Source organism: Paenibacillus sp. FSL F4-0100 (assembly GCF_037993005.1).
Taxonomy (GTDB): domain Bacteria; phylum Bacillota; class Bacilli; order Paenibacillales; family Paenibacillaceae; genus Paenibacillus_AQ.
Genome location: NZ_CP150303.1, coordinates 2067844 through 2183186 on the forward strand (window position 1 = coordinate 2067844; position 115343 = coordinate 2183186).

The 115343-nt window shown below is 50.9% G+C and carries 96 protein-coding genes, 2 pseudogenes and 1 other annotated feature (2 of these 99 only partly in view); of the genes and pseudogenes, 78 read left to right on the forward strand and 20 right to left on the reverse strand.

Annotation, left to right across the window (positions count from 1 at the left end):
• On the reverse strand, window positions 1-195 hold the 5' portion of the coding sequence (locus MHH48_RS09030; protein WP_076320506.1) for a hypothetical protein. 150 nt of this gene lie to the left of the window's left edge; the window shows 195 of its 345 coding nt (coding positions 1-195); the start codon lies at window positions 193-195; its stop codon lies beyond the left edge, outside the window.
• A 140-nt stretch (window positions 196-335) separates the two neighbouring features.
• The gene (locus MHH48_RS09035) at window positions 336-527 is read right to left on the reverse strand and encodes a hypothetical protein (protein ID WP_076320507.1); all 192 of its coding nucleotides are present in this window, start codon (window positions 525-527) and stop codon (window positions 336-338) included.
• A 213-nt stretch (window positions 528-740) separates the two neighbouring features.
• Between MHH48_RS09035 and MHH48_RS09040 the strand changes: the two genes are divergently transcribed.
• The 5 genes from MHH48_RS09040 (at window position 741) to MHH48_RS09060 (ending at window position 7186) form a co-directional block, all read left to right on the forward strand.
• Entirely contained in the window at window positions 741-1364 is a 624-nt protein-coding gene (locus MHH48_RS09040) for a stalk domain-containing protein (protein ID WP_076320508.1), read from the forward strand.
• A gap of 48 nt (window positions 1365-1412) precedes the next feature.
• Window positions 1413-1844: a zinc ribbon domain-containing protein gene (locus MHH48_RS09045; RefSeq protein WP_076320509.1), complete on the forward strand. Its 432-nt coding sequence runs from the start codon at window positions 1413-1415 to the stop codon at window positions 1842-1844.
• A 314-nt stretch (window positions 1845-2158) separates the two neighbouring features.
• Entirely contained in the window at window positions 2159-3718 is a 1560-nt protein-coding gene (locus MHH48_RS09050; RefSeq protein WP_076320510.1) for an extracellular solute-binding protein, read from the forward strand.
• The gene (locus MHH48_RS09055; RefSeq protein ID WP_256720373.1) at window positions 3700-5538 is read left to right on the forward strand and encodes a sensor histidine kinase; all 1839 of its coding nucleotides are present in this window, start codon (window positions 3700-3702) and stop codon (window positions 5536-5538) included. The genes MHH48_RS09050 and MHH48_RS09055 overlap by 19 nt, the downstream gene beginning before the upstream one ends.
• 37 nt (window positions 5539-5575) lie before the next feature.
• The gene (locus MHH48_RS09060) at window positions 5576-7186 is read left to right on the forward strand and encodes a response regulator (RefSeq protein WP_076320512.1); all 1611 of its coding nucleotides are present in this window, start codon (window positions 5576-5578) and stop codon (window positions 7184-7186) included.
• Here the strand turns inward: MHH48_RS09060 and MHH48_RS09065 are convergent.
• A complete protein-coding gene (locus MHH48_RS09065; protein WP_076320513.1) occupies window positions 7176-7583 on the reverse strand; it encodes a hypothetical protein in 408 nt (135 codons plus the stop codon). The genes MHH48_RS09060 and MHH48_RS09065 overlap by 11 nt on opposite strands.
• A 724-nt stretch (window positions 7584-8307) precedes the next feature.
• Here MHH48_RS09065 and MHH48_RS09070 point away from each other — a divergent pair.
• The 7 genes from MHH48_RS09070 to MHH48_RS09100 all read left to right on the forward strand — a co-directional run bounded on the left by MHH48_RS09070 (window position 8308) and on the right by MHH48_RS09100 (window position 18655).
• Window positions 8308-9276: an ABC transporter permease subunit gene (locus MHH48_RS09070; RefSeq protein ID WP_076320515.1), complete on the forward strand. Its 969-nt coding sequence runs from the start codon at window positions 8308-8310 to the stop codon at window positions 9274-9276.
• 16 nt (window positions 9277-9292) lie between these two features.
• A complete protein-coding gene (locus MHH48_RS09075; protein WP_076320516.1) occupies window positions 9293-10210 on the forward strand; it encodes a carbohydrate ABC transporter permease in 918 nt (305 codons plus the stop codon).
• Window positions 10211-10443: 233 nt separating this feature from the next.
• Window positions 10444-11982 (forward strand): extracellular solute-binding protein, encoded by a 1539-nt coding sequence (locus MHH48_RS09080; protein WP_076320517.1) that lies wholly within the window; start codon window positions 10444-10446, stop codon window positions 11980-11982.
• A 132-nt stretch (window positions 11983-12114) separates the two neighbouring features.
• On the forward strand, window positions 12115-16773 hold the full coding sequence (locus MHH48_RS09085) for an S-layer homology domain-containing protein (protein WP_076320518.1): 4659 nt from the start codon (window positions 12115-12117) through the stop codon (window positions 16771-16773).
• Between the two features lie 264 nt (window positions 16774-17037).
• Window positions 17038-17310, forward strand: a complete 273-nt coding sequence (locus tag MHH48_RS09090) for a hypothetical protein (RefSeq protein ID WP_076320519.1) — start codon at window positions 17038-17040, stop codon at window positions 17308-17310.
• Window positions 17311-17534: 224 nt separating this feature from the next.
• On the forward strand, window positions 17535-17708 hold the full coding sequence (locus tag MHH48_RS09095; protein WP_179090561.1) for a hypothetical protein: 174 nt from the start codon (window positions 17535-17537) through the stop codon (window positions 17706-17708).
• Window positions 17709-18397: 689 nt separating this feature from the next.
• The gene (locus MHH48_RS09100) at window positions 18398-18655 is read left to right on the forward strand and encodes a hypothetical protein (protein WP_076320520.1); all 258 of its coding nucleotides are present in this window, start codon (window positions 18398-18400) and stop codon (window positions 18653-18655) included.
• On the opposite strand, the gene MHH48_RS09105 is transcribed toward MHH48_RS09100, so the two are convergent.
• Together MHH48_RS09105 and MHH48_RS09110 are read right to left on the reverse strand one after the other, a co-directional pair.
• A complete protein-coding gene (locus MHH48_RS09105; protein WP_076320521.1) occupies window positions 18649-19188 on the reverse strand; it encodes a GNAT family N-acetyltransferase in 540 nt (179 codons plus the stop codon). The genes MHH48_RS09100 and MHH48_RS09105 overlap by 7 nt on opposite strands.
• A gap of 606 nt (window positions 19189-19794) precedes the next feature.
• Window positions 19795-20559 carry an aminoglycoside adenylyltransferase domain-containing protein gene (locus tag MHH48_RS09110; protein WP_076320522.1) on the reverse strand — a complete coding sequence of 255 codons (765 nt, stop codon included), beginning with the start codon at window positions 20557-20559 and terminating at the stop codon, window positions 19795-19797.
• A 192-nt stretch (window positions 20560-20751) separates the two neighbouring features.
• Here MHH48_RS09110 and MHH48_RS09115 point away from each other — a divergent pair, with 192 nt between their 5' ends.
• Window positions 20752-21453 carry a 4'-phosphopantetheinyl transferase superfamily protein gene (locus tag MHH48_RS09115; RefSeq protein ID WP_083659534.1) on the forward strand — a complete coding sequence of 234 codons (702 nt, stop codon included), beginning with the start codon at window positions 20752-20754 and terminating at the stop codon, window positions 21451-21453.
• 74 nt (window positions 21454-21527) lie between these two features.
• On the opposite strand, the gene MHH48_RS09120 is transcribed toward MHH48_RS09115, so the two are convergent.
• Together MHH48_RS09120 and MHH48_RS09125 are read right to left on the reverse strand one after the other, a co-directional pair.
• Window positions 21528-23102, reverse strand: a complete 1575-nt coding sequence (locus MHH48_RS09120; protein WP_076320523.1) for an FAD-dependent oxidoreductase — start codon at window positions 23100-23102, stop codon at window positions 21528-21530.
• Window positions 23103-23248: 146 nt separating this feature from the next.
• Complete coding sequence (locus MHH48_RS09125) at window positions 23249-25561, reverse strand: AraC family transcriptional regulator (protein WP_179090562.1); 2313 nt, start codon at window positions 25559-25561, stop codon at window positions 23249-23251.
• 198 nt (window positions 25562-25759) lie between these two features.
• On the opposite strand from MHH48_RS09125, the gene MHH48_RS09130 reads away from it, so the two are divergent.
• The 9 genes and pseudogenes from MHH48_RS09130 (at window position 25760) to MHH48_RS09170 (ending at window position 34950) form a co-directional block, all read left to right on the forward strand.
• Complete coding sequence (locus tag MHH48_RS09130) at window positions 25760-27298, forward strand: extracellular solute-binding protein (RefSeq protein ID WP_076320524.1); 1539 nt, start codon at window positions 25760-25762, stop codon at window positions 27296-27298.
• 211 nt (window positions 27299-27509) lie between these two features.
• Complete coding sequence (locus MHH48_RS09135; protein WP_076320525.1) at window positions 27510-29045, forward strand: extracellular solute-binding protein; 1536 nt, start codon at window positions 27510-27512, stop codon at window positions 29043-29045.
• Window positions 29046-29156: 111 nt separating this feature from the next.
• On the forward strand, window positions 29157-30089 hold the full coding sequence (locus tag MHH48_RS09140; protein WP_076321288.1) for a sugar ABC transporter permease: 933 nt from the start codon (window positions 29157-29159) through the stop codon (window positions 30087-30089).
• A 20-nt stretch (window positions 30090-30109) separates the two neighbouring features.
• Window positions 30110-30988: a carbohydrate ABC transporter permease gene (locus MHH48_RS09145; protein ID WP_071222846.1), complete on the forward strand. Its 879-nt coding sequence runs from the start codon at window positions 30110-30112 to the stop codon at window positions 30986-30988.
• Window positions 30989-31088: 100 nt separating this feature from the next.
• Window positions 31089-31412, forward strand: a pseudogene (locus MHH48_RS09150) (family 43 glycosylhydrolase); the annotation flags it as partial.
• A gap of 31 nt (window positions 31413-31443) precedes the next feature.
• Window positions 31444-32436 (forward strand): family 43 glycosylhydrolase, encoded by a 993-nt coding sequence (locus MHH48_RS09155; protein WP_256720374.1) that lies wholly within the window; start codon window positions 31444-31446, stop codon window positions 32434-32436.
• 15 nt (window positions 32437-32451) lie between these two features.
• Window positions 32452-33570 carry a hypothetical protein gene (locus MHH48_RS09160; protein ID WP_076320526.1) on the forward strand — a complete coding sequence of 373 codons (1119 nt, stop codon included), beginning with the start codon at window positions 32452-32454 and terminating at the stop codon, window positions 33568-33570.
• Window positions 33571-33748: 178 nt separating this feature from the next.
• Complete coding sequence (locus tag MHH48_RS09165; RefSeq protein ID WP_076320527.1) at window positions 33749-34066, forward strand: cupin domain-containing protein; 318 nt, start codon at window positions 33749-33751, stop codon at window positions 34064-34066.
• A 71-nt stretch (window positions 34067-34137) separates the two neighbouring features.
• Window positions 34138-34950 carry an alpha/beta hydrolase gene (locus MHH48_RS09170; RefSeq protein WP_076321289.1) on the forward strand — a complete coding sequence of 271 codons (813 nt, stop codon included), beginning with the start codon at window positions 34138-34140 and terminating at the stop codon, window positions 34948-34950.
• Between the two features lie 81 nt (window positions 34951-35031).
• On the opposite strand, the pseudogene MHH48_RS09175 reads toward MHH48_RS09170, so the two are convergent.
• Window positions 35032-35142: pseudogene (locus MHH48_RS09175) on the reverse strand (ABC transporter permease); the annotation flags it as partial.
• Between the two features lie 192 nt (window positions 35143-35334).
• On the opposite strand from MHH48_RS09175, the gene MHH48_RS09180 reads away from it, so the two are divergent.
• The gene (locus MHH48_RS09180; protein ID WP_076320528.1) at window positions 35335-36369 is read left to right on the forward strand and encodes an alpha/beta hydrolase family protein; all 1035 of its coding nucleotides are present in this window, start codon (window positions 35335-35337) and stop codon (window positions 36367-36369) included.
• 173 nt (window positions 36370-36542) lie between these two features.
• On the opposite strand, the gene MHH48_RS09185 is transcribed toward MHH48_RS09180, so the two are convergent.
• The 5 genes from MHH48_RS09185 to MHH48_RS09205 form a co-directional block, all read right to left on the reverse strand.
• Window positions 36543-39797, reverse strand: coding sequence for a carbohydrate-binding protein (locus MHH48_RS09185; RefSeq protein ID WP_076320529.1), 3255 nt, complete (start codon window positions 39795-39797; stop codon window positions 36543-36545).
• A gap of 80 nt (window positions 39798-39877) precedes the next feature.
• Window positions 39878-41215: a sugar ABC transporter substrate-binding protein gene (locus tag MHH48_RS09190; protein WP_076320530.1), complete on the reverse strand. Its 1338-nt coding sequence runs from the start codon at window positions 41213-41215 to the stop codon at window positions 39878-39880.
• A gap of 100 nt (window positions 41216-41315) precedes the next feature.
• Window positions 41316-42209: a carbohydrate ABC transporter permease gene (locus tag MHH48_RS09195; protein WP_076320531.1), complete on the reverse strand. Its 894-nt coding sequence runs from the start codon at window positions 42207-42209 to the stop codon at window positions 41316-41318.
• A 14-nt stretch (window positions 42210-42223) separates the two neighbouring features.
• On the reverse strand, window positions 42224-43114 hold the full coding sequence (locus MHH48_RS09200) for a sugar ABC transporter permease (protein ID WP_071222856.1): 891 nt from the start codon (window positions 43112-43114) through the stop codon (window positions 42224-42226).
• The gene (locus MHH48_RS09205) at window positions 43101-44432 is read right to left on the reverse strand and encodes a glycoside hydrolase family 125 protein (RefSeq protein ID WP_076320532.1); all 1332 of its coding nucleotides are present in this window, start codon (window positions 44430-44432) and stop codon (window positions 43101-43103) included. The genes MHH48_RS09200 and MHH48_RS09205 overlap by 14 nt, the downstream gene beginning before the upstream one ends.
• A gap of 592 nt (window positions 44433-45024) precedes the next feature.
• Here MHH48_RS09205 and sigK point away from each other — a divergent pair.
• Window positions 45025-45726 carry an RNA polymerase sporulation sigma factor SigK gene (gene sigK, locus MHH48_RS09210; protein WP_076320533.1) on the forward strand — a complete coding sequence of 234 codons (702 nt, stop codon included), beginning with the start codon at window positions 45025-45027 and terminating at the stop codon, window positions 45724-45726.
• A 105-nt stretch (window positions 45727-45831) separates the two neighbouring features.
• Here sigK and MHH48_RS09215 read toward each other — a convergent pair whose 3' ends face one another.
• The 3 genes from MHH48_RS09215 to MHH48_RS09225 all read right to left on the reverse strand — a co-directional run bounded on the left by MHH48_RS09215 (window position 45832) and on the right by MHH48_RS09225 (window position 47699).
• Entirely contained in the window at window positions 45832-46104 is a 273-nt protein-coding gene (locus tag MHH48_RS09215) for a hypothetical protein (protein WP_076320534.1), read from the reverse strand.
• 312 nt (window positions 46105-46416) lie between these two features.
• A complete protein-coding gene (locus MHH48_RS09220) occupies window positions 46417-46695 on the reverse strand; it encodes a hypothetical protein (protein ID WP_076320535.1) in 279 nt (92 codons plus the stop codon).
• Between the two features lie 167 nt (window positions 46696-46862).
• Complete coding sequence (locus tag MHH48_RS09225; RefSeq protein ID WP_076320536.1) at window positions 46863-47699, reverse strand: sugar phosphate isomerase/epimerase family protein; 837 nt, start codon at window positions 47697-47699, stop codon at window positions 46863-46865.
• 297 nt (window positions 47700-47996) lie between these two features.
• On the opposite strand from MHH48_RS09225, the gene MHH48_RS09230 reads away from it, so the two are divergent.
• The 4 genes from MHH48_RS09230 to MHH48_RS09245 all read left to right on the forward strand — a co-directional run bounded on the left by MHH48_RS09230 (window position 47997) and on the right by MHH48_RS09245 (window position 51800).
• Entirely contained in the window at window positions 47997-48962 is a 966-nt protein-coding gene (locus MHH48_RS09230) for an alpha/beta fold hydrolase (protein WP_076320537.1), read from the forward strand.
• A 389-nt stretch (window positions 48963-49351) separates the two neighbouring features.
• Window positions 49352-49606 (forward strand): Na-translocating system protein MpsC family protein, encoded by a 255-nt coding sequence (locus tag MHH48_RS09235; protein ID WP_256720412.1) that lies wholly within the window; start codon window positions 49352-49354, stop codon window positions 49604-49606.
• Between the two features lie 440 nt (window positions 49607-50046).
• Window positions 50047-50298, forward strand: a complete 252-nt coding sequence (locus tag MHH48_RS09240) for an isochorismatase family protein (protein WP_256720375.1) — start codon at window positions 50047-50049, stop codon at window positions 50296-50298.
• Window positions 50299-50396: 98 nt separating this feature from the next.
• Window positions 50397-51800, forward strand: a complete 1404-nt coding sequence (locus MHH48_RS09245) for an MFS transporter (protein ID WP_076320538.1) — start codon at window positions 50397-50399, stop codon at window positions 51798-51800.
• Between the two features lie 73 nt (window positions 51801-51873).
• Here the strand turns inward: MHH48_RS09245 and MHH48_RS09250 are convergent, their stop codons facing one another.
• On the reverse strand, window positions 51874-52947 hold the full coding sequence (locus tag MHH48_RS09250) for a M42 family metallopeptidase (RefSeq protein WP_076320539.1): 1074 nt from the start codon (window positions 52945-52947) through the stop codon (window positions 51874-51876).
• 151 nt (window positions 52948-53098) lie between these two features.
• Between MHH48_RS09250 and MHH48_RS09255 the strand changes: the two genes are divergently transcribed.
• The 21 genes from MHH48_RS09255 (at window position 53099) to leuS (ending at window position 73745) form a co-directional block, all read left to right on the forward strand.
• The gene (locus tag MHH48_RS09255) at window positions 53099-53260 is read left to right on the forward strand and encodes a hypothetical protein (protein WP_179090563.1); all 162 of its coding nucleotides are present in this window, start codon (window positions 53099-53101) and stop codon (window positions 53258-53260) included.
• A 242-nt stretch (window positions 53261-53502) separates the two neighbouring features.
• On the forward strand, window positions 53503-53991 hold the full coding sequence (spoVAC, locus tag MHH48_RS09260; RefSeq protein ID WP_076320540.1) for a stage V sporulation protein AC: 489 nt from the start codon (window positions 53503-53505) through the stop codon (window positions 53989-53991).
• Window positions 53992-53997: 6 nt separating this feature from the next.
• Complete coding sequence (gene spoVAD, locus MHH48_RS09265) at window positions 53998-55011, forward strand: stage V sporulation protein AD (protein WP_076320541.1); 1014 nt, start codon at window positions 53998-54000, stop codon at window positions 55009-55011.
• Window positions 55012-55015: 4 nt separating this feature from the next.
• On the forward strand, window positions 55016-55366 hold the full coding sequence (gene spoVAE, locus MHH48_RS09270; protein ID WP_015734153.1) for a stage V sporulation protein AE: 351 nt from the start codon (window positions 55016-55018) through the stop codon (window positions 55364-55366).
• Between the two features lie 175 nt (window positions 55367-55541).
• Window positions 55542-56498, forward strand: coding sequence for a MoxR family ATPase (locus MHH48_RS09275; RefSeq protein WP_076320542.1), 957 nt, complete (start codon window positions 55542-55544; stop codon window positions 56496-56498).
• A gap of 2 nt (window positions 56499-56500) precedes the next feature.
• On the forward strand, window positions 56501-57748 hold the full coding sequence (locus MHH48_RS09280) for a DUF58 domain-containing protein (RefSeq protein ID WP_076320543.1): 1248 nt from the start codon (window positions 56501-56503) through the stop codon (window positions 57746-57748).
• Entirely contained in the window at window positions 57745-59985 is a 2241-nt protein-coding gene (locus tag MHH48_RS09285) for a transglutaminase domain-containing protein (RefSeq protein WP_076320544.1), read from the forward strand. Before MHH48_RS09280 ends, MHH48_RS09285 begins: the two co-directional genes overlap by 4 nt.
• 241 nt (window positions 59986-60226) lie before the next feature.
• Window positions 60227-60757, forward strand: coding sequence for a YqeG family HAD IIIA-type phosphatase (locus tag MHH48_RS09290; protein WP_076320545.1), 531 nt, complete (start codon window positions 60227-60229; stop codon window positions 60755-60757).
• Window positions 60754-61881 (forward strand): ribosome biogenesis GTPase YqeH, encoded by a 1128-nt coding sequence (gene yqeH / locus MHH48_RS09295; RefSeq protein ID WP_076320546.1) that lies wholly within the window; start codon window positions 60754-60756, stop codon window positions 61879-61881. The genes MHH48_RS09290 and yqeH overlap by 4 nt, the downstream gene beginning before the upstream one ends.
• A 55-nt stretch (window positions 61882-61936) precedes the next feature.
• Entirely contained in the window at window positions 61937-62791 is an 855-nt protein-coding gene (locus tag MHH48_RS09300; RefSeq protein WP_076320547.1) for a shikimate dehydrogenase, read from the forward strand.
• A 111-nt stretch (window positions 62792-62902) separates the two neighbouring features.
• Complete coding sequence (yhbY, locus tag MHH48_RS09305; protein WP_076320548.1) at window positions 62903-63193, forward strand: ribosome assembly RNA-binding protein YhbY; 291 nt, start codon at window positions 62903-62905, stop codon at window positions 63191-63193.
• 66 nt (window positions 63194-63259) lie between these two features.
• Window positions 63260-63850, forward strand: a complete 591-nt coding sequence (gene nadD / locus MHH48_RS09310) for a nicotinate-nucleotide adenylyltransferase (RefSeq protein ID WP_076320549.1) — start codon at window positions 63260-63262, stop codon at window positions 63848-63850.
• Window positions 63834-64412: a bis(5'-nucleosyl)-tetraphosphatase (symmetrical) YqeK gene (yqeK, locus tag MHH48_RS09315; protein ID WP_076320550.1), complete on the forward strand. Its 579-nt coding sequence runs from the start codon at window positions 63834-63836 to the stop codon at window positions 64410-64412. Before nadD ends, yqeK begins: the two co-directional genes overlap by 17 nt.
• Window positions 64409-64756: a ribosome silencing factor gene (rsfS, locus tag MHH48_RS09320; RefSeq protein WP_071222884.1), complete on the forward strand. Its 348-nt coding sequence runs from the start codon at window positions 64409-64411 to the stop codon at window positions 64754-64756. Before yqeK ends, rsfS begins: the two co-directional genes overlap by 4 nt.
• A complete protein-coding gene (locus MHH48_RS09325; RefSeq protein WP_076320551.1) occupies window positions 64753-65655 on the forward strand; it encodes a S1-like domain-containing RNA-binding protein in 903 nt (300 codons plus the stop codon). Before rsfS ends, MHH48_RS09325 begins: the two co-directional genes overlap by 4 nt.
• A gap of 42 nt (window positions 65656-65697) precedes the next feature.
• On the forward strand, window positions 65698-66468 hold the full coding sequence (locus MHH48_RS09330; RefSeq protein WP_076320552.1) for a class I SAM-dependent methyltransferase: 771 nt from the start codon (window positions 65698-65700) through the stop codon (window positions 66466-66468).
• Between the two features lie 320 nt (window positions 66469-66788).
• Window positions 66789-67655: a sugar phosphate isomerase/epimerase family protein gene (locus MHH48_RS09335; protein ID WP_076321290.1), complete on the forward strand. Its 867-nt coding sequence runs from the start codon at window positions 66789-66791 to the stop codon at window positions 67653-67655.
• Between the two features lie 25 nt (window positions 67656-67680).
• A complete protein-coding gene (locus MHH48_RS09340) occupies window positions 67681-68850 on the forward strand; it encodes a Gfo/Idh/MocA family oxidoreductase (protein ID WP_076320553.1) in 1170 nt (389 codons plus the stop codon).
• 23 nt (window positions 68851-68873) lie between these two features.
• Window positions 68874-69947, forward strand: a complete 1074-nt coding sequence (locus tag MHH48_RS09345) for a Gfo/Idh/MocA family oxidoreductase (protein WP_076320554.1) — start codon at window positions 68874-68876, stop codon at window positions 69945-69947.
• An 84-nt stretch (window positions 69948-70031) separates the two neighbouring features.
• Window positions 70032-70913: an AraC family transcriptional regulator gene (locus MHH48_RS09350; protein WP_076320555.1), complete on the forward strand. Its 882-nt coding sequence runs from the start codon at window positions 70032-70034 to the stop codon at window positions 70911-70913.
• Window positions 70914-70953: 40 nt separating this feature from the next.
• Window positions 70954-71214, forward strand: a binding site (T-box leader).
• A gap of 89 nt (window positions 71215-71303) precedes the next feature.
• On the forward strand, window positions 71304-73745 hold the full coding sequence (gene leuS / locus MHH48_RS09355) for a leucine--tRNA ligase (protein WP_076320556.1): 2442 nt from the start codon (window positions 71304-71306) through the stop codon (window positions 73743-73745).
• On the opposite strand, the gene comER is transcribed toward leuS, so the two are convergent.
• Window positions 73726-74568: a late competence protein ComER gene (gene comER / locus MHH48_RS09360; RefSeq protein ID WP_076320557.1), complete on the reverse strand. Its 843-nt coding sequence runs from the start codon at window positions 74566-74568 to the stop codon at window positions 73726-73728. The two genes, leuS and comER, sit on opposite strands and share 20 nt — an antisense overlap.
• Window positions 74569-74739: 171 nt before the next feature.
• On the opposite strand from comER, the gene MHH48_RS09365 reads away from it, so the two are divergent.
• The 6 genes from MHH48_RS09365 (at window position 74740) to holA (ending at window position 82120) form a co-directional block, all read left to right on the forward strand.
• The gene (locus tag MHH48_RS09365) at window positions 74740-75408 is read left to right on the forward strand and encodes a helix-hairpin-helix domain-containing protein (RefSeq protein ID WP_076320558.1); all 669 of its coding nucleotides are present in this window, start codon (window positions 74740-74742) and stop codon (window positions 75406-75408) included.
• 48 nt (window positions 75409-75456) lie between these two features.
• Window positions 75457-75975: a dCMP deaminase family protein gene (locus MHH48_RS09370; RefSeq protein WP_076320559.1), complete on the forward strand. Its 519-nt coding sequence runs from the start codon at window positions 75457-75459 to the stop codon at window positions 75973-75975.
• Between the two features lie 116 nt (window positions 75976-76091).
• A complete protein-coding gene (locus tag MHH48_RS09375) occupies window positions 76092-78815 on the forward strand; it encodes a ComEC/Rec2 family competence protein (RefSeq protein ID WP_076320560.1) in 2724 nt (907 codons plus the stop codon).
• Window positions 78816-79000: 185 nt separating this feature from the next.
• The gene (locus tag MHH48_RS09380; protein WP_036644490.1) at window positions 79001-79549 is read left to right on the forward strand and encodes a sigma-70 family RNA polymerase sigma factor; all 549 of its coding nucleotides are present in this window, start codon (window positions 79001-79003) and stop codon (window positions 79547-79549) included.
• Entirely contained in the window at window positions 79546-80814 is a 1269-nt protein-coding gene (locus MHH48_RS09385) for a zf-HC2 domain-containing protein (protein WP_076320561.1), read from the forward strand. Before MHH48_RS09380 ends, MHH48_RS09385 begins: the two co-directional genes overlap by 4 nt.
• Window positions 80815-81100: 286 nt before the next feature.
• The gene (gene holA / locus MHH48_RS09390) at window positions 81101-82120 is read left to right on the forward strand and encodes a DNA polymerase III subunit delta (RefSeq protein WP_076320562.1); all 1020 of its coding nucleotides are present in this window, start codon (window positions 81101-81103) and stop codon (window positions 82118-82120) included.
• A 230-nt stretch (window positions 82121-82350) separates the two neighbouring features.
• Here the strand turns inward: holA and rpsT are convergent, their stop codons facing one another.
• Window positions 82351-82623, reverse strand: a complete 273-nt coding sequence (gene rpsT / locus MHH48_RS09395) for a 30S ribosomal protein S20 (RefSeq protein WP_009590780.1) — start codon at window positions 82621-82623, stop codon at window positions 82351-82353.
• A 162-nt stretch (window positions 82624-82785) separates the two neighbouring features.
• Between rpsT and gpr the strand changes: the two genes are divergently transcribed.
• The 18 genes from gpr to MHH48_RS09485 all read left to right on the forward strand — a co-directional run bounded on the left by gpr (window position 82786) and on the right by MHH48_RS09485 (window position 102027).
• Window positions 82786-83787 (forward strand): GPR endopeptidase, encoded by a 1002-nt coding sequence (gpr, locus tag MHH48_RS09400; protein ID WP_076320563.1) that lies wholly within the window; start codon window positions 82786-82788, stop codon window positions 83785-83787.
• A 166-nt stretch (window positions 83788-83953) separates the two neighbouring features.
• Window positions 83954-85321, forward strand: a complete 1368-nt coding sequence (locus MHH48_RS09405) for a stage II sporulation protein P (protein WP_076320564.1) — start codon at window positions 83954-83956, stop codon at window positions 85319-85321.
• Between the two features lie 55 nt (window positions 85322-85376).
• The gene (locus MHH48_RS09410) at window positions 85377-85787 is read left to right on the forward strand and encodes a hypothetical protein (protein ID WP_076320565.1); all 411 of its coding nucleotides are present in this window, start codon (window positions 85377-85379) and stop codon (window positions 85785-85787) included.
• Between the two features lie 88 nt (window positions 85788-85875).
• Window positions 85876-87693 carry a translation elongation factor 4 gene (gene lepA, locus MHH48_RS09415; RefSeq protein WP_076320566.1) on the forward strand — a complete coding sequence of 606 codons (1818 nt, stop codon included), beginning with the start codon at window positions 85876-85878 and terminating at the stop codon, window positions 87691-87693.
• A gap of 572 nt (window positions 87694-88265) precedes the next feature.
• Window positions 88266-89432 carry a radical SAM family heme chaperone HemW gene (hemW, locus tag MHH48_RS09420; protein WP_076320567.1) on the forward strand — a complete coding sequence of 389 codons (1167 nt, stop codon included), beginning with the start codon at window positions 88266-88268 and terminating at the stop codon, window positions 89430-89432.
• A gap of 76 nt (window positions 89433-89508) precedes the next feature.
• A complete protein-coding gene (locus MHH48_RS09425; RefSeq protein ID WP_076320568.1) occupies window positions 89509-89970 on the forward strand; it encodes an N-acetyltransferase in 462 nt (153 codons plus the stop codon).
• Between the two features lie 108 nt (window positions 89971-90078).
• Complete coding sequence (gene hrcA / locus MHH48_RS09430) at window positions 90079-91113, forward strand: heat-inducible transcriptional repressor HrcA (protein ID WP_076320569.1); 1035 nt, start codon at window positions 90079-90081, stop codon at window positions 91111-91113.
• Window positions 91114-91126: 13 nt separating this feature from the next.
• Complete coding sequence (locus MHH48_RS09435) at window positions 91127-92668, forward strand: TCP-1/cpn60 chaperonin family protein (RefSeq protein WP_076320570.1); 1542 nt, start codon at window positions 91127-91129, stop codon at window positions 92666-92668.
• A gap of 63 nt (window positions 92669-92731) precedes the next feature.
• Window positions 92732-93343: a nucleotide exchange factor GrpE gene (gene grpE / locus MHH48_RS09440; RefSeq protein WP_076320571.1), complete on the forward strand. Its 612-nt coding sequence runs from the start codon at window positions 92732-92734 to the stop codon at window positions 93341-93343.
• An 85-nt stretch (window positions 93344-93428) separates the two neighbouring features.
• Window positions 93429-95267: a molecular chaperone DnaK gene (gene dnaK / locus MHH48_RS09445; RefSeq protein ID WP_076320572.1), complete on the forward strand. Its 1839-nt coding sequence runs from the start codon at window positions 93429-93431 to the stop codon at window positions 95265-95267.
• A gap of 93 nt (window positions 95268-95360) precedes the next feature.
• Complete coding sequence (gene dnaJ / locus MHH48_RS09450; protein WP_076320573.1) at window positions 95361-96479, forward strand: molecular chaperone DnaJ; 1119 nt, start codon at window positions 95361-95363, stop codon at window positions 96477-96479.
• A gap of 224 nt (window positions 96480-96703) precedes the next feature.
• Complete coding sequence (locus MHH48_RS09455) at window positions 96704-97075, forward strand: hypothetical protein (protein ID WP_076320574.1); 372 nt, start codon at window positions 96704-96706, stop codon at window positions 97073-97075.
• 49 nt (window positions 97076-97124) lie between these two features.
• Window positions 97125-97325 (forward strand): YfhD family protein, encoded by a 201-nt coding sequence (locus MHH48_RS09460; RefSeq protein ID WP_009590798.1) that lies wholly within the window; start codon window positions 97125-97127, stop codon window positions 97323-97325.
• 299 nt (window positions 97326-97624) lie between these two features.
• On the forward strand, window positions 97625-98602 hold the full coding sequence (prmA, locus tag MHH48_RS09465; protein ID WP_076320575.1) for a 50S ribosomal protein L11 methyltransferase: 978 nt from the start codon (window positions 97625-97627) through the stop codon (window positions 98600-98602).
• Window positions 98603-98604: 2 nt separating this feature from the next.
• Entirely contained in the window at window positions 98605-99288 is a 684-nt protein-coding gene (locus MHH48_RS09470; RefSeq protein WP_076320576.1) for a site-2 protease family protein, read from the forward strand.
• Window positions 99289-99368: 80 nt separating this feature from the next.
• A complete protein-coding gene (locus MHH48_RS09475; RefSeq protein ID WP_076320577.1) occupies window positions 99369-100139 on the forward strand; it encodes a 16S rRNA (uracil(1498)-N(3))-methyltransferase in 771 nt (256 codons plus the stop codon).
• A 2-nt stretch (window positions 100140-100141) separates the two neighbouring features.
• Window positions 100142-101485 (forward strand): tRNA (N(6)-L-threonylcarbamoyladenosine(37)-C(2))-methylthiotransferase MtaB, encoded by a 1344-nt coding sequence (gene mtaB / locus MHH48_RS09480; protein WP_076320578.1) that lies wholly within the window; start codon window positions 100142-100144, stop codon window positions 101483-101485.
• An 86-nt stretch (window positions 101486-101571) separates the two neighbouring features.
• Window positions 101572-102027 (forward strand): NUDIX domain-containing protein, encoded by a 456-nt coding sequence (locus MHH48_RS09485; protein ID WP_076320579.1) that lies wholly within the window; start codon window positions 101572-101574, stop codon window positions 102025-102027.
• Here the strand turns inward: MHH48_RS09485 and MHH48_RS09490 are convergent.
• The gene (locus tag MHH48_RS09490; protein ID WP_076320580.1) at window positions 102024-102995 is read right to left on the reverse strand and encodes a Na/Pi symporter; all 972 of its coding nucleotides are present in this window, start codon (window positions 102993-102995) and stop codon (window positions 102024-102026) included. The genes MHH48_RS09485 and MHH48_RS09490 overlap by 4 nt on opposite strands.
• 237 nt (window positions 102996-103232) lie before the next feature.
• Here MHH48_RS09490 and MHH48_RS09495 point away from each other — a divergent pair, with 237 nt between their 5' ends.
• The 5 genes from MHH48_RS09495 to MHH48_RS09515 form a co-directional block, all read left to right on the forward strand.
• Window positions 103233-104606 (forward strand): class I SAM-dependent rRNA methyltransferase, encoded by a 1374-nt coding sequence (locus MHH48_RS09495; RefSeq protein WP_076320581.1) that lies wholly within the window; start codon window positions 103233-103235, stop codon window positions 104604-104606.
• A 311-nt stretch (window positions 104607-104917) separates the two neighbouring features.
• Entirely contained in the window at window positions 104918-108448 is a 3531-nt protein-coding gene (addB, locus tag MHH48_RS09500; protein WP_076320582.1) for a helicase-exonuclease AddAB subunit AddB, read from the forward strand.
• A 5-nt stretch (window positions 108449-108453) separates the two neighbouring features.
• A complete protein-coding gene (addA, locus tag MHH48_RS09505; protein WP_076321291.1) occupies window positions 108454-112566 on the forward strand; it encodes a helicase-exonuclease AddAB subunit AddA in 4113 nt (1370 codons plus the stop codon).
• Window positions 112567-112617: 51 nt separating this feature from the next.
• Complete coding sequence (locus MHH48_RS09510) at window positions 112618-113796, forward strand: exonuclease SbcCD subunit D (RefSeq protein WP_076320583.1); 1179 nt, start codon at window positions 112618-112620, stop codon at window positions 113794-113796.
• A 1-nt stretch (window position 113797) separates the two neighbouring features.
• On the forward strand, window positions 113798-115343 hold the beginning of the coding sequence (locus MHH48_RS09515; protein ID WP_076320584.1) for an AAA family ATPase. The gene runs 1907 nt beyond the window's last position; the window shows 1546 of its 3453 coding nt (coding positions 1-1546); it begins with the start codon at window positions 113798-113800; its stop codon lies beyond the right edge, outside the window.

Consider the following 115343-nt stretch of genomic DNA (forward strand, 5'->3'; position numbering starts at 1 on the left):
TGCCTTAAGTTTGGAGAGAATCTGAGAGTGTTTCAGAACAGCTACTTTCAGATGAAGGTCGTGCTTATAAACATACCGCTCATCGTGGGTTTCGCTGCTGGAATACTCCTGGACGGGAATGTAAAGGGCAAATGCCGTAACCAGAACAAGTACCAGCATCCAAAGAATTTTTGCTGTTTTTAAGAAACGGTTCACGGTGACTCCCCCTTCGTCCCAAGCTTCTATATTAATCATAACATAAAAATAATCGTTCTCAAAATGAGAACGATAAATTATTTTTGAACACTTTTACAGATTGATTATATTTTTTACATTATATTGAAGCGAGACTTGTCTTACTTTTTGCGAAGTTTATCGTAATTTTCCGTATCGGGATCGATATCAACTTTCGATGTATCTTTATCTTCCAAAATGCCAAGAACCAGATCATCGAGCTTGTCGGTTGCGGCTTGATCCGGACGATCGGGCTCGGGAATAGGGTCTACGCCGGGGAACTGTCCGTCATATTCAGGTTTCTTTTTGCTCATTAGGGTCTCATTCCTTTCTGGAAATATTTTGGCACAAAAGGTTCCGTTATATGTAACGAATAAACGCGAGGGGTGAAAATGAAACCATGCAAGCGATCATCAGCATGACAATAATCATCCTTCTATGTAATGTATCTCTATATATTCATCTGCTATATAAGAAATATGCTAGAATGTATTGGAGGAATATTATACCAGGGGGTAATTTGAGTTATGAAGAAAAAAATGCTGTGCTGCAGCATCGCTTTATTGCTTGTGTCAGGATCGGTCGTTTCTGCTCATCCGGGAAGAACGGATGCCAATGGAGGGCATACCTGCCGCACCAATTGCGAACGCTGGGGTCTGTCTTATGGCGAGTATCATTATCATAACGGCGGAGGAAGCTCTTCAAGCGGAAAGTCGTCCTCATCCAAGCCTAAAGCCAAATCATCGAAGAATAGCACGACAAAATCCACTGCGCCGAAGCCGGCAGCCCCGGCTTATGCCAAGTCCGGTCTTAAAGTTTACGTTAACGGCAGCGTGGTGAAGTTTGACAGTGAGCCGTTGGTGTATAACAACATCAATCTGGTGCCACTGCGGGAAATCGCTGAAGGAATGGGAGCTGAGGTTAGCTGGAATCGTGAAGCGGCCAGTATTGGTGTACAAAGAGGCAATCACAAGATAACACTCACGATTGGCAGCAAAACCGTCTTTTACAACGGCAAATCGGAAACCGTTGCGGTCGCTCCTAAAGTGATCGACGGCGTGACGTACGTTCCGATTCAGGTGTTTGCAAGGGGCCTGGGTGCTGGCGTGAACTATACCGATCATGATAAAATTCTGAGAATCTCCTTATAGGAATAAAATAACAGCATTAAACGGGTGAACAGAGAGGGGAGAGCATACTTGAGTTTTTTTGATAAATTCAAGGCCGGTGTGTCTGACGCCGGAAATAAAGCCAAAACGCTGGTGGAGATCAATCGGTTAAAGCTGCAGAACAACGGTAAAAAAAGCGATATCGATGAACAGCTTCTGGAAATCGGCAAGGTTGTATTTGCTGCAATCGAAGCTGGGAAGTGGCCGCCTGATCAGGAGAGTATTCAAAGCTACGTGGACAAGATTCATCAATTGAATTTTGAAATCGACCAAAATCTGCTTCATATCGCCAATCTAACGGATGAGAAGGTATGCAGAGGCTGTGGGAACAGCTCCGCTATGAACGCCAAGTTCTGTGCCCATTGTGGCCGTACGTTCGAAGTGATTCAGGTGGAATCGGAAGGGCAGCGTAAAGAAATTCCCCTTCTGGAAGATGGCAGTGATCAAGAGGAGCCGAAATAGTGTGATTGGTCCAATTGTCCTCACTAGTCTAGGCGGGCCGATCGATTGGAACGGGATCTTATTCTCGCGTGCGTGTTGTGCCGAATAATAACACGAGCAGTGAAAAGGACGTCGTGGTCCTTGATGTCAGGATGAATGTTTTGGCTAAAGTTAGAGCCGCACCCTGGTTTGGGAATGACCAGGGGCGGCTCTTTTCTTTTTGTCCGGTGTGAAGGAAGCCGCAAATCATTACAGAATGATTATTAAGGTGAGCTTACTCACCATAAAATCGTAATATAGTAATATTAGCTTACTAGCTGAGGGAGTGAGGACATATGCCGATGAACAAGGCCTGTAATGATGAGTTATTTCAACATGGGGATCGAAGGGTGTCAAGGCTGCTTAAGGGTAACGTTCTATTGCTTCCCGTCTGTGTATTTCTGATGCTCCTTGCTGCTGGATGTAACATTATGGATCCTTCGGAGGAGGACAATTCGCCGGAGAGTCAACCGAAGAGCGCATCCATCAGCATCGTTATTTCCAGTCTCGGGATGACATTCCCTGCCGGGATGGACGAGAATGACAATCCGTATCTGAATTACATTGAAGAGCGCACGGGGCTTGAGATCGGTGTTAATCTTCCGCCACCTGAAGTTTACAACGAGAAGTTGGATGTCATTATGTCCTCGGGCAACTTGCCGGATATGCTCCATACGTATGAACCGGTGTGGTTCGACAATTATGTCAAGCAAAAGGCATTTATGCCGCTGGATGAGTTAATCGACAAGTATGGTCCCCATCTAAAGGAGAAAATTCCGCCGGAGGTTTGGGATCGGGTTCGATATGGCGGGAAAATCTATGCGGTTCCGAGCTTGAATGAGGTGACTGGGGCAGAGCTGATGTATGTCCGAAAGGATTGGCTTGATCGGCTTGGCCTGGAGCCGCCCGAAACACTGGAGGAGTATTACGAAGTCATCCGTGCCTTTACGCTCGATGATCCGGACGGCAACGGCGTGCAGGATACGATCGGCCTTACCCTGATGTCGAAGTTGGGCAGGTCTTCCCCGTTCTTCGGCGCCTTCGGGACGCAGCGGAATACTTGGTTTGAACGGGACGGTCGGCTGGTGAACGGAAGCATTCTGCCTGAAACGAAGGAGACCCTCGCGTTTTTTGCCAAGCTGTATCAGGAGAATCTGCTCGATCGGGAGTTTCCTTTAAACCTGCAAAATAACCTGTTCGAAAAAATAGAAAATGGCACGGTGGGCCTGTTCTCCGCAGCATGGTACGACACGCGGGGGCCAATCGCGGCTAACATGAGCAAGGATCCGGAGGCAAAATGGATTCCGCTTCCGTATCCCACGGGACCGGACGGATTTAAAGGCGTGGAAGGCAAGGATATTATCCGCGGCTACAATGTCATTCCCGCCGAATCGGAGAAAGCAGCCGAAGTGATTAAGTTTCTGGACTTTATCGCCAGCGACTATAAGACGCTGAAGCTCGGCTTCGAGAACGAAATCTGGCGTTGGGAGGACGGGGCGATCGTTACGGATTTTGTGCTTCACGACAAGCATTTGTACCGTGGCATTTACCAGTCGCTTGTTGATGTGCCGGACCAATTGCTGTTTAAGGAGCGGCTTGACTCACTAGGCGATTTCAACCTATACAACAACTTGCAGATGATTCACTCACATATAACTCCGAATGCATTCTATGGCGTTCCCACACCTGCCATGACGAAGTACAGTAATAAGCTTAAAAATCTGGAGGATGTGTTTACGAAGATCATTATGGGGCTGGAACCGCTGGATGCCTTTGATGACTATGTGAAGAGGTGGAAGGAAGAAGGAGGAGATGAAATCACGAAGGAAGTGAATGAATGGTACTCCAAACAATGATGTCGGCCGCCAAAAAAGGGGGGACTCGAATGATGGCGTTGACTCGCTGGGTCCGGGATCGGTTTTCGCAAAATATTCAAACCCGCTTGACCGGTTATTTTCTGCTGATCCTGCTGCCATTGGTCATCATCAGCCTGTTTGCGGTGGAACGGTCCCGGGATATTCTCTATGAACAGGCTGTCGAGCGGACGGAGATGGCGCTTTCGTCAGCGATGAATCATTTTGATCTGGCGCTGCAAAACGTGGAGGAGATATCCACCTTGATTGCAAGCGACCCTGGAATGAATGAGCTGCTGAACAAAAACAGTACCAACTTCTCCCCTCAATCGATCGTGGATTTCTCGGATATATTGGAACAGTTATTGAATTCCGTTTCGGTGAACCGGTTTGTATCCCAAATTTCGGTGTATCATCAGGCGTCCAATAGGATTATCTCTACCCATTACGGCGGCAAAAAGCTGACGGGCGAGACGCAGCAGGAATGGCTTGTCGAAGCTGCCCGGAGGAACGGAACGGGGATTTCCTACGTCATGTCGGAAGCCCCTGTAGCGGAGGGAATCACGTTTGGACAGATGACGAATACGGACAGCGTCTCCTTGATTCGGGCCATGGACCTGTACAACAGCGAACGGCAGTCGAACCTGTTGGTGGTGTCTATTAACAAGAGCAAGCTGTTAAACATCATCAAGACGCTGCTTCCCTCCGAGAACAGCCGTATCGCCCTGTTGAACGAAAAGGGAGATGTGGTGGTGGAGACCGGCAGAATGTACGAGGAAAACATTTCTGACAAGGATATGACCGTAGCGATTGACTCGGATTACTCCGCATGGCGTCTCGCGTTGGTACAGCCGAAAAGTGAGCTGTACAAAGAGACTGATCAGCTGCGCCTGTTCACAGTTGCGATCATCGGGTTAAGCATCCTGCTGGCCATCATTATTTCATGGGTGGTGTACAGTGGAATTGCCTCACCTGTGTTGAAGTTGTCGCGCGGGATGAAGCGGCTCAGCAGCGGAGAACTGAATATTCATGTCGATACCAAGCGGAAGGACGAGTTCGGCTTTCTCATTCAGTCGTTTAACAAGATGGCCGTCGTACAGAAGCATCTGATCGAGGATCATTACGAGCAGCAGCTGCGATTAACGACGACGGAGCTCAAGTTTCTGCAATCCCAGATCAATCCGCATTTTCTATACAATACACTCGATTCGATATACTGGACGGCCAAAAACTACGATGCGGATGAGATCAGCGAGATGGTAATGAATCTGTCGAAGTTTTTCCGGTTGAGCCTGAACAAGGGCAGGCAGGTGTTTACGATTGAGGAGAGCATCACCCATCTGCACTACTATTTACGAATTCAGCAGCTTCGTTTCATGGACAATTTCACCGTGGATTATCACATTTCGGAAGAGAGCAAGCATGTCCCGCTCCTCAAGCTCCTTCTCCAGCCTTTGGTGGAGAATGCCATCATTCATGGCATGGAGGGTAAATCCTCAGGAGGGAGCCTGGTCATATCCAGCCGGATCGAAAAGGGGCAGACCGTGGTCATCAGCGTACAAGATAACGGGCCGGGGATTAGGGAAGAACGGCTCTGTTATATTCAGCATGAGCTGGAGATGATGGGTTCCCGCAGCGTGCCGGCATCTTCCCAGGATGAGGAGCATGTGAAGGATCTGTTCGGCCTTCGGAACGTGCTGAGCCGAATGAAGCTGTATTATGGCAGGAAAGCCCAGCTCACGGTTCACAGTGTCTCAGGGGAAGGCACAACCGTCACCATTTCCATTCCGCTGGATCGCTGCAAGGAAGTTAGCTTGAAGTAGGTACTCATATATAGATCGTTCGAAAGGGGAAGACCGCATGAATCTCATGATTGTGGAAGATGAACCCCGGCTGCGTAATGCACTAGCTTACAATATCCCGTGGGACAAGTATGGAATTGAAGTGGTTGGTATGGCGTCCAACGGTGTCGAAGCCCTTGAGCTTGTAAGCCGGAAGAAACCGGATATTATGCTGATCGATGTGCAGATGCCTGAAATGGATGGATTGACACTCCTTGGCGAGCTGCGAAGCCGGCAGGACATTAGCCGATTGACGAAAATGATCATTCTGAGCGGACATGATAACTTCGAATTCGCGCAGCTTGCGCTGGAATACGGGGTGTCCAAATATTTATTGAAGCCCGCCGGCGAGGAGGATATCCTCGAAGCGGTGCTTGAAGCGAGGCAGCAGCTTCGGGAAGATCTGGAGCAGTGGCAGCGCAAGGCTGCGTTGGAACAGAAATGGAAAGACAATCTTCCGCACCTGCAAAATCTATTTTTTATCCAATGGGTGAGCGGCAAATATACAAAGCAGGATGTTCTTGGCAAGAGCAAGGAATTATATATTCCGTTGAAGGAGGATGACCATATTGCGGTAGCCGTGGTAGACCTGGACCCGCTGCCGGAGCATGAGACACGGTTTCAACGGGGGGATGTTGAGCTGCTGCAGTTCACGATGCAGTGCCTGGCTAAGGAGCTGTTATCCCATCCCTCTCTCTGGATCACGTCGGATTCCGGCAGTATGCTGCTGGTGGTGTTGTTCGTGAAGGAAAATCAAGACGCTAAGGAGGCCATGCTGCGGCTGAATGCCGATGTATCCAAGCTGCTCTCCCAGACGAAGGAAGTGCTGAAGTTGACGGCAAGTGCCGGCATCTGTGCTTCGATCGGGGCGATTGAAGATATGAGCCTGCTGTATACGCAAGCCTGCCGGGCACTTCAGGACCGCGTCGTGTACGGACACGACCTCGCGATTCCTTACCGGGAGCAGCACAAGCGAGATATCCAGGGCGTGATCGTGCAGCAGAATCTGGAGAAGACGCTGGAGATCGCGCTTGAAACCGCGGACGAGACGAAAGCCCTGGAGGCGCTGAAGGGATTATGGGAAGAAGCCTTCTCCAGATCCGAATCCTCGGATGAATTCCATGAGGCGGTTCTATACATGAACAGCTTCTTTACCCGAATGATCCAGAAGCAGGGCTGGACGGTGAAAAAAGTCGTTGGCGAGGATATCGATTTCTTCCAAAACGTCAAGCTGCTGAGCACTAAAATGCAAACCTGGTCGCTCTTGGAGCGTACAGTGAAGCATATCGTTTCCTTTGTGAGCGAACAGCGGAAAACGACGAGCCATCAGGTGGTGAAGGATATTCTGAACCTGCTTGAGGAGGAGATGGATCAGGAAATTACGCTGCATACGGTGGCGGACCGGCTTTATGTCAATTCTTCCTATCTTAGCCGGTTGTTCAAGCAGGAAATGGGGGTCGTCTTCTCCGCTTACGTCCTGGAACGCAAAATGGAGCGGGCCAAGTCGCTGCTGCAGGACGGTCTCAAGGTGTACGACGCCGCCCGGCTGGTCGGGTACCGCGATGTTAGTTATTTCACCAAGGTGTTTCGGAAGTATTGGGGGGTAAATCCGGGGGAGTTTAAGGGATGAGGAAGCGGGAGAGGCTGCAAGGTACTGCTGCACACATCTGAAAGCCGCTCCGCGGTCGTATCGTTCCTCCAATCGCTGTCGTCGCCGAAATTCCTGGAATGATGATGACAGCGGAAGAATTTCGGCTCCAAAGGCGACCACTATCGTTTTTCCGGAATCGATACGTCCTCTCCGCTGGTCCGTGGGGGTCCAAACCAACCCAAAAGCCTCCCCCATGAGGGTGGGGGAGGGAGAGATGGGAAAGCCGCTCCGCGGTCGTATCGTTCCTCCAATCGCTGTTGTCGCCAAATTTCCGGAATGATGATGACAGAGGAAGAAATTCGGCTCCAAAGGCGACCACTATCGTTTTTCCGGAATCGATACGTCCTCTCCGCTGGTCCGTGGGGGTCCAAACCATCTAAAAAGCCTCCCCCCCATGAGGGTGGGGGAGGGAGCAAATCGCAGCGCAGCATAGCATGCCGCTGTTACTTAAACAAGCAAACGAGCCGTTCGGGGCATACATCCCGAACGGCTCGTTTGCTTTTACCCCCAGCCCCAACCATCGGCAGGGCGGAAGTAATCACCCGCGCATTGAGGCTAGGGAGGCCAAGCTCGGCGCAGAGCAGAGGAGGCCTCGCTTGGCGACGAAGCACGGCATTGCCGTGCTTCGAATGCCAACTTCATTCTTGAGTAAGCTTCAACGGAGCAGGCGGAATTGTTCTGGAGAAGCGTGAGTGGTCCCCTTTATCCCCGGATTTCAACATTGTTTCATTCATTCAGAAGAAATCCGGGGGTAACAGGGATCGGAAGAACAATCCGCATGCGGAGTGATGCACAAATCCTCTTTTTTCGATGAAGGTTCAAATGGGGGCTAGGGGTTCAAATGGTCCTAGGGTTTTGAAAGCAAATGGTTTGAATTTCAGTTATGAATTTCGGTTGGCAGCGATTAGCCGATCGTGACAAGTTAACACCTCATGAAATACCCGTCGTAACCTCATGACATAATTACTGACGTCCATGCCCCAACACAACATCATATTACCATAAATAGTAATGATCCTCGCCTACTCAGTCGCTTCGGCGGGAATTACAATTTGTAGTAACCAAGGAGATTGAATCAATAGAAAGGGGGAGACGAGTCGATGAAACCCACGATAGAACCATCGCCGGCACCGTATAAAGAGATGAAGAAAAAACGAGGGTATTGGGGCCGTTTAGGGTCGGACATATGGAAAGAGTGGGATCTTTATCTGCTGCTCGTACCGGGCATCTTGTTCATTTTACTGTTCAAATACACGCCGATGTACGGGATTACGATTGCATTTAAGGATTTCAACATATTCACCGGATTTGCCGACAGTCCGTGGGTGGGATGGAAGCATTTCGAGAAGCTGTTCACGTCGCCGGATTTTGCTCAGGTATTTAAAAATACGGTCATCATCAGCTTCCTGAAAATCGTGATCTTGTTTCCGCTCCCTATCATTATTGCACTGATGCTCAATGAGCTGAGGAATATGGTATTTAAACGAACGGTGCAAACCGTCATCTATCTTCCGCATTTCCTGTCTTGGGTCATTGTTGGCGGATTGTTTATCGATCTCCTCTCAACGAACGGAGGAATCGTCAACAAATTGCTGGTATTCCTGGGCATGGAGCAGATTGCGTTCTTCCTGGATAACAGCGTGTTCCGGAGCGTGCTGATCACGTCGGCAGGCTGGAAGGAAACGGGCTGGAGCACGATCGTATATTTGGCAGCGTTTACAATGATCGATCCGATGCTGTATGAAGCGGCGAAGATCGACGGGGCCGGGAGATGGAAGCAGCTGTGGCACATTACGCTCCCGGGGATCGCCCCGATTATAGTCCTGATGTTCATCCTGCGTCTCGGGAACGTGCTGGAAGCGGGAACGGAACAGATTCTCGTCATGTACAATCCGGTCGTGTACCAGGTGTCGGATGTCATCGGAACCTATGTATACCGGCAGGGTCTCGGGAACCAGGATTACAGCTTCTCGACAGCGGTTGGTTTGTTCGAAGCCGTAATATCCTTCACATTGGTCATCATGGGCAATGCCATGAGCAGAAAATACTTACAGCGCGGAATCTGGTAAAGAAAGGGTGGCGCAAATGGATCACAAAAAAGCTTTGGAAGGAACAAACACCACCCGAGGTGTCATCCAAACGTCGTTTTCGGAAAAATGCTTCTCGGTATTCAATTATGCTTTTTTCATCTTGATGGGTTTAACGACCCTGCTTCCTTTCATGAACCTGATCGCGAAATCCTTGAGCAGCGAGGGAGCCGTCATATCGGGCCAGGTTGGACTGCTCCCGGTCGGGGTTCAATTCGAAACGTACAAGTATGTGCTGCAGGATTCCATGTTCTTGAATTCGCTCAAGGTATCCATTTTTCTGACGATCATCGGAACAGCTTGCAGTTTGTTTCTGACCACGCTGACGGCTTATCCGTTGTCCAAATACCGGCTGCGCGGACGAAAAGGGCTGCTGTTGATTTTCGTATTCACGATGCTCTTCAGCGGCGGACTGATTCCGACGTACCTGCTCATGCAGAATTTGAATCTGGTGAACTCCTTCCCGGTGTTATTCCTGCCGGCAATGGTGAACGTGTACAACATGCTCATCATTAAAAACTATTTCGAGGGGCTTCCGGATGAGCTGGAGGAGTCCGCCAAGCTGGACGGCGCGGGGAATATCCGCATCTTGGTCTCGGTCATTGTGCCGCTCTCGCTTCCCGTCATGGCAACGATCGGATTGTTCTTTGCGGTCGCTTTCTGGAATGACTATTTTGCGGCGATGATCTACATTACCGATCCGGCGATCAAGCCCATGCAGTTGTACCTGAAGGAACTGCTTGTTTCGTCCAGCGGGGACTTCCTGAAGGACAATGTCGACGCCGCGATTAACGCAACACCGCAGTCCATACAAGCATCTTCGATCCTGCTGGCAACGATCCCGATTTTGCTGGTGTACCCATTCCTGCAAAAGTATTTTGTCAAAGGCGTGCTGGTAGGTTCGGTTAAAGGCTAGATTTCATCAGGTTTTCTGAAGAGATCAGAAAGTATAAACTTTGGAGGATCTGAAGCCTGATATCGCAAGAAAAACTACCGCTAATTATAATTTCCGGGGTCCCCGCAAAGTACCTGAATGGACTTCGGAGCAAGGCCCCACTTTGTGGGGTTATCTTATAAAGGTGGTGATGCGCTTCGTATTGCTCAGATGGCAGAATTCATTGAATTTCTCAATCACAAGGAGGGTTATCCATGATCAAGATTAAAAAATCCGCGGTGTTGGCCGGGATTCTCGGATTCACGCTGGCGCTATCCGGATGCGGCGGCGGGGGAGGCGGCACGACGGATACGCCGGCGGCTCAGCCATCGGACACACCGGCAAGCACCCCGAAAGACGACGGGAACAAAGACACAACGTCTGAAAAACCGGGTCTGCGCATGATTATGCAATATGGATTGTTTGATCCGAAGACCGAATACGTGGCCAAGTACATCCAGGAAAGAACCGGATTCAATGTGGATTACGAACTGCTGCCGGCCGAAAACGCGGATGAGAAGCTGAACCTGCTCGTATCCAGCAAAGATAACTATGATTTGGTGAAATTGAATGCACCCCAGTTCTACAATCTGGCCTCTGCGGGAGCGCTCGAGCCAATCGATGAGCTGCTTGAGTCTCATGGGAATTATATTAAACAATCCATAAAACAAGAGTCCTTTGGCAGTGCAACGATCGATGGGAAGATCTTCGGTATTCCAGAGACGGGGGCTGGCGTAAGCATCGGCGAGGCGCTCGTCGTCAGACAAGACTGGATGGATGAGCTGGGTTTGTCCATGCCTACGAACACCGATGAACTTTACAATGTACTTAAAACGATTAAGGAAAAGAAGAATGTCATTCCGCTCACCATGAGCAAAGAGTCCACTTCCCTTTATGGCGATATTGCCACAACATTTGGCGTTTTGACCGATTGGAAAGAAGTCGATGGCAAGCTGGTTCATCGAGCTGAACAGCCCGAGATGAAAGAATATGTTGCTTATATGAATAAGCTGTATAAAGAAGGCTTACTCGATACGGAGATGCCAATTAATACCGCACAGAAATCGATTGAGAAGTTCTCAGGCGGTAAAGCAGCGATGTATAAGCTGGCCTGGTGGAATGCCGGGACGACGCTTGCTGCGCTAGAGAAGAACTTCCCGGAAGCCAAGACATCCGTCATTCCTTATCTGAAAGGCAAGGACGGCAAAGCCATGGTCGGGGTTAAAGCAAATACCACTTGGTATGTTGCTATTCTCAAATCCTCCAAGAATAAGGAAGCCGCTATGGATTTCCTCAACGCAAAAATGGAGCCTGAGACGTTTAAGGGCATCGCGCTGGGTAAAGAAGGCGTTCATCATGAAGTGAAGGACGGAAAGTACTATCCGATTCTGCCGATTTTCAATGATGAATTGAATAATGCAAGCAGTTTCCTGACAGGGGTAGACGAAGAGAAGTATCCGATTTACTGGCAAGCACGTGTACGTAAAGATCCTGTTCTTCAGGCGCATTTTGAAGAGTTCCAGAAAAATGCAGAAGGCATTATGGTTGTAGATCCGATGTCGACAGCACCGCCAATTGAAGCTGTATCCAAAAATCTGTTGAAATTGACGACCATGTTGGATGACAATGTGCTGCAATTCATTTCCGGTGCGAAGCCGATTGAATCTTACGATCAATTTCTGGCTCAATGGAGAGCCGATGGTGGAACCGATATGGTGAACGCAGCGAATGAATGGTTTCAGTCCACGAAGTAAATGATTCATTTGAAAAAGCAGTCTGCGCTGGCGGCTGCTTTTTTCAAAATTAAATAACAGAGGGGAGGTGTTGGTTGAATTTAAATGGCACCAAACGGTTCATTCTGAATAAGAGAAGGGTGGTAATCATTGATGTATCGTTTATTTCGCAGGCGGATCGCACTGTTTCTCAGTCTGTCACTGATCGTTTCCCTCATCGTTCCGGTTGGTTCCTCCGCGTTCGCGGATAACGAAATTTCCCCGGCGCAAAGTGCGGGCACGGATCCCGTTACCTTGGTCTCCCAAGGCGGAGAGATTCTGGAGTTCACGGATATCAACGTAGCAGGCGACACAGTGGAAGGGAAAAATGATTACTTGGCGCTGTACACAAGCGGGGTAGCGGTCACGGGTTCCGTATATACCGATGAGGTATGGGTGCCTACGCTTCATGTCGCGGTCTCCGTGGATGCGGGCGGCATCGTGCAGAATGTGGTTGGACCGGACAGTGATCCTCCGACTGCCTGGCATCCGGGTACGCTGCTTCCGATTCCAGCCGGTGGTTATGTTGTAGTGGCTGGCGGCACCAATGCGTGGGATCAATCCGTTTTTCAGAAACCTCTCTTCAATCATAACAAAACGGGAGATTCGGTTAAGCTGATGCGGGCGGGCGAAGAAGTGACTGCGGCTGATTTCCTGCCGGAGCAGCCGGGACCGGGTCCGGGGCCGGATCCGCTACCACCCGAGCTGCATCTGATTACGCAAACGGATACGACCGTGGATATTCCGGTCATTGAGATTGCAGGTTTTGTGGCGAACTATGCCGCTGATCAGGATTTAAGCGTAACCGTTAATGGCGATAAGACCGCACTAACGGCAGATGGCGTGTTTCGGATCAATGTTTATTTGGAACCGGGCCCGAATACGGTTGCGGTAAAGCTGTACAAGGGAGATGGCGAACTGGCAGTTCATACACTGAACATCGTGTACGAACCAATTGAGAATCAGGATTATATTGAAGTCGAAGCGGCGCCGAAGGATATTACGATCGACATTGAAGGCCCGCGCAAGAAGCTGGACTATGTCGACAAAGATGTTACGGGCGTGCCGAACATCGTGGCGATTTTTACAAGGGATTACGGCAGCTCCATCACGATTCCCCAGACCAATGTCGCCGTGCAGGTGGATGTCAACAACCGCGTTTTACGGGTGGTCAATCCTTCGATCAACGGGAAGCCGCCCGTATGGACCGGGCCGACCGAGCTTGAAATCCCCGAAGGCGGTTTTGTGCTGATGGCACAGGACAACAGCTACGCAGGCAATAACATCAAGCGCTATTTGGCCGAGAATTTTAAGGTCGGGGACATGATCAAGCTGCGCAAGAACGGGGAAGTGGTACAGGTGCGCGACATCATGAGCGGCAATGGCCTCATTGCACGGCTTACGCTGGATAATCAGACGATGTATACCGTAACGGAAGGCAGCACCACGATCACGGGGCGCATCGACAACATGGACGACATTACCGCGATCCAACTTCTTGTGAACGGTAACGAGGTGCCTTTTGATGCGGATGGTACCTTTACCCATAACTACACGTTAACAAACGGCACCAATTATATCGAAGTCAAAGTGTTGAAAAATGACATTGAGCAGGATGTGCGTCATCTTGCGGTGTTTGCAAGACCTGATTTTTCCCCGGATAAAGAAGTCATTCTCTGGGTGGACCAGGCTTCCAATGCCAGAAAGTTTAAAACGAGCGAGGATGTTTTGGCATTCTTGCAAAAAGCCAAGGAATCGGGGGTTACTTCGGTCGCATTTGATGTGAAAGGCGTTGAAGGTTATGTCTCGTACAAGAAGAACGATTTGACGGGCAGACCTTATGTCAGCGAGATCAAGGCACCCGAAAAAGCGGGCGCAAGTCCGGATCTGGACTTATTGCAGGAGTTCATTGACCACGGTCATGCGCTGGGATTAGAGATTCATGCGGCGATTAACGTGTTTGCCGAAGGATCGATTGCCCACAACGAGTATGCGGTTCTGAACGATCATCTCGATTGGGAGGAACGTGTATATTTCGCGGAGAACAATGGCGAGATCAAACGACTGCGTGAAAGTAAAAAGCAGGGCTTGGTAGCCTTCGTCAATCCGTCCAATGACGAGGTTCGCAATTATCAGCTTCGAACATTTGAGGAGATTATTAAGAATTACGATGTGGACGGCGTTGTCCATGACCGGAGCCGATATGACAACGAAGGGGCCGATTTCAGCGACGAAACTCGCGTGAAGTTCGAGCAGTTTTTGCAGGCACGGAACAAGCAGCTTGTCAATTGGCCAGACGATATCTTCTACTATGAAAACAATGTTCGGGTATACGGTCCGCTGATTCAGGACTGGTGGGAATTCCGCTCGGGCACGATTCAGAGCTTCTTCGGCGAAGTGAAGACGCTGGTGGATTCTTATGAAGTTTCAACAGGCAGAAAGATCGAGGTATCCTCCTATGTTGGATCCTGGTATGAAACGTATTATTTGAACGGCGTGAACTGGGGCAGCAAGAACTTCCGGTTCGATCCCGCACTCGGCATGCCGGACGAATCGGTGTATACACCGGAATATTATGATACCGGGTATATCGAGTATTTGGATTTTCTGATGATTGGGGCATATCAAACCACCAGCCAGGAAATTCAGAAATATATTACGCTCGGCAATATCGTAACGAACGGGGAAATTCCGCTGTATGCAGGCATTGCCATGAACAATGTGCAGGCACCTGCTGTTCAGCGCGAAGTGTTCCAGGCGGGGCTGAAGTCCACGAACGGACTGATGCTGTTTGACGCATCCCAGGTCAACTGGCCGATCGCGGCGGCTGCTCTCCAAGATAAGGAGTGGGTGAAGGATTATCAGCTCGGCATGAGTTTGCCGGGAAGTCCGGATTCGTTCCTTGAAGGCAATTTCTATAATATCAACCGGATCGAGGGAAACGTTAATGTAATGACGGAAGCCTTCGGTTACTCTACGGGCACGAACCGCTTTGGAGTGGAAGTGGTGGTGGACAATACGGGCCACGTGACCCGCGTGGTCAACCGGAATCAAGCGATCAAATGGAGCTGGGGAGCGCCGGAAGAGAATAACAGCGTTATTCCTCAGGGAGGCTTCGTCATTTCCACCTTGGACCCGTCAGGCACGAGAACGCTGCGTCAGCTCGTTGCCAATGCCTACAATAACGGGGATCAGGTTCGTTCAGCCGTATTAAGTGGGCTGATGGACGACGAGGGCAAAGAGACGCGCGACAGCCAGCTTGCTCTGAAAGGGCTTGTAGAAGTTCTCGGGCCCGGCAAAGCGACCGTCAAGGTGAACGGTGCCGATGCGACTCTGTCGGCCAACGGTGAATTTGCAGCCCATGTTCCACTGCAAACAGGCGTCAATTCGATCACAGTGGACGTATTTGTTGACGAATTCAAAACGAACAGTAAAACGTTTGAGGTTATCCGGACCTCTACCGGAGATGGCGGATCCAATCCGGGGACTCCGGGCGGCGGCTCCGGTTCTTCCGGTGGAGGATCGACAACTCCACCTCCTAAACCATCAGAGCCCGAGCGGTTGAGCATCAAGAAAGAGACAGCACCTGGAGGAGGCGGGACGGTCATCGTAGCGGATGCGAACGAGAAGGGTATGCTCGGCGACGTAGAACGGCTCAGCAAACTGCCCGCGGCTTCACGCGTGCTTACGTATTCCGTGGCCGACGCTTCGGATGCCGTCGTTCTTCACTTGCCGGTGCAGGGGCTGAGCGCTGCGGTTAAGGACCTGCCGGGGGGCTCCATCGTGCTGGAATCCTCCCTTGGCCGATTGGAAATTCCGCTGCATTCGCTGACGGAAGCTTTACAACAACGGGGTACGGCGGAAAGTCTGCAAATTCGCGTCGCTTTAGCTTCGAAAGAAGAAGAGGATCGGGTGAAGGCAGCGTTGGAGTTAGGAGCCTCCAAACTGGATGCAGCGCTTACCATTACATTAGCCTGGAAACAGGGTGACAAGTTATCGGAACTGCCAGCACTGAAGGGAGCTTATGCGAAGTTTACCAGGTCCCTGTCCAGTATCGTCAGTCCATCCCAAACGACGGTGCTGCGATTGGATTCAGCATCCGGCAAGCTGGTCTTCGTACCGGCGCTCATTCACACGTCGAACGGCAAATCCCAAGCGGAGTTTAAGTGGAGGGAGAGCGGGGTTTATTCCGTAGTTTCCCATGCGAAGACGTTTGAGGATTTAAGCAGCCATTGGGCTCGCGAGGACGTTTCGCTGCTGGCCTCAAAACAATTGATCGAGGGATTAAGTGATACGCGTTTTGGTCCAAACGAGTCGATCACGAGAGCGCAGTTCACAGCGATGCTCGTTCGCGCGCTCGGTTTGAAGGATCAGGGAGATCATGCGAGCTTCCAGGATGTGAAGGCAAACGACTGGTATGCAGCCGCTGTCGCTACGGCTGTGGAGCATGGGCTGATCGAAGGCTTCAGTAATGGTACGTTCCGTCCGAACGAGGAGATTACCCGTGAGCAGATGAGTGTCTTGCTGCTCCGTGCACTGAAGCTTGCTGGTACGGATCTGGAGACAGGAGATCCGGATTCCATCTTAGAAGGGTTCAAGGATCGCGACCGCATTGCATCCTGGTCCGAAGAGGCCGTATCGGCCATCGTCAAATCAGGGTTGATGGAGGGACGTTCTTCTGATCGGTTCGTTTCGGAAGCCCATTCTACCCGGGCCGAAGGAGCGGTCGTATTAACCAGAATGCTGCAGATGGCAGAATTCATTAACCGTTAAAGCCAAAGACCCGTTCGATAGTATCGAACGGGTCTTTGGCATACATAAGGCTTTTGAAGTAATATATGTTTTATCGCACGGGAAAATTTTTCGAATAACCCACGAATAAGGAGTATCCTCAAAGCAGCTTTAGGACCCATCTTGGGATGTAGAGGATAACATCAAAAAAGAGAGTAGTATATATAAGCAAGCAAGTGTGAATTTTGGAGTTCCCAGCAGTAGAAAGTGTGAGTGTAATGAATTAGAAGTTCAGGAGGTAGCAGAATGAGTAGAGATTGGCATGAGGATATGGAATATTGCAATAGGTTAGATGACAAAGGTCAGGGTCTTAATTCGCCAGAGGTTTTAAAATACTGGCTCCAGCAAGCAGCAGAAGAAAAGAAACGTGCAGACGAACTCGGTAAAGCAGTAGAAGAAGCCATCGAAATTTGTGAGCAGATGGAGGACTCAGATGACCCCTTAGAGCTCCTTGAACAAGTGCTGATTAAATTGCAATTAGTGGCGTCCTTCCAAGGGAGAAATAAGCATAATACATAATTGTTGGCAATTGATGAAAACAGGAGCCTATATCCTTGGTCGGGGTGGGGGTATATGGTAATATATTCCTATATACAGTTTTACCATAAAGGTTTTTTTAAGGATGGTGTGATGAGCGGTCAGATTGCGGTCCCCGAATTTGCGTATGTATCGTCATTATTCGGTTACCTGTCCTTATTTATTGAAAGGATACATAGCTTGAAAAACGGTTAAAGGAGGCTGAAATGGGACAAGAGAATGAAATACAAGAGCTTAAAGATCGATTGAATGCAGTGGAGCAGCAGTTGGAGAAGAGATCAAGGGGGTTCAAAGCGCTTCGAACAGGCGTAATCATTATACTCGTTATTTATCTGCTTATGGCACTTATTGGGATAATTCAATTTGTAAGCAATGGTTAAAGGCTGCCTATAGGGCGGTCTTTTTCATTTTCTAAAAATTAATCAAGCTTGCGGATTGGGCAGCTCCTGAGCAGGATTTTTAGCCAAACAAAGACGAGGCCAGCTAAAGATTTTGATTCAATACACACATAATTTAGTTGCACCTATCGTTTTAATCCCTTAATAAAAGAACGATAACTCCAATCACAATAAAAATTATTCCGCCAACTATTCCACTTTCACCATTAGAACGTATTTCTTGTGTATTAGTGTCACTCTTCGGTGTACGAGTAAGAAATTTGAGCAATTTGATATTTGGATTTTTATAGTCATATAAAGCCGAAAACAATCATGATGACACCTAATATGATCATTACCATTTAATAATCATCTCCTAAAAAACATTACGTAAAAACCAAAAGGAGGTCCCAATAAATTAGGAAGTGATCGAGATACAATTTAAAAGAACCAATCAAGTTTAATCCCGGTGACTAAAAACAATATAATCCAGCCCCACAGAATCAATAAACGGAAGGGGCGGGGGATAATCAAATACTCCGAATACAATTTGAAATAAGCTTCAAAGGCTCACCTCTTTTTTGATTTAGCGATATTTACTTAAAGAAATAGACCCCCATATCCTTCGCCGGGGCGTGGCAATAGGTAATATATTCCTCTCGATAATTATAGCATAAAGGGGATTGAGGGGAATGGCGATGGCATGGGGACAAGGAGAGCTATTTCCAAAGGTAAATGAAGCGGAGATCCAGCTCACAAATTCAGAACAATTGGCGTGGCCATTGGATGGCGAAACAGCTCGACGCATTGATCATGAGGATCTGCATGCTGATAAGACGGCCAACGCTACGATTCTGATTGAAAAGCAGCGTTGGGTATATCAGAGATATCAGAGATATCAGTCTTATACTCATCGGCTCCGCAGTGCATTCTTCCCGCTAGTTCAATAAAGATATCCTAAAAAATCCAGATTTCCTTTACTCCAATCGGTCTTTCCTACTTCCTTAATCATTAATTCATTCATTTCCTCAAAACCTATTCCATTTGTTAACTGAGTTTCATCATCAATTTTCAACCATTTACACCTGTTCTTCACTGGTTTATATCCATTTCTCAAATACAAGGTCATGTTATCCGCAAATAAAAGTGTAAAGTCAATATTTCGTCCCACAGAAAACTTGTCAATTTCTAAAAGAAGCGTTGAACCTAGTCCTTGGGAGCGTGCGCTTTGTGAAACACATAAATCAATTACTCCTAGTACTCTTATGGGTTTCCCATTTAGATTCATCACCCTGTAATCTAATCCAACATGTCCTATCAGCTGATTTTCTTGGTTGAAAGCTAGAAATCTAACATGCGGTAATTGCTTAAAATAAATTCTATCTCTAGGATAAACTTCTGGGAAACTATCAATTAATAATTCTTGTATTTTTGCTTCTAATTCATTATTTATATCATATTCAAATACTTTTTCTAACTTCAAATTATCCCTCCTATTTGTTTTAACTCTTTTCTACAACAGGAAGCTATATTGCTTCTATGAACTATCCTGTCCGTTAGCTTAATAATTCATCTCCTAGGCAGTATGGGCATTTTGTCACACCAAATGCGTGTTACATAACATCCGTGGGTTCAAGTTGTTCAGGCTGAACTGGACCGTAATAGAAGCAAAATGAGGAGTCTCTTGAGCGCATGACCGCATACGGCGGGCTTCCACCGAATACACCGTCTGATGCTACCAGTGAGGACGGCGATGATGATGAAATCGGAAAATTACTGGTATCATCCCAGATCTGGGTGAGCGAGATAAGCTATTGTAGGAGCTGCAGACGGTGCTAGAACAGAATTTGATAGGCGGTTGAGCCATCCGACAAAGTGAATGAAGTTATTCTCAAGCACATGTACCGCATCGGGAAGAGGCAGGCTGGCAGGCTAAGCGGTGATCATAACTGTTATTGTAGACTCTGGCGGAGCGAAAAGTTATGTCCACCAGCCATGTCGCTCGGATATGTGTGCCGGGAGCTGAAGACAATCAATGCCGAGCAGTGTAGCTTGCCCGGTTAAGACGATCAGCCCGCGATACCCGCCCCTATTCCAGTTCCTTTCGGATCAGCTCCAGCATATCGCCGGCAAACGCGATGAGTTCATTGGGAGAGGAATCCGCAGGATTCTGGGTTCCGTCGCTATATTGATGCAAGGCACGCTTGATAATCGGATGATACTTGGAAGGAAGCGTGCGCAGGCCCCATTCACCGCCTTCTTTTTTGGAGGAGACAACGCCTTCCTTCAGATAGTACAGCACCCGGCACAGGTTTAGCGTGTAGTACATAGGGGAGCCGGTGATGTCTTGTACCGCACCCTCCACGTCATGGAGGATGGCTTGTATGTAATGCTGCCGGTCAACGGATGTAAAGACCTCGTGAACCGGTTTGCCGTACAGGGCAATGCCCCGATGAAAGATCACGGTGTAATGGGCGGCCAGGTCGGCGTCTTGGAACCCGCCGCATAGGTAATCGTCATCGGTCAGGTACTTCTCGCGATGAAAGGCGGAATAGTGGAACTCGAATGGAGGCGGATAGACGGTCTCCTGCAGACTGGATTCCAGGACAAGGCTCAGCTCCAACCCCTGTTGATTGGGCATACCATCGTGGAACGCTATGATTTTTTTGGCCAACCGCCTCATATGATCCCGGGTCAGCTTGTCCTCAACCACGACCAGCAGATCGATATCGCTTGTGTCCGGGTTGAAGCAGCCCATAGCTAACGAGCCGTGCAAGTAAATGCCAACCAGATTGCCGCCAAGCTCCTCCTTAAACAAATCGACCGCTTGATCCAAAACCCATTGCGTGTCCAATTGAAACCCCACCTTCACCTAGTATGATATTCATCCATTATGTTCGGGGATTCTTTTCTTTGTCAATTAATCGATCCGTTCGTCCGTTTATACTTGGAATTGGGGCAGGGAGTCTAATAAAGCAAGCAGGGGATTCAAACATACATATCGAAGTGAACACGTGACTATGTTTTTTGTTGAAAGGACGGAGTTATGAATACTTTTCATGATGACCAACCAAGCCATATCGAGGTTTACGCAATCCAGAATTCGGACCAAATTCGCGATGAGACGTTCCGTGCCTTGTTCCAGACGTTATCGCCCGATCGACAGGACTATGTGTCCAAATTCAAAAGAGCGAGCGATTACCAACGGTCGGTGCTCGGTGATGCCATGGTCCATCGAATCCTTCGGGATAAGCTGGGACTTGATCCGATGCATATAGAAATCATAAGGAATGCATATGGAAAGCCATCCTTAAAGAATCATGACAATCTGCATTTTAACGTCTCCCATTCCGGGCATTGGATCGTGTGCGCCGTTAGCCACGAGCCGGTTGGGATTGACGTGGAGAAAATGGAAGCCATCGATATGGATATCGCCAAACGCTTTTTCCATAAAACCGAGTTTAACGGGCTGTTACACTGTGATCCTTCCGTTCGGCTTTCCCGCTTCTTTGATCTATGGACGTTAAAGGAAAGCTATATCAAGGCCGTCGGCAAAGGCCTGCATTTGCCGTTGGATTCGTTTGCATTGGAACTGCTGGAAGGGGAGTGGGCACCTGTGCTTGGCGAGAACGGAGAGACCTATTATTTTAAACAGTATGCGGTGGAAGAAGGTTACAAGCTGTCGGTGTGCGGCATTAGCTGTCATTTCCCTAAGAACGTCCAATTCGTAACCGCTGAGGAGTTATGAACGGAACCAGGAAAAACCAGCCCAAGGACGATGCCCTTGAGCTGGTTTTTTAGCATTTCGATTGTAGTTGATGATCAGACAGGACGCAGTGCCGGCCATGCCAGCTCGATTCCTTCGCTGACGAGCTTTTGCTGGAAGCTGGCCAGTCTTTCTTCATCGCTCCGCACATCCGTCGGCAGAATATCATGGTCTAGGCAATAGCTGACACAGTATCCGGCGGCCTCGCCAATGTTCCATTCTACGGGATGCAGCCGGTAGCAGCCGTTCGTAATGTGGGTTACCCCGATGTTTTTGCTGGCGGCCAGAACATTCTTCATCCGTTTCGGAATTAAGCTGCCCAGCGGGATTTGGAACGGCAGGGACGAGATATCAATGTAAGGGCGCTCGCCCGTGCTCGGATGCAGATCGATCCGGTAACAGCCGATGCCGACGGAATCAGGGAATGTTTCCGAAGCTCCGTCCGGCCGTGATTCGGTTGCCACATGCTGCTCCAGCACCGTAAACTCGGCCTGAATTCTTCTCGACTCACGGATGTAAGGATACATGGCCATCCCGTCTTCCGTTCCGACCACATCGGGACGCAGGCGCAGCCCGGGATAACCCTTCCCGCCGTCCGGCCGCGGCACCTCGGTCTGCAGCCAATACAGCAGGGACAAGCTAAGCTGCTTGGCTTGGTAGATATGATGGTCAGCCTCTTCCTTCGGAACATCGATAATGGAGCCCAGCCAGTAGTCGTTCTGCGGCCAGTTCACTAGAGACACCGAGCTTTCGAACGTACCTTCGGCGAAATGCTTTGGATCTAGGATTTGCCTGTATTGATAGAGCGGGAACTTGCCGTGCCCCTGGAATATCTCATACTCGATCGGCTCATTGGTCGACGGCTTGACGGCGGTCAGGCTTAACAGCTTATCTGGCCAGAATTCGGGTTTATACTCTCGCCAAAAATCGTAAAGGGCAGGCTTTTCGATGGTGTGGTCCTCACCCTCCAGATAATCCACGGCAAAACAATACGTAAAGCCCTGCATGTCCTGCGGCAGCGGATCGCCGTCAACGGCATGCGGTTCCCCTGTCTGGGACTTGGACTCGGCGCCGGTAACATACTCGATACCCGCCAGCGGAAGCAAATCGCCGAGCTCGGTGGCATCCACGAAGAACGGGGCGCGGAGCGCGATTTGATCCTGCGTTTCAAGATGACGAACGGTTACGCTGTTCACGCGATCCCCTGAAACGTCGGCAGACTCTGCCGCATACTGATACAGGATCGTAAGCCGTCCGCTGTGAATGTACGGGGCCAGCAATTGATGCAGCACGGCGAGAGCCGTGCGCGGCTCATGGCACAGCCGGCTGACGATGCCGCTGCCGGGGTTCAATTGCACATCGGATCTGGCCTTGGGAGTCATGGGGAAAAAATCGCGGTAGTACTGGCGGACACCTTCGCGGAACTGCCGGTAGCTGCGCGTGCAGCCAAAGGATTCAATCCACGGATGCTCGTCGGGCGGAACCGCCTGGCTGGTTAGCTGTCCCCCGATCCAAGTGGTCTCTTCGGTCATGATGACCGTCTTTCCTGATTTAGCGGCGGCAAGTGCGGCGGCTGTTCCCCCGGTCCCGCCGCCGAGAATGACGATATCGGCCTGCATTTCTCGTATCATTGACAGATTCTCCTTTTGGGATAGTTTCATAAATGATCCACAAGATCAGCACAACAAGTGACTATTCTAATTGTAGGTTCTCTCCTGCAGGAAAAGTACGGGACATAGGTGACCTTTTTTGGTAATCTGATGCCGTTTTACAAGGTTTATTGTCCGGTTTTGTATTTGCCGCGATATTGCCCGGGCGTCATCCCCTCCAACTTACGGAAGGACCGGATAAAGTTCTGCGAATTGTTATAACTCAGCTTCTCCGCAATATCCTTAATGGGCATATCGGTTTCGACAAGCCATTTCTTGGACATTTTGAAGCGGTACTGGGACAGGTATTCGCTGAAGGACATATTGGTCTCTTTTTTGAACACGCTGCTTAGATAAAAATTGTTGTAATGGAGGCGCGAAGCACACTCCTCGAGCGTAATATTGCGGTCAAACTCATTACGGATGATCTCGATCATCTGCTCGGAGAGATTTTGGTATTGAGAGTCCTGACGATCCCGGAATACACTGACCATCGGCCGGATGATGCGGGATTTAAACCAGCTTTCGATATCATGATTGGTGTAGAGCCGAAGAAGTTCCTCCACAAGAGAGCTGTCCCGGATGTCGAGCTGCTCGAGCATGATCCCATTCTCCTGCATCACGATCATCAGATCATTCAACAGCCGGATGAGCGAGATTTGATAATCATGCGGGGTCCGATCCTTCCGAAACACTTCGTGCAGCCACTGCTTCAGAAGCTCCACGGCTCGATCTTCATCGGCCAACTTGATGGCATCAATCAGCTCGTTCTCCACCTGCATCGGGTAGAAATAGACCCGGGTGTGCTTGCCCGAGTTCAGGCTGAAGTAAGGGATAATGACACCGGTCCCCAGCTTGATGCGGTGTTTCAGGGCTTCGAGCCCTTCCTGGTAAGCGCGTGTTGTTTTGGATAGGTTCCCGTAAGGCAAACTGATGCCGATGCTGACCTCTAGATCGAGAAAATTGCGCGTTGTCTTCTGGATCTCTTCTGATAACGTATAGATATAGTCGTTGAATGCTTCCAGCGTGATACCGCCTCGTCCGATGAGCGTAACCTGCGTGAGATCGATAATGACAGAGGGGAGACGATGGGAGGAGGGGATCATCTCCTCAATGATATTGTTGATGGCAAACAGCAGCAGATCACGATCCTTGCGTTCATAGCGGGTTTCGTCCAGCATATCGATCTGAAGGGTAAATACCGCCAGGTGCTCCCAAACGGATATTTGCTCCTTGAAGCCGAACAGCTCGATCTGCTCCATCACTTCGGGCGGACTGATCTTGCCCAGGAACAGTTTATGGAGGAAAAAGGTGCGCACCTGCTGGCTGGTCTGCCGAAGCTCGCTGCGGAGCTTGGTGTTCGAATTGAACATATCCCGGATATGTTCGTCGATGATTTGCAGCTCGCTCTTTTTGTTGGCTTGGATTTCCGGCAAACGCTCCACGATATTTTCAAAAATGTGCCGGATGGGTGTGTACATTTTCCGCGTTCCAAGCCATACCAGCAGAATGCTGAAACCGATCATCAGCATGCAAATATACAGCGTAAACCAGCCGATGGAGCGGGACTCCTTCGTAATGACGGACATTTCGGTAAAGGAGGCATACAACCAGCCGTTAAAATCGGACCGGACGTACGTAACGGACACCGGCTTGTTGTCGATCCTCGTCTCGAACTGCCCCGATTTATTGTCAAAATGGCCCAACTCCGCCTCCTCATACCCGGTATCGGTCAGATATTGCCCGAGCTTTCCTTGCTCGGGATGTACAACGATCCGGTAATTGTGGTCCAGAACCATTACCTCCCGGGATTCGGAAGGGGTATCCATCATAGCGGCGAGACTGCAGCTGGGAATGGTGGCGAGCGCGACACCCCGGGCGCTGGAGGAAGAGAGTGGCATTTTCTTCACAAGCGCAATCGTGTAGGGGCAGGCATAACTGAGTGTATCGCTGGACCCGAGGGATTCCGTTTCAAGCATCACCCAATTGGAGTTCCCATGAAGCTCCATAAGCGTCAGCAGCGCATCCTTGGAAGCGTATTCATTAAATTCGTACATGCCCCGGTTATTGATCAGCCAGTTGGTTGTCGTATTCGCAAGGATGACGTCCGTAACCTTCGTCTCGGGAGATTGCAGTAGACTCATCTCTTCTCTCAGCTTGTTATACAATTGGAAGTCATAGTAGGAAAGGGGCCGATACAACGCGCTTTGCAGAATATTGGAATTAATGACGTAATTCAGTGTATAATCCACGGTCCGCAGCACCTGTTCGAGATTGCTGTTGGTTTGATTCATAATCTGGATATTGCTGCTGTTGACGTGGTTTTGAACGGAGGTGGATGATTTCATGAACGAGAAGAAGCCGAGGGCCACAAGAGGAATGATGCTGATGAAACAGCCGAACAGGACCATTTTAGAATAATAGCTACTTTTTGGATGCAATAGATACACCTTCCTGTTTAACAAAGTGTATAATCATTGTATGGGCAACCCGGGTTACATTCAATAATCATTTCGAAAAGAATAATCACTGTATTTGATCATCATGACTTGTCATGAAAAAAGATGTACATATGTTATGATCATTTCAAACATATAGGATCCGCAAGAAACATGGTGGAACGGAGGTAGAACGGATTGATGACCCGTCTGTCAAACTATGTCATTCTTACACTCGCTATTCTTATGGTATCGGCTGCATGCATCAGCATGGCCCGATCATCGGGAGCGGATGGCGGAAGTACGTCTTCTGATCGCACAACCAGCATTTCGATTATGGCCAACCTGCACACCACCGAAGTTCCCTCCGATCGGATCGAGAAATGGGTCGAGGATAAAACAGGCGTTCAGCTGAACATTCAGTGGGTACCCGACGGGAGTTATGATGAGAAGGTATTTGCTTCGCTTGCAACAGGGACTTTGCCGCAAGCGCTGTATCTGAAGAATGCCGCATCCTTGTCCTATTTCAGGGATGAGATTCGGAGCGGGCTATTCTGGGAAATCGGCCCGTATCTTAAGGACTATCCGAATTTGCAGAGATTGAAGCCCGAGGTTCTGAAGAATACGGCCATCGATGGTAAACTGTACAGCCTGTATCAGGAACGTGCCTTAGCCCGTTCAGGCATCATCTACCGTAAGGACTGGGCAGATCGGCTGGGACTACCGGCACCGGAAACGCTTGATGAATTATATGAAATGTTGAAAGGGTTTACATATGAGGATCCGGACAACAACGGTATCGACGATACCATAGGTTTGACGGACCGCAACGATTTGATCTATGGGGCTTTCAAGACGATTAGCTCCTATTATGGAACTCCGAACAATTGGGGATGGTATAACGATTCATTGCAGCCGGAATTCGTCTCCCCAAAGTATATGGAAACGATGAAGTTCTTCAAGAAGCTTCATAGCGAAGGATTGATAAATGAAGACTTCCCGATTACCAGCAAGACCGACCAGCAGGAGCTGTTCGTAACGGGAAAAGCTGGGGTTTATATCGGTGCGATGGGGGACGTACTGTCCCTGGAATCAAGGCTGCTGGCGAATGATCCCAAGGCCGTGCTGGACGTTCAGAATCGGATTCTCGGGCCGGAAGGGTACGGGATATGGGCTTCGCAGGGTTACGGGACGGTGATCTTGTTTCCGAAATCCGCGATTGCTACGGAAGAGGAATTGAAGAGCGTGCTCTCTTTCTATGACGCACTGATGAGTCCCGAGCTTGCAAACCTGATGTATTGGGGCATCGAAGGGATCCATTATACCGTTCAGGATGGCAAAGCGATGGCGGTGGATGCATTTGAGCTAAGGGAAAAGGATGTAAAGCCCTATCAGGCTTTAATGGCTGGAGGCTCCAGCACTATACCGGGCATGCTGCAGCCGGTTACTCTGAATCAAGCGAAGGATAAGGCCGAGCGGCTGATTTACGATAATGAGCGTTTCCTCATCTATGATCCCACCGCACCGCTGGAGTCTCCGATGTATAATGAGATCGGCGTCAGATTGAATGAACGCATGCGGGATGCCACCTATCAATTTATGCTCGGGATGATCGATGAGCAGGGATTTGAGGCTGAGATCGATCGTTGGCTGGAAGAGGGGGGCAGGCAGATTATCGAGGAATATAATGTTTCATACCGAAGCACGGTCGGACCCTATTTACATGAGAAATACCGCTAAGGGATTGATTTCCCCGGCGGTATTTTTTTGTTGTGCCATGGCGCGAGCAATCTCATGGACAACATAATCATTAGATTTGATTCCACTCCATTAAATGCCGGGCGGGACCGAACTTCCCATATCCAATCTCAGGATTATATACGTACCGGGCTTACGTCAACTAAGCTGTTTCTTGTCAGCCCATATTCAAATTTAAAACGGAGGTCAGAAGATGAAGAAGAATAAAGCCAGTATCATCCTGGCAATTGTAACCGCTTTATCCGTGTTGGCGGGCTGTGGCGGCAACTCCGCCCCTGCAGCAACCGGCAGCTCAAATGGCAGTCCAGCGCAAGGCGAGAACAAGAGCGAACCGGTAACCATCTCGATTATGGCCAACCTCCATACCCCTGAAGTTCCCTCCGACATGATTGAGAAGCTGCTGGAAGAGAAAACAGGCACCAAGCTTGACATTCAGTGGGTGCCGGACGGCACTTATGATGAAAAGGTGAATGCATCCTTTGCAACCGGAACGCTGCCGAAGGTGACGTACCTGAAGAACGCTGCCTCGCTTGTGAATATGCGTGATGCGATCCGCAACGGGCAGTTCTGGGAAATCGGGCCGCTGCTGGATCAGTATCCGAACCTCAGCAAGCTGAAACCCGAAGTGTTAAAGAACACGGCGGTGGACGGCAAAATCTATGCGTTATACCGTGAAGTGCCTTTGTCGCGACAGGGCATCATTTATCGCAAGGATTGGGCCGACAGGCTTGGACTCAGCGCCCCGACCAATGTGGACGAGTTCTATAATATGCTGATGCAGTTCAAGGAGAAGGATCCTGACGGCAACGGAAAGGACGACACCATTCCGTTAACGGATCGGAACGATCTGATCTATGGGGCATTCAAAACGATAAGCTCGTGGCTCGGGACACCGAATAACTGGGGCGAGATGGACGGCAAGCTGGCTCCCGAATTTATGTTCCCCGAATATATGGAGACGATGGAATTCTTCAAGAAGCTTCACCAGGAAGGCCTGATCAATCAGGATTTCCCGGTTACCAGCAAAACCGATCAGCAAAATCTGTTCATTACCGGAAAGTCCGGCGTTTATATCGGAGCGATGGGGGACGTATCCAGCCTGCATCCCAAGGTCGTCGAAGTAAATCCGGATGCGGAGCTCGATGTTCAGAATAAAATCGAAGGAGGACCGAATGGCTTCGGAATCTGGTCAGTTCCCGGCTATGGCTCGGTGATTCTCTTTCCGAAAGCAGCTATCAAATCGGAAGAAGAGTTGAAAGATGTGCTGGCCTTCATGGATCAGTTGATGAGTCCGGAGCTTGGCAACCTGATCTATTGGGGCGTGGAAGGACAGCACCACAAGCTGGAGGAAGGCAAGGTCATTCCTTCGGAAGACACCAAGCTGACCGATCGCGAAGTGAAGCCTTATCAAGCGATGCAGGTCGGCGGGTCGTTAACGATCGAGGGTTTTTATGAACCGAAGCATATGCTCCCTGTCAAAGCGAAATCGGAGGAAATGATCACGGAGAACAATGATTATCTCATTGAGGATCCTTCGGCATCACTGGATTCCAAGACGTTTAACGAAAAAGGTGTACAGCTGCAGGAGATGATTAAAGACGGCACGTATCAATTTATGCTTGGCGATATCGATGAGGCCGGATTCCAGGCGGTCGTGGATAACTGGCTTAAGAGCGGCGGTCAGCAAATCATCGATGAGTTCAACGTATCCTACGAATCATCCAAATAACGAACATGCCAGCATCCCGAATGGCCGGGGACTGCGATGCTGCAGTCTCCGGCAGGCTTCGGGATAGAAAGGAAGTCTGAGATCATGAGCGAAACCGCAGTGAAGACCGGGATGAGCAAGGGCGCCCCCAAAATACCGGAGTCCGGTCGAATGAGGAGAATCATAAAAAACCGGGCGATCTACCTCATGATTCTTCCGGGATTTTTATACTTCCTGATCTTTAAATATATCCCGATGTCGGGATTGATTATAGCCTTCCAGGATTATCAGGCTTATCTAGGCGTTACGGGCAGCCCCTGGGTGGGGCTCAAGCATTTTGAGCGGCTGTTTACCGAGCCGATGTTCTTCACGATTTTGGGCAACACGCTGCTGCTGTTTTTCTTGAACCTGGCCTTCTATTTTCCCGTGCCGATCATTCTTGCCTTAATGCTCAACGAGGTTCGGCGCGAAGTGTTTAAACGTTTTATCCAGACGCTGGTGTATATCCCCCACTTCATGTCCTGGGTTATCATCGTATCCATTTCGTTTGTCATGCTCTCGATGGATCGCGGAATCATTAATGAATTGCTGGTTATGGCCGGATTCGAAAAAATCAATTTCCTGATGAGCAGCGAATGGTTCAGGCCGATGTATGTTATGCAGATCATCTGGCGGGAGGCAGGCTGGGGGACGATCATCTATTTGGCTGCTATGGCGGCGATTGATCCCGGTTTATACGAAGCGTCCCGGATTGACGGGGCCAGCCGCTTTCGGCAAATGTGGCATATTACGCTTCCTTCGATTCGAAGCGTGATCGTCGTTTTGTTGATTTTGAAAATCGGCGATGTGCTGGAACTTGGGTTCGAACATATCTATCTCCTCTTAAACTCAATGAACCGGAATGTGGCGGAGATATTCGATACGTATGTTTATACCGCAGGTCTTAAGCAAGGTCAGTTCAGCTTCAGTACGGCGGTCGGGTTCTTTAAATCGCTGATCGGTCTTATTCTGGTGATGCTGGCCAATTGGCTGGCCAAAAAAGCGGGAGAAGAAGGCATCTATTAACTACAGAAAGGTGGACCGCTATGGTACAAGATAAAACGATATCGAGCCGAATCTTCGATATCGTGAACTATACGCTGCTGTTGATCATTGGCCTGGTTACCATCCTGCCTTTCCTTCACGTCATCGCCGGATCCTTCACAACCGTGACGGAGCTGGCGCAGAAGCAGTTTGTCCTGTTTCCGACCGTATGGTCTCTTGATGCTTACAAATATGTGTTTTCAACCAATACGGTGTTTCGCTCGCTTGGCGTTTCCGTGGGCGTCACCTTTTTGGGTACCTTGTTCAGCATGCTGTTAACCTGCTTGATGGCATACGGGCTGTCGCGCAGGGATCTGGATGGCCGTAATTTCATCATGTTCATGGTTCTGTTCACGATGCTGTTCAGCGGCGGAATGATCCCAACGTTTCTCGTGGTGAAGGAGATGGGGCTGATCGATACGTATGCGGCGCTGATTGTCCCGACGGCGATCAATGCCTTCAATCTCATCATCATGCGTAACTTCTTTCAGAACCTGCCTGAGGGATTGGAGGAATCCGCGAAGATCGACGGGGCCGGCGATTGGGGCATCCTGTTCCGAATCGTGATTCCGCTGTCGATGCCTGCTATTGCGACCATATCGCTCTTTTATGCGGTTACCTACTGGAACACGTATATGTCGGCGATTTTGTACTTGAATGATGCGGCCAAATGGCCCGTGCAGGTCATCCTGCGGCAGATCGTCATCCTTGCCAGCGGTTTGGCGGCAGACACCTCCGGCATGGACGAATTTGTCCGGCCGCCGGAGCAGACGGTGAAGATGGCGGTCATTGTCATTGCCACACTGCCGATTCTGTGCGTATATCCGTTCCTGCAGAAGCATTTTGCGAAGGGTGCGCTGCTGGGTTCAATCAAGGGATAGAGAGGAGCGAGGGATCGTGTTGGAAAAGAAACAGTGTGCACCGATCATTGCTGGCAATTATGCCGACCCGTCGATCATCCGGGTTGGCGAGGATTATTACATGACACATTCCTCCTACAAGCTGACGCCAGGTCTCGTCATCTGGCATTCGCGTGATTTGCTAAATTGGAGCCGGGTTGGGGCAGCATTGCCCCAATACGAGGGGGACGTATGGGCGCCGGAATTCGTGGCTCATAACGGCATGTATTATATTTATTATCCGGCAGCGCGAACGAACTGGGTCGTAACGGCATCCAGTCCGACGGGACCGTGGAGCAAACCGATTCATTTGGGGATCAAAGGAATTGATCCGGGGCACACGGTAGGACCGGACGGAAAGCGTTATTTGCATATGTCGGGCGGTGATTTTGTAGAGCTAACGGCGGACGGACTCGCGGTTACAGGCGAAGTCAGACATGTGTATAACGGCTGGCGGTATCCGGACGATTGGATCGTGGAGGCTTGGGCCGAAGATTACCGTTCACGATGGGTATTACTATCTGACGGTGGCAGTTGGGGGGACAGCTGGACCGCCCACAAGTCATATGGCCGTGTCGTCAAGATCCAGAACGCCATGGGGACCTTGGGAGCACTCTCCGTACAACCCGATTGTTCATACGGAATCCAGGGATGAGCCCTGGTGGTCCAAAGGACACGCCTCGTTGATAGACTCCCCGAACGGCCAGTGGTGGATGGTCTACCATGCTTATGCGGGCGGGTTCCATTCGCTGGGCAGGCAGACCTTGCTCGAACCGATCGAATGGACTTCAGACGGATGGTTTCGTGCTGCAGAAGGTCGTGAGGGACTTATTGGCGAGTACGATCGGCCGCATGATGAAGGTGAAATCAATGCTGTGAATCAAGGTGTTACATTCAGGGATACCTTTTCTGGAACTGAGCTGGGTTTGCATTGGCAGTGCGAAGGCGTGGAGCCTTCCGCCCGGTTCCATCCGAGGAATCATGAATTGGTAGCCGAGGCAGCATCCGAGGAGGCAAAAGCTTCTCCATTGCTCTACATGGCAGGCCATGAGCGTTATTCAGCAGAGGCCGAGATCATCGTGGAGGGCCCGGCAGAAGGACGGCTGCTGCTCTATTATAACGATGCGGCATATCTCGGGATGGGAGTCAACGAGCGTGGGGTCCGGCATTTCCGGTCATTTAAGGGCTACGGCACGATGCCGAATGATCAGCGCAGGGCATTTTTGCGGTTGGTTAACGATGCGCATATCGTTTCATTCTATTACAGCTTCGATGGGGTGGAATGGCTCCGGTATGACAAAGTGGCGGATGTTTCAGGATTCCATCACAATACGTTTGGTGGGTTTCAGAGCCTCCGCATCGGACTGGATGCCGTCGGTAAAGGCAGGGTGATTTTTCGGAATTTTTCATATAACGTCATAAGCAGCTGAAAGAAGGGATAGGGCATGACAAAGAGATTAGAGGACATTCTGACGGGTGGCGACGGGCTGTTTGAAGGTTTCTTCGAATGGCTCGAAGGACAATATGACGCTGCTTCCGGCGGCTTTTATTATGCCCGCAGTTCAAGGGATTCTGATGCGTTCACGCCGGACATCGAATCGACGGCGCAAGCATTGGGTATTATCGAGCGCTGCGGCCTCCAGCAAAGGCTGGCCGATGACATTAAGACGGGCATCGTGCGTTTTTTTCAGTCGAAGCAAGACCCTAGGGCTGGGTATTTCTATGATGCCGATCCCAGGATGAGAAAAGACGATGTGATGGTGGGACGTGCACTTGGTTACAGCGTAGGAGCACTCCGAAAGTTGGGTGCAGCCCCTTTCCATCCGCTGCCGGGCAATCGGAATATGGCTCCGGCATACTGCCGTTCTCCTGAGGCTTATGCGGAGTGGCTGCGTTCGATCAGTCTTGCGAACAGCTGGCGCGGCTGCGACCGGCTGTGTAACTCGGCCCCCTATTTAAATCAGATGACGCCTGCAGATCGGGAGCCGTTCTTATCTGAAGCTCTGTCTTATTTTGCGAGTATACAAGACCCCGTGACAGGGTTATGGGGTGAAGGCACCCTTTATGTGCGAATATCGGGAACCTTCAAGCTGTTGACATTCTATAACCGGTTTCAGGCTCCCCTGCCGCGGACGCCGGAAATATACCGTTCCCTGCTGCACGCTCTGCGGAACGAGAAGGCCGTTGACATGTGTTATATCCGGAACCCGATCAGCCTCCTGACCTCGATGAAGCTGCGCATCCCGGAAGAGGACGTTCTGGAGATCGCGGAAATCACCTTGCGGAATATGGCGCGGCTCAAGCGGGCGGACGGCGGATTTTCTAGGGAAATCGATCATTCCCCGCCGGCACCGAATGTGGCCCAAGTGAAGCAAGGTGAGTATTATCCTGACATGCCGGAGGCGGTTTCACTGGGCAAGGGTGAGGTCGAAGGGGACATGAATGCCGGAACGCAGGCGATTCTTATCCGCTATTCGCTCCGTGAGCTCGGGGGGCTGCAGGAACGAAAGCTGGATATTTCCGATTCTGTGTTCTCATCTTTACGAGCAGATACGGGGATATGATTTACGAGTCATGACCTCTAAATGTATAGAATCAATCAGCCGAGATGATTCTCTGAATTTTTATGACATGGATAATAGGAATACATAGACCCTCCGGCGAAGAAGTTATGAAGGTTTTTAATTTAATGAATCGATGAACGCGAAAATTCGGTACTTGGATTAGCAGAGGAGGAGGATCATGGCGGAAATCGGAGTTTGGGAACAAGCGGAGCCCGGGGTAACAAGGAAGGTGTTTCAACCCGGAACCGGGCTAATGATGATGGAGGTGCATTTTGAAGAAGGGGCGGAAGGTGCATTGCACAGCCATCCCCATGAGCAGATGAGCTACTGTCTGAAGGGCGCCATCGAATTTTATATCAACGGTGAGCCGACCCTGGTGCGTCAGGGAGATACCATCGTCATTCCCGGCGGGGCGGAGCATGGGGTAAAAGCTCTTGAACCTTCCGCCCTTTTGGATACGTTTACACCGCTGAGACTGGATTTGCTTGGTCTCTGAGTGCCTAAGGCTGAAGGAAATGTAGAAATGAATGAATAGACTTGAGATGAAGACAGAAAGGAATGGATATGATGAAGCTTTGGGAACAGGATATTCCCGGATATGAGTCGGTGGAAGAGAAATTCACACCCTACATCGTACCTTATCTATTACAAAATGAAACGCCCCACGGAGCCGTGCTTGTGCTTCCGGGCGGCGGTTACGAGCGGCGCGCAGATCATGAGAGTGATCCGATTGCCATGTGGCTGAATTCAATTGGGCTATCGGCCTTTGTCGTTCATTATCGTGTTGCCCCTTATCGCCATCCATATCCGCTAGGCGATGCCCAGCGTGCCATCCGGCTTGTAAGACATCACGCCAAGGAGTGGAACATCGATCCGGACCGTGTTGGAATTCTCGGGTTCTCGGCAGGCGGACATCTCGCGGCGAGTGCCAGCACTCATTTCGATGAAGGAAACCCGGAGGCCGTGGATGCTGTGGACCGGCAGAGCTCCCGCCCGAACGCTTCTATTCTGTGTTACCCGGTCATTTCATTTAAGGATTATTACCATGAGGGCTCCATGTCCAAGCTGTTGGGAGAGGATCCGCCGGAAGAATTGAGAAATGCGTTGTCGCTTGAGCTTGCGGTGAAGCCGGAGACCCCTCCTTCCTTTCTGTGGCATACCGCGGACGACGGCGCGGTTCCGGTTGAGAACAGCCTCATGTATGCCAAAGCGCTAAGCGAGCAGCGCATCCCGTTTGAGCTTCATGTTTTCCCGGAGGGCCGGCATGGTCTTGGTCTTGCTGAAGAAAATCCTAGTGTTTCGCAATGGACGGGCCTGTGCGCGGGCTGGCTGCAGAAGATCGGTTTCCTGTCGCAAGAAGTCGTGCAGGGAAGGTATTGACAAAGCAGCATAACTTGAGAACTGCAAAAAGAACAAGCTCATCTGAAAAATTCAGATGAGCTTGTTCGTATAATCTAAAGATCAGGACCGGCCTCTAATCTCCTGTCGGAGGAACAGGACGTATGAGATGGCGAAGCAGATCAGCGTGGCTGCGGTCAGTCCGGTAATTTGCGGCCAGACGAGCAGCAGGCTTGAAGGGAAACGACGGGCAGACTCAGTGCTGTCGTGAGCATGGAACCCAAAGGGGGGAGCCGGAGACCGACCGGGCCCGAAGCCGTCCTGGTGAATATGGGGCCTTGATGCCCCGATATGCAGGGAAATGCGCTATCCAAGGGAACACCTTATCTAAAAAACAGTGAGTAAATCGAAGGCGGTGAGTACGGGATGTGGCGCGCAGATGTTTTGCTGGAGTCCATGTATAACGAAGCCATGGGACGAACGAAAGACAGGCAGGTTTCCATGAGCGCCGAAGAGCGCAAAGGGCATTTGAAGCAGGCGCTTTGGCAATTGATCGGCGAATTCGAACCCAATGAAAGGCATAAGCCTGTATTGCTCGAACAGGAGCCATGTGACGGGTATATTCGGGAGAGGGTGGAGCTATCCGCGATACCGGGCGTGTCTTTTGCAGCGTACGTATTAATTCCGGAGGGAAATCAAGGGAGACCGATGCCGGCAGCCGTCGCTGTTCATGGTCATGGCTATGGCAGCAGGGAGATTGTAGGGCTGAAGCAGGACGGCTCAAGCGATCCCGATGCATCTGGTTTACATCGGCATTTCGCTGTCCAGTTGGTACGGCGGGGCATGGTGGTGATCGCTCCGGATGTAGCCGGTTTCGGTGAGCGTCGCCTTGCGGCGGATCTCGCACTGAATCCGGATGCCCCGAATTCCTGCCACCGGCTGTCCACCCAGCTGATGATGCATGGCAAGACGCTCGCTGGTCTCCGCGTAACCGAGACGCTGAAGGCATTGGAGTATGTGGCCGAACGCCCGGAGGTTCAGACTGATAGAATCGGCATCATGGGCTTTTCGGGAGGCGGGTTTATCTCGTTTTTGAGCGCGGCGCTGGATGAACGGATTCGGGCTGCCGTGCTAGCGGGATATCCCAATACTTTCAAGTACAGCATTATGGCGGTGCAGCACTGTGTATGCAATTACATCCCCGGCATGCTCAACCATGCCGAGCTGCCGGAATGGATGGGGCTGATCTCTCCTAGACCCTTGTTTCTGGAGTCGGGAAGCCATGATCGGATATTTCCGGCTGCGGGCTTTGAAGCCGCAGCTCATGAGCTCAGGGAAACATATCGGCGCACCGGTGCGGGGGAGAAGCTGCAAACCGATCTGTTCCCCGGGGCACATGAAATCAGCGGCCGATATTCTTACGACTGGTTGTTTGAACGGTTAAGCAGCCCGGATTTGTGAAGGGTACTCTTCCCTAGCCGTTTCTGATCAGGCACTAATTGTAACAGGGCATCGCACGTATGGGCCGCAAGAGACTATTGGTACAGGTGAAAGAGAACAAAAAGGGACTCCTGAATCATCAGGAGTCCCTTTTTTTATACGTCATGCATGGTCGCCGCTATAGCGCTTTATGTTTACTCCAAGCCATCCTGCCAATCTTGGAGCAGGGAGTTCGCATCGGTATTCAATACCGTTTTGGCTTGATCGCTGACGTTGCGTCCCATCGCCTCCTTATTCAGGTGCTTGGTGAAATTCTGCATATGCTTGACGGCATGATCCACTCTTCCCAGATCCAGTTGATGCTGTACCTGGTTAAGAGCGTTGATCAGCTGAGGAATGAGCGCTCCGCTTACATCTCCTGAATCCGCGAATCGGGCGATTAATTTTTTCATGGAAAACACGCTGGTGATGACCCGGAACTGGAATGTTTTCTGAAGTTTGTTGCCGGAGCGGTCTTCAGTCGTAACCGTTGAAGTTATGTCGCCCAAATTCCCGGCCAAATCGATGTCGATAGCGTCCTTGGTCAATGGATCCAGCGTATATACTTTATCGCCGATGGTTATTTCGGCAAATTGGATGGCGGAAGTGTCCTTTATTTTGAAGCTGAGGGCCATGTAATCCTCCAAAGAATCGCCATCTTCCAAGCTCTTGCCATTAGCAGTCAAAGAGAAGGAAGGAGAATCGGTAACCTCGATGGTGACTCCCTGCGAAACATTCCCGGACCGATCAATGGACCGGATGAAGAGCGAGTAATCCTTGCCCGCCTCGATTCCCTGTATCACCGCTGTTTGAATTCCCCGATTCACTTCGATGATGTCGCCGACCTGCTGTCCATTACTCCGCAGCGTAATTTGCACTTTTTGAGCATCGATATCGTAAGGACCGTCCCAATACAGCTTCATATTGCCTTCTCCGCGTTTCACCTGAACGTTCTCTACCTCGCCTGGAGCAACGTGGTCCTCTTCGGGTTTTGTAGGAGGAGTAGGCTCCGTGAATACGCCCGGATCGCCAAAGGTGAACTTATCGAAGTTGTATAACCAGTCTCCACCCTTAAAAGACAGGAATACAATGTGTTTTCCCGTTACGGGGGCAGTTACATCCGTCGAGGAAACTTTGAAATTTTGCCAGCCCCCGGTTCCTGAGACGGTGGCTGTTGCAATGACCGGACCGCCCAGACTGTCCAGTCTGACCTCGATCGTCCCGCCAGCCGTGGCGCTGGCTGCGTTGATATGGAATTGGGTAGGGCTTTCGCTGCCAAAATCGATATAATTGTACATGGCATAAGGGTTATTCGGACCAAACATCCCGGCCAGGTAAGTTTCCCCGCCGCCGGTTTCTCTGCCGAAGCCTACTCCGTTTGTATAGTTTTCGGCTTCCAGCTTGTCGTAAGCATCCCTTGCTTTTCCTTTCATGGTGGTAAAGGTGAACCACTCCAGATTGAGGGGGTAGTCGCTGCCGTTCGCTCCCTTGAAAACAAGGTATACGTCGTGAACACCTACAGCTAAGGTGTCATCGATATTCGCCATCATATCGACCCAGTTATCCCAGCTTCCCAGCGCCGGAATTTGAATGACACCTGCGGTAGGTCCATCCAGACTGTCCAATTTAACCTCGATCGTGCCGCCTTGATTGCCGCTGGCCACATGCACAGTGATACCAGCCGCGCCAGATCCGAAATCAATTCCTTCATAAGAGGCATAGGCATTGTGATGGATTGCGTCCAAATATCCGAACTCGGCATTTTTACTAAGTCCTTCGCTGCTGTCGTAATTTCCGGCCTTAAGCTTGGCATAGGCGTCGGTTTCCGTCGGGTCCGTCGTTGTGAATTTAACCCAGTTCAAATTGAATAAATAATCGTCGTTCGTCTTGGTGAAGACAAGATACACATCATGGACGCCGGTTATGGTGCTCGGCGCTCCCTGGCCATCTTTAAGGAGGGTGACGGCATCGATATAATGATTCCAGTCGCCCGTTCCCTCTACGTTCAAGGTCCCGACTTTGGGACCATCCTTGGAATCAAGCCGGATCTCGATTTGACCTCCGCCCGTTCCGCTGGACGCTCTGGCAATGAAGCCGATCGCACCGTCTGATCCAAAATCCACATTTTTGTAAGCGGCATAAGAGCCATGCTGGATTCCGCCTAATTGCAGCGAACCTTCGAACGCGCCTTCCAGAACGAAACCGGACCCGATATTGTAGCGTTCCGCTTCGATTTTATCGAAGGGGTTTTTAACGGCATAATGAAGCTCTGCTTCCATCGGCTTGATACCGTTTAAAGCTTGAACGGCTGCCGCCGAGGACCAGGATTCATAGGTTCCGGACAGCAACTGTCCCGCCCAGTTTCCATCCACGATATGATCCGAATTCCGGTGACTCCAGGCCATTTCGATATTGAATGCAAGCCATTCGTCGAATTCAGCGCTGAATTCCGGGTACTGGCCGGTTTCATCCAGTGTTTTTTGCAAATGGGCCAGGTTGCGCATAAGGATCGTTTTGCCGCCTTTCAGATCCCCGTTGGGGCCTTCATAATTCAACACCCCGTTTGAATCCACCAGATGGTTCTTGGTGAATTTAGCGGCTTTGACCGCGTCATCGAGGTAAACGGCATTTCCGGTCGCTTTATACAATCCGACGGCCGACCCGATGTATGTACCCTGGTTGTAGTGAGTGGCATCCGGAACCGCGCCATGTTCAATTTCGATGCGGTCGAACACTTTTCCGTTTCCGTCCGTAAGCATCGTTTTGCCCCATCTGAATATTTTGGTTGCCGCGTTCAAATAATGCTCATCTTTCGTAATATCGTAAAGATAAAGCGCAGCTTGCGCCGCCGGGAAATTAATGCACGCATTTTTGGTATTATGGTCGCTGTTCAGCCACCAAATGCCGCCGCTTGCAAACTCTTCATCCCACTGCGTATCGTACACAAAATCGAAATGATCCCTCGCGGCTTCCAAATATCTTGGATTCCCGGTGATTTGATAGGCTCTGGCGCTTCCCATCGCCCACCACATAATGTCGTCATTGAACGGGTTATTCGTCCAGTCTTGGCCGTACTTGGCGACGGTGCCGTCATACACATCGTCGATCTGCGTTTTAAACTCGGCTTTCAAGGCAGGATCGGATGTATGCTGATATGCATCCATGACCAATTCCCACAGCTCTGCCTCCACCCAGAAGTCTTGATGCTTTTCGCGCTTCGAGTCCTTCCAGAACATCTTGGCGTTCGGATCCCAGAATGTATCGTTAAAAGCTCTCATCGCTGTATCCCCATCTGATGCGGTATAGGCGTAGGCTTTGGACGTTCCGATGCCCGGCATGGAACCGAGCATGAGCGCGATAGCCAGAGGCACCGCCAGAAACCTGAAAAGTTGACCTGATCTTAGTGACATGAATGTTCCTCCTCTATTTTCAAATCGAAGCCGATCCGTTCCATTCATGATCGGCTTCATGAGCTTAACGGTTCCGGTTACTACTTGCCGGTCGTAATCACTTTGTTGATTTTTTCGGCCATCACATCCAGTTCGGTGATCGGGGCTTTGCCCATCAGAATGTTTTTCCATGATGCTTCAATGAACGGGTACGCTTTGCCTGCCCATGTCGACAGGAAACGAACCGGCTGCGTATTCTGGGATTTCAGGATATGATCAAGTCCTTCGCCCACTTCAGGATGTCCGGCCGTTTTCAGCGCTTCGTAATAAGCTGCGGAAGATGCTTGATAGGCTGCGGGAGCCACCGGGGTTGAAGGGAGAACTTCCTCGTACATTTTGGAATCCAGATACTTGAGCACTTTCCATACCGCTTCCGGATTTTTGAGCGTTGCCGGACTGGACCAGCCTACGGCGTCATAAATCTCGGTCTGGCTGTTTACCACGGGCATCGGCACGTAACCCCATTCCAATTCCTTCGGAGCCGTACGGATCAAATCATCGGCTACCCATTGCCCCTGCAGGGTCATCGGGACTTTACCTTGTTTGAACGAACTCATGGCATTCGTTAAATCAAAGGTAGGAGGATTCATGTAACCATTTGCAATGGCAGCCTTATATTTTTCGACGCCTTCCCTGAACGGGTCGCTGATTTCCACCTTCGTTGGATTGATGATGGCATCAGCGAAGGGAGCGCCGCCTGCGGAAACCGAATAGAGAGAGAGATGGAAGGGGTCAAGGGGGGCGTAATAACCAAATTGCTGCACGCCGCCCTGATTGCTCGAAAGTTTTTCCATCGCCGTGAAGAATTCATCATAGGTCCAGCCAATCTTCGGTTCCGGAAGACCTGCATCCTGGAATGATTTTTTATTGTAAAAAATGCCGTATGTGTTCAAAAGGCCCGGCAATCCGACCAACTTGCCTTCATAGTACCAGCTGTCTACCACGCCATCGTAAAAGCCTTCCATGAACGCTTTGTCCTGTGTTGCAAGTTCCGTCCAGTCATAGAGAAGTCCTTTGCCGGCATTATCGAGCAGCATGTCGTTACCGGTCATGAAGATGTCGGGCGCTTTCTTCGCCGTGATCATTCCGTTAATCTTGACACCGTAATTGTCCAATGGAGTAGGGATGAGCTTCACTTTGATGTCAGGGTTATCCTCTTCGAATTTTTTCATGGATGCCATGATTTTTTCGTTCATGGCCGCCGACTCCCAAGTAATCATCGTGACTTCGACGGGTTTCTTGGACCCGGCGTTATCTTCTCTGGATGGCGTGTTCCCAGGGCTCGCCGAACCGGAGCCTCCGCCGCAAGCGGCTAGCAAACTTGAAAATAACAGTAAAGTGATGATTCCACTGGCCCACCTTTTAACACCCTGTCTCATTGAAAGACCTCCCCAATGGTAAATTTAATGAACTGAACATCACATGGTTTTTACTTCAGTCAAGTTAGGATCGGCATCACCTCCCATACGGTTGGAAGCTTTACTTTAAACCCGCGGAATTCATGGAGCCGAGCCCCTGCATAAAAAACTTCTGGCCAAAGAAGAAGAGCAGCAGCATCGGCAGGATATAAATTAAATCCGCGGCCATGAACAGATTCCAGGCCGTCGCATAGGTGCCCGTATAGGTAGCCATCGCCAGCGACAACGTCCATTTGCTTGGATCGATAATATAGAGCAGAGGTTCCAAATATTGATTCCATGCCCCTTGGAACGCAAATATTACCATGGTCATGATGACCGGCATGGACATCGGCACCAATACCTTGAGCAGCACATAAAGGTCCGATGCTCCGTCAATTTTGGCAGCCTCGTCAAATGAAACGGAGATCGTTTTTATATACTGGACAAACAGGAACGAGAACGTGGCGTTTCCAAAAAAGGCGGGCACGATAATCGGCAGCCAGGAATCGTACCATCCAATGCTGGTGTACAGGTTAAACATAGGGATCATGCCTACAAATCCGGGAAGCATAAGGCTCCCTATAAAAAGCGAGAACCACAGTTTACGTCCCGGGAACTTCAGCCGTGCCAGCCCGTAGCCCACTAGAACTGAGCTTATAATCTGCCCGATCGTGCAGGTAATCGCGATAAACAGGGAGTTGCCAAACGTTTGCCAAAAGTTGATTTCCTTCGTACCGGTTACAAAATTGGACCAATGAAACTCCCGCGGAAACCATTCGGGCGGAATTTTGAACACGTCATTATTGCTCTTCAGCGCAATGGTAACCATCCACAAGAGGGGGAACAGCATCGCAATGGCGCCGATAGCCAATAGGACAAAACGAAAGGCATCAATCCAATTAAACCGTACTCTTCGCTTAACGCGTATGTCCGCTGCATTCAGATTTCCTTTGGGCCGTACTTCCGTTTGCATCACTTCTTACCCCCTTATTTGTCGCTTTCGTAATAAACGAACCGGTTGGAGTACCGGTAAGAAATTACGGTAAAGATCATGATGATGACGAACAGTACCCACACTTCTGCGATGGCATAACCAAACATTCTTCCATTGAAGGCGTCGGTATAGATTTTGTAATTCAGCAGGGAGGTGGAAAAGTTCGGGCCGCCTCCGGTCAACACCTGAACCTGGTTGAACGCCTGGAATGCGCCGATGATGCCGAGTATAAGCTGCAGGAACAGGATCGGGGTGATCATGGGCAGCGTAATGTTAAGCGACATCCGCCACCTGGAGGCGCCGTCGACTTCCGCCGCTTCATACATTTCCTGGGGAACCGACTGCAGACCGCTCAGAAAAATGATGACACTGGATCCGACCTGCCATAAACCGATTAACACAATGGATGGAAGCGCTGTCGTTTCGCTTGTCAACCAAGTGCCCGGCGGTAGTCCGAACTCTCTTAGCAGCGAATTCGCCAGACCATATTGCGGCTCATAAATAAATTGCCACAACGTGAGCGTGGCGATGGAGGGAACGACGACGGGAAGATAAAAGATCGTGCGGAACCATTTGATGCCGGTCAAGTTTTTGTTCAGCATCATGGCTAATAACAAGCCTAGGATCAGCGATAAAGGAACACTCAAGATCACGAAGTAAAACGTCGCTCGGATCGAAGGCCAAAAAGCGGGATCCTCGGTGAAGAGGTATCTAAAGTTCTCAAAGCCGACAAAACGGGGAGAATCGTACCCGCTCCATTCTGTCAAGGCGTAATACATGGACGACAACAGGGGGTAGGCGACAAAAACGCTGAAGCCGATAATGGACGGTAAAATGAACAGATATCCGATGACCCAGCCGCGAAGCTTCCTATTGGTTCCCATGGTGATCTCGATGACCTCCTCCAATATCATTCGCTTTGACCCGAATGCCGCAGTAATCCATAATCAGCTCGCAAAACATCATGTTAGCCCAGGAAAACCATGGGCGAGTATAACGGGCAGGATCGTCGACCAGAAATCCTTCATGCATCATGCCGGTGCCTGCATCGGTATCGGCCATCAGCCGTAGCAGTCGAAGTTTCTCTTCCCGATCCGTGGTCGTCAAGCCTTGAATCGCCAGCGCAATCGGCCAGATATAACGATCCGGCGTGTGGGGGCTTCCGACGCCTGCGGCGGCAGTGCCTTGATAATAGTACGGATTGGCGTGGCTCAGCACGAACCTACGGGTATTCTGGTAGACCGGGTCATCAGCGCTTGTATAACCCAAATACGGAATTGACAAAAGGCTGGGGACGTTGGCGTCATCCATCAGCAGATGGTTTCCTATCCCGTCCGTTTCATAGGCATATATTTTGCCATATTCGGGGTGATCGACCACGCCGTACGACTCAATGCCATGACGAATCTCAGCGGCAAGATTCTCCGCCTCCGCTTCCAACTTGGGATCGCGCAGGACATCACGGCAAATCTTCGCCAGATAACCGAGCACAACGACGGCGAACATATTGGACGGAATGAGGTATCCGTAGACGCAGGCGTCGTCGCTCGGGCGGAAGCCGGACCAGGTCATTCCTGTGTAAGCCACTTCCGCCCCTTTTCCACCGCGCGGCAGCGTGTCGCTTGGAGGACAATCGAAGCGTTCGAAGTAATACGGCGAATCGGTTTCGTGATGCTGCTCGGTTCGCCAGATGTCCAGAATGACCCTGGCAGCTGAATGGAACTTGTGATCCAGATGCGAGGTCCTACCGGTTTCTTTCCATAACAGGTAAGCAAGCTGGAGGGGATAGCATAACGAGTCGATCTCATATTTGCGCTCCCATAGCCATGGATTCATGGCGGTGCGGTCGTTCTGGTGGCCTTGACCGGAAGGCGAATCATTAAATGCATTGGCGTATGGATCAAGCAGGATGAATGCCGTTTGCCTGCGTACGAGCCCCTCGATCAAATCGGCCAGTTTCTCGTCTTGGCCCGCCGGAACGAGGAAGGGCCGGATTTGCGCAGCCGAATCCCTCAGCCACATGGCTGGAATATCGCCGGTAATGACAAAGGTGGTACCGTCGGGCTGCCGTTGAATGGTCGAACTCAGCGTGTTGTCCAGCATGCTCTTGAACATATGTCCGAGCTTCGGATAAGCTGAGGTGCCTTCGGTTATCGTGCAGTTCAAATCATGCAATACAGAAAAATAGTCCAATGTGTACATGGTAAGCTTCTCCCTTCCATTCTTCAGGGTGTTAATGGTTTTGTTAGGTCATTATATAAAACGCTTACATTTAATATAATTACATACCAATTTAATGTCAATATATTATATTAATAAAAATTATGGCTGTTATATTGTGTTGGTGTAGTGAATGGCGTGTCGATCATTCTGTGGTCCGTCGTTTTTATATTTGCCAAAGATGCTGTCTCTCGTTATGGGGCCAGATATGTTGGATCTTGAATGATTGATTTGAACAAAAAAGCTTGTCCTAGTTTAGGAATATACCGTTGCGACAATTTATCATTTATTACAGCATGTATTTATAACATGATATATTGGTATGTGGTGAAAGAATGGCCTTTAGTTGCGGTTGTCCATTGCTTAGTTGAGGAACCACTAAAATATCAAATGGTGTATCATTGCGGGCCGTCTTTTATGAATGGTCGGACAGATATCGGGAATTTAACGTTTTTACGAATCACTTTCCCACGTACAGGCACTTCTGGGCCGTTGCCTACATAGAATGAGAAGACCGAGAGACCGAGCGCGATAAGGGCCGGTTGCATTGTAACTTCGCAGGAGGTGTCCTAAAGTGCCTGGATTGTTTACCGCAATTGCTTTGTTCATAAAAGAGTTGACCCTGCTCGTTTCGTACGTGAAAAACAACGCGTTTCCCCAGCCTCTGACCGAGGAAGAGGAAGCTAAACATCTGAAGCAAATGGCCGAAGGCGATCCTCAATCGCGTAATAAACTAATTGAGCATAATCTTCGGCTGGTTGCGCACATTGTCAAAAAGTTCGATAACACCGGCGAGGATTTGGAAGATTTGATTTCCATCGGGACGATAGGACTCATCAAGGCGATTGAAAGCTTCAGGCCGAACAAAGGCACGAAGCTGGCGACATTTGCTGCCCGTTGTATAGAAAATGAGATACTGATGCATCTTCGTTCCTTGAAGAAGACACGAAAAGACGTATCCCTCCATGATCCGATTGGAACGGACAAAGAGGGGAATGAAATTACATTAATTGACATTTTAGGAACGGAAGCGGATGATATCGTGGATGCCGTGCAGTTAAAGATTGAGAAGAGCAAGATCTACCGGAACCTCGATATATTGGACGACCGGGAGAAGGAAGTTGTTATTGGTCGTTTTGGACTGGAAGCTGGCGGAGAAGAACGAACGCAGCGTGAGATCGCCAAGGAACTCGGCATATCGCGCAGCTATGTATCGCGGATAGAGAAGCGGGCGCTGATGAAGCTGTATCATGAGTTTTACAAGCAGAAACGTTAGGAAGAAAACTGAAACTGTGTCAACCACTGATGACCGAAACGGGAATGTCGATATAGAGCCACTAAAGCCACTTCCTGTGATGGAAGTGGCTTTCGCTCGCTTGATTTATGTAGTGTTCAGCTCGCTCGGCTTGTTGAGTGCACGCAACCCAAACCGCATAGGACTCTCGAATTTATACTGCTGCCATTGCAGCACGCGGCGAATGGCCATCGGCGCTATGATGCTGCCAATCATGCCGAGCAGATCGGATTGAAGTGCTTTTTGAGCGATGATGAAACCGCAAGACCCGCCGATAAATTCAATGGACATGTAGCGCTTTACGCTGGATAACGTGACAACATAAATCACGAATTTATCCTGCTCCTTGATGATGGGCATGATGTACTCCCCCCACTCCTTCACGTCTCTGTAATTACGGACAACGGATTTCTACCTTTCTTGGAATCGTACGACTCTCTCGCAAGAAAACCTCCGCTAAAAGCGGTCTGTCTTCTGAGTACTACGGCGTTAGACGTTTTTCATATGCCATCTTATGTATTTTTATAGGCTATTATGCTTTCCGAGCGTGGATACAAGCCCTGTTACGACAAAAACCAACCGTCTTGGCCATAGAAAAACTGCACCTCCAAATGTTAGATGGTGTCTAACAAGTGGGGTGCAGTTCACGATGGTTGGTTTTTTAGTTCGGCTCTACTCAGGTTTCCTTTGTCCCGGGTCTGCTTGAATGCTCTCGTCTTCACCGGGATACTCCCGTTCGATGCCCATGTGCAGGTTGCGATCCTCATAATCAAACCGATTCGGAGGCCGCTGATCCATGCGCCATGGGGTGCTCTTGCCAAGGGAATCGCTGCGGAGATCGGAACCGTAAGGTCCCTCGGGAAATTCCTCGGCCACCAGATCGTTCCGCTGTGACTCAACGGTGGATAGGTCCGTAAAGTTATCCCTTTCTTCCTTCTCAAATCCGTTCATTCCTGAGACCTCCCAAAAAGGTACTTAAGCTACCGTTCCAGTGTTCCCTGAACAGATGGAATCATTCCGTTATGTGACGTGGCTTCCCCACCGCGTGACATGGAGAGTTTGCCGGTCCTGAGTATCTGCCAGTCAGTTAACCGCTCTCAGCATGCATGGAACCTCTACTATAATCCTGCAGCACCGAATACGCTGTCAAAGGCTCGCCGTGATTTAGCGATCAATTCCTCAGGAGTCCCGGTCGGCGTGGAAGGTGTCAATACTTCTTGTGTAACTGGGCCTGCATAGCCGATATCGTTCAGAGCCTGAAGGAACCCCGGAAGATTAATTACGCCTTCACCCGGATAAAGCCGATCATTATCGAGAACATCCCTCACGGGTATGTCCTTGGCATCGTTAATGTGGACATGAATGATTTGTTCGGCGCGCAGCTGCCGGATATCCGCGACCGTCATCTCATTGGTGTACCAGTGATAGGCATCATATAGCAGCCCGACATTCGGTTCCCCGATGGCATCGATCCAATCCAAAGTCTCTTGTACTGTCCAGATAAACGGGTTCTTCCATTGGGTGCGCAGATGATGCGGGCCTACGAACTCCAGGGCTAATCGAATTCCATATGCCCCCAAAATGTTGGCGCAAGCCCGCAGCCTTGTGGTGGCCAGAGCCATGAAATGAGCTGCGGGTGCATCGGTGGAAGGAAGAATGTATGTACAGCAGCGAGTGCAGCCGAGGGCCTTGGCAGCTGCCGCTGCAGCCGGCAGTTTCTCGAGTCCGCTTAGGAACTGCTCGTCCGATCCCCTCCATTCCACGGGAAGACCGATTGCCCCAACTTCCAGTTGGCGGGATTGCAGCATATCGGCTGCCGCTCCCACGCCTAGGCGATCTACAAGACCTTTGGCATCGATATCGACGCATTGGAAATCATATTTGGCCGCGAGTTCGATAAACTGTAAATCGCTTTCAAGTTTTCCGAGTCCTGCGCTTGTTAAACCTTGCAGCATATTCATCGTCTCCATTCGCTATGAGATGTCGTATTGCTAGAGGCGGGTGTTTTATATCAACCCTTTGGTTTTTCATAGTTTCTATTATGATATGTTCCACTCTATAAATCTATGATCGCTTATTATTTTTTTAGAGAAAGATAACGATTGGAGCTGCGGCCTAATCGTTAATATGAAAGGGATTTGTAATAAAGCGGCATGAATTCTACTCTTTCGAAGGGGATTACGGACGTTATGCCGAAATAACCATGTTACACGAACGTTCATTATACTCGCGAAAAGGAGATTTAACTCAGAATGAATACCATTGAGCTGCGTAAAAAAGAGCTTGGCAACTTGTATCCGGAACCCACAATCAACGAGGAGGTTTTGAATCAATTTTGGGAGGAAGTGTTGAGGGCGTATAACCAAAAGCCGCTTCACATCGTTAGTCTACTGGAAGCGACGCCATATCCTCATATGGAAGTATCCAAGGTCACCTATCATGGTTATGATGATACGCCCATCCATGCTTGGTATATAGCTCCAGCTAAACATTCTTCAGACGAAAAAAACCGACCGTGTATCGTAACCTTTCCGGGTTATTCGGGAGACCGTGGATTTCCAGAGCGGTATGCTCACTGGCTAATGCTGGGTTATGCGGTGTTTGCCGTGGATGTCAGGGGACAGGGCGGGGAGACGGGGAATCTGCTGCCGCTGGATAGCGGCGTGGTTAAGGGCTGGGTGACGCAGGGGATTACGGATATTCGTCGCTCCTATTACATGGCAGTTGTTATGGATGCTGTGCGAGCGGTGGATGCTGCATCGCAGCAGCCAGGAGTGGATCCGAAAAAAATTGCCGTGGTTGGCGGCAGTCAGGGTGGCGGACTGTCTCTGCTTGCAGGGGCCTTGAATCCGAAGGTTGCGGCCATTGTGGCCGACATTCCCAACATGTGCAGGATGGATTACGGGATTCTGCATTCGGTCAGCTCGCTGAACGAAATCGCCCAATACATCAAGCGCTACCCGGAGCAATTGGATCAAATCCTGGAGCATCTCTCGTATTTTGACATGCTGAATCTGGCGCCGCGAATCCAGGTGCCGGTCATGGTATCCGTCGGCTGGAAGGATACGGTCTGCATGCCTGAAACCATATATGCAGCATACAACCGAATGAAATCGGCAAAAGAAATAAGAGACTATCCGTTCTCCGGCCATGAAGTCAATGAGCACCAGAAGCGGGAGGGCGTCTTGTTCTTGGAACGGATTTTTAACGGGGAATAGAACAAGGTGATAGATTTAGGGCGTGGGCACGGGGCCCGACGCTCGCTCAGGATTACTCTTTATTTAGGAAGAGGGCAGAAGTAAACGGAACCACACTCAAAAAAATGTTATGTTAATGTTATATAAACTAACACCAATTAAGTGTTTGTTATCTTTTTTGACGTAAATGTATTGACAACTACCCGAAATCACCTATAATTATACCCAAGGACAGAAAAACTCGATAAACACCCTATACCTACCCGGGTAAATGTGATATTAATTCACACAAATGGATGTTGAACCATGATGACAGCAGGCGAACTCAAACAGGATCTTTTGAGGGTTTACAACGCGATAAATAAGAAAATAAGCAGCAAAAAGTCGATTTCGTTGGCAACAAAATCATCATTGTATCGAGAAATAGTAGAGTCCCCGTCCTCAAACTGCTGGATGAGAATTACCCCCTCTCTACCCGGCAGTTGGACCACCTTTTATTCCAGGTGTTCAAGCAGGAGATTAAAGCTTCCCTGGAACAGCAGTTTCAATTTAAAATCATCTCCATTCTTAAAGACTATGATGCAGAGACCGAGTTTTCCGGTACCATCGTGTTTTTGGAGAAAGATGTAGAAGCATATCTGAACGACATGCCGGAACTCTTGTAGTAAGGGTTCAAAAAGTCAGGTTTTCAGCACCGAGAAGGTTGGATGAAGCTAGGGACTGAGGAGCGGAGCGTAGGCAAAACCTACGTGAGCACCGGAAGGCCCGGCTGAATTCAAGATTCGATGTCGATTAAGCTTCATGTGCTGCTACGTGATCAAAAGATGACTTTTTGAACAACCTCGAGTAGAGAGCGGGCCGATCGTCAGTTTGGTACCAAGGCACATACATGTGTGCGACTTGGGGCTGGACTGGCGATTTTTTGTTACATCTGCTTTTGAAAATACATGTTTGATGTATCATGAAATCAAAAAAGAGGAGGAAGGGGCATGACTCACAAAATTGAGATTTCGGGCGTCAGCAAGTGGTTTCGCAGAAACGGGGTAGAGATTGCGGCCATGAGGGAGACAAGCTTGGCGATCGAGGAAGGATCGAGACCCTGATCATGACGGGAGTCAGCACCAATGTATGCGTGGAATCAACGGCCCGCGACGGGTTTATGCTGGATTATTATATCGTGCTTGTAGCGGATGCTTGCGCATCGTATTCGCAAGCGGCTCATGACATGACGCTTGAGAATATTGAAGGCTATTTCGGGAAAGTTAGTGAAGTGGCGCAGATTATCGATATTTGGATGGATCAAATGCCTGAGGAACGGCTGCGGTCGATGTCGACCGCTCAGCCGGCTATCGGCTAGCTTGTCAGAACGTGGTTCAACCAGGGGAAGCTCTCCGCATGCGGGGGCTTTTTCTATGAACGGCACAGAAATTAATGAATAAAGCGGGTGAGTCCTGCATGAATAACAAATCAAGGATGATCGTCCAATATACCATTTGTTTAGGGGCATTTCTGTCCAATCTGTCGGCCGGCATGTTCAACATTGCGCTTGTTGATATAGCCAGAACATTCGATTCCACCATCCCTACGGCACAGTGGATTGTCACCGCCTATTTGCTCGTCATCTCCATACTACTTCCGGTCATGGGAAAGCTGGGGGATATGCTGGGCAGGCGGAAAATCCACAATATCGGCTATTTTGTGTTTATGGCAGGGGCGCTCTGCTGCGCCTTGTCACCTTCATTAAACGGACTGGTATCTTCGCGAATTCTGCAAGGCGTAGGAGCGGCCATGTATCAAGCCACCAATATGGCGCTGATCGTCTCGGTATTTCCGAAGGAGCAGCGAGGTAAAGCGCTCGGGCTTATCAGCACGTTTGTTGCTGCAGGCTCGATGGTCGGACCGAGCCTTGGCGGAATACTGATTCAGTGGTTTTCGTGGCGGAGCAATTTCTGGCTGCTGACGGCCATTTCCCTTATTGCATGGTTGTTCGCTCAGCGATTCATTCCGAAGGACGAACCGGAAAAAGGCGTAAGCCGATTGGATGTGCCGGGGGCTGCCTTGTTTGCGATATCCCTAACCGGACTGGTTACGGCCGTGAATATGGGGGCTCAGTGGGGTTGGGGTTCCTGGCAAGTTACGCTGTTGTTCATCGTATTCGGAGCGGGAGCTGCTGCATTCATCGGGTGGTGTCTATCTTCGCGGTGGGAACGAGGAGGGAAGGGGAAACTCCCGTTTATGAAGCTGGATCTGTTTCGGGATGAAGGCGTTAGCGTGGGAATCATCATCACCATCATTACCTATATGGCGGCTTTCTCCGCTCAGCTTGTGCTGCCCGTGTTTTTGCTGAGCGAGCTGGGCGTTGAACCTGCCACGGCAGGGCTGATCATGATGGGATATCCGTTGTCGCTGATCATATTCTCGCCACTGAGCGGGAGCCTGTCGGACAAGTTGGGGACATTTCCGTTATTGTCAGCCGGGCTGCTGGTCATGACGGCAGCGTTACTAGTGCTCGGTTTTGTATCGCCGGCATATCCGATCTTCTTCCTGATTCTGCTTATCGTCCTGCTCGGCGGTTCCATGGGCATCATTACGCCGCCGAACAATTCTCTCGTGATGGGCAGGACATCCAAAACGGACCTCGGCCTGATCAGCAGCATTTTGGCACTGTCACGAAATCTGGGGATGATGTTTGGTACGGCGGCGGGGGGTGCCATGCTGGCGCTCCCGAGCCAATTGGCAGGGGGGCTTTTAGGATTTCGCATGATATTTGTGCTGAATACGGTTCTGGTTGTTATTGTCTATTTAACGATGATCCTATCCTTTCGGTTCGCACGACATAAGGAGACATTATCTTCATAGGAATTAGCCGAAAAAAAGGGTATCCTACGGTCTTTTTGAGACCTGCAGGGTACCCTTTTCTTTCCTTATTAGCTTACGCCCGGTCCAGAATCGTCTGGAGTGTCGTGCGATCCAAACCTTTTACGAGCTTGATCAGAAGTTCTTTAGCAGCTTCATAGTCGTCCGTGTGGATGATGGACGAAGATGTGTGAATATAGCGGGAGCAAATCCCGATGATGGTGGACGGAACGCCGATGCCGCTAAGATGCACTTGGCCTGCGTCCGTGCCGCCCGGTGAGACAAAGTATTGGTATTTGATTTTGTTGGTCTCCGCCGTATCTTGAACGTATTCTACCATTCCGCGGTGAGTCAGCATCGTCGGATCGAAGATGCGAAGCAGTGCGCCTTGGCCCAATTGGCCGAACTGGCTCTTGTCCCCCATCATGTCGTTCGCTGCGCTGGCATCCAATCCGAAGAAAATATCCGGTTGAATCAGGTTGGCCGAAGTACGTGCTCCACGCAGTCCGAGCTCTTCCTGGACGGTTGCACCGGCGTAAACGGTGTTAGGCAGCTTCTCGCCATGGAGCGCCTGGACTAGCTCGATCGCCAGGCCGACGCCATAGCGGTTATCCCATGCTTTGGCCATGATTTTTTTCGGATTGGCGAGCGGCGTAAATTCACAGATCGGAACCACCTGCAATCCGGGACGAATGCCGAACGCTTCGGCTTCCGCCTTGTTGTCGGCACCGATATCGATATACATGGTCTTGATGTCGACCGGCTTGCTGCGCTGCGCTTCATCCAGCAGGTGTGTAGGGATGGAGCCGACAACCCCGACGACAGGACAGTTGTCTGTAATAATTTGCAGGCGCTGAGCAAGCACGGCCTGACTCCACCAGCCGCCGAGCGGCTGGAAACGGACCATACCCGCTTCGGTAATGCCGGTTACCATGAATCCGACTTCATCCATGTGACCGGCCACCATGACTTTTGGACCTTCATCGTTACCGCGAAGAACGGCGAACAGACTGCCCAGCCGATCCTGCACGAACTCATCTGTATATGGAGAGAGGGTATTCTTCAACCAGGAACGAAGTTCCCTCTCAAAGCCCGGTGCAGCCGGGAATTCCGTCAAAGTACGAAATAATTCCAGTGTTGATTCATTCATTACGAAATCGCTCCTTTAGAAAAGGTATGTAAGAGTTTTTCCTTTTCTAGTATGCCCCTATATATCTGAAAAGTCTACAAACCCGTGCCGCTAAGGCTACGTGATTTAAAAGCAAATGGAACAAGCACCCTGCATCCGGGAAAGGAATACGATGTTGAAACGAAGTGGAATTTTTGTTGTCCGAGGGAAGGAGCAGAGTATGAAGCACCATGGGATTGAGGTAAACGTCTATCATGCCGAAGTCAGAGAACTTCTGCTCATTATGGTTCTGTTCATCCTCCTCGTCATTTTGCTGAAATACATTCTTATATAATGACCGGCTCCAGCAATGATGGCAGGCGAATCTTATTTCAGCTTTCAGGGATACTCCTGGAGGCTGATTTTCGTGTGGGGAAATCTTGACGTTAGGACAAGCTGTGATTGCAAGTAAGAAGGATGATTTTCCAAACATAAAGGGAGTTCAATCAAAGCATAATGATATCGAGTGATATCCATAGTGGCTCTTTAGCGTTTATAGAGGATTCCATACTTAAATAAAAGCGGAGGTGTATTGAAATGTCAGGCTCTAACCAAAAGCCTAAGTCTGATATCACCACAATGAGCTCAGGGGAATATCAGGCGATTGCCAAAAAGCATGAACCTCCCCGCCCCATACTTAAAAATTGCCTGCGTGCGTTTTTGGTGGGAGGTCTCATCTGTTTGATCGGCCAATGCATTCAGAAGTTTTTTATGTCCGTATTCGACATGAGCACCACCGAAGCGAGCAATCCGACGGTAGCCGTGCTGATTATACTCTCCGTCATTCTGACCAGCTTCGGCGTGTATGACAAAATCGCGCAATGGGCGGGAGCAGGCAGCGCCGTGCCGGTTACGGGGTTTGCGAATTCCATGTGCTCCGCAGCGCTCGAGCACCGCGCGGAGGGTTTGGTACTGGGGGTCGGGGCCAGCATGTTTAAGCTGGCAGGATCAGTCATTGTATTTGGTACCGTCGCTGCGTTTATCATCGGTATCATTTACGCTATTTTTGGCATCGAGGGGAGGTAACGAGAGATGAAGGTGATCGGCCAAACCTGGCAGTTCGAGAACAAACCCGTCATTATCGGCACGGGGACGATTGTAGGACCTGAGGAAGGCGAAGGGCCACTCGCCGATGATTTCGACTATGTCTACGACAATATTGAGATCAACGAAAAAACATGGGAAAAGGCGGAGCGAAAACTGCTGGAGGATGCTTCAAGTAAGGCGGTCGAAAAGGCTGGCATCAAGGAAGACCAGCTGCAGTTTTTTGTGGGCGGGGACTTGATGAACCAGATCATCAGCAGTTCCTTTGCTGCAAGACAGTTGGGTGTGCCTTACATCGGCGTATTCGGTGCCTGCTCTACTTCAATGGAGAGCCTCGCGGTGGCCTCCATGCTCGTGGATTCAGGAGGGGCCAAGTATGTCATGGCCGGTACAGCAAGCCATAACTGTACGGTCGAGAAGCAGTTTCGTTATCCTACGGAGTACGGATCGCAGAAACCGCCGTATGCACAATATACGATAACGGGAGCAGGCTGCTCCGTCATTTCGGACAAGGGAGACGGTCCTGCTGTCACGTATGCCACTATTGGCAAGGTGGTCGATCTGGGCATCAAGGACCCGTTCAATATGGGGACGGCGATGGCTCCGGCGGCAGCCGATACAATAACCCAGCACTTTAAAGACACAGGCCGGCAAGCGAAGGATTATGACCTGATCGTGACCGGTGACCTGGCCTCGGTTGGACTTCCGATCGCCAAGGATCTCTTGAAACAGAATGATGTCATCATGGACGGCACGGTATTTGCCGATTGCGGCTTAATGATCTACGACATGGAAAAGCAGAAATACGTCAATGCAGGGGGCAGCGGCTGCGGCTGCTCGGCTGTTGTCACTTATGGCCATATTTTGAAACGGATGCTTAAAGGCGAATTGAAAAAGGTGCTGGTCGTTGCTACCGGAGCCTTGCTTTCGCCTCTTTCTTACCAGCAGGGTGAGAGCATTCCGTGCATCGCTCACGCTGTAGCTTTAGAGATGGGAGGATAACGCAATGCAGTTTTTATGGGCGTTTATTATTGGCGGTCTGATTTGCGTCATTGGGCAAATTATGATGGACGTTATTAAATTGACACCGGCACATACGATGAGTACGTTAGTGGTCGCCGGAGCCATCGCCGACGGGTTCGGATTGTATGAGCCGCTGGTCAAATTCGCGGGAGCGGGAGCCTCGGTGCCGATCACCAGCTTTGGTAATTCGCTTGTGCACGGCGCCTTGACGGAGCTGGGGAGGGACGGCTGGATCGGGGTCGTGACGGGGATATTCGAAGTCACCAGTGCAGGGATATCCTCGGCCATCATTTTCTCGTTCCTGGCCGCTCTGTTTGTTCGTCCGAAGGGATAAAACTAAAATCATCAAGAAGGAGAGGACCCAGGCATCATGCCGGGGTCTTTTCCTGTTTATAGGGACGATAAGAAGGCGAATAGGCAAAATATCTCTTCGAATGTACTCCGGGACCTCGATCATGTACAATAGTACTAAAATAAGTATTTATTCCCTTACAGGAGGTTAGTCATACATGCCCGTAAGCCAAGAATCCATGAAAATCATTACCTCGGTGCGAACCAATCTGGAGTCGTGCCTATTAGGCAAAGAATTTGAGATCCAATTGCTCCTTACGGCGCTGCTCGCTGGCGGACATGTACTGATCGAGGATGTGCCCGGCACAGGAAAGACCCAACTGATCAAAGCATTAGCGAAATCCATGCAGGGAGACTACCGCCGCATTCAGTGTAACCCGGATATTCTCCCGAGTGATATAACGGGCGTTTCGGTATTCCACCCGAGAGACGAAATGTTTTACTTCCGTCCTGGCCCAGTCATGACCAACATTTTGCTGGCGGATGAAATCAATCGAGCGACAACCAAGACGCAATCGGCCCTGCTTGAGGTAATGGAGGAGCGCAGCGTAACAGTGGATGGAGCTACCCACGAGCTTCCGCATCCCTTCATGCTGTGCGCGACCCAGAACCCGATCGATTTTGAAGGCACCTATATGCTCCCGGAAGCACAGCTGGACCGGTTTATGCTGAAGCTGAGCCTGGGTTACCCTGATGCTGCTACGGAGAAGCAGTTGATGTACCGTTCGCGGGACGGACAACTGGCGGACAAGCTTCAGCCGGTGACGCATATGGATACCATTTCGGCTATTCAACGTGAGATTCGCGAGGTATTCATCGGTGACCCCGTCGCCGATTACTTGCTGAATATTACCCGGTCGACCCGCGAGCACCCTTCCGTTATGCTGGGCGCAAGTCCCCGGGCAACGCTGTCATTCATGAATGCTGTTAAAGCTTATGCCTTCTTGCAAGAGAGGGATTACGTTCTGCCAGATGATGTGAAGACGTTGGCTCCATACGTACTTTCGCACCGGATCATGCTGCGTCCGGAAGCCAGGCTCGACAATGCGAGTCCCGAATCGGTGCTCGAGTTTATACTGCGTCAGGTCAAAGTGCCTGTTCAGATGGGGAGATAGGCATGCGCCGCGCTGTTTCGTTATTTTTGAATGGCATGCAGCCGTCTAGACTGGCAGCGGTATTGGCGGTATGGTGCCTATGTCTTTTGTATGTATTATTTCAGGGGGGCAAAACCTCGCTCATGCTTTTCTCCATGGTCAGCCTTCTGACGATCTATTTGATCGGTGCAGGCTTTGGTGGGGTCAATCGTGTGAAAGCCCAGCGAAGAGTGCTGGGACGATCGGAGCAAGAAGGAGAACTTCTTCACGCCGGTGAACAGGTTCGCGTGAAGTTGGAGGTCCATGTTCCGGGATTGCTTCCGATGCCCTATATGATCGTGCGTGAAGTATTGCAAAGGCACAACGGCGACTCCTGGTCTTTTGAAGATAGCGTCATTCCGAACCTCCGCGGAGCGGGCAAACTTGTATTTCAGACCCCTCCGCTTGAACGGGGGCGGTACGCTTTTTCAAAGACGGAATGTATTAGCGAGGATATTTTCGGATTAATGGAGCACAAGGGACGGATTGAAGTTCAGACCGATTTCCGCGTCCTGCCAAGAACTATATATATTCCTAAATGGCAGCGAAACATACGGAATTCAAGATTGGGCGGTACGCATACCACGGTTTCGGCTTCAAGACGGGAAACAACGCAGATTAACGGAGTTCGCGATTATGTATATGGCGACCGTATCTCCCGGATTCACTGGAATGCAACGGCGAAGACGGGCTCGTGGAAGTCGAAGGAATTTGAGCATGAATCGTTTCCCAGAACGATGATCGTGCTGGACTGCACTGCGGACGGATATGATCATGCCCAGCAATTCGAGCTCGCCGTATCGGCCGCCGCATCGCTGATCGAGTATGGGGCCAAGGAGCATGCGGGTACAGGCTTGTTCACGGCTACCCGAGAAGCTCAAATATTCGCTCCCACCGATCACGCCGGAGAGCGGATGCGCATGATTCAGCATTTGGTTGACGTGGATTATAACCGCAAAACCAAATTGATTGCTTCCCTGGAGAAATCCTATCGCCATTTTCCAAAAGGAGCCCTGTTCCTGCTGATCAGCCCGATGAGCGGCAAGGACGCTTCAGAGATCATGCGCTGGGTAGAAACCAGGGGAATGAACCCTTGCTTCTTGCAAATAAACAATTCCAATGAAACGAAAAAACGCGATGAATCCGTATCGCTTCTGCAATCCCGGGGGATTTCAAGCTATTCGGTTTCTTCCCTTGATGAGCTTCCGGCTGCGCTGGGAGGTGGTGCATGATGAAGTTATGGCTGGACAAACTATCTACTACCTTCTTTAGTACCTTAACGATGCTATGGATCTGGATCATCGGGATGCAGTGGGTCTCCTTTACGGAGACGATATGGCTCTCGGAAACGACAGCCATGGTTATCGCAGCATTAACCATTACGGCGGTTACCGAAGCGCTACTGCCGATCAAGCAAGGTTACCGGGTGCTTATCCAGTTTGTTTTGATCTTGTATTGTGTGTACAGTTTGCTGAAAACTTACGGTAATCCGGTTCCCGCCTTCGGAGCTGAAGGCGTTCTGACCGAGGAAATCATGTATCTTTTTCCTTATTTGTGGTTTGCTATCGCCGCATGGGCCGCTTTCCTGTTCCTTACGCGGTGGGCCAAAACCAAGGGGCGCGTGCTTTTTGCAGTCGGGATCAACGTCATCGGTTTTGCCGTGCTGGATTCCTTTACGAAAATCGTGCTGTGGGATGAGATCGCCTGGGTGGTCGGAGCAGGGATGGGCTGGCTCGTATCCAGCCATTTTAACCGGTTCCGCAGGCGTTTTCCGCAGGGTTGGGTCAATTTATCGAAATATCCGTTTAAGATTATCGCCAACATTCTGGTCATCTTCTCTTTGATCATTGTGGCCGGCGTGAATATGCCGCATGTGAAGCCGACATTAACCGATCCTTACACGGCGTGGAGAGAGTGGAACGGAGTGCCGTTATCCGGCAGCAGTACAACCGGGACCGGAACCCTTATCGAGTCACCGTCTGAAAGCATGTCCGGGTATGGACGGGAGGATAATGACCTTGGCGGCGGTTTTAATTTTGACTATTCACCGGTGATGTCGATTACCTCGGATGAACGCAGCTATTGGCGAGGGGAGACCAGAGCCGTATACTCGGGAACGGGTTGGGCGGACGGAGCCAGCAGCCGGCGTTCCGGTACGGGCGTGGGCATCGGTGAGGAATTGCCGGGAGAAGCCAGCGCATCCGTACCTACCAAAACGCTGGAGCAATCGGTAACGATGCTGAGTGATACGGTGTATCCGGTATTGTTCGGTGCCTACACTGTTCGTCAGTTGGAGAATTTGGATGAGGATATCGATCCGGATCGGCTCAGCTGGGTGACCGAAGGCGCGGAGATGCATCTGGACGACGTTCGTAATGCTGACTACCCGAAGAGTTATACATTAACGTCGCAAGTGCCGGTGATTCCAATCGATGAGCTGAGCACCAGGACTTATGATGAACTATATTCCAGCTCGATTGACGATGCTTATATCCAGATGCCGAGAAACTTTCCTGACCGCGTTTCCGATCTGGCCGAAGAAATTACCGCGGACGGAGATACGCCGTATGAGAAGGTCATGCTCTTGCAACAATATTTAACGAGCAACTTTACTTATACCAACACGCCGAATCTTACGCGCAAGAAGAGCGATGATTTTGTGGATGCGTTTCTGTTTGAAATCCAGGAAGGGTATTGTGATTATTTCTCTACATCCTTGGTGATGATGACACGGTCGCTGGATATCCCCGCGCGCTGGGTCAAAGGCTACGCGCCGGGAAGAATGACGGCTTCGGAGTACGTTCCGGCCGATGGTCAGACCACGATTGAGCCCGGAAACTATACCGTTACGAATGCTGACGCTCATTCCTGGGTTGAAGTATACTTCGGTGAGTACGGCTGGGTTCCGATTGAAGCAACACCGGGCTTCAGCATGCCGATTTTGACGGCCGACACAGACGCTAAGCCTGTCATTGAGGAAGAAGTTGAAGAAGAAGAGAAGGCAGAGGACAAGGATACGCCAGCCGCAGCCTCTGATCATCAGCAACCTGTCTGGGTTAAAGTTGTTGTCACGGCAGCCGTGGTTGTTATCGTATTGTGGATTCTGTACATCGTGTGGAGAATGCGCATCAGCCTGCGTTTTGCCGGGGCACGCATTCGGGCGGGCAAGCCGCTGACGGCAGCGGATAAAGTCATCGCCGAAACCGAACGATGGATTCGTTCCGTGCAGCGCCGAGGCTTAGTGAGGCAGGAACATGAAACTCTCCGTGAATCGGTTGGCCGCTGGGTAAGTGCACACCCTGAGCTTGGAGCGGAGCTGAGACCGCTGCTGCAGCAATTTGAAGCGGCTCGGTACAGTCCGGCTGAAGTGAAGGAGGAGCAATGGCGCTCAGTCCAACATGATGCTCAGAAGCTGAAGAAGTCCATCAAGAAGGTCCGCATTGTATCCGAGAAACGTCTATCAACCTAATCCAAGAAGACAGATTCGCGTGATGGGTGGTTGTTGTTGCGTGTATCAGGATAACTCGATATGAATACGTTCTGATATCCGGTCATTTCAAGACCGCCCGATCTGCTTCCAATTAGCCGCCGGGTGGTCTTTTGCTAGTAAAGTCAGCGGTACGGTATAAGGGAAGAAAAAGGCTCGTGATTATTTTTACTAAGGAACCGGAATATGGTATAGTTTTTCGTATGAAATTGAGGTGACGAACTTGTTTGAAATGTTAATTCCAAAGCTCCGTGTCAATACGGTTTTTGATATTAACCTAGAGGAATTATATGAGCAGGGGTATCGGGGGATCATTACCGATTTGGATAATACTCTTGTAGGGGCGAAGGCACCGGTTGCCACGCCGGAACTGGTTGTTTGGTTCAAAAGGGTGAAGGAGATCGGTTTCCAGCTCATCATCGTCTCCAATAACCAGCTGGAACGCGTGTCTAAATTTGCGACGCCGCTGGATATCCAGTATGTGCATGAAGCCCGTAAACCAAGCAATACCCCGTTTCGCAAAGCGATCAAGATGATGGATCTTACGCCGGAGAAAACGGTAGTTGTCGGCGACCAGATGCTGACCGACGTATATGGCGGGAATCGGCTGGGTCTGTATACGGTACTGGTTATGCCTATCGCCATCAACGATGAGGGATGGTTTACGCGCCTGGTCAATCGCCGGGTGGAGCGCATCGCATTGACCCGTTTGCGCAAAAAAGGATTATGGATGGAGGAGGAACCGAAATCATGACGTTGCCTACTGGCGGAGAAGACATCAAGAAGTGCAGCGGCTGCGGCATACAGCTTCAGAGTGCAGCACAGGACAAGCCGGGCTATTTGCCGGAAAAGGCTTGGGACCGCGATCCGGTTATTTGCCAACGATGTTTCCGGATAAAGAATTATAATGAAGCGTCCTCGGTTGCCGTAGACCAGGATGAGTTTTTACGGCTGCTGGGACAGATCGGCGGCAAGAACGCGCTTGTCATTCATATCGTGGATCTCTTCGATTTTGAAGGCAGCCTTATTTCGGGGCTGCAGCGGTTTGTCGGCAACAATCCGGTTATTCTGGCCGTTAACAAGACGGATCTTCTGCCGAAGGTCACCAATTGGAACAAGGTTCTCAATTGGGTACAGAAGCAGTGCAAGGAGCATGGCCTGAGAACCGAAGACATCGTGCTCTGCAGCGCGAAGAAGAATCAAGGCTTTGAGCGGTTGCTGGAGACGGTAGCGCATTACCGAGGCGACCGGGACGTCTACGTGGTTGGCGCCACGAATGTGGGTAAATCCAGCTTGATCAATCGCCTGATCCGCGACTACAGCGATTTAGATCAGGAGCTGACCGTTTCCCGTTATCCGGGAACGACGCTGGATATGGTCAATATTCCACTGGACGACGGCCGATATATTATTGATACGCCGGGCATCGTGTACCCTTGGCGCTACAGCGAGCTTGTGAGCCGTGAGGATTTGGGGACGGTTATGCCGGAAAATCCGCTGAAGCCGATGGTTTACCAGTTGAACGAAGGACAGACGCTATTCTTCGGAGGTTTCGGCCGTTTTGATTTTCTCCAAGGAGAGCACCAATCCTTTACTTGCTTTATTAGCGGCAGATTAGGGATTCATCGGACCAAACTGGAGCGAGCGGATTCGTTATTTGCTGAGCATGCCGGAGAGCTGCTCTCACCGCCGACCAAAGAACGGATTGAAGAACTACCGGAATGGACAAGACATGAAATCCGTATTCCTAAGGGAACCCGCCAAGACGTGTTTATCTCAGGGCTCGGCTGGATCAAGATCAATGGTGAACAAGGAGCGCTTGTTGCGGTTCATGTCCCTAAAGGAATCAAAGTTCTGTCGCGTCCATCCTTGATATAATTGATGAATCGCTCTGGTATACCGTCCGGTTTATCATGGGAGAGATAGGGGAGAAATGAAAGTGAATCCAATGATCGAGCGTGATTATTTGCTCCTTGGCGTAATGGGGGACCCGATCGGTCACTCGAAATCACCGGCCATGCATCATGCGGCGATCACCGTCCTGGGATTGTCAGGGGCCTATGTGCCTCTTCATATACGTCCGGAAGGGCTTAGTGACGCCATCCAGGCAGTCAAAGCGCTGGGATTCCGAGGGGTGAACGTAACGATCCCGCACAAGGTGGAGGTTATGAAATATCTGGATGTCGTCGATGAGGGGGCGCGGCGCATCGGTGCCGTGAATACCATCGTCAACGACAATGGCCAATTGACGGGTTATAATACGGATGGGATCGGATATGTTCGTTCATTAAAGGATGAAGCCTGTCCCGATCTTAAGGGGAAGCGCATCGTCGTCATCGGCGCTGGCGGAGCGGCCAGGGGGATCATCTATGCCCTTACCGGAGAAGGGCCTGAGAAGATATCCATTGTGAATCGGACATCCGCCAAAGCGCTGGCGTTGGCCGAGGAGTGGAGCTCGCTTGCCGACTTGAGGGGATACGGAGAGGATCATGCCAGAGAGGCGTTGTCGGATGCCGATGTTGTGATCAACACCACTTCGGTGGGCATGTTTCCCCGGGTTTCCGAGCTTCCCATTCCAATGGAGTATATACCGGAAGGGATCGTTGTCAGCGATCTGATCTATAATCCGTTGAAGACCGAGCTGTTACGGGTAAGTGAGCTTCGGCAATGCACGGTGCATGGCGGACTTGGGATGTTCATCAACCAAGGGGCGTATGCATTCGAGTATTGGACAGGTCTGACGGCGCCTGTACAGGCGATGAAGGAAGCGGTTCTGACCAGCTTCTAAGTCGAGGTTTAATATCTTGTTTATTGATTAATGCTTATGCAAAAGCTACAATATAGCTTTCGATAAGCAGCAAGCTTTAATAATTGAATATTTAAGGAGTAATGACCAAGCATGTTAACAGGAAAGCAAAAACGACATTTACGTTCGCTTGCGCATCATCTGGATCCGCTGTTCCAGGTAGGCAAGGGAGGCAGCAACGAGCATCTGATCCGGCATATTTCCGAGGCGATTGAGAAACGGGAACTCATGAAAGTATCCGTTCTCAACAACTGTCTTGAAGACCCGCGCGAAATCGCCGAGGAGCTTGCTGAAGGTGCCGGAGCCGAACTGGTACAGGTTATCGGCAAGACGATTGTGCTTTATAAAGAATCGAAAGACCACAAAACCATCGAATTGCCGTAAGGGAGCCCTAATAGCTCCAGTTTAGCGGATATAGAATAACTCTCTTATTAGGGGAGGTGAACCCGAATGAAGGTAGGGATAATGGGCGGAACCTTCGATCCCATTCATATCGGGCATATGCTAGCAGCCGAGTGCGCGCGGGACGCTTACGATCTGGAAGAAGTATGGTTTATGCCAAGCCATATCCCCCCGCACAAGGAAGATGCTGGCGTAACCGGTCTGATGAGGCTGGAGATGACCGCTGAGGCAGTAGCCGACCATCCATCTTTTCGTACATTGGATTGGGAAGTGAAGCGCGGCGGCGTATCCTATACGGTAGACACGGTTAGAGAACTGCGGGATACGTATCCCGAGCATGATTTCTCGTTCATTATCGGAGCGGATATGGTAGCGTATCTCCCCAAGTGGAATCGGATCGGGGAGCTGGCGGACATGCTGACGTTTATTGGGCTTAACCGTCCCGGATCCAAGCTATCGGTGGATGATCTGCCTGATTTCCTGCAAAAGGTGGTAGTGACAGCGGAGATGCCGTTGATCGAAATATCCTCCACCATGATTCGGAGCAGAGCCGCATCAGGTTCGTCCATCCGTTATATGGTGCCGGACCGTGTATACGATTATATTGTTAGGAGCGGTATTTATGGAGTACAGCCGTGATGAACTCATTGAAGCGGTATCCTCCCAGATGCCGGCCAAGCGCTGGGATCACACAAAAGGCGTAATGGAAACCGCGGTCATCCTTGCAAAGAGGTTCGGGGCCGATCCGGTTAAGGCGGAATTGGCTGCCATCCTGCATGATGTGGCCAAATACTGGCCCGTGCAAAAGCTTCATCAAATGATGGTGGAGCATGCGCTCTCCGAAGAGCTGCTCCATTACGACAAGCAGCTTTGGCATGCTGAGGTAGGCGCATTCGTAGCGGAGCAAGAGTATGGCGTGACGGATGCTGAGGTGCTTGACGCCATCCGCTACCATACGTCGGGGCGCATAGGCATGACGCTGCTTGACAAGGTGGTCTGTCTTGCGGATTATATGGAGCCGGGACGGGATTTCCCCGGCGTGAATAATATTCGCGAACTGGCCAACCATAGCCTTGAAGAGGCGCTTGCAGCCGGTTTTGATTCGACGATCGGACATCTGCTTTCGCGCAGACAAATCATTTTTCCGTTGACGGTACTAGCCCGCAACGATCTAATTAAGCAATTGGAGGCGAATTCATGACGTTGAAACCGAATGAATTATTAAATGTGGCAGTGACTGCCGCAGAAGATAAAAAAGCGATGGATATCGTGGTTCTGGATCTTAGAGGAATCTCCCTGATCGCAGACTATTTTGTCATTTGCCATGGTAACTCGGATACACAAGTGCAAGCGATCGCAACCGAAATTCGTAAACAGGCTCATGATGCAGGAGTGGCTTTGCGCGGACTGGAGGGAATGGATGCAGCCCGCTGGGTGCTGATGGATCTCGGAGACGTGATCGTTCATATCTTCCATCGCGATGAGCGCGAATATTACAACATCGAACGACTGTGGTCAGATGCTAAAGTGGTGGAGAACGTATGAGTCTGATTGCCGGCACATTAACGAAACTCGTCGTTTCCAGAGAAGTGTCCCCTTATGGTTATTTTCTGGATGGCGGAGATCGGGATGTGCTTCTTCATTATTCGGAGCTCACGGGTAAGATTGAGCCGGGGGATACGGTAGAGGTCTTTATATTCTTTGATACGGAAGACCGCCTGGCCGCTACGATGAAGAAGCCTTACCTTACGTTGGGTGAAACCGCTAAGCTTGAGGTGGCGGACGTCCATCCGCGCCTTGGCTGTTTCCTCGAGATGGGGCTTGGCCGACAACTTCTGCTTCCAATCCGAGAATTGCCGGAGTTGCGGGAGCTTCACCCCCAAGTGGGAGATCATGTGTTTGTCATCATGGAGCATGATAAGCAAGGACGACTTCGCGCGAAACTCGCCGGAGAACAAGAGCTTGCTCCGCTTGCGTTCCATGCGCCTGAATCGTGGAAGGGCCAATGGTTCACTGCTCTGGTGTACAAGCCGCTCCAGATGGGCACGTTTGTCATCATCGATGGCGGTGTGATCGGTTTCGGCGCGATCGGTATGATCCATTCCTCGGAACGGACGCGTATGCTGCGGCTTGGTGAAGAGGTGAAGGTCCGGGTCAGCCATATTCGGGAAGATGGCAGGGTCAACCTGTCCATGGTTCCGCAAAAAGAGATCGGCCGGACGGATGATGCAGACCGGCTGCTTGCTTTTCTGAAGGAGCGTCCGGGCCATGGGATGCCGTATTCGGATGAAACGCCGCCCGACATCATTAAGCAGCGGTTCGGCATTAGCAAATCCGCCTTTAAACGCGCGCTTGGCAAGCTGATGAAGGACGGTTTGGTTACGCAAAAGGACAGCTGGACGTATATGGTCAATCAAGAGGAGAACTCCGGATCAAACGAATAACCCGGCAAGGTAGGGGAAGCTTCTAAGGAAAGTGGTGTCATCATGTTGTCTTACCGCAAGTTTGCTTACGTATATGATCAACTCATGGAAGACATGCCGTACCCAGATTGGATTCGTTTTGCGAGAACCGCCTGGGATAAGCACGGAATGCCAAAAAGCGTCGTTGAGCTCGGGTGCGGGACAGGCAGCATTACCATTCCGCTCGTGAACTCCGGTTTCGAGGTAACAGGAATTGATCTGTCGGCGGATATGCTCTCAGTTGCTAGACGCAAGCTGGAGGGTACACCCCAGGGGCATCGATTGTTCCGGGAAGGCAGCGTCCGCTGGGTACAACAAGACATGCGTTCGTGGGAGCTGCCCGAGCAGGTGGATTCCGTCATTTCATTTTGTGATTGTGTGAACTACCTGCTGGAGGAAAAGGACATCCGCTCCGCATTTACAAGGACCTACAACGGTCTCAAGGAAGGCGGCACGTTCCTGTTTGATGTGCATCACCCGAACACACTGCTTCGATACGACGAAGAACAGCCCTTTGTGCTGGACGAACGGGAAGTGTCCTACATTTGGACATGCGACCTGGATGAACGACGGATGGAGATTGAGCATCATCTCTCCATCTTTGCACGTGACGGCCAAGACCCTACGGTCTACCGTCGCTTTGAGGAAACGCATGTGCAGCGGGGATATGACCCCGAATGGATGAAGGTCGAGCTGATTAAGGCCGGATTCCGGGATGTGAAATGTTATGCCGATTTTGAGTGGATGGAAGCGGGCCAGGATGCATCCCGGCTGTTCTACGTTGCCGTAAAATAAACGAAAAAATCCTTTTATGAGAAGCACTTCTCTCGTCTGTAGCGACGAAAGAAAGTGCTTCTTTTTTCGTTATGCATGGATTCATTATATTCAAAGACATTTCTTTTCCGCTTTATTTGACTGTAGTTAAGGTTCGGTAGCAGGGATATGGGTTTGCTTCCGGGACTGTGCTACGATGAGGGGTAGATAGGATGAACAGAAATGAGAGCGCTATCTCAAGAGATGTTTCTATGCATCCAATGTGCTCTGAATGACCGTATTTGAGTTCAATGATGATCAAATGATGCATAAGCTAATCTATTGGGAGAGGATGAATGAGCATGAAACTGTCCGTATTTACAGTCGCAACTCCTGACTTACAGCCTGAGGAGTTGGCAAAAGCCGCGGCGGATGCCGGTATTGAAGGAATCGAATGGCGTTTCAAGGAGATTCCGGAAGAAGCTGCGGGGGAGAAGCCCTCCTTCTGGCGGCATAATCGCTGCTCCATGGATCCAAACGGCACGCAGGAGGATTGGCTCAGGTTTCAGCAAGCAGCCGACAAGCATGGCCGGCGGAGTCTTGCGGTCGTCCCTTATCTGACATGCGGCGACGTGGAAGCAACGGAGAAGGTCATGCAAGCGGCCAAGCTGATCGGAGCCTCATTTATTCGCGTGGGTATTCCGGGATATGACCGTAAGCGAAATTACAATGAACTGTACGATCAGGCGGTCCGTTATCTGCATGAGGTACAGGATCTCGCTGCGGCATACGGGGTCAAGGGAGTAGTGGAAACACATCATCTTACGATCACTCCGAGCGCGGGATTGACGCACCGGCTTGTATCTCAATTCAACCCGCAGCATATCGGCGTGCTGTATGATCCGGGCAACATGGTCCATGAAGGTTACGAGAACTACCGGATGGGCTTGGAGCTTCTTGGTCCCTTCCTGGCTCATGTCCATGTGAAAAACGGAGGCTACCGCAAAACGCCTTCCGAGGATGGCACCTCGGCGACGTGGTCTGGGGAATGGGTCCCGCTTGCCCAGGGGGCCGTGCCATGGAAGCAGGTTATACAGGATCTGCAGTCGGTTGGTTACGAAGGCTATTACGGGATCGAGGATTTTAGCGGAACGTTCCAGTCCAGGGAATTGCTTGTTCGTTTTGCCGAGCAGATGAAGTTGTGGTCAGATCAGAAACAAAACGCGTAGGTCACTTTTGAAGGAGGCTATAGATATGGAACAGGTAAGAGTAGGGGTAATCGGACTGGGGATGGGTTTTTCGCATGCCAGATCGCTGGCGTCCGGGCGGATCAAAGGCGCGCGGCTTAGCGCTATATGCGATCTGAATCCAGCCAAGCAGGAAGAAGCGAGGGCAACGCTGCCTTCGGACGTAAAAATTTGGAGTGATACGGACGCTATGATCTCATCGGGGGAGATAGATGCGGTAATTATTGCTACGCCCCATTATGCCCATCCTCAAGTGGCGATCGAGTGCCTGAATCATGGACTCCATGTCCTGATCGAGAAACCGGCAGGCGTTTACACGAAGCAGGTACGGGAAATGAATCGCGCGGCAGAAGCCAGTGACAAAGTGTTCTCAATTATGTACAACCAGCGCTGTAATCCGCTATATAAGAAGCTGAGAGAGCTTATTGCCGACGGCGAACTCGGCGAAGTCCGGAGGATGAACTGGATCGTAACGAATTGGTACCGGTCCCAGAGCTATTATGATTCAGGCGGATGGCGAGCTACCTGGGCAGGAGAAGGCGGAGGGGTGCTGATTAACCAGTCCCCGCATCAGCTGGACCTCTGGCAGTGGACGACCGGCATGATGCCAAAGAGAATTCGTGCATTTTGCGCTTTCGGTAAATACCGGAACATCGAAGTCGAAGATGACGTGACGGCTTATGCGGAATACGAGAATGGTGCTACGGCCGTCTTTATTACGACAACGGGTGAAGCCCCGGGCACTAACCGATATGAAGTGACGGGAGACTGCGGAAAAATTGTTATCGAGGACGGCAAGCTCACCTTCTGGCGCCTCCGTGTGCCAGAGCCGGAATTCAATCGAGAGTATACCGGGGGCTTCGGCGAACCGGAATGCTGGAAATGCGAGGTGCCGATCTCGGGGGATAATCCGCAGCATAGCGGCATTATCCAGAACTTTGCGGATGCTATTTTGCATGGAACGCCATTGATTGCCCCGGGTGAAGAGGGAATTCATGGATTGACGCTGTCCAATGCCATGCATCTGTCCACCTGGACCGACAATTGGGTTGATCTGCCTCTTAACGAAGAGCTGTATTACGAAATGCTGCAGGAACGGATCACACATTCTTCCGCTCAGAAAACGGTCAAGGAGATCGGGTCGGTGGATATGAGCAAGACGTTTGGAACCTATTAAATCACAATCAGGAGGCACGTGGTATGGACCGCAGTAATGGAATGCTCTACGCGCCGGTGGGCAAGGCCCAGCCGGTGTGCAAGCCCGGAGAGTTTATGTTTGCTGCCATGTCGCTGGAGCATGGGCATATATACGGCATGTGTAACGGATTGATCGAGGCCGGGGCGACGCTGAAGTGGGTGTATGACTCAGACCCCGCGAAGGTTGCGGCTTTTTGCAAGGCTTATCCAAGTGTAACCGTCGCTTCGTCGGAGGCACAGGTGCTAGAGGATGCGGAGGTTCATCTGGTAGCGGCTGCGGCTATTTCTTCGGAACGATGCGAACTTGGCCTGAAGGTCATGTCGCATGGGAAGGATTATTTTACGGATAAGACGCCTTTCACCACGCTGGAGCAGGTGAACGCTGCTCGCGCGAAGGCGGCGGAGACAGGCAGGAAGTACATGGTCTATTACAGTGAACGGCTGCATGTGGAGAGTGCCGTCCATGCAGGAAGGCTGATCCAGGACGGGGCGATAGGGCGAGTGGTGCAAGTGATGGGAACAGGTCCGCACCGTTTAAATGCGCCTTCCCGTCCGGACTGGTTTTTCCGTCATCAACAGTATGGTGGCATTCTGTGTGATATCGGCTCCCACCAGATTGAACAATTTTTGTTTTTTGCGGGCTGCCGCGATGCCAAAGTGCTCAGCAGCAAGGTGGGAAATTATGCGAATCCGGATTATCCGGAGCTGGAGGATTTTGGAGATGCAACGCTTGTAGGAGACAACGGGGCCACGAATTATTTCCGTGTCGACTGGCTGACACCTGGAGGCCTTGGCACCTGGGGCGACGGAAGAACCTTTATTCTGGGGACGGAAGGATACATCGAGCTTCGCAAATACATCGATATCGCAAGGCATCCGCAAGGCGATCATCTGTACCTGGTCAATGGCGAGGGAGAGTTTCATATGGAGCTTCAAGGCAAGGTGGGCTATCCATTCTTCGGGGAACTTATCCTGGATTGTCTGGAACGTACGGAGCATGCCATGTCCCAGGAGCACGCCTTCAAAGCCGGAGAATTGTGCGTCATCGCCCAAAATGAGGCCGTGCGCATTCCATAAAATCATTTATAATAGAGAAAACCCCGTTTTGTTGAGGGTTGAGGATTAGACAACTCCAAAATCGCTAAAGGGGCGATTCTCTAGATGACCTCATCTGCCGATATGATGCTAGGCTTTGACCGCATGCAGCTGCAGGCGCCGTTCGATCTGACCTATTACAATGAACAGCCGTTGTCCGGAGGACAGTTTCACTCGCATGCTTTTTATGAAATTTATTATTTCCATGAAGGACGCTGCACTTATTTGATCGGCGATTCCGTTTTCACGCTGAAGCCGGGGGATCTGCTCTTGATGAACGGGCTTACGCTTCACTGTCCGAATGTAGAGCCTGATTCTAGATATGTCAGAAGCATTCTGCATTTTGATCCGGCCTGGATTTGCAAGGGGCTTTCGGAGACGGCCAGATCGATACTGCTGGACCCCTTCGAAACGCTGCGAAATCATCGCATGACACTGACAGGGGCGAACCGGGATGAATTTGAAGGCATGCTGGCCGATATGCATCGCCTCTCGGCATCCACGGCCGGTTTTCGTCAGGAACGGATGACCTTGCGTATTCAAGAGATGATGTACGTCATCGCGGACTGGTGCCAGGGTGCTGTGCAGGATCAGGACTCCATCTCCGAGAAAGAACGGCATGTCCAGCATGTCGTGTCGTTTGTCGAGGAAAATTATATGCAGGATCTGACGCTGGAGCAAATCGCCCGCGATATGCATATTACGAAGCACTATTTATCCTCCTTGTTTAAGGAGGTTACTGGAACGACGGTGTTTAAATATTTGTATCACCGGCGGATTAACCAAGCTAAAATTTTGCTCAGGCTCCATCCTCATCTCAGCATCACGGAGATCAGCCAGGCGGCAGGCTTCAAGCATTTGGCTCATTTCAGCAGGATGTTCAAGGCCATGGTCGGGACGACACCGGAATATTATCGCAGAAGCGGAGAAGAGCTTTCGTTGACTTGATCGGACTTTTTGGGTATAATAGCCACATTAAAACGGTAATATGAACGCGATGATGAGGATCAATCGTTCCACTTTCGATCATGCAGAGAGCCGGTGTCTGGTGAAAACCGGTTGACGATAGGAATGAACTCGCCTCGGAGCAATGGTGTTAACCCGGCCGTCGGAGGGCTGTATTCCGGCAGATTCGGCCGCTGAAGCATCGTCGTCTCATCCGCGATAAGGATGCAAAGGGAGTGAAAGGCAAAGCATGCCTTTGGCTAACTAGGGTGGTACCACGGGAATCAAACCTCTCGTCCCTAGCGATCAGCGCTATGGATGATGAGGTTTTTTTGTTTTTTTGGGCAATGGCATAGGCCTTGTCTCTCGACTGTGAAGGAGGAGCAATGAAGTATGACGGACAATCAACCAACGGGCCACGGCTATCAGCCGCAGGCCATCGAACCGAAGTGGCAGCAATACTGGGATGAGAATAAAACCTTTAAAACGGAAGATACCTCATCCAAACCGAAATTTTATGCGCTGGATATGTTTCCATATCCATCAGGCGCAGGCTTGCACGTAGGGCATCCGGAGGGGTACACGGCGACTGACATCGTGTCCCGTTACAAGCGGATGCGCGGATACAATGTGCTTCATCCTATGGGATGGGATGCCTTCGGTCTGCCAGCGGAGCAGTATGCAATGGACACAGGCAAACATCCTCGCGAGTTTACCGTGCAAAATATTGATACATTCCGCCGCCAGATCAAATCTCTCGGCTTCTCGTATGACTGGGACCGCGAGATCAGCACCACCGATCCGGAATATTATAAATGGACCCAGTGGATCTTTATCCAGCTCTATAAGCGCGGCCTCGCCTATGTGGCTGAAGTACCGGTGAACTGGTGCGAAGCGCTCGGTACCGTGCTTGCGAACGAAGAGGTCATCGACGGCAAGAGTGAACGCGGAGGCCATCCGGTCGTACGTAAACCGATGCGCCAATGGATTCTGCGTATTACCGAATATGCGGATCGTCTGCTTGAGGATCTGGATGAATTGGACTGGAGCGAGAGCCTGAAGGATATGCAGCGCAACTGGATCGGCAAATCCACAGGCGCTGAGGTTCGTTTTGACATCGAAGGGTACGATGGTCATCTGGAGGTGTTCACAACCCGTCCAGATACGCTGTTCGGGGCAAGCTACTGTGTCCTGGCGCCGGAGCATGACCTCGTGGATAAGATTACGTCAGCCGATCAGCGTGAAGCCGTCAAGGCTTATCAAGATCAAGCAGCTCGTAAAAGCGACCTGGAGCGGACGGATCTGGCCAAGGATAAAACTGGTGTATTTACGGGTGCGTACGCTATCAATCCGGTAAACGGCGCTAAAGTGCCGATCTGGATCGCGGATTACGTGCTTGCTGGCTATGGAACGGGAGCCATTATGGCGGTTCCGGGTCATGACAGCCGCGACTGGGAGTTTGCGAAGCAATTCGGTCTTCCGATTATTGAAGTTGTTCAGGGTGGAAATGTCGAGGAGGAAGCATACAGCGGCAGTGGCGCGCATGTGAATTCCGGCTTCCTGAATGGGTTGGATAATGAAGAGGCTATCCAGGCGATGAATGAATGGCTGGAGCAAGAGGGCAAGGGCAAGAAGAAGGTAACTTACCGTCTGCGCGACTGGCTGTTCAGCCGCCAACGCTATTGGGGTGAGCCGATTCCGATTCTGCATCTGGAAGACGGAACGATGAAGACCGTGCCGGAGGATCAGCTTCCATTGCTGCTGCCGGATGTGGATCAGATTAAACCGTCCGGTACCGGCGAATCGCCGCTGGCTAACGTTACGGAGTGGGTGGAAACGGTAGATCCCGAAACGGGCATGAAAGCCCGCCGCGAGACCAATACGATGCCGCAATGGGCTGGCAGCTGCTGGTACTACCTGCGTTATATCGATCCGCGTAATAATGAGGAATTGTGCTCCAAGGAGAAGCAGAAGGAATGGCTGCCGGTTGACCTGTACATCGGTGGTGTGGAGCATGCGGTGCTTCATTTGCTGTATGCACGCTTCTGGCACAAAGTATTGTATGACCTGGGTGTTGTCGATACGAAGGAGCCTTTCCAGAAACTGGTCAATCAGGGTATGATCCTGGGCAACAATAATGAAAAAATGAGTAAATCCCGCGGCAATGTCATCAATCCGGATGATATTGTTAACGAATACGGTGCCGACACGCTGCGCGTGTACGAGATGTTCATGGGGCCGCTGGAAGCGACCAAGCCATGGAACACCAACGGGGTTGAAGGAACGCATCGTTTCCTCTCCCGCGTGTGGCGCCTGTTCATCGGAGACGACGGTCAATTGAACCCTAAAATCGCGGAAGGCGAGGGTGCGGACGAATTCAAACGTACGCTGCACAAAACGATTAAGAAAGTAACCGAAGACTTTGAACATATGCGCTTTAACACAGCGATCAGCCAGCTGATGGTATTCATCAACGAGGGATACAAGACGGAAAAGCTTCCGCGCAAAGCGATGGAGAACTTCGTTCAGCTGCTTTCCCCGCTGGCCCCTCACCTGGCTGAAGAGCTGTGGAGCCGTTTAGGCTACACGGAGAGCGTAACCTACGTGCCATGGCCGGAGTATGATGAGGCTTGGACTGTAGAGGCCGAAGTTGAGATTGTTGTTCAAGTTAACGGCAAAATCGTAGAACGTGCCAAAATCTCGAAAGACATGAACCAAGAAGCCATGCAACAACATAGCCTCTCCCTTCCGAATGTCAAGCAGGCGCTGGAAGGAAAGAGTATTCGCAAAATTATTGCCGTACCGGGTAAACTGGTCAATATCGTGGCCGGTTAATCGTAAAACCGAAGGCAGCATCCAGTTTGGCCAAATCCTCCTCATACTTGTCGTGTGTGGTTTTGATCAATTGGTAGAACAATCCGTTCAGGTTTGAATCGAGCAGTGCCAAAGCCTGAGCTGTGATGCCTCCGGGAACCGCAACCCGCTCTTGCAGCTGTTCGGGGGAGAAGCCCTCCTCCGTTAGCAGCTTGCCGGTGCCAAGCAGCATTTCACCGGCTAATGCATTAAGGGTACTGCGGTCGATTCCGGTCATTTCAACGGCAGCGTCGATCCATTTTTCCATGAATAAACTTAAAAAAGCAGGTCCGCAGCTGGAGAAATCGGAAGTGATTCGTGTGTGCGATTCCAGTATCTCGAGCGGCCTGCTGATATAAGACAGGAGGCTTTCTATAAGCTGCCTGTCTTCTTCTTTTATTCGGGAACCATACATGCATAACGATGCTCCGCCTCCGGTTAAGTTGGTGATGCTCGGTATGATTTTCGCCACCTTGCAGGGCAGCGTTGATTCCAGATGGATCAATTGGACCGGACTCGTGATAGATATCGCGATTTGCCGGGCTTCAAGCCTGTCTTTGATTTCGCTGATGACCGATTTGAATTCAAGCGGCTTGATACATAGGAATAGCAGGTCGCTCTGAGAAGCCGTCTCCATGTTACAGTTGCATACCGTCAGACCGGGATGACGTTTTGCCAGCTGCAGCGGCTTTTCAGGGCTTCGGTTGCTGACCCGAATCTGCTCAGGCAGGAGTGCGCCCGATTGAATGAAGGCATCGATCAACAGACTACCCATGCTGCCCGTACCGATAAAACCGACCTTCATGTGTATGTTCCCTCCTTTCGCGCTTTACGGCAGAAATGTACCGTCCTTACGTTTAATGTATGCGGGGAAGATGCCGATTCATGACGGTTTTTCATGCGATTTCGGTAGGGAAACCGAAGAATATTCATGGGTTTGTACCAAATGAACTTTGATGTTAAGGAGAGATCATAGATGAGACGAGTATCTTTAGGTTGGAGTCTTGCCGCAACGATTGCGGGCTGCGGGTTCATCTTGTTTGCTGGCGGTACGAATCAGGGGATCGAGGGCTGGCAGCCGCTAAACGATCAGCTGGAGCAGGTGGTTGCTGCCGAAGAGAATGCGGGTGTGAAGACATCTGGGGCTGATTCCCGGCATAAGGACGTGGAACCGGCTCGAGCATCTGCTGAGCCCGAAGCGGACGTGAAAAATGCTGCAAAGACCGCTCAGGCTGGGCAGATCGAGCCTGCACATAACGCGAAGGAGCCCATGCCAAACCAAGACCAAGGAGCGGCAGAGAGCAGTACAGCAGATTATATCGCCCCATCTTCAACCTCTGGCCAATCTACTTCGGCCTCGGTTCCACCTCAGGCTGAAGTTGTCGGTCAGCAGTTACAGCAGCAAGCCCCTGTTAACAGTGTAGCGCAGCAACCAGCAGCTCCGGATTCATCCGGGTTGATTAATGTCAACACGGCGGATGCCGCAACGCTCATGGAGCTGCCTGGCATTGGCGAGGCGAAGGCCAAGGCGATTATCGATTATCGAAATCAGTTTGGTCCATTTCGAAGTCAGGCGGACTTGATGAACGTAAAGGGCATCGGTCCCAAAATGCTGGAGAAGATGAAGCCTTACGTTGGACTTTAGCTATGTGCTACAATAAAGGGGATATTGATAAGGAACAGGTGACAGATGATGAGTGCAGATCAACGTAAAGATTGGGATACTTATTTCATGGATATTGCCTTTATGGTTTCTACCCGCTCTCAATGCCCGCGGCGTCATGTCGGAGCGGTGCTGGTGCAGGGGAAGAAGCTGCTCGGAACGGCATATAACGGCGCGCCGATGGGAGTGCCTGATTGCTCGGAAGCTGGCTGTATGATCGCTGAGGATTATGAATTGGTCGTACAGGACGGCAAGGAGAGCATGGTGAAGAAACAGCGCTGCATCCGGACGATTCATGCTGAGCAGAATCTGCTGTTATTCACGGACCGGATTGATCGTGAAGGCAGCACGGTGTACGTGACGGATGAGCCCTGCTGGACCTGTGCGAATATGCTTGCCAACAGCGGCATTGTCGAGGTTGTGTTCCACCGTCCTTATCCGAAGGATTCGGGCAAGGTGTCCCGCATGATGGAACAGAAGGGTATTTTGTTCCGGCAGCTTGAAGTGTATGAGCCGCCGCGCGAAACCTTGATGACGGTAGCGGAATGATTTATGAATATGGTTGCTGAAGAATGTAAATAGGAAGACACAGAGGAAGGACCTTTGACTGCGATCTGCAGGCGAGGGTTCTTTTTTTATTTAATGATGAAGGGATTGTTCAAATCATGAGGCGAAGGCCATTACTTGTGTTTACCGTGTTATGGGTAATCGGCAGCAGTGCTGCATGCCTGTACGATGGATGGGGGCTGGCTTTGATTGCAGCCGGGCTGATTCTCATACTGCTTGCTGTATGTCATTGGGCGGGGGCAGGGCGTCTTTTTACACTCTGCATGTTGTTCTCCTTGTGCGTGTCGGGCACTTACTGGGAATGGCATGATGGGGCAAATGTAAGTGATTTCGAGTCGTTTCTCTCCGGGGAGTCATCGACGGACACCGTTCCGGTTACAGCGTTTGGTGTAATCACATCCCCTATAGAAGTGGACGGTGACCGCGCGGATTTTAATGTTGTCCTGCATGAAGCTGATCTCACGCTAGCAAAGCCTCCAGCGCCTCAAAAACAAGCGAATCCGGATAACGGGACCATGCTGAAGACAGATGATATCGTTAGGGTTCAAGTAAAACTGCTGGACAAAAGGGAGTTGGAGAGGGTTAACCGATGGCAGCGCGGGGACCGCATACAACTGAAGGGAGAGTTGCAAAAACCTGGAGAAGCCCGTAATTTTGACGGATTTGATTATGCTCAATATTTGCGAACCCAGAAAATTCATTGGATGATTAAAGTGAAAGGTTCTGAACAAGCGGGGGTCACTCCGCCTGACAGCTGGAATTTAAGTCATATTCTAAGATGGACGGATGCCGTTCGCCATAAGCTTGGGGGCAAGCTGGATGAATTGTACGGCGGAATCCACGCGGGTTATATGAAGGGACTTGTCATTGGCAATCGGGATGATCTGGATCCCGATACATTTATGGAGTTCTCGCGGCTGGGATTGACTCATATTCTTGCGATATCGGGCATGCATGTGGCTGTTGTCGTAGGATGTCTTTTATTCATATGCAACACCCTTCGAATGACGAGGGAGACCTCGCTGACGGTGGTCATGTGGCTGATTCCCGTCTACGTCCTGCTTACCGGGGCAAGCCCTTCTATCGTCCGTGCCGGCATCATGGGGATGATCGGTTTGTATGCCGCACGGCGTCGGCTTTTGAAGGATGGACTGCATATTCTGAGTGTTGCCGTGCTCGCCATGCTGCTGTGGAACCCGTATTTTCTCGTTAACGTCAGCTTTCAATTGTCATTCATCGTGACTGCGGGCTTGATGATATTCGTGCCGAAGCTGATGCCGCTGCTGACATTTTTGCCCCGCTGGCTTGCGGGAACCATTGGAGTCACGGTCGTAGCGCAGCTGATCTCCTTTCCTCTTACCATTTATTATTTCAACCAGGTGTCGCTGATTTCTGTTTTCGCCAACATGCTCCTGGTTCCAGTCATTAGCCTTGTCGTTCTTCCGCTAGGAATGGTGTCTTTGCTGATGGGGTGGGTGTGGATGCGAGGAGCCGGCTGGCTGGCAGCTGTAACGGAATGGTTAAACCAAATGACGTTCCGAATCGTTGAATGGATGAATGGTTCATCCGTGTTTATGACATTGTGGCCATCCCCGTCGATAGCCTGGATTCTGTGTTATTTTGTTCTTCTGTATGCATTGCTGTCCATTTTGAAAAAGAGTTCCGAAAATCGCGAAGGAGAGCGAAGCGGGTCCGATGATACAGTTCCGTTGGAAGGACGGATACCCTTGGATCGTAGAGGAAGCTCGTCTAGAGCGACCGGCATGTTTCCGCTTGTGGATCGATGGGCCGGTGCGTTACGATGGAGAGGTTTTCTTCGCGCCAGTGATTATATCGAACGCTATGCAACGAGATCCGCGATCGTCCTGCTGTCTGGGGCTTTGGGTCTTTTACTGTACGGCGGCTATCAATCTCCGTCCATGCACGGAGCGGGACTGGTGCAATTCCTGGATGTAGGACAAGGAGATTCGATACTGGTAACAACACCTGAGGGCAAGCATATTCTCATTGACGGTGGTGGCACGGTGAATTTTCGTAAGGAAAAGGATACTTGGAAAGAACGAAAGTCTCCGTATGAGGTGGGAGCGAAAGTGGTGGTTCCATTGCTGAAAAAACGGGGCGTGCACCAGCTTGAGGCTGTCATCATGTCCCATGGAGACCAGGATCATATCGGCGGCTTCCAGGCTGTTTTGCAGGAAATCTCCGTAAAATCGGTTGTATTCAACGGGACCTTGACCGACTCGGCTTCCTTCCGGAAACTGATGTTAACCGCCGTTCAGCAGCGCATTCCCATTTACGAGGCTGGAGTGGATCGGGAAGTATGGAAGCTTGACAGTCATACGCAAATCCAATTTTTAGCGCCTATCTTCCCAGAAAGTGGAGAAATCATAAAACCATTACCGTTGATTAAGGAGCAGAATCATGCTTCACTAGTATTTGTCCTTCAGATGAACGGCAGCCGGTTCTTATTTACGGGTGACACGGACCAAGCTGCCGAACATAATATATTGCTGCACCTGGAGGAACGTTCTTCACAGGATGATTTCGTTTCACGGAGCGCTGCTGCCGAAAACCGGATCGATGTCATGAAAGTTGCCCATCATGGAAGCAAAACCTCGACATCCGCACTCTGGCTGAATGCATGGAAGCCGAAGGCAGCGGTTATTTCCGCTGGCGTCAACAATATCTACGGCCACCCTCATCCGGATGTGGTCGGACGGTTGGAACGTTCCTCGATGCTCATCTATCAGACCAACCTTCACGGTGAAATCCAGATGAGGATCAAGGATGGACATATTGAAACGCGTACGAAGCTTCCATGAAAACAGCCAGCTGTCCTTTGGACATAGATTCGTAGTATGATCTTTTATAGGAAAATGCAGCGGTGACTATAATCTTTATATTTGGTATAGTTAGATGAAGTTTCCTAAAAAAATAATAGGTTACATACTGCAACATTTTTTTAATTCTATCCGTCTGTATGTATGCAGGGAGAGGGGGATCCACTGTGGTGGAGCAGGGACTCATAAGAGCCGCTCAATCGGGCGATCGCGACGCTCTAATCACCCTATTGCGAGAAATTGAGCAACATGTTTACCGAACTGCTTATTACATTTTAAACAATGAACAGGATGCTATGGATGCAGCCCAGGAAGCACTTATACGTGTATATACGAAGATTAACTCCTACGAGGAGAAGGCTCAGTTCAAAACTTGGGTCCAGCGGATTGTCACCAACATATGCATTGATAAATTCCGCAGGACCAAGCCGACGGTTTCCATCGATGAACATGATCTGGTGTTTCGGGATAATCTCGATGTAGAACGGGAAGTGATGTCGGGATATCTGGCTCAGGATATTCAGGAAGCCATTAATCAACTGCCGGATCATCATCGCACGGTCATTGTCTTAAGGTATTTGCAGGATCTATCCTACAACGAAATTGCTGATTGTCTGAACCTCCCGCTCAATACGGTGAAATCCTATTTGTTCAGGGCCAGGCAGCAGCTGCAGAATATGCTCCAAGAGCATCAGAAAGGTGGTGTATCAGGATGAATTGCCAAGAGGTGGTGGAACGCATGCACCGGTATTTGGACCGGGATCTCACTTCGGAGGAGACGGCCGAAATGTATCAGCATATTGCCGTGTGCCCCATGTGTGCGGAGACCTTTAATATATTGAAATCATTGAACAGAGAGCTTGAGGATCTCCCGGCCGTAACCCCGCCTGTCAGTCTGGTAGACGCTATCATGCCTAGACTGGATGCCATTGACCGTGAACGCCAGAACCTTGTCGTACCTCCAGCCGTGAAAAGCCAGGAGCCCGCCGAAATGATGCCGGAAATGCGGCGTCCGCGACGTGCGGGAAGCTGGTGGAGCACGGTTGGCGGAAGAACGGCTATCGGTGCCGCTGCCGCTGTACTTATTTTTAGCGTAGCTATTTTAAATAATGAACCGAAGATGCTATCCGATGCGGAGATTCCATACGAAGAGGCAAGCACGACCAGTGCCGGGGCGAATGACGACTCGGCAGCAACGCAGAGTCAGGAAATCGCTCAGCCGTTTGCCGCCGAAGGCGGCACGGAGACGGGTGGCGCATCGGATGAGGGAAGCGATCCATCCGCAAATCTGCGGAGTTCGCCTTCAGAATCGTCATCGGAAGCCAATTCTAAGTCTGCTCCGAATGAAACGAAGGCAACGCCGGAACCATCGGATGGGGCTAACGGCACCAAGAAAGATGTTACAGCACCCGATAATTCGGTCCAGAAGAAGGATGAAGGGGAACCTCAAACATCAGACCAACCTGCAAAGAGCAACAATGAGGGATCAAACAACGATACTATAAGTCCGTCTGACCCTCCGGCCAGTGAACCTGAGCAGAAATCCGAAACCATGGATATCCAGACTTCACCTACGGATTCGGCGGATGCCACGTCAGAGATGCTGCCTCCAATTAGCGATCCTTCCGGTGATGCAGGCACGGGAAGCCTAGAATCATCCGACAGGTCAACCGGATCGTACCAAGGACTGGTGAAGGTACCGGAACAGTGGTCGTCCCCGGACGGCCTCTACCGAGCTTCGCTGGAGGCCGACCATCTGATTATCTATCGCCTGCCATCGGGAAGCCAAACCTCGCCTGAGGCGGTTGAAACGGTTGAGACGATTCCGCTCGGCGGAAGCTGGGTATCCGGTCAATGGTCAGAGGACGGCTTAACGTTTAAGTACAAGGTGCAGACGAATAACGAATTGGTTGAATCCGTCTATTCCATTGAGAAGTCTCAGCCTCCGGCGACTACGGGGCAGAAGCAGCCTAAACAATAGAAATATTCAGAGATATATACAATCGGTGCACCAATGCCGGGAGATATGAATACACTATATATTAGAGAGAGCATTATACCAACTACCGTCGTATGACCGACGGCGAGGTGTTTCTAGAGCATACTTGCCGGCGTTTATATAGATGTGTTGGGACGAAGGGACCTTGCCGCTGCCAAGCCGAGGTCTCTTTGTTTTCGTGTGGATGATTTCATTTTTATGCTTGTCGTCTATCGCATTCAGGCACTCTTTTTTGGTATAGTGTACAGAGTAGAAAGGGGGGACGCCGATGGATGCCAAAGCGGCGGCCAAGGCGGTTAAGCAGGGAGATGTGTCTGCCGTCTATTTGTTGTATGGCAGCGAGAAATTTCAAATGAAGGAATTCGCTGAATTTCTGGAAGCCCAGCTGATCCCAAAAGAAGACCGTGATTTTGCGCTTGTTCATATGGATTTAGGGGAGGTTCCGATTCAAACCGTCATTGAAGAAGCGGAGACGGTTCCATTTATGGTTCAGAAAAAATTGATCATGGTCAGGGACACGGCTTTTTTTACCGCAGCAAAAGATAACGGGAAAGTGGATCATCGTCCAGAGGCTTTGCTGGATTATTTGACCAATCCCGCTGATTATAGTGTGATTGTCTTTATGGTTGGACAAGAAAAGCTGGATGAACGCAAAAAGGTAGTCAAGGCAGTTAAGAAATCAGGGGTTGCCTTGTCCTTTATGCCTTTGGGCGGGGAGGATCTGCTTCGCTGGGTGGACAAGCAGGTGAAGAACGGAAACTGCACGCTGCGAGAAGGTGCGGCGGAGGCGATCGTGCGAAATGCGGGAACCAGTCTTCAGGCATTATCAGGTGAGATCGAAAAGCTGTGTTTATATGCTGGTGCCGGCGGAGTGATTGATGTCGCAACCGTGGATATGCTGGTGGCGCGCAGCACGGAACAGAATGTGTTTGCGCTTGTAGAGGATATTGCGAATCTCCGATTGGACAAGGCGCTCGGAATCTATTATGAGCTGCTGAAGCAGCGCGAGGAGCCGATCAAGATTGCGGCGCTCATCACCAGACAGTTCCGGATTATTCTGCAGGTGAAGACTCTATCTACCCAGAGCTACTCGCAGCAGCAAATTGCTTCCCAGATCGGATTGCATCCCTATGCGGTGAAGATTGCGGGCGAGCAAGCCCGCAAGTTTGAGACAGCACGCCTTGAAGGCATTCTGAACCATCTGGCGAATCTGGATTACCAGATGAAGACCGGGGCCGTGGATAAGGTGCTCGGCATCGAATTGTTTTTGCTGCGGCTTGGGGCTTAACACACCCGCAACAAGTTAAGAGCGTACGGCCGCGGGAGCAGTCGTACGCTCTTTTTGTTTAGAGATCAGAAAGCATGAACTTCAGAGGCTTACCCACCTGATCTTGCAAAAAAAAATCCGTTATATGTGGTTGACTGCCGAGAAGAGCACGTTGATCAACGTGCTACAAAAAGCCCTGAGCAGTGTGAACTGTTCAGGGCTTTTTCCATGTCGTATTCAACAAACGTTACTTACGCTTGCGACGTAAGAGCGTTCAGTCTTTTCGCCAGACGGGACTTCTTGCGGGCAGCTGCGTTCTTATGGATCAGGCCCTTTGTTACAGCTTTATCAAGCTTCTTGGAAGCAGCCTGGAAAGCAACTTTAGCAGCTTCGATTTCTGTACCGTTCAACGCTACGTCAGCAGTTTTAACAGCTGTGCGAAGCGCGGATTTTTGAGAAATGTTAAGCGCGTGGCGTTTGTCATTTGTCTTTACACGTTTAATCGCGGATTTAATGTTTGGCATTACATTCACCTCCTGTAAGGCATTTCAATAGAGCGAAATGATTCACAACTTAAAATATTTTAGCATGGGGGTGGACAAAAAGCAATACTCATTCGGACTTCTGCATAATCTCTCCCATACTCTCGCACACTACTAGCAATATGAGGAGGAGTGTGAATTTCTATGGATCTGGATCTGCAAAAATACTCGGTCCGAACGGACCTGGCGGTGGAATCAAGAGAACTGGCGGGAGGCAAAGGGGGCGCGCCCATTCCTGGTGTGATGGAGGATGTGGTGCAGGAGGACGGAATCAAGATTACAAGGCTGGACGTGGAGAACGATGCAGCCTCTAAGCAAATTGGAAGAGTAAAGGGCCATTACGTCACGTTGGAGGTACCCGATCTTCGCAAGGGGGATACGGGGCTTCAGGATCAAGTATCTGTTGTCTTCGCTCGTGAGTTTGAGGCATTCATGTCCCGGATCGGGATCGGACCCAATGCAAGCGTGCTCATTGTCGGGCTCGGCAACTGGAACGTGACGCCGGATTCCCTGGGACCGCTGGTGGTGGAGAACGTGATGGTAACCCGACAGTTTTTCGAGCTTATGCCGGATCGGGTGGCGCCAGGCTATCGACAGGTTAGTGCCGTAGCGCCAGGCGTTCTCGGTCTGACAGGCATTGAATCGAGCGAAACGGTTCAGGGCATCGTGGAGCAAACCCGTCCCGAACTGATCATCGCTATTGACGCTCTGGCTTCGCGCTCGCTGGAACGGGTGAATACGACCATCCAGATTGCGGATATCGGAATCCACCCCGGTTCTGGCGTTGGCAATAAGCGCAAGGGATTGACGCAGGAAATTCTCGGGGTCCCCTGCATTGCGATCGGAGTTCCGACCGTCTGCTATGCTTCCACCATCGTTAATAACGCCATTGAGCTCATGAAATCTCATTTTGGCGAAGGTGCGCCGGAGACGGGCAAAATTATGGGCATGCTCCATGATATACCCGAAGGTGATCGCCTCGCACTGGTGAAGGAGGTTCTGGAGCCGCTGGGCCATGACCTTATCGTAACGCCCAAGGAGATTGACGAATTTATAGAGGACATCGCCAATATCGTGGCAACCGGCCTGAACGCAGCGCTGCATGAGGCTGTGGATCCCGGCAATGTAGGTGCGTACACGCACTAACCCAGCATGAAAGCTCCGAATCTATCGGAGCTTTTATATTTTTCATGGATCTAGTTCTATCGATTCTCCCCGGTTCATAGATTTGAAATATAAGAGATTACACAAGTCGCGGGAACGGCGGAATGATGGCCGAAATAGCTCCCGGCGAACCGAGGAGGGCATCGTTATGAACAATCGCAAGTTTCGCATCTGGAATATTGCCAGACTGAAACGGAAGGTTATGGAAGGTCTGAGCATGGGTCGAACGCTCATTATACTAATGCTAGGTTCTCTTATATTTTTTATTTTACTAGGGCTCGGAGGGATGGCGGAACAGCGGATGAATTCCTCGCCCGTATCATCAATGAAAGGATTGGCCGCTTCGTTATCCAGCCATTTTTTCATTGATATGATCGGCATGGAGATGCCGCATATGACGGCTTCCAAAGAGACCTCAAGCTTCTCCGGCGAGAAAATGTCGACCTTCGTCTTTGAACTGCTGACGAGTGTGAACCCGAGGGATCCAAAAAGCCTTCTTGCAGGAGAACTGCCTGGCATGAAAGCAAATCAACCGGTACAGCTGTCTCATGGGTCCGGTAACGAGGATGGGGAGGCACCGGCGGATTACCGGCCGGATCCCGCGGAGGGGCAGGCAGAGAGCGATCCTGCTGATGCCGGAGAAGAGCCGCCGCAAGGCGGTCGGGGAGATATCGGCAATGAGGATAATGGTGAGGATGTCCCGGGTCAGGGTACGGAGGACGAGCCCGGCAGTAAGAACGATCCTGGAAGCACCTCCAAGGATGGAAAGTCTACGAATGGAAAGAAAGCCGTTCTCATCTATCATTCACACCCGCAGGAAGCATATAACCCGCTGCTGACACATCCTTCCGATAATCCGGGGGCGGTATCCCCGAGCAAGAACGTCATGCTGGTAGGCAGTTTGCTGAGCAAAAGACTTGAAGCCAACGGGATTGGCACCCTGCATGATCAAAGTGACTATCAATCTACCATTGAAGGGTATAATTACAACTTTTCTTATAAATACTCGCGTCAGATGGTCATGGAGGCCATGTCCCAGAACGACGGCATTAACTATCTGATCGATATCCATCGGGATTCGCAGCGGTATAACAAAACGACAGCAACCGTAAACGGCGTCAACTATGCCAAGGTTTACTTCATCATCGGACATGCGAACGAGAACTGGAGACAGAACGAGGCGTTTGCAAGCAAAATCAATGCCAAGCTGGAACAGTCCTATCCCGGGGTGTCTCGGGGAGTGTGGGGTAAATCAGCGGATCAAGGGAACGGGGAATATAATCAATCCCTGTCGCCGAACAGCATCCTGATCGAAATCGGCGGAATCGATAATACGAAGGAAGAATTGCAGCGGACAGCTGAAGCGTTGGCGGACATTATTGCAGATGTGTACTGGCAGGAGCAAGAGGCGGAGAAAGCCAGTGTGAAAAAAGACAATGATCAAACGAAGAAGCAGTCCGTTTCCGCGGAAACCAAGGGCGGAAGCAAAAAAGGCACAGCAGCCAAAGCAGGCTAACATTTCGGCGGCAACGATGGAGCAAGAGTGAGCAGGTAAATCAGGGAGGGACTCTGTGATGTCAAGAATGGGAAAACGGTTTGTGGCTCTTATCATATGGACAGGCATCGGCATATTGGTCGGCATGCAGCTTGGCGGGGCAAAGGCGCCCGTATCGACAGACGGTACAGGCGCCGTGCAAACTGTGCAGCAAGACCATGCTCAGAATCCGCAAGGCGGAGCTGCCCAAGGGAATGGATGGGGAGGGACACGCAAGACCCCTCCCTTATCAGAGTCCGTTGTTCTAGAACAAGATGCTCGTAAGACACTACCTGAATATGAGCCTACGCCTAGCGACATCCTGCTTCCCGAACGCTCGCAACCGCCTGCCGATGTCCTTGCAGACAAGACGGCAGGACTGCTCCAACAGCTGTCTGACAAAAGCATACGCTGGGTCGTGTCGATGTTCGGATCGATCGCGGAATAAATTCACCTTTATTCTCAGCATTGCTGTGCATCCCCTCAACTGGTATAATAAGTTGATTCAAACATCTGGTGGTTGTTGGGGGTTAGGCATGACAGACGTACAAGCAAGACAACAAAAAATTCGTAATTTCTGTATCATTGCACATATAGACCATGGGAAATCGACGCTTGCTGACCGTATATTGGAATTTACGGGTGCATTAACTTCGCGTGAAATGCAAGAGCAGGTACTGGATCAGATGGATCTGGAGAGAGAGCGCGGGATTACCATCAAGCTGCAGGCGGTTCGCCTGAATTACAAAGCCGATGACGGTGAGGAGTATATATTGAACCTGATTGATACTCCAGGGCACGTCGACTTTACGTATGAGGTATCTCGAAGCCTGGCTGCTTGTGAAGGCGCGCTGCTCGTCGTTGATGCTGCACAGGGAATTGAAGCGCAGACGTTGGCCAACGTATATTTGGCACTGGATAACAATCTTGAAATTCTGCCTGTCATTAACAAAATTGACCTGCCAAGCGCCGATCCCGAGCGGGTGAAGCAGGAAGTTGAGGATGTCATCGGACTGGATGCCAGCGATGCCGTATTAGCTTCCGCCAAGGCGGGTATCGGAATCAAGGAAATTCTGGAGCAGGTGGTTCAGAAAGTCCCTGCGCCAACAGGCGATTCGGAAGCACCCCTGAAAGCGCTGATTTTCGACTCCCATTATGATCCTTACAAAGGTGTCATCGTATATGTGCGCGTTCTTGACGGAAGTATCAAAGCCGGTTCCAAGATCAAGATGATGGCTACCGGCAAAACCTTCGAGGTTATTGAGGTGGGGGCGTTTAAGCCGCGCATGTCCATCGTGGACGAGCTTAATGTTGGCGATGTCGGTTTCATCGTGGCTGGCATGAAGAGCGTCGGCGATACGCAGGTCGGTGATACGGTAACGGATGCCAAGCGTCCGACGGCCGAGCCGCTTCCGGGTTACCGCAAAATCAACCCGATGGTATTCTGTGGTCTGTATCCAATCGAGACGTCAGACTACAATGATCTGCGCGAAGCGCTCGAGAAGCTGCAGCTTAATGATGCATCGCTCAGTTTTGAGCCAGAGACATCCAGCGCGCTCGGATTCGGTTTCCGTTGCGGATTCCTAGGCCTGCTGCACATGGATGTCATCCAGGAGCGGATTGAACGCGAGTTTAATATACCGCTGATTACAACGGCGCCGAGCGTTATTTACCGCATTACGCTGACAAACGGGGAGCAGATCCAGATCGATAACCCGTCTCATTATCCTGAGGTCGGCAAGGTCGATTATGTTGAAGAGCCTTATGTTAAAGCAGGTATTATCGTTCCGAACGATTATGTTGGAGCGATCATGGAACTCTGCCAAAATAAACGCGGCGAATTCGTGAATATGGAATACCTGGACACAACGCGCGTCACCATTACCTATGAAATTCCGTTGTCGGAAATCGTGTATGATTTCTTCGACCAGTTGAAATCGAGCACCAAAGGATATGCTTCATTTGATTACGAGCTATCCGGGTACCGTCGATCCAATCTGGTCAAAATGGATATTTTGCTTAATGCCGAGCAAGTGGATGCCTTGTCCTTTATCGTGCACAAGGACCGTGCCTATCACCGCGGACGGTTGATTTGCGAGAAGCTGCGCGAGCTGATTCCTCGTCAAATGTTCGAAGTGCCGATTCAAGCTTCCGTTGGGACCAAGGTTGTGGCCCGTGAAACGGTTAAAGCGATGCGTAAAAACGTTCTTGCCAAGTGTTACGGCGGTGACATCTCCCGTAAACGGAAACTCCTTGAGAAGCAGAAGGAAGGTAAGAAACGGATGAAACAAGTCGGCAGCGTTGAAGTGCCGCAGGAAGCTTTCATGGCGGTATTGAAAATTGACGACAAGTAATTTTGCATAGGAATGGCAGGCCCACTAGTTAATGGGCTGGACTGGTCCTACGTGTATAGCCTTAGTAAATGATGGGAAAGCCGATTCTCGGCTTTCCTTTCTTTCATTCCAAGAGGCATAGCGTTATAGTAGAGAAGGAACTTCCATGAAGTTACTTAAAGAGGTTGTTCAAAAAGTCATCTTTTGATAAGAAAACCTGATCGATGTCAGTTCAAGGATGAGCGACCGCGATTCAAAGGTAGGCTTTCTTGCGATATAGAATTTCATCAGCTCTGCTGATAACGTATAAATTCTATATCTAACACGAAGCAGCACATGAAGCTTAATCGACATCGAATATTGAATTCAGCCGGGCCTTCCGGTGCTCACGTAGGTTTTGCAAGCTTATGCTTCCGAAGCCGTTTTCTCATGAAAACGTTCAGCTCCGCTCCTCAGTCCCTAGCTTCATCCAACTAAAGCGTTTTGAAAAAACGCACATCGGAAGCATAAGCTTCGGTGCTGAAAACCTGACTTTTTGAACTCGCACTTAAAGTAAGTCATGCCAGAGGTGTACATGAGGGGGCAAGAAAAGAATGAAGGCAAACGATCAACGGACGGAAGCAGTGTACATTCACATTCCGTTTTGTACCAATAAATGTTTTTACTGCGACTTCAATTCCTATGTGTTGAAGGATCAGCCGGTGATGGATTATCTGCGCGCGCTGGATAAGGAGATGGAGCTGACCGTTCAGGCCAACTCGCCGGGACGAATCAAAAGCATTTTTGTAGGCGGCGGGACCCCTACGGTGCTGAAGCCAAATGAAATGGAATACTTCTTGCAAAGCGTGAAGCGCCATTTTCCGGAATGGTCCGATCGTATTGAATTTTCGATGGAAGCGAATCCCGGCACCACGGATTTGGAGAAACTGTCCGTGATGCGCGAAGGCGGCGTGAACCGGATCAGCTTCGGGGTGCAGGCGTTCCAGAACAGCTTGTTGACCGGCATCGGCCGGATTCATGATACGGATGACGTGTATCGAAGTCTCGAGAATGCCAGAAGAGCAGGCTTTGAAAACATGTCCATCGATTTGATGTTCGGGCTCCCGAATCAAACCTTGGACATGCTTGCGGAAAGCGTGGATAAGGCGCTAGAGCTTGGACTTCCGCATTATTCAATCTACAGCTTAAAGGTTGAAGAAAATACGCTGTTCCATACGATGTACCAGCGAAACCAGCTGCCGCTTCCGGATGAGGAGGATGAGCTGAATATGTATCTTCTATTAATGGAGCGGATGCAGGCTGCCGGATATAAACAGTATGAGATCAGTAATTTTGCCAAACCCGGCTTTGAGAGCCGGCATAACATGACGTATTGGCGCAACGAGGATTATTATGGCTTGGGCGCGGGAGCGCACGGATACGTCGGTCGTCAGCGCCATGTGAACATCAAAGGCGTCAACCCATATAATGAAGCAGCGAATCAAGGACTTCCGCGATTGGAGAGCTTTGAGGTATCAAGGGAAGAAGCGATGGAGGATTTCCTTATGGTCGGGCTCCGCGTGCTGGATGGCGTTTCGCGCAGCCGGTTCCGGCAGCAATTCGGAACTTCCATGGAAGAAGTATTCGCCGGGCCGCTGAATAAAATGGTGAGTGCGGGACTTCTTGATTCTACGGAGGACGGATATAAACTGAGCAGTAAAGGCATTCTGTTCGGCAACGATGTGTTCGCTGAATTTATAGGCAGTTTGACGGCAAATTAATCTATTGAACTTATATGCGCTCTGTTGTATATTTATTCATAACATGACGGAGCGTGTAAAGGGGAGACGGACAACCATGTCGGCGGTATGCAGAAAGGCGAAGTTAGAAGATGTCGAGCCGCTGTATCAGATGATTCAGGGATATGCGGAACAGGGGATTATGCTGCCCCGGTCCAAAAAAGTGTTGGAGAAACAAATCGGGGAATTCGTTGTGGCCGAATCCGAAGGGAACGTGATCGGCTGCGGTTCCTTGTGTCAGCTGGGAAATGATTTGGTGGAGATTCGTTCACTCGGCATCTCTGATGGTTATAAAGGGCAAGGGATCGGCTCCATGCTCGTGGATTCCCTTCTGGAGGAAGCGAAACGCCGTGAGCTTCCGAAAGTGATGGCCTTGACGTATGAAGTATCCTTTTTCATCAAAAACGGTTTTGCCGTCGTGGAGAAGGAGATTTTTCCGGAGAAGGTGTGGACCGACTGCGTTCACTGCAAGAAGCAGCATGCTTGTGACGAAATAGCTGTTCTTAAAGTACTGAACTGACTTGACAATCCTCAGGTCGGTTTGGTATTTTTGTTATATCGGTTAGCACTCGATGACGATGAGTGCTAACGAAAGAGAAAATAAGCAGTCAGCAAGGAGGGGAGCGACATGTTAACAGATCGTCAACGCATGATTTTGAATGCCATTGTGGATGACTATATCCGTTCTGCCGAACCGGTTGGTTCAAGAAGCATTTCCAAACGCGGGGATGTCGGATACAGTCCGGCAACCATTCGAAACGAGATGGCTGATCTGGAGGAACTCGGATTTCTGGAGCAGCCTCATACATCAGCTGGACGAATTCCGTCACATAAAGGATATCGTTATTATGTTGATCATCTCACGTCGTCGTTTTCCTTGAACCCTGCGGAACTGCATATGATGAAATCCTTTTTTGCAGAAAAGCTGAACGTGATGGAGCAGATGATACAGCATACAGCGAGCATTCTGTCTCAGATGACTAATTATACTTCCATCCTGCTGGGACCGGAAGTTTTTCATACGTCTTTGCGTCATTTCCAGCTTCTTCCTCTCCATGAGGATCAAGCGGTAGCCATCATCGTCACCAGCACAGGGCAAGTCGAGAACAAAATTGTTTCGATTCCGCAGGGTGTGTCCGTTTCGGATTTGGAGCAAGTGGTAAATCTTCTGAACAAGAAGCTGGTCAATGTGCCTCTATATAAACTCAAGACCCGTTTGTATACGGAGATTGGCGAGGAAATGCAGCGGCATATTTCACATTATGAAGATCTCATGAGTATGCTGGATATCGCCCTTAACAATGAACCGGACCATCGCGGCATATATCTCAGCGGCACGACCCACATGCTGAATCAGCCGGAGTTCAAGGATGTTGATAAGGTAAGGGAAATCTTCGAGCTTCTGGAGCAGACACCCGCACTGTTGAAGCTCATGGCCCCCGCTCCCGGTGAGCATGGTGTCCAAGTGAAGATCGGTACGGAGAATACGCATGAGGCGATTTCCAATTGCAGTTTGATCACAGCGACTTATTCAATAGACGGAAAAGCGCTCGGTTCGATTGGTATTCTCGGTCCTACAAGAATGGAATATGCACGGGTGATCGGCATCTTGAATGTGTTATCCCATGACCTGACGAAGCTGCTGTCACACTGGTACAAGTAAAGGAGTGAGACAGATGAGCCAAGGACAACATAGCCAAGTGGACGGAGATGAGCGTTATTCTACGCTATTGAACAACAGTAATGCCGTCCGGGCCGTCACGTCCGCTGTTGAAGGCACGCTTGGTCCCAAGGGGCTCGACGTGATGCTGGTGGGTCCCCGTGGCGAAGTGGTCATTACCAATGATGGGGTTACGATTCTGGATAAAATGGATGTCACCCACCCGGCAGCGCGCCTGCTCATTCAGGTGGCAAGAGCGCAGCAGGAGAAAATCGGCGACGGAACCACAACGGCTACCGTACTTGCAGGCGCACTCGTGCAGGAAGGGGTCTCCCGCATAACCCGCGGGGTCCCTGCTTCCAAGGTGGTGGAGGGGCTGCGTCAGGGGATCGAGAAGTCGATGCAGCTCTTAACAAAGCGGGTTCGGCTGATTGACGGATTGGATGATCCGCTTCTGGAACGGACGGTGTACGTTGCTGGGCGTGAACGGAAGGACATCGTGGAGCTGATTATGCAAGCCGCGCGGAAAGCCGGAATCACCCGTCTTCAGGATCCTTCCTACTCGCTCGCAGACAGTATAATTGCTCTGGAGAATGCCGAGAATGAAGTGTTCGAGGGGGTTCTGCTCCGGCAGCGGCCGATCTTCGCCCGGGAGTCCAAGTCGTATGACGATGCAAAAGTGTTGGTGCTCTTTGATTCCCTGGAACCAGATGAGATCGATGAAGAGGCGCTCACAACCGAAGCCGGATTTGCCCAATATATGGACCTCCGAAAAGTGTTCGCTTCCGATTTAGAGAGATTGTCCGAACTGTCCGTAAAACTCATCCTGCTTGAAAAAGGCATCCATCCGGATGCAGAGCAGTTTTGCCTGGATCACGGCATGATGGTTGTGCCGCGCGTGTCACGTGCGGATCTTCGCCGGGTAAGCGACATGACGGGAGCTACTCCCATACGCCGGAAGGCGTTACATAAAGACTCGAAGGAGCTTGCAGCCCTTCTGGGTGATACCCCGCGTGTCGCTTACGATGAAGGCATTGAGAAAATCCGGCTGGCCTGCGGCAGCCAGGACCGGGAACGTATTGTGACGGTCATTGTTGGGGCAAGCACTTCGGAAGTCGTAGGCGAGGCGGCCAGAATTGCGGGAGATGCGGCCTCGGCACTGCAGGCTGCCGTTTCCGGCGGGGTACTTCCAGGCGGCGGGACAAGCGAACTCGCGGTGTCCTACGAATTGGAACGGATCCGGGAGGCTCAGAAAGGCATGGAAGCCTTCGGTATGGAAGCCGTTTCGGCCGCGCTGCGCAAGCCGATGTCGCAGATACTTCTCAATGCCGGTTACAATCCGCTCGAGAAGATGGAAGAAGTGCGTGCTGCGCAAATCCGTGCAGACTCTGATTGCATGGGCATTGATTGCGACAGCGGCCGGGTTGTTGATTACGAGGAGCTGGGCGTGCTGGATCCGGCTCCGGTTAAACTTCATGGCCTGCGAGCAGCCGGCGAAGTTGCTGCAGCCGTGCTGCGGATTCATCACGTCATCAAGATGAAAGAAATAGGCGAATAACCCTTACGGGATAAAATGAATCACAGACAGTCTGTTTTAGAATATGAAGGAGGTGAAGGCGTCTTGAATAATGAGCATAAGGATGCCGTTCAAGATACAGTTACAGAAGAAACGATGGAAGAAACTTTGGAGAACACGCCAAACTCGGGTGAGAGTGGGTCTGCGGAGGAAGCCGTAAATCCCGAACAGGAGATTCCTGTAACGGATTCGGCGGATGATGCAGGTTCAGCTGAGCTTGAGAAACTTCAGGCCGAGGTGCTGGAGCACCAGCAGCGTACCCTGCGAGTACAAGCGGATTTCGATAACTTCCGTCGTCGTACACAGAAGGAGAAAGAAGATCTGGGCAAATACGCTTCTTCCAAACTGATTACAGAGCTTCTGCCTGTCATCGATAACTTTGAGCGTGCGCTTCAGGCATCCGAGGAAAACCCGGAGTTTGAATCTTTCTCCAAGGGAGTTAACATGATCTTCCGCCAGTTGGAATCTGTTCTCGCTACCGAAGGTTTAACGGCGATGAAGAGCGTAGGCGAGCCGTTTAATCCGGAGTATCACCAAGCGATCATGCAGGTGGAGAGCGATGAATACGAGGAAGGCATCGTAGTTGAGGAAGTGCAGAAGGGGTATATGCTAAAAGACAAAGTATTGAGACCTGCGATGGTTAAAGTGAGCATGTAAGCGACTTTCGATAGTCGTTTATCATATAAAAATTGATGAAGATCATGCGAGGATTCGTGTGAATGAATAAGGAGGAAAATTTTACATGAGCAAAGTTATTGGTATCGACTTAGGAACAACCAACTCTTGCGTAGCCGTAATGGAGGGTGGGGAAGCAGTAGTTATCCCGAATCCGGAGGGCGCCCGTACGACCCCATCCGTTGTCGGATTTAAGAAAGACGGCGAGCGTGTCGTTGGGGATACAGCAAAACGTCAAGCGATCACAAACCCGGATCGTACCATTATCTCCATCAAGCGTCATATGGGTACGAATCATAAAGAATCCATCGACGGCAAAGATTATACGCCGCAAGAAATCTCCGCCATCATTCTGCAAAAGCTGAAATCCGATGCGGAAGCTTACCTGGGCCAACCTGTAACCCAGGCGGTTATTACGGTTCCTGCATACTTTAATGACAGCCAGCGTCAAGCGACCAAGGATGCCGGTAAAATCGCGGGTCTTGAGGTTCTGCGTATCGTAAACGAGCCGACAGCAGCAGCTTTGGCATACGGTATGGAGAAATCCGAAGACCAGACCATTCTGGTATATGACCTGGGCGGCGGTACATTCGACGTTTCCATTCTGGAACTCGGCGATGGCTTCTTCGAAGTAAAAGCAACCAGCGGTGATAACAAACTCGGCGGTGACGATTTTGACCAGGTCATCATTGACTATATGGTAGCCGAATTCAAAAAAGAGCAAGGCATTGATTTGAGCAAAGACAAAGCAGCGGTTCAACGTCTGAAAGACGCTGCGGAAAAAGCGAAAAAGGAATTGTCCGGCGTACTGACTACCACGATTTCTTTGCCGTTCATCACCGTTGCTGACGGCGTGCCTCAGCATCTTGAGCTCAACCTGACTCGTGCTAAATTCGAAGAATTGTCTGCTTCTCTTGTAGAGCGTACGCTTGGACCGACTCGTCAAGCGCTTAGCGATGCAGGTTTGACAGCTAACGATATTCATAAAATCGTTCTTGTCGGTGGTTCCACTCGTATTCCTGCCGTACAGGAAGCGATTAAGAAATTGACAGGCAAAGAGCCTCATAAAGGCGTAAATCCTGACGAAGTGGTTGCGCTTGGTGCAGCTGTTCAAGCCGGCGTATTGACAGGTGACGTTAAAGACGTCGTATTGCTCGACGTAACTCCGTTGTCCCTCGGTATCGAGACAGCAGGCGGCGTATTCACCAAAATGATCGACCGTAACACCACGATTCCAACAAGCAAATCCCAAGTATTCTCCACGTATGCCGATAACCAGCCGAGCGTTGAAATTCACGTGCTGCAAGGTGAGCGCGAAATGGCTGCCGGCAACAAAACGCTGGGACGCTTCATGCTTGGAGATATTCCTCCAGCACCACGTGGCGTACCGCAAATCGAAGTTACCTTCGATATCGATGCGAACGGGATCGTAAACGTTTCGGCGACAGATAAAGGTACAGGCAAGAGCCAGAAGATCACAATCACGTCCTCCAGCGGCTTGAGCGACGCTGAAGTTGAACAAATGATGAAGGACGCCGAGCTTCATGCCGAAGAAGACCGTAAACGCAAAGAGCTGGTAGAGGCTCGCAACAATGCGGACCAACTCGTATATACAACCGAGAAAACACTCAAGGATCTGGGCGACAAAGTTGATGCTTCCGAAGTGGAAAAAGCGAACGAAGCAAAAGACAAAGTGAAGAAGGCCCTTGAATCCGATAACCTCGAAGAGATTAACGCTTCGGTAGAGGAGCTGACTCAAATCGTACAGCAGCTGTCCGTGAAGCTGTATGAGCAAGCAGCACAAGAGCAGCAGGGTGCTGAAGGTGCCGACTCCGGTGCGGCTAATAAAGACAATGTCGTAGATGCAGATTACGAGGTTGTTGACGAAGATAAAAACAAAGGTTAATCTGAATAGATTGTATGGGAAGGTCAAAGCTGCGCATCTTCGCACTTTGGCTTTCCTTATGTAAAAGAGTAATAAAGAGATTGGGGTGAAACCGTGGCTGATAAGCGTGATTATTATGAGGTGCTCGGTGTCGGCAAGGATGCATCGGAAGATGAGATCAAGAAGGCGTACCGTAAAATGGCTCGCCAATATCATCCGGACGTGAACAAAGCGGCTGACGCGGAAGCCAAATTCAAGGAAGTGAAAGAGGCTTACGACGTATTGAGCGATGGTCAGAAACGTTCGACTTATGACCAGTACGGACATATCGATCCGAACCAAGGCATGGGCGGAGGCGGTTTCTCCGGTGATTTCGGCGGTTTTGGAGATATATTTGATATGTTCTTTGGCGGTAATGGACGCCGTGATCCGAATGCGCCTCAGCGGGGGAACGATCTGCAATACACGATGACAGTTGAATTTAAGGAAGCGGTATTCGGTAAGGAAACGGATATTACCATTCCGAGAACGGAGACATGTGATACCTGTCACGGTTCCGGGGCGAAGCCGGGCACGCAGCCGCACACATGTTCGGTATGTAACGGCAGCGGACAGCAAGAAGTCGTGCAGAATACGCCGTTTGGACGGATGGTAAACCGTCGCGCTTGTTCGAACTGTAACGGAACAGGGAAGATCATCAAAGACCGCTGTTCGACCTGTAACGGCAACGGTAAAGTGAAGAAGCAGCGCAAGATTCATGTTCGAGTGCCTGCGGGTGTGGACGACGGAGCTCAACTTCGTATGACAGGTGAAGGCGAAGGCGGCTTCCGCGGCGGCCCGGCCGGTGACTTGTATATCGTAATCCGCGTGAAGCCGCATGACTTCTTCGAACGCGAAGGGGACGACATTTATTGCGAAGTGCCGCTTACCTTTGCTCAGGCTGCGCTTGGCGACGAGATTGAAATCCCGACGTTGACGGAGAGAGTGAAGCTGAAGATCCCGGCCGGCACGCAGACGGGTACCTTCTTCCGCCTGAAAGGCAAAGGAGTGCCTCGACTCCGCGGCATGGGACAGGGTGACCAGCACGTCAAGGTTGTGGTCGTTACGCCAAGCAAGCTGAGTGATGAACAGAAAGAGCTGCTTCGACAGTTTGCTTCACTTGATGGCGAACAGACCCATGAACAGGAACAGTCTTTTTTTGACCGTGTAAAAAAAGCATTCCGCGGTGACTAATACAAACTTAAGGGGCTAAACTCCCCTCATAGCATAAAGAACAGCAGCAGGCTAAAGGTGATCAACCTTTGGCCTGCTGTTTTTTTGTTTCTGGGAGCTGCTGGAGTGTCTGCCAGCTTAAACAGGCCCGTTTCTCAAGAATAAAACACTTAATGATGAAGCAAGCTAGGGAAGCTCCATCTTTGGAAGATGCAATCTTGAATAGGAAATGCAGGTGAAATGAAGTGGCAGAGAAAAATATTTTGGCGTATTTCAAAAGTCCGGAAGAAGCCCAGCATGCAGCCCGTAAATTGCAGTCGCTGCGCGTTGCCGATATGTCCATCGACCGGTTTAGCGCGGATCCCGGCGGGGAGCTTAACAATCCGATGAATCCGTTGACAGGTAATATTGCAAGCTTAACAACGCTGACCTTAAATGCGGATATTTCGGGGCCGGGGGCCGGAATCCTGGGGGCGGCGGATCCATCAGCCAGCGGGATGAGTAGCGGCGGACAGGACGGAACCGAGGGCCGGGATATTTTGCTGACGGTGGTATTGGACGAAGGCGTATTCCCGCAAGCTATGCGGTTAATCGAAGAATCCGGCGGCATGATTTGAGGTTATAGGCACAGCTCTGATCGTTTATACGGAAAGGAGAATAGCACCCATGATGAGACGCGTAAAAAAAGGGAAAATCTCGAGCAAAACCGAAAAGATGATTGCGCTTCAATCCGCTAAGGCGGAGGATGTCGAGTTTTCGGCTATGGAAGCCGACCACGATGATGTGGAGGCGCTGCGCAGAAGCGAGGCAGCGGATGAACGCCAATTGAAGAAAATTCTCGATGAAACCAGTAAAAATGTAGATTGATCATTATGATTATCAAGTGATGAAGGAGTCCTCTTACCTTTCTTGTTACGGAGGTGGTAAGCAGGGCTTTTTTTGAAGACATAAGAAAGTATAAACTTTGGAGGCTTATCGTTCTTATTTCGCAACAAAAATTTCTGCCATATGTGGTCAGTCATCTGGAGAGAGTACGTTGATAACGTTTTTCGTATTCGATCGACTTGTAAGAAAAGTCATCATGGTATTTTAGTACAAACTTTGTATCCGGGGTCCTCTATATAGTACAATAATATTTATGTATGAATGAGGAGGAACAGTAGCACATGTTATGGCATGAATTAACGATACATACCACGGAGGAAGCCGTGGAGATGATTACGAATTTCCTGCATGAAGCGGGAGCCGGAGGCGTTTCGATTGAAGAATCCGGTACGACGAACAAGAAGCGGGACACATCCCTTGGACAGTGGTTTGATGAGATCGTTCCTTTTAATGATATTCCTGAAGGTCAAGCCGTTATTAAAGGTTATTTTGATGAGACGGTCACCTTAGAAGCGATCCGTGATGAGATAGCGCCACGCGTGAATGAACTGAAGGAATTTGGGATTGATACAGGCGAAGTCAGGTATGAGATGAAGACGGTTGATGAGAATGAATGGGCAACGGCCTGGAAGCAGTATTTCAAACCGATCCGCGTGTCCGAGCGGTTAACGATCAAGCCGACATGGGAAGAGTATACGCCGGAATCCGATCAAGAATCGATTATTGAGCTGGACCCGGGCATGGCATTCGGCACAGGAACGCATCCGACAACTTCGTTATGCTTGCGCACACTGGAGATGGTGATCAAGGGCGGAGAGGAAGTCATAGATGTTGGGACAGGCTCAGGTATTCTTTCCATCGGCGCAGCGCATCTGGGAGCTTCACGGATACTGGCTCTCGATCTGGATCCGGTTGCTGTATCCAGTGCAATAGAGAATACCCGTCTTAACGGCTTGGAAGATCGGATTACGGTGAAGGAAAGCGATCTGCTCTCGGTACTCACCCATTCGTCCGATCAATCGGATCTGGGCGTGACGCTGCCGGTACAAGTTGTAGTGGCTAACATTTTGGCTGAGGTCATCCTGTTGTTTGTCGACGATGTATACCAGGCTCTCAAGCCGGGAGGCGCTTATATCGCCTCGGGCATTTACAAGAACAAAGAAGAGATCGTGGAGAAGGCGCTGATTGCCTCCGGTTTCGAAATTGCCGACATCTGCCGCGAGGATGATTGGGTTGCCTTCGTGGCGAGGAAGAACTGATTATGGATTTTTTGGATCGACTGTTATTCTATCCGCTGGAACAACTTCCATTTTATTTGATTGCTTTAATCATTGCCTTTACCGTGCATGAGTTTTCGCATGCCTATTTTGCGAATAAATTCGGAGACCCAACGGCCAAGCTGCTGGGAAGGGTCACGCTGAATCCGGCGGTGCATTTTGATTTTCTGGGGATTATTCTCTTGCTGATAGCGGGTTTCGGCTGGGCACGGCCGGTACCGATCAATCGCGAGAACTTTAGCAACCCCCGCCGAATGAGTATCATTGTGGCGGCGGTTGGTCCGCTGAGCAATCTTATGTTAGGTATACTTGGAACGCTGATCTATGCGGGACTCTATCAGTTCGGTGTGATCGAGCCGATTGGCGTCACCAAAACAGATCAAGCGATACATTTGTTTTTCAATACCTTCATACTTCTCAATTTCTTTCTGTTCCTCTTTAATCTGATTCCGTTACCACCGCTTGACGGCTACCGGATTCTTGAGAATGTGCTTCCTCCGCGCGTCAGTGCGAGGATTCAGAAGTTCGAGCAGTGGTCGATACTTATTTTTCTGTTGATCATATTGCTGCCAACCTTTCAGAGATATACGATTAAGCCATTATATGATGCAGCGCATGCATTATCCATCGACTTTTTGAATCTGTTCATTAAGATGTTCGGGGGATAATGGCGCGGATTTCTCTGGTCAGTTTGCACGAAAAGTTGTATGATGGGGTTTGGCGATTTTGGAGTTAGGTGAGGATAAAGATGCAGCGATATTTTGTAACTCCCGCACAATTCGAGGGAGACCGTGTTGAGATTACGGGCGATGACGCCCGTCATATTACCAAGGTCATGCGAGGCAGACTTGGTGATAAATTGATTGTAAGCGATGGGGAATCCCGCGAAGCCATGGTGGAGATTGAGAGCATCGAAGCGGCCAGTGTCATCGCCGTTGTGATTGAACCCATGGAGATGACGCAGGAACCGCGTCTGCAAGTGAGCATCGCTCAGAGTTTGCCGAAAGGCGATAAGATGGAGACCGTCATCCAAAAGTGCACCGAGATTGGCGCGGTGTCCTTTGTGCCCTTCCTATCGGACAGAACGATTGTTCAGTACGATGCCAAGAAGGAAGGAAAACGGCTGGAACGCTGGCGCAAGATTGCGAAGGAGGCGGCTGAACAGGCGCATCGTAACCGGATACCGTCTGTTGAACAGCCTCTGTCGTGGAAAAATCTGCTTGCAGCATTTTCCGGCTACGATGCCGTATATTTTTGTTATGAAAAAGAGCATGGCTCCCAGCTGAGGGACGTGCTGAAGCCTTTTGTAGAGCAGGCGCTGCCGAATTCGGCCGAGAAGGCCAGCTTGCTGCTGGTCGTAGGACCCGAGGGCGGTTTTACGGAAGAGGAATGCCAAGCGGCCGAAGATGCAGGAGCCGTATCCGTTGGGCTTGGAAAGAGGATCCTTCGCTGCGAGACTGCCGGCATGACGGCGCTTGCCTGCACACTATATGAATCTGGAGAAATGGGGGGCGTTTGAACATGCCATCCGTAGCGTTTTATACGTTGGGTTGCAAAGTCAATTTTTACGATACCGAGGCCATCTGGCAATACTTCAAAAATGAAGGCTACGACCAGGTGGACTTCGAACAAACCGCAGATGTTTATTTGATTAACACCTGTCACGTTACCAATACAGGGGACAAGAAGAGCCGTCAGATGATCAGACGTGCGGTTCGCCGCAATCCCGAGGCCATCGTGGCTGTAACGGGCTGTTACGCTCAAACCTCGCCTGCAGAAATTCTGGATATCCCGGGTGTGGATCTTGTGATCGGGAACCAGGATCGCGATAAAATCATGGATTTCATCCATGATATTGAAAAGACGCGTCAGCCGATTAATGCAGTTCGCAATATTATGAAGACCCGGGTATTTGAGGAAATGGATGTTCCGGATTTTGCGGAACGTACTCGCGCATTTCTAAAAATCCAGGACGGATGCAACAACTTCTGTACGTTCTGCATTATCCCTTGGTCCCGCGGTTTGTCACGCAGCCGTGATCCGAAGAGCATCATCAAGCAGGCGCATCAGCTGGTTGGAGCGGGTTATAAGGAGATCGTGCTGACCGGTATTCACACAGGCGGATACGGAGATGATCTTGAAGATTACAGATTGTCCGATTTGCTGTGGGATCTTGACCGGGTAGACGGTTTGGAACGGATCCGCATCAGCTCCATCGAAGCAAGCCAGATCGATGAGAAGATGCTGGATGTGTTGAATCGCTCCAGTAAAATGTGCCGCCATCTTCATATACCGCTGCAAGCGGGGGATGATACGGTACTGAAACGGATGCGCCGTAAATATACAACCGAAGAGTTCTATAACAAGATGGGCTTGATTCGTCAAGCCATGCCCGATGTGGGCATTACGACGGACGTTATCGTTGGCTTCCCTGGCGAAACCGATGAGATGTTCCGTAACGGCTATGACCTGATGAAGGCAATTCAGTTCTCCGAGATGCATGTATTCCCGTATTCGAAGCGTACCGGTACGCCGGCAGCACGGATGGAGGATCAGGTGGACGAGGAAGTGAAGAATGCACGTGTGCATGATTTGATTGACTTGTCGGAGCAGCTGCAGCTTTCTTATGCTGAACGTTTTGTAGGTCAGATTCTGGAAGTGATACCGGAGCGTGAGTACAAGGGTGCTCCTAATGGCGGAAAGATGCAGGGTTATAGCGATAATTATCTGCAGCTTGTTTTCAACGGATCGCCTGATCTCGAAGGCAAACTGTGCCGCGTAAAAGTAACCAAAGCTGGTGTAAATGAATGCGAGGGCGAACTCCTCAGCGTCATAGATCATGGACTAAAGGCAGCTGCCCAGTAATTCCAATAGCGGCCATACCAGACAAGGATTTCATTTCCTGGCTACCGGAAGTGGAATCCTTGTTGTACATGAAGGAGGAATAGGACATGACATATACACAGATTTCCGCAGGCGGCGTGGTATACCGTCATCATGAAGGGGCGCTTCAGATCCAGCTTATTTTGGACCGTTATGGAAAAACCTCGCTTCCCAAGGGCAAGATGGAAGCCGGTGAAACCGTCGAGCAGACTGCACTTCGAGAAATTTGCGAGGAGACAGGTATAGTCGGATCCATCACCTCTCCAGTGGACATTATTGCATATAAATACCATCATCCCGAATTCGGCCAGGTGGACAAGGAAGTCCATTACTATCTGGTTAAAGCAGAAAAAGGTAGCTTAAAACCCCAGATCGAGGAAATCAACGGCGTGGACTGGTTTGAGCCTTTGGCCGCATGGAGGAAGCAGCGCAGCAACGGATATAACAACAATGATATCATCCTGCGTAAAGCGCTAATGCTGCTTGAGGTTAGCATTCCTGCGGATGAAGATATGAAACTTTAGGTCTGTGCCTGCTTGTTCCAGAAGGGCAGATAGCATAGTGGAAGCGCAATAAGCGAGCATACGATATTAAATAAGGTTTGCGCATGGGCGATTTGTCCAGCAGGATCCGCCGCTAACCATCCGGATACGGTGGTTAAGCCTGATATGAACGGAGTAAAGAGCAGAACACCGCCGATATTCAGCCCCATATGGGACCAGGCCACAAATCGCCCTGCTCGGGTACTGCCAATCGCTGCTATAAGTGCTGTTGCGCAGGTGCCGACATTGGAGCCCAGAACGATGGCAACGCCGATCTCCGGAGGCAGCGCACCGCTGGCTGCAAGCCCCATAGCCATAGCGATGACAGCTGCGCTGCTGTGCATCAGAGCAGTCAATATCGTTCCGGCTGCTATACCCCAGAGGACGCTCCGCGAAGCGTGGTCCAGGAACCACTGGAATAAACCGAGGCTTTGCAGAGTCGGACCAATAGACTGCATGAATTGTATAGCAAGCAGCACCAGTGAGAATCCGGCGACAGCGAGGCATAAAAACTGACTGCGGATCAAATTGTTTTTTACCTTGTCGTAGCTCGGAGGCACGCGCTCGCTGACGATTACGGCCCCGACCCATAGCATGAGCGAGAGGACAAGCAGAGGCATGGCGGCTTGTCCAATCTGCAGGCTGATGAGCTCGGTGGTTACCGTTGTGCCGATGTTCGTGCCGAGAATAATGCCCAAAGTACCGGCGAGGCTCAACAATCCGGCATTGGCGAAACCTATTGCCAGCACAGTAACGGCGGTACTGCTTTGCAGCAGGGCCGTGACCGCTGTACTGGCGATCATGCCTTTCAGGGGCGTGGATGTCGCTTTATGGAGCCACTTATGCAACAGCGGACCGGCCCAGCGTTGGAGCGCAACCTCCATGACCTTCATGCCGAACAGGAACAGGACAAGACCATAACAGATGGGAAACCAGAGTGAGGATAGCATGATGTTCTCCTTTTAGAGGTTGTTCAAAAAGCTCTCTTTTGATAAGAAAACCAATCGAGGCCAATCAAGGATGAGCGACCGCGATTCAAAGGTAGGTTTTCTATATCTAACACGAAGTGAATCAGGAAGTCACTCAGCATCGAATAGATAGACTTTTATCTTAATTACGTATATGACCCTTGGCGGACATGCATGCCTATTGAAATGGCCAGGGGATAACTTAAGGAGTGAAATACAGTGCCATCGGTAATTTTGGAGCGCAGTCGAAAAAAGAGACTGGAGCAGGGGCATCCCTGGGTTTATAAAAGCGAGATTGCCTCTGTCGAGGGTGAACCCAAGCCGGGTGATATCGTATCGGTATTAACCCATCAAGGCCGTTTTCTCGCCTCCGGTTATTACAACCCGCAATCTCAAATCACCGTACGCACCGTTTCGTATGAGCCGATTGAGACGATGGACAAGGCCTTTTTCGCCGCCAGGTTTCAGGAATGCCTGAAACATCGGGAACGGTTTATCGGAGATGAGAACGCCTACCGGCTGGTTTATGGCGAGGCGGATTTTCTGCCAGGGCTGATTGTGGACCGTTTTGATGACGTACTGGTCATCCAGCTGCTGACGCTGGGCATGGATCGCTGCCGTGAGGATATCGTGAACGCGCTTGTCGAGGTGGTCCAGCCAAAAGGAATCTATGAACGAAGCGATGTATCCATCCGGGAATTGGAAGGTCTGGAACAGCGCACGGGTATTCTCTACGGGGAGTGTCCTCGCCACGTGACGGTGACGGAGAACGGCTTGAAGATCAAAGTGGATATTGAAGAAGGTCAGAAGACGGGATATTTCTTTGATCAGCGCGAGAACCGGGCATCCATAAAACCGTTAATGAAGGGTTGGGGAGACCGCAGCGGGATCACGCTTCAGACTGTGGAACGGGACGGTGAGATGAAGTCCTTGCCGGTGAACAAAAGCGGAAAAGAAGTCACGTTTCCCTATTGGGACGGTGCTACGGTGCTGGAATGCTTTTCGCATACGGGCAGTTTCACGCTGCACGCATGCCTTTATGGGGCCAAGAAAGTAACCTGTCTTGACATATCGGAGCATGCTATCGAAAGCGCCAAAGAGAATGTGGAATTGAACGGATTCCAGGATCGCGTGGAGTTTGTAGTGGACGATGCCTTCCAATATTTGCGCAACCAGGTAAAAGGCTTGGAAGAACGTGAGCAGCGTGCGCAAGGGGATCAGAAAGTGGATACCTCCAAACCGCTGACCGCGGGAGGTGGACGTTCCTGGGATGTGGTCATTCTGGACCCGCCGGCGTTTGCCAAAACCAGGTCTGCTGTCAAGGGAGCTTGCCGGGGATATAAGGACATCAACCTTCATGGAATGAAACTGGTGAATGAAGGCGGTTATTTGGTTACGGCAAGCTGCTCGTACCATATGCGGCCGGATTTGTTCCTGGAGACGATTCAGGATGCTGCAAAAGATGCCGGCAAAATTCTAAGACTCGTGGAATGGCGTGCGGCTGGCAAGGATCACCCGCAAATTCTCGGGGTCGATGAGGGGCATTATTTGAAATTTGCCGTGTTTGAAGTGCGCAGCAAATCAAAGCTGTAAACTGCCACAGCTATAGCGGTTGATGCGAAGGATTTTGCCATGGTGGGTAAACCACGATGGCAGGATCCTTTTTTGTATGTCCGCAATATTTTGGAATGGGAATGAAATCCAAACGTATGTTCCATCAAACGATACTTATGCTATACTAGTAATCAACATCTTTTTTGATAGACAACGAACCAAAACGTGGATTTCATATGAATTTTGATACATTTGACTCATAGATTCAAGGGCATGATTTCACCGGAAGCGCAGCTTGTTAAGAAGGGTGAAGGAGTCCCTTTCGAAAGACGATGTAAAGGGGGCATAGCATGAGCATTCAATTTGTTATCGGCAGGTCGGGCAGCGGCAAGAGCACGTCGATCCGCCAAGAGATGATCGAGCGATTGGAGCAAGATCCCAAGGGGAATCCGATGATACTGATCGTTCCCGAACAAGGGTCCTATGAAGCAGAGCATGCACTCGTTAATGCGGGAGGCATTCGCGGGATAATGCGCGCGCAAGTGCTTAGTTTCCGTCGACTGGCTTACCGCGTCATGCAGGAAAGCGGCGGGGCCGCAAAGGTGGCGATCAGTGAAGAAGGCAAGCGCATGCTGCTGTACAAAATTTTGCGGAGGCGCAAAGAAGAGCTCCAATTGTTCGGTGCTTCGGGAGAGCAGCATGGTTTTGTCGGTAAGCTGAGCGAGTTGTATACGGAAATGAAGCGCTATTGCATTGACGCATCCTGCGTAGAGGAGCAGCTGGGACAGATGATATCTGGCTCCGGGAATTCACCGATGCTTCGGCGCAAGCTGGAGGACATCGTAACGGTCTTTCGTGATTTTGAGCTTGAGATTTCACGGTTCTACATGGATGAGGAAGATACGCTGGCCTCATTAGCAGCGGGCGTGACCCAATCGGACTATATCAAGCGCGCCGACATTTGGATCGATGGTTTCCATGGTTTTACGCCGCAGGAGTACCGGGTGCTCCGAGAAATTATGGCCCATGCCAACCATGTAACGATTGCGTTGACACTGGACAAGCCTTATACGAACGGCAATGTTCCGCATGAGCTGGATCTCTTTCATCCTACCGCAGTGACGTACATAGAGCTTAAAGGCATTGCCGATGAGATGGGGTTGGATATGGAGCATCGTATTCTGCAACCCGATGTTCTTCCACGGTTTCAAGAATCCCCTTTGCTTGCCCACCTCGAGCGCGGTTATGATCGGAAGAAACGTTGGACGGAAGCTGCGCGAGATGGAAATACAGTGAGCAATCCGGACGGCAGCAGGACAGGTCTTCTTCTGCATTCTGCCAGTCACCGCCGGGCTGAAATCGAAGGAGCTTTACGTGAGATGGTTCGTCTCGCCCGGGAAGAAAGAACACGATACCGGGAAATGGCCGTGTTTGTCCGGAATATGGGAGAATATGAGCACCTGATAGGTCCTATGTTCAAGGAATACGGTGTTCCTTATTTTCTGGATCAGAAGCGGAGCGAGCTGCACCATCCGCTGGTCGAATTTATTCGATCTGCTCTTGATGTCATTGGACGCCGCTGGCGTTACGAGGACGTATTCCGCTGCGTGAAGACGGATCTGCTGCTGCCGCTGGACGGTTCGCTTACCCGTGAGGACATGGATCGTCTGGAGAACCACGTGCTGGCTTCCGGAATTCAGGGTTCGCGCTGGACGGATGGCCGCCCGTGGAAGGGAATTCCAAGCCTCTCATTAGAGGATGGCGAGAGCGAGGTGCGCAATCCGGATGGCATGCAGGTGATTGAGTATGCCAGAAAGGTGATTGTGGAGCCGCTGCATGCGTTTGAGAAGCGGATGAAAAAGGCAACGAGTGCAATGGATCAGAGCACCGCAGTCTATCGGCTTCTGGAGGAAACCGCTGTTCCCGAAAAGCTGGAGCTGTTAAGCCGCGCTGCTCTGGATGCCGGGCGTCCTGAGGAAGCCAGGGAGCATCGCCAGGTATGGGGGGCTGTGCTTGACCTGCTCGACCAGATTGTGGAGATGATGGGTGCGGAGAAGCTCAGCACCGAATTGTTCACGGGTGTGCTGGGTACGGGACTTACGGAGATGAAAATGGCTCTGGTGCCTCCGTCTCTGGATCAAGTGCTGATCGGCAGCATGGATCGGACACGGACGGGCGGGGTGAAATATGCTTTTCTGCTCGGCATTAACGATGGTGTTCTCCCAGCCCAGTTTCAGGACGATGGGATCCTGACAGAACCGGAGCGTGTTCAGCTCGAAGACCGCGGATTGGAGCTTGCTCCAAGCATATCCCGAAGACTGCTGGATGAACGGTTCCTGATTTATAATGCTCTGACTTCGGCCAGCAAGCAGCTTTGGGTCAGCTATCCTGCGGCCGATGATGAAGGTAAGACGTTACTGCCATCCGAGGTCATCCGCCATTTGAAGCTGATGTTTCAGATGGAAGAGGTGCCTTTGTTTCCAAGACCGCATGCCGGGCAATCGGCCTGCGAGCAGGAGCATTATGCGTCACGTCCTAATAAGACGTTGGCTTACTTGACGGGTCGGCTACGGGACTGGAGGAATGGAGAGGAGATTCCGAACATTTGGTGGCATGTGTACAATTGGTACGCGGAACGGCCGGATTTAAGGTCGCGTCTTTCTTCGATGCTCTCGTCCTTGTCTTACCGGAATGAAGCCCGGCCACTTAAGCAGGAAACGAGCAGGCAGTTGTATGGAACGAAGCTGCGAACAAGCGTATCTCGGATGGAGCGCTTTGTTGCGTGCCCGTTTTCCCATTTTGCCTCCCATGGATTGAAGCTGAGAGAACGGCAGCTGTACCGTCTTCAGGCTCCTGACATCGGACAGTTATTTCATGCTGCCTTGAGCAGCATGGCCATGAAGTTTCAATCCCAGCATCGAAGCTGGGGAGACCTGACCGCGGAGGAATGCTTGCGCGAGGCGGAAGCGACCGTCGATCGGCTTGCTCCCATGCTGCAGGGTGAAATCCTGCTTAGCTCCAAGCGATACGGATATATTTCGCGCAAGCTGAAAAATATCGTGGGCAGAGCATCCGTGATTCTGGGTGAACAAGCAAGGCGCGGCAAATTCGAGCCGATCGGCCTTGAGCTTGATTTCGGTCCAGGGAAGCCGCTGCCACCCCTGACGTTTGAATTGCCGAACGGGGTTAAGATGGAGATTGTCGGGCGCATTGACCGGGTCGACATGGCACGCGGAGAGCATGGGATCATGCTTCGGGTCATCGATTATAAATCCAGCCAGAAGGATCTGCGATTGCATGAGGTCTATTACGGATTATCCCTGCAGATGCTGACCTATCTGGACGTGTTGCTGACGTTTGCGGAGGACTGGCTCGGTGAACAGGCTTTGCCTGCGGGAACCTTGTATTTCCACGTTCATGATCCAATCTTGCAATCTGCAAACGGCATGACGCCGGAGCAGGCGGCAGAGGAGCTGCTCAAACGTTACAAAATGAAGGGCTTGCTGCTGGCAGACCGCGAAGCGGTTTCCCTCATGGATTCTTTCCTTGAAAAAGGACACTCGGCTATTCTGCCTGTCGCCGTCAAAACGGACGGAAGCTTCTACAGCAGCGCAGCCGTGGCAACACCTGACCAGTGGGAGACCTTGTTGTCCGCCGTGCGGGAGAATATGCTGAATATCGGCTCCAGAATTACGGGGGGCGATGTCGCGATTGTGCCGTACCGGATTCAGCAGGAGACCGCCTGCACGTACTGTTCCTTCCGGCCTGTATGCCAGTTCGACGACGCAATTGAGGGCAGCGAATATCAGCTGCTGGGTAAACCGGGTAAAGATCAGGTTTGGGATATGCTTGGACATCCGAAGGGAGGAGAGAGCCGGTGAGAGAGATGATAGCAAAACCCGAGGGCAGCATGTGGAGTGACGACCAGTGGAAAGCCATCGCGCTGTCGGGCGATGATATGCTGGTTGCAGCTGCAGCGGGTTCAGGGAAGACCGCCGTGCTGGTTGAACGGATCATTCGCAAAATCCTCGACGATTCCGCGGGGTTCAGCGTAGACCGGCTTCTTGTAGCTACGTTTACCAAGGCTGCGGCTGCCGAAATGCGGGGACGGATTCGGGAAGCGCTTGACCGTGAGCTGGACCGGGATCCGGACAATGAGCATATCCGGCGTCAGCTTGCTTTGCTTGGTAGGGCGTCAATTACAACGCTGCACTCCTTTTGCATGGAAGTCATTCGGCGATATTATCAGTTAATACCGCTGGATCCGGGATTCCGCATTCTGAATGAACATGAGGCGGATTTAATGCGGCAGGATATGCTGGAGGAGCTGTTTGAAGAGAAATACGGCGAGGCCGAGGGCGACCAGGAAAGTCGGTTTCTTCATTTGGCGGACTGGTTCAGTGGCGAGCGAACGGACGACGCGCTGTACCGTCTCGTTCAGCGCCTCTATGATTTCTCCCGCAGCCATTCCTGGCCGGCACACTGGCTAAGGGAAACGGCTGCCGGCTTCCAGGTACAAGATACGGAGGCTCTCGGACAAACGCCATGGGTTCAAAGCATTTTGGCTGATGCCCGTCTGGCTTTGAACGGAGCGGCTGGCTTGCTGCAGCAAGCCAGGGCGATCGCCATGCAGCCGGGAGGGCCTGCACCGTATGTGGACAATCTCGATGAGGACTTGCGATTGGTCGCCTCCCTGCTTGAGGCCATCGATAGTTCGCCGTGGGAATCGTTGTACGGCATTTTTCGCGAGGCGTCTTTCGGCAAGCTCAAATCCGTTCGGAAGGATGAGGTGCTGCCGGAGCTTCAGGAACAGGTTAAGGAACTGCGCGACAACGTGAAGAAAATCGTCAATGAGCTGAAAAGTGCATTGTTTGGCCGTCCGGCATCGGAATTTTTGCAGGAACTTCACACGGCAGCGCCGCTGATGATGGAGCTGGCCGAGACGGTTATCGCTTTTGGCGAGCGATATCGTGAGGCCAAAGCGGCCAAAGGCATGGTCGACTTTAACGACCTTGAACATTACTGCCTTCATATTCTTCGTCACCCTGATTCCGTGCCGGGGCATATGATGCCTTCCGATGCGGCGATGGAATACCGCGAGCAGTTTGATGAAGTGCTGCTCGACGAATATCAGGATACGAACAGCGTACAGGAAGACATTGTACGATTGATCTCCAGGGAAATGCCGGGCAACCGGTTTATGGTAGGTGACGTGAAGCAGAGTATTTATCGGTTCCGCTTGGCGGAGCCGGGACTGTTTCTCGATAAATATAAGACGTTTTCTTCCGACGCAAGCACGGCCCAAGCCGGCATCCGGATTGATCTGGCCCGTAATTTCCGCAGCCGGACGGAAGTGGTGGATGCCGTCAATTTGTTGTTCCGGCAGATCATGAATGAATCCGTAGCCGAGATTGCCTATGATGCTCGAGCGGAGCTTGTATGCGGCGCATCCTTTCCGGAGCAGGAGGTTCAGGGCGGTACGAACCCTTACACGCCTGAATTGCTCCTGATCGACCGTCTTGGAAAAGGGACGGAGGAGCAGTCCGAAGAATCTTCCGAAGAGGACGGGGTTCATCTTGAGGTTGAGGCGCTTGAGATGGAAACCGCCCAACTGGAGGCCCGCGCCATTGCCCGCAGAATTCGTGAGATGACAGGCGAAAACGGGAAGCCGCTCATGGTGTACGATAAAGGACTGAAATCGATGCGGCCCGCGGGGTATGGGGACATGGTTATTTTGCTTCGCTCAGCCATGGTATGGGCACCGTTAATTATAGAGGAACTGCGGCAGGAAGGGATTCCGGCGTTCGGCGAGCAGAACAAAGGGTACTTTCAGGCGACGGAAGTGGAGATCATTTTATCGCTGCTGCAGGTGATTGATAATCCCCGGCAGGATATTCCCCTGGCTTCCGTATTGCGCTCGCCGATACTCGGATTATCCGAGGAAGAGATGGCACAGGTACGCCTGTGTGCCAAAGGGACTTATTACGATGCGCTTAAGGCAGCAGTCGCGTTAAGTGTCGTCCCGCCGGTCATGGATTTGGCGCGCCCTGTGGGCTTCGTGGATGGCAAATGGACGCCGGGCGTAGAACTGGAAGGTTTAGCCGAAGCAGCAGCAGGTCATGAGCTCGTGGCAGGCAGCCTTCTTTCGGATGCTCCGTTATCAGCGGAAGGTCAGAATATCGAAATATCTCCGGAGCTTAGCTCAAAACTTGGATTGTTTATGGATCGGCTTCAGCGCTGGCGGCAGGAAGCGCGCCAAGGAAGTTTGAGTGATCTGATCTGGGGAATTTACAGTGAAACCGGCTATTTGGATTGGGTTGGCGGTCTACCTGGCGGCAAGCAGCGTCAGGGCAATCTGACCGCCTTGTATGACCGGGCCGTGCAGTATGAACAGGATACAGCCTCCAGAGGTCTCTTCCGTTTCCTGACCTTTATCTCCCGGCTCCGGGAGCGAGGCGGGGATCTCGGCACTGCCGGCGGTACGGAAAGCCAGGGCAATGCGGTACGGTTAATGACCATTCACAAGAGCAAGGGGCTGGAATTCCCGGTTGTTTTTGTAGCTGGATTGTCCAAAAATTTTAACCAGCAGGATTTGAATTCCCCTTTCCTTATGCATAAGGAGCTTGGCTTTGGACCGAAGTTTGTGGATGAAGGCATGCGCGTTAGCTATCCCACGCTGCCTAACCTGGCGATCCGGCGCAGGTCGCAGCTGGAGCTGTTAGCTGAGGAGATGCGTGTGCTCTACGTTGCCCTTACGCGGCCTAAAGAGAAGATGATTCTGGTCGGCACGGTGAAGGATTTGCCGAAGAAGGCGGCTGCGTGGGCACAAGCCGATTTTAACCCGGAGCTTCTTCTGCCGGATTACGTCCTTGCCCGGGGCCGGAGTTACTTGGATTGGATAGGCCCGGCTGTGATACGCCATCCATCCGCAGGTCTGCTCCGCGAGAAGGCGGGCTTATCCGAGGAGACGAACTCACGCGTGTTTAGAGAAGATCGATCGCAATGGATATTTTCGATCGAGACGCCGGAATCCTTGGCGCAGGGCATGATCGGTATTAAGGATGACGTGCAGGCGGATAACGATGACCGGATGAATAAGCTGAATGCCCTGCGCAAGCTCGAGCCGGTTGTTCCGATGGCTAGTATAGCCGAAGCGGAAGATATGGGTACGGATGATCAACGTGCAAGCATCTATGAGCGCTTGTCTTGGAAATATCGTTATGAAACGGTCAGCCAAATTTCCGCCAAAACGTCCGTAACGGAGATGAAGAAGCTGCTTGCCTTGCAGGACAGCCCCTCCCTGGATCTACTGGAGGAGCAGGCCGTAAAACGTCAGAGCAAGGAAAATATCGGGGCAGGTGCATCTTTCACACTAAGCTTGCGACGGCCGAAATTTATGGAGTCAACGAAGCTGACACCTGCGGAACGGGGAACCGTGTATCATACGATCATGCAGCATGTGCCTCTTCAACGATTGGAGGGAGCCGCGGAACCGACGCCGGAAATCGAAGACACGATCCGCTACCTTGTGGAAAAAGAAATCATAACCGCTGAGCAGGCAGCCGCGGTGGAAGCAACGGAGATCAGCGGCCTGTTTGCTTGCGAGGTAGGGATGCAGCTGCTGACTGCAGAGGATGTCTGGCGCGAGATGCCGTTTTCATATGCACTCCCCGCAGCTGAAGCTTATCAAGGACTCGCTTTCATGGACCAATTCTCGGAACAAGCGGCCGAAGCAGCGCCGGATGTGAAGCTCCTTCAGGACGAAACCGTGCTGATCCAAGGGGTTGTGGACTGCCTGTTCAGGCAGGGCGGTAGACTTGTGCTGCTGGATTATAAAACGGACCGGGTGCTGGAGCATCGCGGCGGCGTTTCGGCCTTAGCAGAGCAGTATCGTTTTCAGCTTGATCTATATGCAAAGGCCTTGGAAGATATTTTAGGCGAGCCCGTTCATGAAAAATGGCTGTACTTTTTTGATGAGGGACATGCCGTTCAACTATAGTCATCTCGATTTGTTTGATTGGGAAGTTTGAAGCGGGAGAGGAGATTAGCGATGCGTATTTTGCATACCGGAGACTGGCATCTGGGGCGCGCACTTGAAGGCCGGAGCAGGCTTGCAGAGCAGGAGCGCTTTCTGGATGAACTGGTTAAGCTGGCAGATGAAGAGCAGGCCGATCTGATCCTCATGGCGGGGGATGTTTATGATTCCGTAAATCCGCCTGCGGCTGCAGAGCAGTTGTTTTATGATGCGGCCGCCAGACTTACGGAGGGGGGCCGTCCTATGGTGGTCATTGCAGGCAACCATGATCAGCCGGAACGGGTTGCATCGGTCACGCCGCTTGTTGCAACCAGGGGCATAACGCTGATTGGGACTCCCGTCGCCGATGCGATCACTGTTGCAGCAGCACGTACCGGAGAAACGGCCAAGATTGCAGCACTGCCTTATCCGTCTGAGGCCAGGCTCAATGAGCTGCTATCGATCGATGGAGATGAGGATCAGCTCCGGCGTGCCTATAGCGAGAGAGTCGGACAACTGATGAGGAAGATGGCAAGGGAATTTTCTCCGCAGACGGTCAATCTGGCCATGAGCCATATTTATGTACTTGGCGGCGTCGAGAGCGATTCCGAGCGGCCGATTCAGGTCGGTGGAGCGTACACGGTTGATCCGTTGGCACTCTCTGTAGGCGCATCTTATACGGCGCTTGGTCACCTGCATCGTTCTCAGGCAGTAAAAGGGGAGGGAATCATCCGCTACAGCGGTTCACCGCTGGCCTACAGCTTCTCGGAAGCGGGACAGGCCAAGTCGGTGACCCTGGTTGACGTATCGCCAGGAGGAGCACCCGTGATCGAAGAGCTGTTTCTCAGCAGCGGTCGCCCGCTTGTTCGCTGGAAGGCCAAAGGCGGCTTGGAAGAGGTGTATCGATGGCTTGATGAGGGGCGTGATCCCGAAGCTTTCATAGATCTGGAGGTATCCCTAACGGAGGCCATGGGGCTTGCCGACATTCAGCGACTTCGAAAGAGCAGGGACGGCATTGTTCACATCCGTCCGGTTTACCCGGAGATGGAGGCGCTGGAGCTGGAGAGCGAACGGTCCCGACTGCCGCTGCCGGATCTGTTCCGAAAGTTCTACCAGCGGCAAACCGGCGGGGCGGAGCCCGAGGATCATCTGGTCGATTTGTTTCTGGAGCTTGTAGAGGAAGAGGAGTCTGACGGGATGGAGGTGAAGCCGTAAGATGAAACCGATCTTGTTGAAGTTATCCGGACTGCAGAGTTATCGAGAAACGCAGGAGATTGATTTTGAGAGGTTGTGCGAAACCGGACTCTTCGGTATTTTTGGACCGACGGGAAGCGGGAAATCCACGCTGCTGGATGCTATTACTCTAGCCATGTATGGAAAGGTGGAGCGCGCAGTTAACGGAACCCAGGGCATCATGAACCATTCGGAGGATAGCTTGACCGTTTCCTTTACGTTTGAGTTGTCTTCCGCTGCCGGGCTGGAGCGATATCGGGTAGAGCGCCGATTCAAACGGGTCAACGAGCTCTCCATCAGCAATACGGTGAGTCGATTTATCCACGTTACCCCCGATGGGGATCAGGTGATGGCGGATAAATTGGCCGAAGTCACCCGCTGCGTAGAAGAGAAAATCGGACTTAAAATGGATGATTTTACTCGCGCGGTCGTCCTTCCTCAAGGAAAGTTTGCCGAATTCCTCTCCCTGAAGGGGAGTGAGCGTCGGCAGATGCTTCAGCGGCTGTTTCATTTGGAACGATACGGAGACCAGCTTGCGATCAAGCTCAGCCGCCGCGTTAAGGATACAGAGGGTTCGCTGAAATCCGTCGAAGCTGAACAGCAAGGGTTGGGCAGTGCAGGCAAAGAAGCTTTGGCGGAAGCGACTACGAGGCTGGAAGATGCCAAGAAACACGCGGTGTCATGCCGGAATCATCTCCAGGTCGCCATCGAAGCCCATGAAGCCATGGGTAAAATCCGTGAGTTGGATATGGAAAAACGGCGGCTGCAGGGGAAACTGGACGAGCTTGCCCTTCATGAGGAAGAGATGAAGGAGCTGGAACGAAAGCTTGAGCTGACAGGGGCGGCAGCCGCTGTTCTCCCTGCACTTGAGGCATGGCGGGAATCCGGCAAGGTCTGGGAGCAGCGGCGGCAGATTGCCGAAGGACTCACCGTCCAGGCTGCATCCGCTCAGAAGGCGGCGGAACAGGCCGTAAAGGCGGATGAAGCTGCCCAGGCAGCCCTTCGGGCCGAGGAGCCGAAGCTGGTGCTTCGGGAGCAGCAGCTGGAGCAAGCTGTTATATTGCAGCGGGAACGTGATGGATTACGGGAAGAACTGATTAGGCTGGATGCACAGCGAGTGGATGCACGCAAAGAGCTTGAAGGGGGAACTGCCCAACTGCAGAAGGAGCAGGAGCTGCTTGAACGAGGGAGAAAGCGGCAGGAGGAGCTTCAAGCCAAGCTGAAAGGGCTTGAGACCCGCTCTGGTGAGCGGCAGGCGCTTCATATGGCGATGCAGAAGGTTCAAGCCCTCGAGTCAGCCGGCAGACTCAAGCAGAAGGCTGAGCTTGATTTAAAGACACAGGAGAGCAAGCTGAAGGAGCAAAAGGCAAGGTTTATTGCCCTGCAGAAGCAGGAGCAAGAATTGCAACAGCACTACATACAGCTCTCCGTGCAAGTTGACAGCTTGCAGCGTGATGCAGCCGAGGCCTCATCGTTTGCCGATCGGATGGCAGCCGCGGCAGCTCAGGTAAACCAGGCGATGAGCCAAT

Coding starts and splice junctions, on each gene's coding strand:
- MHH48_RS09035 (WP_076320507.1), bottom strand. CDS start 527: ATGAGCAAAAAGAAACCTGAATATGACGGACAGTTCCCCGGCGTAGAC.
- MHH48_RS09040 (WP_076320508.1), top strand. CDS start 741: ATGAAGAAAAAAATGCTGTGCTGCAGCATCGCTTTATTGCTTGTGTCA.
- MHH48_RS09050 (WP_076320510.1), top strand. CDS start 2,159: ATGCCGATGAACAAGGCCTGTAATGATGAGTTATTTCAACATGGGGAT.
- MHH48_RS09055 (WP_256720373.1), top strand. CDS start 3,700: ATGGTACTCCAAACAATGATGTCGGCCGCCAAAAAAGGGGGGACTCGA.
- MHH48_RS09060 (WP_076320512.1), top strand. CDS start 5,576: ATGAATCTCATGATTGTGGAAGATGAACCCCGGCTGCGTAATGCACTA.
- MHH48_RS09065 (WP_076320513.1), bottom strand. CDS start 7,583: ATGGTTTGGACCCCCACGGACCAGCGGAGAGGACGTATCGATTCCGGA.
- MHH48_RS09070 (WP_076320515.1), top strand. CDS start 8,308: ATGAAACCCACGATAGAACCATCGCCGGCACCGTATAAAGAGATGAAG.
- MHH48_RS09075 (WP_076320516.1), top strand. CDS start 9,293: ATGGATCACAAAAAAGCTTTGGAAGGAACAAACACCACCCGAGGTGTC.
- MHH48_RS09080 (WP_076320517.1), top strand. CDS start 10,444: ATGATCAAGATTAAAAAATCCGCGGTGTTGGCCGGGATTCTCGGATTC.
- MHH48_RS09085 (WP_076320518.1), top strand. CDS start 12,115: ATGTATCGTTTATTTCGCAGGCGGATCGCACTGTTTCTCAGTCTGTCA.
- MHH48_RS09090 (WP_076320519.1), top strand. CDS start 17,038: ATGAGTAGAGATTGGCATGAGGATATGGAATATTGCAATAGGTTAGAT.
- MHH48_RS09095 (WP_179090561.1), top strand. CDS start 17,535: ATGGGACAAGAGAATGAAATACAAGAGCTTAAAGATCGATTGAATGCA.
- MHH48_RS09100 (WP_076320520.1), top strand. CDS start 18,398: ATGGCGATGGCATGGGGACAAGGAGAGCTATTTCCAAAGGTAAATGAA.
- MHH48_RS09115 (WP_083659534.1), top strand. CDS start 20,752: ATGAATACTTTTCATGATGACCAACCAAGCCATATCGAGGTTTACGCA.
- MHH48_RS09120 (WP_076320523.1), bottom strand. CDS start 23,102: ATGATACGAGAAATGCAGGCCGATATCGTCATTCTCGGCGGCGGGACC.
- MHH48_RS09130 (WP_076320524.1), top strand. CDS start 25,760: ATGACCCGTCTGTCAAACTATGTCATTCTTACACTCGCTATTCTTATG.
- MHH48_RS09135 (WP_076320525.1), top strand. CDS start 27,510: ATGAAGAAGAATAAAGCCAGTATCATCCTGGCAATTGTAACCGCTTTA.
- MHH48_RS09140 (WP_076321288.1), top strand. CDS start 29,157: ATGAGCAAGGGCGCCCCCAAAATACCGGAGTCCGGTCGAATGAGGAGA.
- MHH48_RS09145 (WP_071222846.1), top strand. CDS start 30,110: ATGGTACAAGATAAAACGATATCGAGCCGAATCTTCGATATCGTGAAC.
- MHH48_RS09155 (WP_256720374.1), top strand. CDS start 31,444: ATGTGTATAACGGCTGGCGGTATCCGGACGATTGGATCGTGGAGGCTT.
- MHH48_RS09160 (WP_076320526.1), top strand. CDS start 32,452: ATGACAAAGAGATTAGAGGACATTCTGACGGGTGGCGACGGGCTGTTT.
- MHH48_RS09165 (WP_076320527.1), top strand. CDS start 33,749: ATGGCGGAAATCGGAGTTTGGGAACAAGCGGAGCCCGGGGTAACAAGG.
- MHH48_RS09170 (WP_076321289.1), top strand. CDS start 34,138: ATGAAGCTTTGGGAACAGGATATTCCCGGATATGAGTCGGTGGAAGAG.
- MHH48_RS09180 (WP_076320528.1), top strand. CDS start 35,335: ATGTGGCGCGCAGATGTTTTGCTGGAGTCCATGTATAACGAAGCCATG.
- MHH48_RS09185 (WP_076320529.1), bottom strand. CDS start 39,797: ATGTCACTAAGATCAGGTCAACTTTTCAGGTTTCTGGCGGTGCCTCTG.
- MHH48_RS09190 (WP_076320530.1), bottom strand. CDS start 41,215: ATGAGACAGGGTGTTAAAAGGTGGGCCAGTGGAATCATCACTTTACTG.
- MHH48_RS09195 (WP_076320531.1), bottom strand. CDS start 42,209: ATGCAAACGGAAGTACGGCCCAAAGGAAATCTGAATGCAGCGGACATA.
- MHH48_RS09200 (WP_071222856.1), bottom strand. CDS start 43,114: ATGGGAACCAATAGGAAGCTTCGCGGCTGGGTCATCGGATATCTGTTC.
- MHH48_RS09205 (WP_076320532.1), bottom strand. CDS start 44,432: ATGTACACATTGGACTATTTTTCTGTATTGCATGATTTGAACTGCACG.
- MHH48_RS09215 (WP_076320534.1), bottom strand. CDS start 46,104: ATGCCCATCATCAAGGAGCAGGATAAATTCGTGATTTATGTTGTCACG.
- MHH48_RS09220 (WP_076320535.1), bottom strand. CDS start 46,695: ATGAACGGATTTGAGAAGGAAGAAAGGGATAACTTTACGGACCTATCC.
- MHH48_RS09225 (WP_076320536.1), bottom strand. CDS start 47,699: ATGCTGCAAGGTTTAACAAGCGCAGGACTCGGAAAACTTGAAAGCGAT.
- MHH48_RS09230 (WP_076320537.1), top strand. CDS start 47,997: ATGAATACCATTGAGCTGCGTAAAAAAGAGCTTGGCAACTTGTATCCG.
- MHH48_RS09240 (WP_256720375.1), top strand. CDS start 50,047: ATGACGGGAGTCAGCACCAATGTATGCGTGGAATCAACGGCCCGCGAC.
- MHH48_RS09245 (WP_076320538.1), top strand. CDS start 50,397: ATGAATAACAAATCAAGGATGATCGTCCAATATACCATTTGTTTAGGG.
- MHH48_RS09250 (WP_076320539.1), bottom strand. CDS start 52,947: ATGAATGAATCAACACTGGAATTATTTCGTACTTTGACGGAATTCCCG.
- MHH48_RS09255 (WP_179090563.1), top strand. CDS start 53,099: ATGTTGAAACGAAGTGGAATTTTTGTTGTCCGAGGGAAGGAGCAGAGT.
- spoVAC (WP_076320540.1), top strand. CDS start 53,503: ATGTCAGGCTCTAACCAAAAGCCTAAGTCTGATATCACCACAATGAGC.
- spoVAD (WP_076320541.1), top strand. CDS start 53,998: ATGAAGGTGATCGGCCAAACCTGGCAGTTCGAGAACAAACCCGTCATT.
- spoVAE (WP_015734153.1), top strand. CDS start 55,016: ATGCAGTTTTTATGGGCGTTTATTATTGGCGGTCTGATTTGCGTCATT.
- MHH48_RS09275 (WP_076320542.1), top strand. CDS start 55,542: ATGCCCGTAAGCCAAGAATCCATGAAAATCATTACCTCGGTGCGAACC.
- MHH48_RS09280 (WP_076320543.1), top strand. CDS start 56,501: ATGCGCCGCGCTGTTTCGTTATTTTTGAATGGCATGCAGCCGTCTAGA.
- MHH48_RS09285 (WP_076320544.1), top strand. CDS start 57,745: ATGATGAAGTTATGGCTGGACAAACTATCTACTACCTTCTTTAGTACC.
- yqeH (WP_076320546.1), top strand. CDS start 60,754: ATGACGTTGCCTACTGGCGGAGAAGACATCAAGAAGTGCAGCGGCTGC.
- MHH48_RS09300 (WP_076320547.1), top strand. CDS start 61,937: ATGAAAGTGAATCCAATGATCGAGCGTGATTATTTGCTCCTTGGCGTA.
- yhbY (WP_076320548.1), top strand. CDS start 62,903: ATGTTAACAGGAAAGCAAAAACGACATTTACGTTCGCTTGCGCATCAT.
- nadD (WP_076320549.1), top strand. CDS start 63,260: ATGAAGGTAGGGATAATGGGCGGAACCTTCGATCCCATTCATATCGGG.
- yqeK (WP_076320550.1), top strand. CDS start 63,834: ATGGAGTACAGCCGTGATGAACTCATTGAAGCGGTATCCTCCCAGATG.
- rsfS (WP_071222884.1), top strand. CDS start 64,409: ATGACGTTGAAACCGAATGAATTATTAAATGTGGCAGTGACTGCCGCA.
- MHH48_RS09325 (WP_076320551.1), top strand. CDS start 64,753: ATGAGTCTGATTGCCGGCACATTAACGAAACTCGTCGTTTCCAGAGAA.
- MHH48_RS09330 (WP_076320552.1), top strand. CDS start 65,698: ATGTTGTCTTACCGCAAGTTTGCTTACGTATATGATCAACTCATGGAA.
- MHH48_RS09335 (WP_076321290.1), top strand. CDS start 66,789: ATGAAACTGTCCGTATTTACAGTCGCAACTCCTGACTTACAGCCTGAG.
- MHH48_RS09340 (WP_076320553.1), top strand. CDS start 67,681: ATGGAACAGGTAAGAGTAGGGGTAATCGGACTGGGGATGGGTTTTTCG.
- MHH48_RS09345 (WP_076320554.1), top strand. CDS start 68,874: ATGGACCGCAGTAATGGAATGCTCTACGCGCCGGTGGGCAAGGCCCAG.
- MHH48_RS09350 (WP_076320555.1), top strand. CDS start 70,032: ATGACCTCATCTGCCGATATGATGCTAGGCTTTGACCGCATGCAGCTG.
- leuS (WP_076320556.1), top strand. CDS start 71,304: ATGACGGACAATCAACCAACGGGCCACGGCTATCAGCCGCAGGCCATC.
- comER (WP_076320557.1), bottom strand. CDS start 74,568: ATGAAGGTCGGTTTTATCGGTACGGGCAGCATGGGTAGTCTGTTGATC.
- MHH48_RS09365 (WP_076320558.1), top strand. CDS start 74,740: ATGAGACGAGTATCTTTAGGTTGGAGTCTTGCCGCAACGATTGCGGGC.
- MHH48_RS09370 (WP_076320559.1), top strand. CDS start 75,457: ATGAGTGCAGATCAACGTAAAGATTGGGATACTTATTTCATGGATATT.
- MHH48_RS09375 (WP_076320560.1), top strand. CDS start 76,092: ATGAGGCGAAGGCCATTACTTGTGTTTACCGTGTTATGGGTAATCGGC.
- MHH48_RS09385 (WP_076320561.1), top strand. CDS start 79,546: ATGAATTGCCAAGAGGTGGTGGAACGCATGCACCGGTATTTGGACCGG.
- holA (WP_076320562.1), top strand. CDS start 81,101: ATGGATGCCAAAGCGGCGGCCAAGGCGGTTAAGCAGGGAGATGTGTCT.
- rpsT (WP_009590780.1), bottom strand. CDS start 82,623: ATGCCAAACATTAAATCCGCGATTAAACGTGTAAAGACAAATGACAAA.
- gpr (WP_076320563.1), top strand. CDS start 82,786: ATGGATCTGGATCTGCAAAAATACTCGGTCCGAACGGACCTGGCGGTG.
- MHH48_RS09405 (WP_076320564.1), top strand. CDS start 83,954: ATGAACAATCGCAAGTTTCGCATCTGGAATATTGCCAGACTGAAACGG.
- lepA (WP_076320566.1), top strand. CDS start 85,876: ATGACAGACGTACAAGCAAGACAACAAAAAATTCGTAATTTCTGTATC.
- hemW (WP_076320567.1), top strand. CDS start 88,266: ATGAAGGCAAACGATCAACGGACGGAAGCAGTGTACATTCACATTCCG.
- MHH48_RS09425 (WP_076320568.1), top strand. CDS start 89,509: ATGTCGGCGGTATGCAGAAAGGCGAAGTTAGAAGATGTCGAGCCGCTG.
- hrcA (WP_076320569.1), top strand. CDS start 90,079: ATGTTAACAGATCGTCAACGCATGATTTTGAATGCCATTGTGGATGAC.
- MHH48_RS09435 (WP_076320570.1), top strand. CDS start 91,127: ATGAGCCAAGGACAACATAGCCAAGTGGACGGAGATGAGCGTTATTCT.
- dnaK (WP_076320572.1), top strand. CDS start 93,429: ATGAGCAAAGTTATTGGTATCGACTTAGGAACAACCAACTCTTGCGTA.
- MHH48_RS09460 (WP_009590798.1), top strand. CDS start 97,125: ATGATGAGACGCGTAAAAAAAGGGAAAATCTCGAGCAAAACCGAAAAG.
- prmA (WP_076320575.1), top strand. CDS start 97,625: ATGTTATGGCATGAATTAACGATACATACCACGGAGGAAGCCGTGGAG.
- MHH48_RS09470 (WP_076320576.1), top strand. CDS start 98,605: ATGGATTTTTTGGATCGACTGTTATTCTATCCGCTGGAACAACTTCCA.
- MHH48_RS09475 (WP_076320577.1), top strand. CDS start 99,369: ATGCAGCGATATTTTGTAACTCCCGCACAATTCGAGGGAGACCGTGTT.
- mtaB (WP_076320578.1), top strand. CDS start 100,142: ATGCCATCCGTAGCGTTTTATACGTTGGGTTGCAAAGTCAATTTTTAC.
- MHH48_RS09485 (WP_076320579.1), top strand. CDS start 101,572: ATGACATATACACAGATTTCCGCAGGCGGCGTGGTATACCGTCATCAT.
- MHH48_RS09490 (WP_076320580.1), bottom strand. CDS start 102,995: ATGCTATCCTCACTCTGGTTTCCCATCTGTTATGGTCTTGTCCTGTTC.
- addB (WP_076320582.1), top strand. CDS start 104,918: ATGAGCATTCAATTTGTTATCGGCAGGTCGGGCAGCGGCAAGAGCACG.
- addA (WP_076321291.1), top strand. CDS start 108,454: ATGATAGCAAAACCCGAGGGCAGCATGTGGAGTGACGACCAGTGGAAA.
- MHH48_RS09510 (WP_076320583.1), top strand. CDS start 112,618: ATGCGTATTTTGCATACCGGAGACTGGCATCTGGGGCGCGCACTTGAA.